Origin of the sequence: Pyrinomonas methylaliphatogenes, assembly GCF_000820845.2 — a bacterium.
Lineage (GTDB): Bacteria > Acidobacteriota > Blastocatellia > Pyrinomonadales > Pyrinomonadaceae > Pyrinomonas > Pyrinomonas methylaliphatogenes.
Genome location: NZ_CBXV010000002.1, coordinates 228,867 through 344,209, shown reverse-complemented (window position 1 = coordinate 344,209; position 115,343 = coordinate 228,867). Strand labels below are relative to the sequence as shown.

Here is a 115,343-nt window from a genome sequence, read left to right as displayed (position 1 = left end):
TCTGGGGACGGAAGGGACTTGGGGCGAGGCATCTTGATGCGGGGACTCCTGTCCGCGGACGTCAGTTGACGTGGCGATCGGCACATAGAGCGAGGTCATGGCGATGACAAGGAGCGTAAAGAGCTTTCTCATGGTTCCTCCAAAGATCGCGTGGATTCGTTATGACTGATGATGACTGAAGAACTCCGATCCCAAAGCCGATCGCACGAACGAGGGATGAGCATCTGCTCAAGGGCTGATTCCCCTTCCGCCGCAACCGCAAATCGTGATCGGCGGAAGGCGATTAAGCCCGCAAATTGAGGTAAAGCATCAATCGCGCCTGTCTTCCACGGTCTTAGGACAGGGGCAACGCGCGCGAAATATACCCCCGTGCCGGGTCAGAAAGCAAGGGAATTGGGGCTTGACGGGGAGCAGCCTCTCTAAGCGGTCGAATCGGGGAAAACGCGCATCTCGCGGGGGCTGATGAAGACCTCGACGTCGCGCGCCAATTGCAGTGCGCGAAAGCGCTCATGCGACATCTCGACATGAACCGCATCGCCCCATTCGGTCGCCAGTTCCAGTTTGACCACTGGGCCAGCAGTGTTGATGTGTTTGACGCGGGCGCGAAAATGGTTGCGGCCCTGCGGACGTTCGTCTATATCGAACTGATGCGGTCGCACGTAAACGACGGCGGGCGCGGCATCGGGCGCGCCATCTTCGGGAAGGTCGAGCGCGACGTTGCCGATGATCGCTTTGCCGCCTTCGACGCGACCGCGAAAGAGGTTCACGTTGCCCAAGAAATCGCAGACGAACGGCGTCGCCGGATGGTTGTAGACCTCTTCGGGGGTTCCCGCTTGCTCGATTCGCCCTCTGTTCATCACGACGACGCGATCGGCCACTTCGAGCGCTTCCTCCTGATCGTGCGTGACGAAGATGCTGGTGATGTGAATCTCGTCATGCAATCGTCGCAGCCAGCGGCGCAGCTCCTGACGGACTTTAGCGTCGAGCGATCCGAACGGTTCGTCCAACAAAAGGACCTGTGGCTCGACCGCGAGCGCGCGCGCCAGCGCGACACGTTGACGTTGGCCGCCGGAGAGTTGAGCTGGAAGTCGGTCGGCGAGCCAATCGAGCTGGACCAATCGCAGGAGTTCGTTCACGCGCCTTCTGATCTCCGCTTCCGAAGGACGCTCGCGGCGCGGGCGGACGCGCAATCCGAAAGCCACATTGTCAAAGACGGTCATGTGGCGAAACAGCGCGTAATGTTGGAAGACGAAGCCGACCCTTCGTTCGCGCGCTTTGCGTTGCGTCGCATCTTCGCCATCAAAAAGGACGGCGCCGCGATCCGGGAATTCTAAGCCGGCGATGATGCGAAGCAGCGTCGTCTTGCCCGATCCGGAGGGGCCGAGCAGGGCGACCAATTCACCCGACTCGACGCTCAGATCTATATCTTTGAGCGCCGTGAACGCGCCGAAGGTTTTGTTGATGCCACGCACCTCGATCTTCATGGGGTTACGGCTGCAAGCTTCATCGCTCGAACGACGCTTTCGCGTTATGCTCTGGCCGCAAATCGCGATCGCTCAAGCGGCGCTTTCTTCCGCCATCAACTTGACGATGGCTAAATATCGCTTCGCCTTCCACTCGATCGCGCTTTTGACGATCAACGTCAGGAGCGCCAAGAGCGTCAACAGCGAAGCGACGGCGAAAGCGGCGACGAATTGGTACTCATTGTAAAGGATCTCGATATGAAGCGTCATCGTGTTGGTGACGCCGCGCACGTGACCGGAGACGACCGAGACGGCCCCGAACTCACCCATCGCGCGCGCATTGCAGAGGATCACCCCGTAGAGCAATCCCCATTTGATGTTCGGCAGCGTGATATGCCGGAAGGTTTGCCAGCCGCTGGCGCCGAGCGTCAGTGCGGCCTCCTCCTCTTCGTTGCCCTGCATCTGCATGAGCGGGATCAGTTCGCGCGCGACGAACGGAAAGGTGACGAAAGCGGTCGCCAAGATGATGCCCGGCACGGCGAATATGATCTTGATGTTGTGTGCCGCAAGCCAGGGGCCGAAGATGCCTCGCGCGCCGAAAAGCAAGGCGTACATCAATCCGGCGACGACCGGGGAGATGGAGAAGGGCAGATCTATCAGCGCCATCAGAACGTTCTTGCCGATGAACTGAAACTTGGCGATCGCCCACGCCGCCGCCAGCCCGAACAGCACGTTGAGCGGGACGGTGATCGCCGCCGTCATGAGCGTCAAAAGGATGGCCGATCTCGCGTCCGGTGTGCGAAACGACTCGAAGTAGACGGCGACGCCTTGGCTGAAAGCTTCGGCGAAGACGGCAACGAGCGGCAGAAGCAGAAATAGACAGAGGAAGATCAGCGCTACGCCCGTCAAAAACCAACGGATCAATTTGGGTTCCATCGTCGCTCCGACCATCTCAAACCTCGCCTCGAATGAACCTTAGCGCATCGCGCGCCAAACCGTTCGGTGACGGTCGCTGAATCGCCACTGTAGCAGATTGATCAAAAGCAGTAGCGCGAAAGAGGCTAAAAGCAGGACGATGGCGATCGCCGTTGCCCCGGCGTAGTCAAACTGCTCTAATTTCGTGACGATGAGAAGCGGCGTGATCTCGGTGCGCATGGGCATGTTGCCCGAGATGAAGATGACCGAACCGTATTCGCCTATGGCGCGCGCGAAGGCGAGCGCGAATCCGGTCAAGATGGCCGGCGCGAGCGTCGGCAGGATCACGCGCGCGAACGTCTGCCAACGACTTGCGCCGAGGCTCGCTGCCGCCTCCTCGACCTCGCGATCGAAATCTTCGAGCACGGGTTGAACCGTGCGCACGACGAACGGAAGTCCGATGAAGGTGAGCGCGACGACGACGCCGAGCGGCGTGTAGGCGATCTTGATCCCGAGCGGCGCGAGATGACGGCCGATCCACCCGTTGCTCGAGTAGATGGCCGTCAAGGCGATGCCCGAAACCGCGGTCGGCAAAGCGAACGGAAGATCGATCATCGCATCGAACAGACGCCGACCCGGAAAGTCGTATCGCACGAGCACCCATGCGACCAACAGTCCGAACGCGGCGTTGATCGTCGCGCCGACGAGCGAGGCGCCGAAACTGAGACGATAAGAGGCGAGCGCGCGCGGCGTCGTCGCGATCGCCCAAAACTCGCTCCACGTGAGCGCCGTCGCTTTGATGACGAGCGCCGAAAGCGGAAGCAGCACGATGAGGCTCAGATAGAAGAGCGTAAAGCCCATCGTCAAACCGAAACCGGGCAGAATGCTGCGCTCCTTCAAAGTCATGCCACACCTCATCTGCTCGGGCTATAGATCTGATCAAAAGTCGCGCCGTCGGCGAAATGCGCGCGGTGCGCGTTCTGCCAGCTTCCGAAGACCTCCTCGATCGTGAACAGCTTCAGTTTGGGAAACTGTGATGCATATTTTGCCATAACCGCTGGCGAGCGCGGTCGGTAAAAATGCTTGGCGGCGATCTCTTGCCCCTCTTCGGAGTACAGGTACTGCAAATAGGCGAGCGCCACATCGCGCGTCCCGTGCTTATCGGCGAACCTGTCAACCACGGCGACGGGCGGCTCGGCCAAGATGCTCGTGGATGGGACGACCATCTCGAACCTGTCTTGGCCGAACTCTTTGAGCGTGAGCAAGACTTCGTTCTCCCAGTTGATGAGGACGTCGCCGATGCCGCGTTCGACGAACGTAGTCGTCGCGCCACGCGCGCCAGAATCGAGAACCGGCACGTTCTTGTAAAGACGCGCGATGAACTCTCTGGCTTTCGCCTCATCGCCGTTGTTCTTCTTCAACGCATAGCCCCACGCCGCTAGGTAGTTCCATCGCGCGGCGCCGGAGGTCTTCGGATTCGGCGTGATCACGGAGACATCAGGTCTGATCAGATCGTCCCAGTCTTTGATCCCCTTCGGGTTGCCTTTGCGCACCAGAAAGACGATCGTTGAAGTGTAAGGCGAGCTGTTGTTGGGCAACCTCTTCTGCCAATCCGCAGAGAGCAGGCCGGCTTGCGCGATCGCGTCTACGTCATAGGCCAGAGCCAGCGTCACGACATCGGCTTCCAGCCCATCTATCACGGCGCGCGCCTGTTTGCCCGATCCGCCGTGGGATTGGTTGATGCGAACGGTCTGCCCCGTCTTCCCCTTCCAATACTTGGCGAAGGCGGCGTTGAATTCTTGATAAAATTCGCGCGTCGGATCGTAGGACACGTTGAGCAACGTGATCTCTTTCGATGAATTTGCCGGTCCAGAAGATTGGCAAGCGATCAACAGAGCGGAAACAAAGATCACGAAAAGCCACTTTCTCATCTTTCCCCCCTCCTTCAATTAAAAAGCGATTTGGAAACGGCTGAGGACGGCCTTCTCAGCCGGTCTGTCGCCGCGCGCGGCGCCGCCGGTGAAATCGGTCCGCTCGTAGTTCAAAGCGAACTTCACGTTTCGATTGAAGTACCAGTTAAGACCCAACGCCCACGCCTCGGCCTTGCGAGATGAATCCTGCGGGTTGGCGAAGATCGGGAAAGCGTCGCCATCGATCTTCAGTTGGTGATAGCGACCGGCGATCTCGAACGCCCCAAACGTCTTGTTCTTCGGGTCGAACTCGCGCCGCGGCGACACCCCGCGATAAGAAGCCCTTTCGCCGGTCAGTACATAAGAGACCGTAACTTGCCAAGCATCGTTCTGTATCTGCCCGACCGCCGCGCCGCGCCGCACGCGCTGCGACGTCCAGACATATTCGGCGAGCACTCCGACTGGTCCAGCGTAATAGTAAGCTTGCGGCGAAAGGCGATAGCGACGTCCGTCGGCGATGGTCGTGCCTTGAGCCGTTCCATCCGAACGATAGCGGAAGAAGAGTTGTTGGCCGGTTGTGCGATAGCTTGGCAGATTAGGCGAAGCCGCATTGCCGCGTTCGTTGCCCGCGCTGCCGGCAAGTCCGAGCCCTAAACCTTGTAACGTGCGCTCTCTGCTTCGCTTGAATGGGTGCGCAAAAAGACGCGCGATTAGATCTTTGCCATCGCCGGTATCAGAATCGTTGCTGCCGCCATCGACCGATCCGTTGAAGATCCCTGCTGCATAGCTGATCGCGCCGTCTCCCACGTCCCCGAAAATCTGCAAGCCGAGATCGCGGTTGGGGACGAGCGCCGTCGGCAACGCGCGCTCGATGAAAGTCGTATCGGTCGCCGATTGCAGGCGTTCCAATCCGAAGGGCGCTTTGGCCTTGCCGAAACGGAAACGCGCTTGCGGCCAGAAACGCGCGTCGAGATGTAGATCTTGAAGCGTCGTTTGGCCGCCGCCGAAATCGGGCATGATGCGAAAATCGAAATACTTGTAAACCGTGCCCTCGATGATCGGGCGCGCGCGACGGATGATGAACGTGTCGGCAAGGGTTTGATTCCTGTCGCCGAAGAACCATCGCGAATCGACTTGGAAATATCCGCGCAGTTTCAGTTGAAAATCGCCGTCAGCCGAGCGTAGAAAGAACCCTTCGCGTCCTGCGCCGACATTTACATCGTCTTTGGCGCGCCGCAACTGAGACGCCACCTCCGCCGGAGGAGATTGTTTAATCGCCCTCTTCTCCTCAGTCTCTCTGCGCGAATTGCTGCTTTCGAGTTCTTGAACTTTTCGGGCTAAAGCTTCGAGGCGCTCTTTAAGCGTGGAATCAGCGGGCGGGAATGATCGAGAGGGTCGTGCCGGATCGGCGATTGAATCCAGCCTCTTTTCCAGTTCGCTTAATCTCTCTTCGAGAGCTTTGATCTGCGCTTCGAGCGTTCTCGGCGCCGCGTTTGCATCTTGGGCTGAAGACTTTTGAGGCGACGCTAGCGCGCTGAAAACGACCGGAAGCAGAAAAAGTAAACGCTTCATCGGCTGTCCTCCTTCGTGAAAGCGTTCGAGTCTCCTCCGGTCGTCCGGTCGGTCTCGGGAAAACTGATGGATCAACGCCTCCAGCTTTCTGGTCGGCAACGATGCGCTTTTGACAATCTCCTTCCGTCAACATGTCGTGTGTGCTGCGCCTCCTTTGCTTGCGCTCGGTTCAAAACGCACCTTCTCTTTGCGCTCTATCTGAACCACGCGCGAATCGTGAATGATAATTTCGACGGAACCGTACCGAATGGTACGAATGGCGGTCAAAATCTCCCGCTCGATCTCTTCGGGCAGCTCCGCCGTTTGATTCAAGCGTTGCGGTGCTCTCTCTCCCATTTCGGTAACAACCTCTCGGCTCAGGCGGTTCGACGCTCGCTTTTAGCTCCACCGGCGCGCGTTTTCGCCCTCGATGAACGCAATGGCGCGCCCTTACGTTTCGGCCTTTGTCGGTCCACACGCTCGATAAGATCGGCCAGGCTCGTTCCATCGAGGATGCGCGCCGTCGCATCGCGCACCTCCTTCATCACCAGCCTGATGCCGCAACCCTTCTCGTCATCGCATTCTTCGCAAGGCGCATAGGCCGTTCGACTAACGCATGGCAGCGGGGCTAAGGGGCCATCGAGCGCGCGGATCACTTGGCCCAAATAGATCGCTTCCGGCTCCTTGCGCAAAAGGTAGCCGCCGCCGCGCCCCTTCTTGCTTTGGAGGATGCCCTGCCTCTTCAAATCGAGCAGAATCAGCTCTAGGAACTTCTGCGGGATGCGTTCCCGTCTGGCTAGATCGGCGATCAACACGGGCCCATCTCCATCGGCGCGCGCCAGCGCGATCAAGGCACGGAGCGCATATTTAGCCTTTTTCGAAAGCATTCTCGACTAACCCTATCGAATGAGTAGAGTAATTTACTCGGAACGGGATGCAACGTCAAGTCTTTTCTTCAGACGGCCGCTCTTCTATTAACCGAAACGGTGGGCGCCTCGGCGGATCGTCTTGATCTCGCCGAGGCGCCCCTTTTTATGGAGAGCCTGCTTTCAGGATCATCCATTCGCCGGTTTTAACTTTTGCGGTAGATCTCGGCGCCCGTCGAGATGAACTCCGCCGCTTTTTCGCGCATTCCGGCTTCGAGCGCCGATTGTTCATCCAACCCTTTTTGCGCCGCGTATTCGCGCACCTCTTGCGTGATCTTCATCGAGCAGAAGTGCGGCCCGCACATCGAGCAGAAATGAGCGAGTTTGGCGCCTTCCTGCGGCAAAGTTTCGTCGTGGAATTCACGGGCCGTTTCCGGATCGAGCGAGAGATTGAACTGATCTTCCCACCGGAACTCGAAGCGCGCCTTCGAGAGCGCGTTGTCCCACGCTTGCGCGCGCGGATGCCCTTTGGCTAGGTCCGCCGCATGCGCGGCGATCTTGTAGGCGATGACGCCATCTTTGACGTCCTTCTTGTTCGGCAATCCCAGATGCTCCTTGGGCGTGACGTAGCAGAGCATGGCCGTGCCATACCAGCCGATCATCGCCGCGCCGATGGCCGAGGTGATGTGATCATATCCGGGCGCGATGTCGGTGGTGAGCGGGCCCAAGGTGTAGAACGGAGCTTCGTGGCAGATCTCAAGCTCCTTGTCCATGTTCTCTTTGATCAGGTGCATCGGGATGTGGCCTGGCCCTTCGATCATCACTTGGCAATCCATCTCCCACGCGATCTTGGTCAGCTCGCCGAGCGTTTCGAGTTCGGCAAACTGCGCTTCGTCGTTGGCATCGGCGATCGAGCCGGGACGAAGCCCGTCGCCCAGGGAGAACGAGACGTCGTAGGCGGCCATGATCTCGCAGATTTCGCGAAAGTGCGTGTAGAGGAAGTTCTCCTTGTGGTGGGCCAGACACCACTTGGCGATGATCGAACCGCCGCGGCTGACTATCCCGGTCATGCGCCGCGCCGTCAGCGGAATGTAAGCTAAGCGCACGCCCGCATGGATCGTGAAGTAATCGACGCCCTGTTCGGCCTGCTCGATCAACGTGTCGCGGAAGACCTCCCACGTCAGGTCTTCGGCTTTGCCGCCCACCTTTTCGAGCGCTTGGTAGATGGGCACGGTGCCGATCGGGACGGGCGAATTCCGTATGATCCACTCGCGCGTCGCGTGAATGTTGCGCCCCGTCGAAAGGTCCATCACCGTATCGGCGCCCCATCGAATGGCCCAGCGCATCTTCTCGACCTCTTCTTCGATGGAAGAGGAGACGGACGAATTGCCGATGTTGGCGTTGATCTTGACGAAGAAGTTGCGCCCGATGATCATCGGCTCAAGTTCTTGATGGTTGATGTTGGCCGGGATGATGGCGCGCCCGCGCGCGACCTCTTGGCGGACGAATTCGGGCGTGATCTCTTCGGGGATCTCTGCGCCGAAGCCCATGCCGCGATGACGATGATGGATCGAATCGCGCGGCGCGTCTTTCATCATCTCGCGCAAACGCGCGCGGCCCAGATTCTCACGAATGGCGACGAACTCCATTTCGGGCGTGATGATCCCGCGCCGCGCGTAGTGCATCTGCGTGACGCGATGGCCCGGTTTAGCGCGCAGCGGCGGGCGGCGCTCGCCCGGAAAGATCTCGAGCCGGCCTTGTTCGCGGGCGCGACGCAGCGCCTCCGTGTCCCTGTAGCCGTCATCTTCGGGGCGGACGGCGCGCCCTTCGTACTCTTCGACATCGCCGCGCGCGAGAATCCACTGGCGCCTGATCGGCGGTAACCCTCGGCGCACATCGCCTTTGAAATCAGGGTCGCCCCACGGACCGCTCGTGTCGTAAAGGCGCAACGGAGGGTTCTCTTCGAGCGTGCCATCCATGCGGCGCGTCGGATGCAGATACACCTCGCGGAACGGAACGCGCACGCCCTCATGTTCGCCTTCGACGTAGATGCGCCGCGAATTGGGGAATTGTGCGGTTCGGCTCAGCTCTTCGGCTTTGTTCTTCATCATGCTCATATTCCCGAATCCTTATCGGCTCAGAGTTCAAATCTGAGATGAAAAAAGCCGCTTCCGTCCGCAAGGGCATGAAGCGGCTTCATCTTGCTCCCTTCGACGGCATTACCCGTATCAGGTTCAAGGGGTCTCGCCTTCGGGCGACTCTCAGCCTGCGCCCTCCGTCCAGACGCAAGCTCCCCCGCTCGGTTCGCTTTGTCAAATCGCCTCGTGAGTTCTCATTATACACCACAAATGAGGAGCGGCGAGAAGCGCTTTTATCGCGGCGTGAGAGCGGGCGTGTCTTTCGCCGCTCGATCATTGCTTTCGACCGCTTCACCCGCCGATGAAGCTCATCGTCCGCGACGGGGGCGTAAAGTCCGGCTCGTTAATGCGGTGGCCGGCCTCTTTCTTCGTGACGACGCGGCAGATGAACTCGATGATCTCATCGCGCGTTGCGCCGCTTCTTATCACATCCCGAAGAGAGTATTCGACCGTCGAAAAGAGACAGGTTCTGATTTGGCCATCGGCCGTCAGCCGTATGCGTGAGCAAGCGCCGCAGAAGGGTTCTGTGACCGGAGCGATGATGCCTATCTCGCCGGGCGCGCCATCGGCGAAGCGATAACGAACCGCCGTGTTTGAGCCGCGTTCCTCTTCGATGGGCACGAGCGGGAAGCGGCCTTCGATCCGTTCGCGTATTTCGCGCCCGGAGACCACCTTGTCGCGCGACCAATGATAAGCGGCGTCGAGCGGCATGAACTCGATGAAGCGCATGATCAGATCGTGCTCGCGCGCGAAGGCGGCCAGATCAGCGACCTCCGTTTCGTTGTAACCGCGCACGATGACGGCGTTGATTTTGATCGGACGAAGTCCGGCGCGTTTCGCTGCGTCGATCCCTTCGAGCACGCGCGCGAGCGCATCCGTGCCGGTGATCCGCTGAAAGTTCTCGCGGCGCAAACTATCGAGGCTGATCGTGATCCGGTCGAGTCCCGCTCGCTTCAAGCTCGCCGCGCGCGCAGGCAGGAAATAGCCATTGGTCGTCATCGCCAGATCGCGCAGCCCGCGCGTCCTCAATCGCGCTAGCTTCTCGACGAGCGTTTCGATATCGCGCCGCATCATCGGTTCGCCACCCGTCAAACGGATCTTCTCGATCCCCAGCGAAACGAATAGCTCGGCTGCCAATTCTATCTCTTCGTAGCTCAGCATCCGGTCTTTCGGCGCGATGGGCGGTTCGCCATGCGGTAGGCAGTAGAAACAGCGAAAATTGCAACGGTCCGTCACCGAGATGCGAAGATCGCGGATCGTCCGACCGAAGGAATCTTTGAGCGTGGCGCGCACGGTTGATTGGCCTCTCCGATTAATCATAAGCCGCTTTGCCGTCGCAACCCAAGCGTCGCGACGAGACGGATCGATGCGGCAGAGGCCTTCATATGCGTCCGCACGACAACTCGCCGCTTTATCGCAGCGCGGCGGCGATGAGCGAGCTCAGCTGTTCCGTTTCGCGCCGCACGCACGCGCGAACATCCTCGCCTGCATGCGGCGCGATCCGATATGGTTCGTGATAGATGATCTCGACCGAAGAGAAACGCGGCAACAGTTGACCTACGGGCCAGACGCGATGACCGCCGCGGATCGTCACGGGCAAGATGGGCACCTCGGCCTCGAGCGCCATGCGCACGGCGCCCGGTTTGAATCTCTTGAGGGAGCCGTCGGGGTAGCCGCGCCCGCCCTCAGGGAAGATGACCACCGCGCCGCCCGCTCTGATCCATTGAAGGGCGCGACGTATTGCCGCCGGATCGCGCCCTTCGATTTGCAGCGGCCAGGCGCCGAAGAGCGTCATCAGCGGGCCAACGATGGGCCAGTCGAAAGCTTCATCCCACGCAAGATAGCGGAGCGGACGTTTGATCGGGATCGAAATCCAAATCGGATCTATGTATGTCTGATGGTTGGCGGCGATGACGAGTCCTCCCGTCAGCGGGATGTGTTCGGTGCCGCGAAAACTCATGCGCCAAAGCAGCTTCGAGAGCAAGCGCGTCGGCGGTCGCAGCGCTTCGAGCACCCACTGCGGTAAGACGAAGGACCTTTGCGCCAGCGCGCGCCGTCTTTCAGGTGCGATCTCCGTCTTCGCCTCGCTCACGGCTAAGAGATCTCGATCATCGAGGTGGAAGGAGGTCTCTCAACTTCCACTATGCCTCATTCGCGTGACCAGCGCAACGCTCCAGACGCAAATCAACAATCCTCGCGCCTCGGTTTCGCTTCTCCGGCGGTGAGCGCTTCGCGCTTTCAAGTTAATCCTTCGATCGGCCATCGTCCATCGATGAACTCGAGATGCAAGCGCGGAAGGCCGTTTGGGCCGACGTGACGTGCGCGCACGGCGGCGACCAGCGCAAAGTCGGGCCGGTGCGCGTCGCGCAATCTGACGAAACGGCCCGGTTCGATCTCAAGGGTGCTGAAGACGGCGGCCCCTTCCGGGCTGATGTTCTCCGTCACCGTCGCCTCGCTCAAGAAAGCGCGCCCGTCATCGTCGAGCAGTTCGAGGATGACTTCGAGTGGAAGGATGAGGCGCGTCCGATCGGAACGAGTATCTTCGCTTTGCGCGCGCACCGCGATCATCCCATCGCCGCGCGATGAATCGATCGGCTCATAACGCTGCGTCGGGTCGCTGAGGAAACTTTCGGGCGGACGTTTGCCGATGAAAGCGACTCCAATTTCGAACCGACTCTGCCCATCCGCATAGTATGCTCGGACGTGCCTGACCAATGCCCAAACGCGATACTGCGGTTCGGCGTGATCGAAGCAGCGTAGCTGTCTTGGCAGCGGTATAGTCAAGTGGAGTAGGCGGCCACGTTCGGTCGGATGGCGCAGGCGTAAACGCGCGCCGAATGGCGTGACGTCTATCAAGCGCGTCGTTTCGGTCCACTCATGCGAGGCGCTTTCACGCGCGTGAACCCGTGCCGGCAGCGAGAAGTTCAATCGCTCGCGCAAGCGGCGCGATCCTCTTTCTGTCCTCATGTTGGGTCCCTCTGGCGAAAGGGGGGGCGTTAGCCGCGGAAGTGCCTGATTCTCAAGAAGTTCTAATCTCATCGGGGGTTGCCAACAGGACCCGCTTCAGCTACAATAAATTGTGCTTTTTCGGGCCCTCATTGCTGGAGACTCACCACCACGGCTCCCGGCGACAACGGATGTTCCGTCGAAGGATCATGATGGCATAGGTGCGTAAGTTTCCGGCGAACAGGCCATGTGACGAGGTGGGCGCGAAGTGCCCAACGCCAATTCTACCTGAAAGGTTGCGAGATGGAAACGGGAATCGTCGAACGTAACTACGTCAACATCGAAGACGAGATGCGGCGCTCGTATCTCGATTACGCGATGTCGGTCATCATCGGGCGAGCGCTGCCCGACGTGCGCGATGGGTTCAAGCCCGTGCATCGGCGCGTGCTCTGGACCATGCACGAACTTGGCAATACCTACAACAAACCTTACAAGAAGAGCGCGCGCGTCGTGGGCGATGCCATCGGCAAATACCATCCGCACGGCGACGCTGCCGTGTACGAGACGATCGTGCGCATGGCCCAAGATTTTTCCATGCGCTATCCGCTCATCGACGGGCAGGGAAATTTCGGCAGCATCGATGGCGATGCCGCGGCGGCGATGCGCTACACGGAGGTGCGTCTGCATCGCTTGGCTGAAGCTGTTCTCGCCGACATCGAGAAGGAGACGGTCGATTTTCATCCGAACTACGACGAATCTCTATCGGAGCCGACCGTTTTGCCGGTGCGTTTCCCGAACCTTTTAGCCAACGGCGCCGAAGGCATCGCCGTCGGCATGGCGACCAAGATCCCGCCGCACAATCTGACCGAACTTGTAGATGCGACGATCGCGCTCATCAAGAAGCCTTCGATCGCCATCGAAGAGTTGATGCAGTACGTCCCAGGGCCGGACTTCCCGACCGGAGGATTCATCTACGGGCGCGAAGGCATCCGTCAGGCTTACGCGACGGGGCGCGGCGTCATCCAGATACGCGCGCGCGCGGCGATCGATCGCGTCGGGCGCGGCTCGCAGGAGCGCGATGCGATCGTGATCACCGAGATCCCTTTTCAAGTGAACAAGGCGCGATTGATCGAGACGATCGCGCAATTGATCAACGAGAAGAAGATCGAAGGGATCGCCGATCTGCGCGATGAATCGAACCGCGAAGGCATGCGCATCGTCATCGAACTCAAACGCGACGCCGTGCCGCAGGTCGTCTTGAACAAGCTCTATAAGCTCACCCCACTTCAGACTTCGTTCGGCATCATCAATCTGGCGATCGTCAACGGGCAGCCGCGCATTCTGAACCTCAAGGAGCTGCTCGAAGCCTTCGTCGATTTCCGGCGCGAGGTGGTCCGCCGACGCACGGAGTATGAGCTCCGGCGCGCGCGCGCCCGCGCGCACATCCTCGAGGGCTTGAACCGGGCGATCGACGCGCTCGACGTGATCATCCCGCTTATCCGCAACGCGCGCAACGTTGATGAAGCGCGACGTTGGTTGATGGGCGATCTGGCGACGATCAAAGAGATCAAGGAGTGGAAGGGCGCGAATCAAACGGCAGCCAATTTCGTCGCGCAGATCGAGAAGGTCATGGCGCGTTTGCGCTTCAGCGAGCAGCAGGCGCAAGCGATCCTCGACTTGCAACTGCGGCGTCTATCGGCGCTCGAGCGACAGAAGCTGCTCGAAGAGTACGAGCAGATCATCCGTCAAATCGCCGAACTCGAAGAGATCTTGGCGAGCGAAGCCGCTCTGCGGCGCGTCATCATCCGCGAACTCGAAGAGGTGAAGAAGAACTTCGGCGACGAGCGGCGCACGCAGATCGTCGATGAGGGCGTCGAGCTGCGCATCGAAGACCTGATCGCCGACGAAGATGTGGTCATCACGGTGACCAACTCCGGTTACATCAAAAGGACGCCGGTCACTACCTATCAGCGGCAGGGGCGCGGCGGCAAAGGGCGTTTCGGCGCGGCGGCCAAGAACGGCGACTTCGTCGAACACTTGTTCGTCGCTTCGACGCATGCCTATCTGCTCATCTTCACCGACGATGGGCAGGTCTACAAGCTCAAAGTGCACGAGATCCCTGATGCCCCGCCAGCGGCCCGCGGCAAAGCGATCGTCAACTTGATAAACATCCCGAGCGACCGGAAGCTTGCCGGCATCGTCGCCGTGCGCGATTTTTCGGACGATCACTACGTCGTGATGGTCACACGCAATGGTGTCATCAAGAAGACGGCGCTAAGCGAGTTTCAGAATATACGCTCGAACGGCATCAATGCCATCAACGTTGATGAAGGCGACGCCTTGCTCGATGTCGTCTTGACCGATGGCAAGAAACGAATCTTCATCGCGACGCACGACGGCATGGCGATCCGCTTCGATGAGGCGGAGGTCCGCCCGATGGGGCGCGCGGCGCGCGGCGTGCGCGGCATCGAACTTCGTTCGGGCGATTACGTCGTCGCGCTGTGCGCCGTTTCTAAGGACGATCACGAACGCATGCTCTCGATCAGCGAGCAAGGTTACGGCAAACAGACGCCCATCAGCGATTATCGCCTGCAGTCGCGCGGCGGGCGCGGCGTCATCAATATGCGGACGACGGAAAAGACGGGCAAGGTCGTCGCCGTCTTTCCGGTCGAAGACGATTCCGAGGTGATGATCATCACGCAGCACGGAAAACTGATCCGCATCGAGGCGAGCGAGATTCGCAAAACGGGCCGCAGCGCTTCGGGCGTGCGTTTGATCAAGACGGAAGAGGGCGACAAAGTGACGAGCGCTTCGCTGCTCGAAGCTTCCGAACCGGACGAAGTCGAGGAGCAAATGGAGTCCGTACACTGATGGCCGCGCCCCTTTTTGAAGGCCAGAGGCTTCGCCAGCGTGGGCGAACCTTCGGACGCGGCGCGAGCCGCTAAAGCCCCGTTCGTTCCGCCTCAAGTCGATGAATGTGAAAGACATCGCACGTGCCGTTCGCCTCTTGCTGCTCGCCGCCTGGGTTGGCGCGGCGATCTTCTTCAGCGCCATCGTCGCCCCGGCGCTCTTTGCCGTGCTTCCGACCAGAGAATTGGCCGGCGCGGTGGTCGGGCGCGTGCTGCCGATGCTCAACTGGGCCGGTCTCATCATCGCGCTCGCGCTTCTGGCGAGCCGCCGACTGGACCAGACGACGACCGCGGCGCGGCGCATCATCGCCGCAGGCGTTAGCGCGCTCGCCGCAGCGACGGCGTGCGGATTGCTCATCAGCGCGCGGATCGAAGCGTTGCGCCGGACGATGCCCGGTCCGATAGATTCGCTCGCGCCGGGCGATCCGCTCCGGCAAGCCTTCGGACAATGGCACGCGCTATCGGTGCTCGCGTTGGCGGTCGGGATTGTGGCGGCAACGCTCGCTTCTCTAGCTATGGCGAAAAGGCGCGCCGATCCGCTTGGTGGAACCGATCGCTAAGATGTGACTTTCGCCGCGTTTCACCGTAAAATCTTCGGCTTTGCGTTCGAGCACAAACTTTAGCGGGAGAAGGCTGTGGAGATCATCGAGAAGGTCAACGATTGGCGTGAGCGTTACAGGGATTGGCAGCAGAGGTCTGATCCGACGAGCGATGATCTGAGCGATTATCCGTTCATCGAGAACCGGCGCGCGCCTTTCATCCCTTTGCGCCGCGCCTTGCCGCTTTTGAATCTAGCGCTCGTCAGTTCGGCGGGCGCTTACGTCGACGGCACCGAACCTTTCGATACAAAGGCTCCGGGCGGCGACATAAGTTTTCGCGAGATCCCGACGCTCGTCGAGCCGGAAGATCTGCGCTTCGTCGCGCGCGGCTACGATCCTGCCGCCGTGCAAGCGGACATCAACGCGCAGATCCCGCTGCAACGTCTCTTCGAATTCGAGGACAACAACATCATCGGTCGGCTGGTGCCCGCTTTCTGGAGCTTCTGCGGCTTCATCACCGACGCCGCGCGCTTCGTCGAGGAGGCGATGCCGCGTCTGATCGAACGCATACGGCGTTATGAGGCGCAAGCTGTATTGCTCATCCCGGCGTCGCGCTTGTGCCACCAGACGATGGGCTTGGCTGCGCGCGCCATCGAAGCGGCTGGTATACCGACGATGATGATCGCCGTCGAGCGCGAAGTGACCGACCTGGTGCGTCCGCCGCGCGCCGGATACTATCCGGGGCAATTCGGCGCGGTCGCCGGCCAACCCAATTGGCCGGAACACCAGAAGCGCGTGTTGGATGAGGCTTTGCGGTTGCTCGAACCGATGAGCGAACCCGACGTGCGACGATTATCGGTCGATATCGAAACGGAAGTCGAGTTGCAGCGGGGCGAAAAATGATCGGGAGTGAGGCTTGCCCTTAAGCAGAGGCGTCTCCGAATCTTAAAAGGTGAGCGGGGCCGATTAGCCTTAGGACCAGATGCCCGGGATCGTTTCGCCGCAATGCGGACAGTGGCCGTCGGACGTCACGCGCATACGGCGCACGATGAATCCGTAGCGTTCGACTAAGAGCGCATCGCACCGCGGACAATAGGTGTTCTCCCATCGCCCGACCTTGCCGGGCAGATTGCCCGCGTATACGTAACGCAGACCTGCTTGGCGCCCGATCTCGCACGCGCGCACGAGTTGCTCGGCGGTCGTGTTCGGCTTATCCATCATCTTGTAGTCTTGATGGAATGCTGTAACGTGCCATGGGATGTCGGGTGAGACTGAAGCGATGAACTCCGCCGCGCGCCGCAGCTCTTCCTCGGAGTCGTTGAAGCCGGGAACGATCAAAGTGACGATCTCTTCCCAAAAACCGCGCTCATAGACCATCTTGACGGTCTCGAGGATGTTCTCGAGCACGCCGCCCAATTGACGATAGTTGCGGTCGTTCATCGTCTTCAGGTCGATCTTGTAGCAATCGGTCCACGGGCGCAGATAATCGAGCACTTGCGGCGTCGCGTTGCCGTTGGAGATGAAGGCCGTCTTCAGTCCGGCCCGTTTGGCGCGCTTGAAGACTTCAACGGCCCATTCGGCTGTGATCAGCGGCTCATTGTAGCTCGAACCGACTATTTGCGCGCCGTAACTCAGCGCCAAATCGATGAGTTGATCTGCCGATACAGCGCGTGGGACCACGCCAGCCGCTTCGTCCCGCAGGGCTTGACTGGTGATGTAGTTCTGGCAGTAGGCGCAGTGAAGATCGCAGCCGAGCATGCCGAAGGTGAGCGTGTCGGAGCCGGGCAGAACGTGGAAGAAAGGCTTCTTCTCGGTCGGGTCGCACGCGAGCGCGGCGACGTAGTTCATCGGAACGCGCAGCTTCCCGCCCTGATTGAAGCGCACTTTGCAGATCCCGCGCCGCCCCTCCTTGATCAGACAGCGATGGCCGCAGGCGTAGCATCGAAGCGATCCGTCCGGGTAGCGCTCGGTCAATTCGGGCGCGCCTTCGGCGGTCATCTCATCCAAAATTTCGGCCAGTGTGGCGGCGCGTTGGCTGATCGGCATGGTGAACCTCTCGACTTAGTGGCGGAATCGCCCAACAGCGATTATACTTTCATTCAGGCTCGTCGAGCACATCAATTTAGATGCGTGGTGGGAGAGGCTCGATGGCTTCTCTTACGCGCCGCAAAAAACGCGGCGGAGAGATTTCGCTATTCGGAAATGATCGTCAAAACTTTCGTCGTCACACCCTTTCAGCAGAACGCGCGGATCGTCGCCTGTGAACGGACGCGCCGCGCCGTCGTGATCGATCCCGGAGATGCGGCTGGTGCGCGGCGGATCGCTTCGACTCTCGATCGCCTCGGTCTCGCTCTGCAAGCGATCGCTTTGACTCATGCGCATGTCGATCACATCGGTGGCGTAAGCGAGCTCAAGCGTTTGAAACCTGATGCGGAGATCATCCTGCATCCTGCGGATGAAGCGCTTTACCGAGCCTTACCCGAGCAGCCGATGTGGCTCGGCATCCCGCGTTCCGAGTGGCCTTCGCTCGGGCTTGTTTACGAAAGCCCGCCGCCGATTGACCGGCATTGGGCGGACGAAGATGAATATGAACTCGGCGACCTGCGCTTCGTGATCTATCACACGCCCGGACACGCGCCCGGACATGTCGTCCTATTCGAGTCGAAGGAGCGCGCCCTCTTCGGCGGCGATTGCCTTTTCGCCGGTTCGATCGGACGGACAGATCTGCCCGGCGGCTCTTTTGAAGAGTTGATCGATTCGATCGAGAACAAAATCTTGCCGCTTGGCGATGACGTGCGCGTTTACACAGGGCACGGCCCCGAAACGACCATTGGACAAGAGCGGCGGACTAACCCTTTCCTGACGGGGGCTTACCTCGTTTATAAACCGAGGTGATGAATCGCGCGCCGAACGCTAGGGCAAGCGATCTCATCTCCGTTTATTGAACGTAAAGAGCAGTTAGACTTCGGTTTCAAGCCGATCCTAAGAGCGAGAGGGGGTGAGATGAGCGGACGATCTCACCCCGCAAGCATTTCGAAAGATTCAGCGGGCGAAAGCCATTGCGGCCTCTTGCTCTTCGATGCCCTTGGCACTCATTTCAGGTGCTCTTCCTTCATCTTCTCCCATCGCCGCCTCTTCTCTTCATCGAGTTCGCTTGGAAGCGTTTCGATGGGCACACCGTATTCGGCGCAGAATTGTCGCCAGAGGACGAAACGGACATCCAATTGTCCCGTATCGTCGGAGATGGCGTTAGATGCTTCTCGCGCAGCCGGCTCGTCGGTCGAAAGGCGCTTCTTCAATTCCTCGTTCACTCTTTCGGTCGAACGCCTCCTCAAACTTTTCGCTCAAGCGACGGTGATCTCTTTAGCGAGATAGACGTCCTGGATTGCATGCAGAAGCTCGACGCCTTCGGCCATCGGTCGTTGGAAGGCCTTACGCCCGGAGATGAGCCCCATGCCGCCCCCGCGCTTGTTGATGACGGCTGTGCGCACCGCCTCTTGAAGATCGCTCTTGCCTTTGGATTCGCCGCCGGAGTTGATCAAACCGCAGCGGCCCATGTAACAGTTGGCGACTTGGTAGCGCACGAGATCGATCGGATGGTCGCTCGTCAACTCCTCGTAGACCTTCTTGTTCGTCTTACCATAGGGCGATTCGTGGCCGAGGACGAGATAGCCGCCGTTCCTCTCCGGAAGCTTCTGCTTGATCAGATCGGCTTGCATGGTGACGCCGAGATGGTTAGCTTGCCCGGTCAAATCTGCCGCCGTGTGCATATCGCCTTCGGGCGTCTTGAACTTCGGGTTGCGCAAATAACACCAAAGAATGGTCGCCATGCCGAGTTCGTGCGCGTAGGCGAAGGCTTCAGCGATCTCCGTGATCTGGCGCGTGGACTCTTCCGATCCGAAGTAAACGGTCGCGCCGACGGCCACCGCCCCCATGTCGCGCGCTTGCTCGACCGTGCCGAAGAGGATTTGATCGTACTTGTTCGGGTAGGTCAGCAGTTCGTTGTGATTGATCTTGACGATGAAGGGGATCTTGTGCGCGTACTTGCGCGCGACCGCGCCGAGTACGCCGAAAGTCGAAGCGACGGCGTTGCAACCCCCTTCGATAGCAAGCCGCACGATGTTCTCGGGATCGAAGTAGTCAGGATTAGGCGCGAACGAAGCCCCCGCCGAATGTTCGACGCCCTGATCGACGGGCAGGATCGAAAGATAACCTGTGCCGGCGAGGCGTCCGTGGTTGAAGAGCGCTTGAAGCGAACGCAATACCGGGGTCGGGCGATCCGAAAGCGCCCACACGCGATCGACGAAATCGGGGCCCGGTAGATGCAGTTTCTCCTTGGGGATGGTGCGCGATTGGTGCTCGAGAAGCGAAGCGGCTTCGTCGCCGAGCAGAGACTCGATCCGCGCTAGGGTTTCACCGTGTTTCAATTGCGTGCTCATCGGGATGTCTCCTCCTCTGTTTGAATAGCCATTTTAGCCAAAAGAACAGCAATTATAGCATGCCTTCTTGCGGGGTTAAATAAATTGATTTAATCGCTGAAGTGTGGTTGAGTTGCCGAACGATGAAGGATCTCGATTTTCGCCTGGGAGGGTGAGATGAGCGCCATCTTTCGCTTGTTGATCTCGATCGCTCTGCTTTCGCCTTTCGGCTATGCGCAAGCCGCGCGATCTGATTCGACCTGGCGCCAGTTGTTCAACGGACGCGATCTCGCCGGTTGGGAGCATGTCGGTTCGGGAAAGTTCGTCGTTGAAGGCGGCCTTTTGCGGACGGAAGGCGGGATGGGGCTTTTGTGGTACACGCGCGAGAAATTCGGCAATTGCGTCATTCGCGTCGTCTATAAGACGAACGATCCGGCGGCAAACTCGGGCGTCTTCGTGCGCATCGCGGATCGTCCGAAAGACGAATGGTTCGCCGTGCACCACGGTTATGAGGTCCAGATCCTCGATCGACAGGATGCTTATCATCGCACCGGCGCGATCTATTCGCTGGCTCCGTCGCGCAGCGTCCCTTCAAAGCCGGTGGGCGAATGGAACACGCTGGAGATCACGCTCGCAGGCGAGCGGATAATCGTTCGCTTGAATGGAGTCGAGGTTACCAGATTCGATCCCAAACAGCCCGTTCCGCCGCGCGCCAGAGAATGGGAGCCGGAACGCGGCAATATCCGTCCGATCGTCGGTTACATCGGTTTGCAAAATCACGACGATTACGCGCGCGGCAAACCGACGCACGTTTACTTCAAAGAGGTAAGCGTGCGCCCGCTTCGCTCGGGAGATTAGGGCGCTTTCGGCATCAGGAGAGCAAGATTCGCTTGCAATATTCGAAGCAGCGCTTCACCTCTAAGCGCGTGTCTGCGCCGGCGTACTCATACTCTATGTTCGCTGGGATTTTGTACCCATTGTCGCGCAGCAGGCGGAGGATCGCGCGAAGCGGCGTGTCGCCCGTTCCGAAGGGGACGGGCGGCCCTTGATCCCGCTTTCGATCCTTAATGTGTAGCGTCACGATGCGCGCATGGTTCCGTCGAATGAAAGCCACAGGATCGAAACCGGCGGCGACGAAATGGCCGACATCTAGATTGATGCGGATGTTGCTCGTCCCACGCATCGCGCGCTGGAAGCTCTCTGGAGTGGCGATCTCATTCGGCGAGATGCGCGAGTGGTTGTGCAGGCCGACATACATGCGATAGCGGCGCGCAACTCGATCTATGCGCTGCGCCGTGCTGACATTGGAAGATGAGGTCAAGATGCGCGTCCCTAAAGCGCGCGCTTGACGAAAGCCGACCTCGATCTCTTCGTCGGTGAAATCATCGCGCATCGTGTAGTTGTATGCGTTGATCGTAATGCCAGCGCGATCGAAGCGCTCGCGCACGCCGTAAAATAGACTCAGCGGGGCGCGCAAACGCCACCGCCTGAGCTCTTCGCGCGCACGCGCATCCGTATCATCGCGCAGTTCGCGAGGTTCGAGATGCCCGGCCCAAAGTTCACAACTCCCGATCCCTATTTCGCGCATCGCTTGTCGCGCGTCATCGAGATTCAAGTCGCGAAAACTGTAACTTTGCACGCCGAGCAGCACGCCGCGGAAACGCGAATCGATCGGGCCGATTTTGACTACGTCGGCTGTGGCGTCGAACGGGATAAGGGCGGAAGCTAAGCTGCCGAGAACGATCTTGCCCCATTCTCGCCGGTTGAGAATGTGACGTGACATGCCGTCTCTCCTGATCCGTTTTCTCTCGAGTGTCGCTGCGCGACTATAGTCTAACGAGAGCATGGCCGCCAAGCTCGTTTCGGAAAAAATCGGACGATAGCCTAGTTCGCGTAAACGAGCGAACATGACCGCCAAGCCCGCTCGAAAGAATCCCGTTGACACTGCGGGAAAGCGGTATTTATAATCCGCCTCGCCACACAGGGATTCGACCGAAGCACAGCATAGTTTTTTGAGTCTGCTCCCGAGGAGTCGGCGTGTTCACCCTTGACGGTCGAGCGGCTTTCGTTAAAGCTAGCGCTCGGGCGGCGATCATCATCTGCTGTGGACTTTTATGCGCGGCTTTAGCTGGTGTCGCGCGAAGCGCTCCCAGAAAAGGCGATAGGCGATTGCTCGTCGTTACCGTCACGAAAGGATATAGGCATCAATCGATCGCCGTTGCCGAGCGCGTGATCGAAGAACTGGGCCAGCGAAATGGCTGGCTCGTCGATTTCGCGCGCACGGATGAAGAGTTGCGCGCCAAGACCACAAAACGGGGATTGGAAAGCTACGATGCCGTCATCTTTGCGAACACTTCGGGAGTGCTGCCTTTAGCCGATCGCGAGGCGTTTTTGCAGTGGATTCGCGCAGGCCACGCCTTCATTGGGATTCACGCGGCGAGCGATACGTTCCGGCAGGGCACCTTCCCAGCTTACATCGAGATGCTCGGCGGCGAGTTCGATGCGCATGATGCGCCGATGAGCGTGACGTTGCGCGTTGAGGACCGGTCGCATCCGGCGACGCGCCATCTGGGCACGCAGCTTACCGTTTTCGATGAGATCTACCGGATCTGCAATTTCGACCGAAGCAAAGTTCACGTCCTGCTTGCGCTCGACATCGATCCCGTATCAAAGGTTCCGGGCTATTTCCCGTTGGCGTGGAATCGCCTGTACGGGAAGGGAAGAGTCTTCTATACAGCGCTCGGCCATCACGCCGAGGTGATCGAAGCGGATTGGTTTCGGCAACATTTGCAAGGCGGGATTCGCTGGGCGCTCGGACAAGAGCGCGGTGCGAGCGCGCCACAGTGGAGAGGGGCGAGCGCATTGATCGAGTGTCGGGGAATGCGCGCGCAGTAAAATTCGTCGAGCGAACGAACAAACCGATCGGCGCTGGCACGGGGCTGTCGAGTCGCTGCGGCAGTTAAAGCGGAGCGCAAGCGGAGTCGGGCAGCGCCGTCTGCGAAAAACGAACCTTCTTGCGGCTCCTAGAATCGCGTTCCGCTTTCGGCGAGTGAGGCGCATTAGCGATGAGCGTTAAAGCTTTCGAACCGAAGTTCATGCCCGTCGGCATATTGACCGCCGCTTTGCAGGAGTTAACTCCGCGCGACGTGCGCGATCGCGATCCCGATCTGGCGATCGAGGAGTGGGCCGCGTTCGCGCGCGAACTCGGCGTGGATCTAATGCAGTTATCGGCGGCGCTTCATCCGTCGGAAGCAGATGTTCCGCCCGAGGCGATGCTCGATCCCGTCGCCAACACGCTCGACCTGCGCGAGCCGTTCAACGCTGAGCGCGCGCGCCGCGTTCGGCGGGCGCTCGAAGCGAACAAGATCGAGTTGAGCGATGTCGCTTACTTCGACAACATGCTTCACCCTGATCCGCAAATACGCGCGCGCAAACACGAATTCATGCGGCGCGTGATGGACGCCGCCGTGATGCTCGGCGCGCCCGCCGTCTGCGGTTTCGTCGGGCGCAACTTCGATCTCAGCTTGGAGCAGAACCTCGACGATTTCCGCGAAAGCTTCATCCCGCTGCTGCGGGCGGCGAAAGAACGCGGCCTCGTCTATCGCGTCGAGCAGTGTCCGATGCCCGGGTGGACCGTGATGGACCACTTTCACAATAACATCGCTTACACGCCGGGCGCGTGGATCATCCTGCATCGGATCTGCGAAGAGGAGGGCGTCGGCGATCAGTTCCGCATTCACTACGATCCGTCGCACGCGATCTTAATGGGGCAGGATACGCGCTCGGTCTTCCAATACCTGAAAGAGGAAGGTTACAACTTCCTCATCGCTGGATTTCATGTGAAAGGACAGATGATCAACGCGCGCGGGTTGGCCGCTTGGGGCTACGGCGGACAGACGATGCGGCGCGGCGATTGGCGCGACGGCAAACCTTCTGCGGACCCGCGCGAACAGGCCAACGCGTGGAAGAAGCAGACCGCCATCGCCGAACATGAACTGCCGGGCACAGCGCGCCACGACCCGCTCGCTTATTTGCAAAATCGCACGGTCGATTGGCTGGACCATCAGCTCGCCGCGCGCGAACTGCTCGAGCTGGACGTGGAGCGGACGCCGCTCATTGTCGAGCATGAATATCCCAAAGCGCGCATTCAAGACAAAGAACGGTTGAGACCGATCCTGCAGGGTTCGATCGCCTTCACGCGCAAAATAGATGAAGCCGCTGCGTGCATGTACGCTTTGCAGCACGAGGTGCTGGCCGCGCAAGGGATCCCCGTTCAAGGCATCGGGCGCGAGCCCTATCGGTCCTGATCCAAAGAGCAGTTCGCTCCGCTGCGCTTCCAGCGCGGAGGATTTTAGGGCGAAAGATCATGTTCTCCGGGCGCGAGGTTGAAGGGCGAAGATGAAGAGGATGAACGTCGCGATGATCGGCTATCGCTTCATGGGCAAAGCGCATAGCAACGCTTGGCGACAGGTGGCGAGATTCTTCGACGTGCCCATCGAACCCGTGATGAAGGTCATCTGCGGGCGCAACGGAACGGAAGTGCGAAAGGCTGCCGAAAAGTACGGCTGGCAGGAGCACGCGACCGACTGGCGCGAAGTGATCGAGCGCAAAGACATAGACATCATCGACATCTGCACGCCCGGGGATTCGCACCACGACATCGCCGTCGCCGCCGCCGAAGCGGGTAAAGCGATCCTATGCGAAAAGCCTTTGGCGAACACGTTGGCAGAAGCCGAACGGATGCTCGCGGCGGTCGAACGCGCCGGCGTCACGCACATGGTCTGCCACAACTACCGGCGCGCGCCCGCCGTCGCGCTTGCCAAAGAGCTGATCGAGCGGGGCGAACTCGGCCAGATCTACCACTACCGCGGGACCTATCTTCAGGATTGGATCGTCGATCCGAACTTTCCGCGCGTGTGGCGGCTCGAACGCGCCAAAGCCGGTTCGGGCGCGCTCGGCGACATTGCCTCGCACTCGATCGATCTGGCGCGCTATCTCGTCGGCGAAATCACCGAGGTAGCCAGCTTGCTCGAAACTTTCATCAAAGAGCGCCCTTCGCCTGACGATCCGACAAAACGCCTCCCGGTCGATGTGGATGATGCCGCGCTCGCGCTCTGCCGATTCGAAAACGGCGCCATCGGCACAATCGAAGCGTCACGCTTTGCGACCGGCAGAAAGAACTACAACCGCTTCGAGATCAACGGCAGCCGCGGCAGCCTCGTCTTCAACCTCGAACGGATGAATGAGCTTGAGCTTTACATCGAGGAAGGATCCAACAGCGGTTTCCGTCAGGTGATCGTCACCGAACCGGACCATCCATACATCGCCGCGTGGTTTCCGCCGGGCCACATCATCGGTTACGAGCACACGTTTACGCACACGGTGCTCGATTTTCTGAAGGCGATCGATGAGGGAAGATTGCCGCAGCCGAATTTCCGTGATGGCCTGCGAAATCAACGGGTGCTCGCGGCCATCGAGCGGGCGCATGCGAGCAGGGTTTGGGAGAGGGTTTAAAGCTAGACGCGGGGAGACGATTGGAGAAATTGTTCTGATGATCGACAAAATCTGCGAAGCGGAGATGAAGATTTCGAGCTAGCGGACGCATCGGTCTTCAATCAAGTGGGCTGAGCGAGCCGCGCTCTTGCGCGAGCTAGTCGAGCTAGCGGACGCATCGGTCTTCAATACGGTGGGGGCATCATATGGGTGTGCGGGTTTATGATGCGATCGTCGTCGGTTCTGGGGCGACGGGCGGTTGGGCCGCTAAACAACTGGCCGAAAAGGGGCTCGATGTTCTAGTGCTCGAAGCCGGGCCACAGATCGATCCGAAGCGCGACTACAAGCAGCACTACTTCCCGTACCATCTCCCTTTTCGCGGTTTCGGCAATCGCGAAGAGCTCGAACGCAAGCAGCCGATCCAATCGCGTTGCTATGCGTGCAACGAGTATGGGAGCCACTTTTTCGTCAACGATCTGGAGCATCCGTACACGACGCCGCCCGATCGTCCGTTCTTGTACATTCGCGGGCGACAGGTCGGCGGGCGCACGCTGATGTGGGGACGGCAGTCTTACCGCATGTCCGATTACGATTTCAAGGCGGCGAGCCGCGACGGGTGGGGCGAGGACTGGCCCATCGAATACAAGGACCTTGCACCCTACTACGATCTCGTCGAACGCTTCATCGGCGTGAGCGGCATGCGCGAGAACTTGCCGCAGTTGCCCGACGGGATATTCTTGCCGCCGATGGCGATGACGTGCGGCGAGCTAAAGTTAAAGCGCGGGGTCGAAGCGTACGCCAGAAGGATCGGCAATCCGTTCTTGCGCGTGACGATCGGGCGGACCGCCGTTCTGACGCGCAAGCCGCTCGATGATGCGCTCGGCACGCGCAAGCCTTGCCATTACTGCGGGCGGTGCGAATCCGGGTGTCACACGGGCTCCTATTTCAGCTCGCTCCATTCGACGCTTCCGGCGGCGCTTCGCACGGGACGCGCGACGCTCGTCACCGATGCCGTGGTCAGCCACATCGTGCTCGATCGCAACACGGGCCGAGCCAAGGGCGTCTATTATGTCGATGCCGTCACGCGCGCGCATCGCGAAGTCTTCGGGCGAATGATCTTCCTTTGCGCGGGCGCGTTGGAATCGACGCGCATCCTTTTAAATTCGCGGTCGCTCGACGGCGCCGAGGGCATTTGCAACTCGTCGGGCGTGCTGGGCCATTATTTGATGGACCACCTGATGGGCGGCGGAGCGCGGGGAATTTTCCCTGATCTGCCTGCCAAACCACTCTTGCAGGATGGGCGGCCCAACGGCATCTACATCCCGCGCTTCGTCAATCTGGAGCGGCGCGATCGTCCCTTCTTGCGCGGGTACGGGTATCAGGGCGGCAGCGGTCAATCCCTCTGGCAACATGCCAAGACGCTTCCCGGTTTCGGCGCCGATTTCAAGCGGCGCGTGCGCGAAGAGCATCCGTGGGGCATCAGCCTCGGCGGATTCGGCGAGGTCTTGCCTTACTACGAGAATCACGTGCGCCTTAACAAGGACGTGGTCGATGCTTTCGGTATCCCAGTCCTGCACATCGACGTCGAATACAAGGACAACGAAAAGAAGATGGTGGTCGATATGGGTGAGACGGCTGCCGAACTGCTAGAGGCTGCCGGAGCTAAAGAGATCACCATCAGTCGCGGACCGATGAGCATCCCGGGGCAAGGCATTCACGAGTGTGGAACGGCCCGGATGGGGAACGATCCACGAAAGAGCGTGCTCAACAAGTTCAATCAAGCTCATGATATCCCGAATATCTTCGTCACCGACGGCGCGTGCTACGTTTCGATCGGAACGCAGAATCCGACGTTGACTTACATGGCGATCACGGCGCGCGCTTGCGATTACGCCGTCGAGGAGTTGCGGGCCGGGCGTCTCTAGACAGAGGAGCGAGATGGCGAGAAAAGGGATGAGAAGGCGTTGGTTGAGGATCTATGTGGCATTGGTCGTCGCCGCGATCAACGTCGCCCCGGCGCAGGCGCAGCGGCGCGGTCGCATGGCGCGCGTCGAAAGAGCGAGCAGCACGAATCTGCGTAGCTCGAACGACTACCCGCCCACCGGACCCTACAGTTCGGTCATCGCCGTCGGCGGTCATCGCGCGCCGGGCGCAGTGCCAGTTCACGATTCGGGCGCGGCGGTGCGCGCCATCACCGGCAGTTTGCGGGGCAACCGCATCGCCGTGCGCGACTCGCAAGATCGTCCGTTCTTCGATCTGCGTTTGACGGGGGCGCGCATCGTTCGGGGGCGGTTGGAATTGGAAGGCGAAGCCGTGCCGGTCGTCGGCCAGCGCACGTTCGTGCGCATGACGGTCGATCTCAGCGGCACGCTCGCCAAGTACAGACCACCCGAAGAGGAACAGGCCGTTGCGCGTGCGCCCGTGACGCCCACCACGCCAGCTGCTGGCCAGAATCCCGCGCAGCCGCCGGGACAAGCGCCAGCCAATCCGGAAAGCGCTTCGGGACTGGGCCAGCTAGCGCAGGCCACGCAATCGACTGCGCGCACGGCGCAGACGCCCACCGCACCGGGCGGGCGCACGACGCTGACCGAAGCGATCACGGCGCCGCCCGTGCAGACGGCTGCCGTCGCCGGCGCGCGGCTCGGCGCGACCACCGGTTGCGAGATCCTCTTCCTTCGCTTTCGCCTGCCGGAAGGCTGGCCAGCCCGCACGGCGCGGGGCGGCGGAAGAAGGCGGGCCGCCGAGCCGACCTATCAGCTCGGCGTGATGGTCCCGTCGCGCGACAACAAGCGCGGCGAGGAGATCAACCAAACGATGTGTCGTGTGATACGCGCGATGCAAGCGGGAGAGGGCGAACGACTTAACGAGGAGCTTGCGCGATTGAACCAACTTCTCGCGCGAGCCTCGTCCGCCGAGCCGCGTTGAAAGAGCCGCACGTCCGACTTCCAGTCAACACGTCTCTTTCAATCGCGGCTCATTCGGCGGCAAAGGTTGAAGAGCGATGGTGCGCGTCGCCGTCATTGGACTCGATGAGGTTTATCGGCAGGGGGTGTTCGTCGAGTGGGAGAGCGCTTATCCAGCGCGAACGCTCCGTCAACTTCCCGACGGAACCTGTTTGATCCCGCCGGAGTGGCTCGATGATTTGCGGCGCATCGCGGCGGAATGTTGCTCCGAGGTGCGCGTGATCAACGAGCCAAAGGCGTCGCGGCGCGACTTTCTCCGTCGCTTCGCCCCTAAACTTTAGGAACGAAGGCCGAGGAACACAAAAGATGACTGAGAAGTTCACCAACGAAGCAGTGGACAAGCGCGACGATGTCGATCTCGAACGGCGGCGCGTGCTGCGCGTGTTGGCGATGAGCGCGGCGGCGGCAACCACCATCTCGATCTACGACAATCCGGCCAACGCGCAAGCGCAGGTCGCCAATCCGTTCAGCTATGCGGCGGGAGTGCCACCCGCGCCGTTGCCATCCAAGCCGCTCTTCTTCAATGCAGAAGAGATGCGCACGATCACGGCCATCTCGGACCTGATCATCCCGACGGACGACCACTCGCCCGGCGCGGTGGAAGCCAAAGTGCCCGCGTTCATCGACTTGATGGTGAGCGTCGCCAACGAAGAGACGAAGCGCCTGTGGCGCGACGGCCTTGTCGCGATCGATCGCTTGGCAACCAAACGTTTCAACGAGCGGTTTGCCGATCTACGATTAGCGCAACAGATCGAACTGCTCAAGGAGTTAGCTAAAAACGAGTTCAAGCCCGCTGCCGAGCAGACTCTGGAAGAGCGCTTCTTCCGCGCCATCAAGACGCTGACGATCGATGGCTACTACACGTCCGAGATCGGCATTCATCAGGATCTGCAGTACCAAGGCAACCGTTACCAGAAGGAATTTCTGGGTTGCGCCGAGGCGAAAGCTTTGGGTCTGAAGATCGAATAAGCGTGCCGGGCGCGTGTCAGTGCGGCGGCGGATAGCCGGCTGAAGACGAGGCTCGCCGGGCGCGGCGAGACGCTGCCACTGACTTTGCGACGAGCGCCGTCGTTGAAGAAACGGCGCGCAGGTTTGCACCGGATCTGCGCGAAGCGAAGAGCTGAAACGGCGGCCTATCCCAGATTAGCTCGAACGACGAAGAGAGGAGACGAGGAAGGTGAGCGAAACTGTCAACAGAATCAGCGCGCGTTTTCTCATGGTCGTCGCTTTTTTCGGCATCTTTCTCTACGGCCTGCTGGCAGCGTTGCCGGGGTCGGTGTTGCCGACGCTGGAGCGCGGACAGTACTTGCCTTCCGATAGTGACGTCGGCACCTTTCTGCTGATCAACGCCATCGGGGCGGTGGTCGCCTACATCGTGAGCGGCCCCGTCATGGACCGGCTCGGGCGCAAGATCGCGCTCGCGCTCGGCTCCGTCTTGGTGTTGCTATCGATGGTTGGGTTCGCGCTCGTCGTCACGCGCGTCGAGCCGGAAGCGGCCTTGTTACCCATCTTCCTCTGCTCGCTCGTGCTCGGCATGGGAGCCAACGCCATCGTCGCCGCGGGCCACGCGCTGGTGGCCGACGTCGCCGAGTCGTGGCGCAATGCTGCGCTCAATCTGCTCGACATCTGTTTCGGGCTGGGATTGGCGGCGCTGCCGCTGGTGGTCCAGCGCATCCAGCAACAGGGCGGCGTGCAGATGGTCTTCTGGACGCTGGCCGGTTTGACCGTGCTGCTGCTCGTTGCGGCTAGCTTCCCGCGCTACCCGACCATCGGGCACGAGAGCGGATCGGCGGCCGGAGACGTACGTTCACTGCTCAGCAACGGAAGCTTCTGGTTGCTAGCCATCGCGCTTTTCATGTACGTCGGCGCCGAAGTGGCGGTCGGCAAGTGGGTCGTCACCTTCATGCAGCGCGATGGTCAGATCCTCGCCAATTCCGGCTTGAACGCGGAGAGCCTGCGAATCATCGCGCAAGGTTCGCCCGAAGAACAGACGCGCTTCTTCGAGCAGAGCCGCGAGGGCGTGGCGGTTGCCACCTATGCGCTGCGAACGCTGTCGTTCTTTGCGTTCGCGCTGCTCTTCGGACGTTTGGTGTCGAGTTTTCTGCTCGGCGTGCTGCGCGTCAATAGCTTCTGGCTGATCGTCGCCGCCAGCATCTTCACTTCGGTCGCGCTGATCATCGCCTTTACGGCGAGCAAACCTGCGATGGTGCGTGCGGGTTTGATCCTCGCCGGTTTCGGCATGGGGCCGATCTTTCCGACGTCGGTCGGATTGGCTTCCATGATCGCGCCGCGCATCGCTGGCACGGCGATGAGTTGGGTCATGGGCGTCGGTTTTGCCGGACTGCTGCTGATCCCGCCCGCCGTCGGTTACGTCTCCGATGCGCTCGGCGAGGGAACGGGCAATCTGCGCGCCGGGTTGTTCGTCGTCGTCGCTGCGGCGATCACCATGGCCGTGCTCCACGTTTTGCTCGCTTTGCGCGAGCGGCGGCGCTTGGCCGCGGGCGAAACGGCGCTGGCGCGAGAAGAAGCGCGCGCCGCCGGCGGCGCATGAGCTTCGTCGCGGTCCATCATCGAATCGATCTTCGAGACAGAGAGGGGAAAATGAGAAGAGGAATTGGATTGCTGTTGACTGCCGTTTTCATCCTTTGCTCGGTCGAAGCGCACGGCTACGCGCAGAAGAAGCGCCGCAGCGAGGGGCGCGGGCGCGGAAGCGGTTGGATCGTCCTGTTCGACGGCAAATCGACCGACGCTTGGCGCGGGTATCGCCGCGACTCTTTCCCCACCGGTGGGTGGACCATCGAGGACGGCGCCTTGAAAACCATCGTCGGCGGGGATCGCGTCGACCTGATCACCAAGGAGAAGTTCAGGAACTTCGAGTTCGAATGCGAATGGCGCGTCTCGCCCGGAGGAAATTCCGGCATCATCTATCTGGTGACGGAGGACGAGCCGGATTCGTGGCGCACCGGTCCAGAGATGCAAATCCTCGATGACGAGAGGCATCCTGATGGGAAGAACCCCAAAACCTCTGCCGGAGCGCTCTACGATTTGATCGCGCCTTCGGCTGACAAGGCCCTAATGCCGGTCGGGCAGTACAACAAGATTCGTCTGATCGTCAAGGATGGGCACGTCGAGCATTGGTTGAACGGTCGGAAGATAGTCGAGTATCGGCTTGGCAGCCCCGAACTGCAGAGGTTGATCGCGCAGAGCAAGTTCAAAGATATGCCCCATTTCGCCAAGGCGAGAGAGGGACACATCGCGCTGCAGCATCATGGCGAGGAGGTCTATTTTCGAAAGATTCGCATCCGACGCTTGTGACCGCCGTCAAGATTTCAGCTTGTCGCGAAACTTCGCGCGCAGCTTCGCGACCTTTGGCGCCACGACCACCTGACAGTAGGGCTGATCCGGATTCTTGCGGAAATATCCTTGATGATAATCCTCGGCTGGATAGAAAGCGGCGGCGGGCGCGATCTCCGTGACGATCGGGCGATCCCACACTTGCGCCCGTTCGAGCGCGGCGATCATCTCTTCGGCTATCTCCCGTTGTTCAGGTGAGTGATAGAAGATGGCCGAACGATACTGAGTGCCGATGTCTGCGCCTTGGCGATTCAATGTGGTCGGATCGTGAATGGCGAAGAAGATCTCCAGAAGCTCTTTGTACGAGATCTGTTGTGGATCGAAGGTGATTTGCACAGCTTCAGCGTGCCCGGTCATGCCCGTGCACACCTGCTGATAAGTCGGGTTGGGAACGTGGCCGCCGGTGTAGCCCGAGATGACGCGCTCGACGCCGCGGACTTCGCTGAAGACGGCCTCTAGGCACCAGAAGCAACCGCCCGCCAATGTCGCCAGTTCTCCGTTTACAGACATGCCCCTCCTTCCAAAGCGCCCTCGATCATCTCAATCCGAGCAACAGCAGCACTGAACGATCGGAGACTTCTCCTCCCTTTTCGCGCCATTCATGGTAAGCCTTCAACTCTCGCTCTTGCACGGGACGATTGCCCAACCGCGCCGCCGGCGTCTTGCTCAGAGCGCGATCGGTCAGCGCCAGATGCGACGCGCGCACGGTCAAACTTTCGGGACGTTGGAGCGCGGCTTCCGCCGATTCGATGTCGGGGAAGAAATCTTCATACGCCATGATGTGCCAGACCGTCCCTTCTTCACGCTCCTCGACGGCGAGCACACGCAGCAACGCGAAAGCGCTCTCCAGTTGGAAAACAAGATCGTCGCCCGGACTGAATGGAAGCGCCATAATTACCCCGAATCAGATGACCGATTAGAACTTTAGCACGACCCGCGACATGTCGAAAGCTGCCGCGCGCCGCAACGCGCGCTACGTTGCTCGACCGTGAGAGACGAGGGGAGCGCCCGCTCATAGCGTGCGCGTCACTTTCGAGAGCGAACGCGGTTTATCCGGATCGAGCCCTTTCGCTTCCGCCAGTAACGCGGCGAAGAGTTGGCCGGGGACGATATATGGGATCGGCGCGAGAAATTCATTCAACTCTTCAGGCATTCTGATGGAGCGCGTGCAAAGCTCCGCCACCGCGCGCTCGCTCGTGATGGCCAGCGTGTCGGCGCGCAGCTCGCGCAGCCGCTCGAGCAGACTCATCACGCCGGGAAGCGTGACCCCGGGAGGCGCAAACAGAATGATCGGAAAATGGCGTTCGACGATCGCAAGAGGTCCGTGGAAGAAGTCAGCCGAGGAGAATCTTTCGGCGACGACGTAGCATGTCTCCATCAGCTTCAAAGCGAGTTCATAAGCGTTCGCATAGCTTAAGCCGCGACCGACGACGACGCAATTCTCCATGAAGACGTAGCGCGCGACGAGTTCTTCGACTATGGGGCGTAACGCGAGAGCGCGGGCGACGTATTCCGGGATCTTCTCGAAATCGAGCTTCGGCGTAGCCCCATCGGTCAACGCTTCGGCCAGCATGTAGAAGAGCATCATCTGGCCCGTGTAGGTCTTGGTCGCCGCCACCGATTGCTCGCGCCCGCCGTGCATGAGGAGCGTTTCATCAACGATGCGCGTCATGGTCGAAGTCGGTTCGTTCGTGATCCCGAGCGTGAACGCCCCGCACTCGCGGGCGCGCGCGAGCACGCGATTGATGTCTTCGCCCTCGCCGGATTGCGAAACGCCGATCACAAGAGCGCGATCGAGCTTCAAGCGCGCGCCGTAGAGCGTGTAGACGGAAGGAGCGGAGAGCGAAACCGGGATCCCCGTCCGAATCTCCATCAAGTAGCGCCCGAACAAAGCGGCGTTGTCGGAGCTGCCGCGCGCGACCATGATGATCAAGTCGATATCGCGCTCGCGCAAGAACTTGCCGAGACGTTCGACCTTGGCGCGCTCTTCGCGGATCGTCTCGGCCAGCGCGCGCGGTTGCTCTTCGATCTCTTGAAGCATCAAAGATGACACCTTATCCTCGACTCTCCTTTCACCGAATAGATATCGCGTCGCAAACGCCGTTGACAGGTCGCTTGCGACATGGTAATGATCAACGGGCGTGGTATAGTCCGCTATTCAGCTTGGAGCAAGGGTAATGGAAAAAGCGCTCGATCGCAACAGCTACATCCCGCTTTACGCGCAGATCCAGCAAAAACTCCGCCAGATGATCGAACGCGGCGAGATCGCGCCCGGCGCGCCCGTCCCCTCGGAACGGGAGCTGGCCGAGCGCTACGGCGTCAGCCGCATGACCGCGCGTCAAGCGCTGCGCGCTTTGCGCCACGATGGGCTCGTCTATCGCGAACGCGGGATCGGGACCTTCGTCGCCCGTCGCAAAGTTGACGTCCATACGCGCAACCTCGTCGGCTTCACCGAGGATATGCGACAGCGCGGTCTGAAACCAAGCTCGAAGCTGATCCTGCTCAAGCGCGAGAAGGCAACGCAACAGATCGCCAATGAACTGGGGATCGAAGTCGGCGAAGGGGTCTTCCATTTGGAGCGACTGCGCTTGGCCAACGGCACGCCAATGGCTTACGAGTCGAACTACATCCCAGCCGATCTATGCCCCGACTTGGATCAGTACGATCTCGAGCGCGATTCGCTCTACCGCATCCTCGAAGAGGAGCACGGCATACGCATGCAGAGCGCTGACGAGGTGTTGGAAGCGGCGCGCGCGCCGCGGCGCGAAGCGCGTTACCTTTCGATCCGCGCCGGTTCGCCCGTGCTCGTCGTTCACCGCGTCGTCTATGGCGACAACGGCCGCGCCATCGAATCCGTGCGCACGATCTACCGCGCCGATCGCTACCGCGCGACGTTTCACTTGACGAAGAACACGCTCTGACGACTAGCCGTTTCGGCAGCGGGCGCGGGTGGAGCTTCACCGGCGAACGGATCTTTCGCAAGCAGCATGCACAGATACTTGGCGAGACGTTGGTTGCTCTTCTTTGCGTCCGTGTGCGCCTTTGCCGGCGCGGGAGCCGCCGCCGCGCAAGAGATCTCGCGCCTGCCCGACGGCGGGTTCTTCACCGATTGGCTCATCTCTTCGCCTTTCCCGACCGAGATAGACGCCGGCACTTTCGAGAATTTCCAACGCTTCAACATCGAGCGCTTGCCCGAACGCGACTGGCTGGCTCCTTTCGGTGGTCCAGTGGCGATCCAGCCGAAAGAGGGTGCGGTGGCTCGGCCCGACAAGCGCCCGCAAAAAAGCGCCGACGCGAACAGAGACGACGTCGCATCCAGTTTGCCGTTACCTGAAGTCGGAGCGCGTTCCGAACGAGTGGAAGAACGTCCGGTCGAGCTGCGCTGGACCACATACCGTGCGACGAGCGAGAGGTTGGAGTTTGCGCGTCTCTTCACCGCAATCGGCACGGCTTATGCCGCGACGCGCTTCGCGTCACCCGACGATCGCCCCTTCTTCATCGAAACGGACGGTTTTTTAGGCGCGATCTGGTTGAACGGCGAGCGCATTTACGACGGGTTCAGCTTGCAAGCGCCGCGCGTTGTGCTGGCGCGCGCGCGAGCGGGCGAAAACCTTCTGCTCGTGCGCGCTACGGGCGTGCGCAACGATCCGTGGCGCACGGACGGCGGTTGGACGGCACATGTCCGCGTATGGCATGCGCGCTTCGCTGAGAACGGACTCGTCGCCGGCGCGCTGCGGACGACCGGCCTCTTTTTCGCCGATGGCGACGGCGCGCGCGAACGTCTGCGGCTGGCGGTGGCGAACTTGACCGGCGGTTCGATCCGCGACATCAACATCGAAGCGCGTGATGGCGAACGCATGGCGCAAGCCTCGCTCGCCGATCTTGCGCCGGGCGAGTTGCGCGAAGTGGAGATCGCCATGCGCGTCGCCGCCAAAGAGTCGGCGAAAAGAAGCGCCGACGTCATCCTTCGAACGGGCCGCGACGAGATCGCGTGGCGAGCCTTCTGGACGCAACCCGCAGTGCCGCCCGATGGACGGATCTTCTACTTGGAAGGCTTTCACGTCGATCCCGTCTATCTTCACGATCAACGCGAGTACGCGCGCATCACGCTCTCGAACATGAATCAGTACCTGAATTCGATGCGCGCCGATAGTCGTTACGGAGTCTTCTTCTCCGAGATCGACTACGTGAAGCCATACGACGACACCCACCCGGAAGATCGCGCGCTGTTGCGCGAAAAGGTGCGGAGCGGACAGGTCGGCACGGGCGGTTCGTACAACCAGTTCAACGAACCGACCATCGGCGGCGAAGCGATCGTGCGCAACATCCTCTACGGACGCCTTTACCACGAGAACGTGTTGGGCGACCGCCCGCGCGCCTTGGCGTTGTGGGACGTCTTCGGACACGTGCCGCAGATCTCGCAGATCGCGCGCAAGAGCGGATTTGACGGCATCGTCTGGTCCAAAAAGATTCAAGGTTTTCCGCCTTTCTTCTTCGACTACGCGCTCGACGGCTCGCGCCTTCTTCATCGCCGTCTCGACTACGCCTATTCGTTCTCCGGATTCGGCAGCGGCAAGAACTACAGCTTGGATGCTTTTCAGCGGATGACGTTGCGGAAGTTCGAAGAGGCGCGTTCTTTCGGCTCTTCGGTTGACTTGCGCATCAACGCGGCCGATTTCACTCCGCCGTGGATCAATCTGGCCGGCAACGTCGAGCGGCTCGAACGTTCGTTGCCGAAAGTGGAAGTCACAGGACAGGCGCAGACGCGCTTCTTCGACGCGCTCCGTGCCGAGATCGCCGCGGGCAAAGTGCGCGCGCCGGTGACTTCGCGCGACAAACTCTTCTTCCACGTCGGCGTCGCCGCCGCGCGCAGCGATCTGAAAGTCGCGCACCGTCATGCTGAGAACATGATACTTGCGGCGGAGCGATTCAGCGCCATCGCCTATGCGCGCGGCGCGAACTATCCCGACCTCGCTTTGGACAAAGCTTGGCGCCAGATCCTCTTCGGCAGCCACCACGATGCGATCACGGGGACGCCGTCGGACAACGCCTTTCTCGATCTGGTCCACGGCTACCGCGAGGCTTACGAACTGGCGCGCGCGGCGCGCGATGACGCCTTGCGTTTCATCGCCGCGCAAATCGACACGCGCGCGCCCAAAAGCTCACGCCGAGGCGCCCTGATGCCGCTCGTCGTCTTCAACCCGCTGGCGTGGGAGCGCACGGATCTGGTGCGCGCGCGCGTCCGGCTTCAAACGCCCGCACGTTCCTTCGTCGTCCGCGATCGCGATGGCGCAATCGTGCCCCATCGCCTCGTGCGCGCCGAGCGCGACGCAGCGGGCCGAACGCTTTCGGTTGAGGTCGCCTTCGTCGCGCGCGCGGTTCCCTCGCTCGGTTACAAGACCTTCTTCGTCGAGGCGAGCGACGACGCCGGAACCGATCTCGCCAGCAAGCGCGAAGAGAACGCCATCGAGAACGAGTTCTATCGTGTCGAAGTCGATCCGGCGCGCGGCGGGGCCGTTCGTCGCATCTACGACAAGCGCGCGCGGCGCGACATCGTGCGCCTTGCGGACGGACATCTGGCGAACGAGATCGCCGTGCTCGAAGAAGATCTCTCGAAGAAGAACGTCATCTATCCGGCGTGGGAGTTCTGGACCACCGGCAAGAGAAGGTTTTCGACCGCACAGCCGGCGCGCGTCGCGGTGAGTCGAGAAGGACCGACGCAGCGCATCGTCGTCGAAGGAACGCTCCCGGCGATGCGCGGTTACCGGCAAGTGATCGAGCTGCACGATGGCGTCGAGCGCATAGACTTTCGCACCGAGCTCATCGAGTACGGCGGCAAGGATGAACTTTTCGTCATCAACTTTCCGCTCGCTTTGTCGGGCGGAGCGCTGATCACCGAAGAGCGTTTCGGCGTGGTCGCGCGCAACGGAAGTCGCGGCTTTCTCGATTTTCGCTCCAACACGGACAAGCTCGTGTCGGGCGCGCCCGTTTACGCGGTCTATAACTGGGCCGAATACGGGCAGACGCTGCGACTCCTGTTCTCCGACCATAACGGCCAAGAGGTCGCCAGCGTCGCGTTGAAACCGACGGCGCTCGTGCGACCATCGGGCGATGTTTACGACCAACTGACCGAACGCATCGTCGCCGCGCTGATTCGCCGCGGCATCAGCGTGACGCCTTTTGCCGACGACGGCGAGAGCGCGCGGCGCGCTCGGTTGACGATCGAAGATTCGACCATGCCGCGCCGCGTCAACGACGATCTCGGTTACCATTCGTTTCGCATCCTGCTCGGTGGACCAGCCGAGAGCGAGCACGTGCGCCAAGCGCTCGCGCGGATCGACGACGCATCGCGCGCGCGCTTCGCGCGAGAGTTGGAGAATGCGGGGCGCGCCTTCCTCTTCTTCTACGACCGAATGCCGAATGGATGGCCGCCGATGCCGACGCTGATCGTCGCCGGGCGCGATGCGGAGAACGTCCGGCGCGCGGTGGAAGAGCTGCTCGCGCCGATCCTACGAGGCGAAGAAGCGCTGCGCCTGCCAGCGGAAGCGCTGGCGGAACGAACGAACGCGCGCGTGCCGGATTACGGCGTCGCCGTCATCAACAACGGGACCATCGCCGCCAGCCTCGAACGCCCCGACACGCTGACGCTCTTTTTGACGCACACTGCGCCGTGGCCCGGCGTGAACCTGCCGTTCGACTTCACGCCGGAGCACAAAACGCACATCTTTTCGTATGCGCTCTACCCGCACGAAGGCGACTGGCGGCGCGCGTTGGTCGTGCGCCGCGGGTACGAGTTCAACAACCCGCTCGTCGCCGTGCAAACTGCTGAGCAGAGCGGACCGCTGCCGCCGGAGCACAGTTTCATGCGCCTTTCGGCGGAGAACGTTGTGCTTTCGGCGCTGAAGTTGGCGGGCAATCCACAGGCGAGCTTTCACGCCGGCGAAGCCGACGGCGAAAGGCCTTTTATCCTTCGGGTCTACGAAACGGAAGGGCGCGCGACCACGGTGGAAGCGACTTTCGATGCGGCAATCGGCAAAGTCGAGCGCGTCGATCTCGTCGAACGAAGAGCGACATCGAACGACGGCGTGCACAGGACTGGCGAACGGGCTTTCGCTTCCGCCATCGACGGTTTCGCCATCGAGACGTTCAAAGTCCCGGTGGCGCGCCGCGCTGCGACCGGAACGACGATCGGCGCAACGCGCGAACCGGTCCAGCCCGTGCCGGCCCGCTACTGGATGCACAACATGGGCGCCGCGCCCATCGGCAACGATCCCGTCAAGATCGCGGTACGCCCCGTCGAGCAGATGGGCCAGTTGACGAGCTTCGCCTACGACGACAAGTACAATCAAGGCGGCACGACCACCGCTGCCGTGCGCGTCTTCGTCGTCAACAACTTGCTCGATCGGCGCGCGCGCGGGCGAGTCGAAATCGAAGTGGCGCCTGATTGGCGCGCCGTGCCGTCTGCGTTCGACTACGACATCGAGCCGGGCGGGTGGATGGCGCGCGATGTGGTCGTCTTGAGTTATCCGGTGAAGAAGGGATTGGAGTGGGCGCGCGCGTCCGGGTTGATCAAGGCGCGCACGGAGTTCGGCGGCCAAACCTACCAAGACACGCTCGAAGTCGGACGGAGCTTTCGCCTCGAATGGCGTATCGAACGAACGGGCGAACGAGTGCGCGCCGTCGTCCGCAATCCGCACCGGCAGCGTCTGGAGGGGAGCATCGCGCTGATCTTGCCGCCGGAAGTCTGGCTCGACGACGATGATCTGACGGCGCGCGAGCAAGGGTTCAGTGTCGGTCCGGGTCAGACGGTGACGCTGGAGTTTCGCGCGCCGCAGCGCGGCGCATGGGCCATCGCGCGCCTCGCTTACAACGGGCACGTCGAATATCGGCGCGCGGACGCAGAGGACGGACGATGACGGCACTTCGGGGCGTGAAGATCGAAGATGAAGTTAGCGGGATTTGCTAAGCGAGTAGTTGTATTGAGATCAACTCTCCCGAGCGAGGTGAAGATCGAGGATAAAGTCGGCGGGATTTGCTAAGAGCGAAGCTCGCTTCGTGGTTGATCTCGTCGGCTGATGGCTTTTCGCGAGCGACGACGGTTGAAGAAGATGATAATGATGAAACGGGTTCGGACGGCGACCACCGCCGTGAAAGATGTGAAACCGAAACTTTTTGTTCGTTTGTGCGCGCTCTTGCTTTCGCTGGCGTTGGTCTCGGCGATGGGAACTGTCAAGGTCAAAGCGCATCGCGAGACGAGGCCGCGCGCGCGTGTGTTGCTGATCCCGCTCGATGATCGCCCGCCATGTTTGCAGTTCGTGGTCATGCAGGGGCGGATCGCCGATGCGGAAGTGGTCGCGCCGCCGCGTGACCTGCTGGGCCGGTTCACCGAGCCGGGCCAACCGGAACGGATCGCAGCGTGGGTGCGCGCGCAAGATCTACGTTCGTTCGATGCGGCGGTGATCTCGGTCGACATGCTCGCTTACGGCGGGCTGGTCGCTTCGCGCGTGCATCGTGTGCCATTGGAGACGGCGCGCCGGCGCTTGGAGTTGGTGCGTGAGATCAAGCTGCGCGCTCCGCAGCTTCCCATTTACGGCTTCAACGTCATCATGCGCCTTGCGCCCACTGCCGATGGCAAGAATGAGGCTTACCGTGAAAAGCTGGCGCGGTGGGCCGAACTGGCTTCGGAAAGCTCGCGCGACGCAAAAGCCGCCGCCGAAGTCGAGCGATTGGAGCGCGAGATTCCCAAAGAGGCGCTGGAAGATTACAAACAGGCCCGGCGACGAAACCTCGAAATCAACCGGGCCAGCATCGCGCTCGTCAAAGACGGCGTCTTCGAGTTCTTGATCTTGTCGCAAGACGATGCCAAGCCGCGCGGCGTGCACGTCGCCGACCGCGAAAGCTTGATCGCCGAAGCGCGTCGCTTGCAGCTCGAGGATCGCGTGCGCGTGCAACCCGGCGCCGACGAAGTGGCGATGCTGCTCTTGTCGCGCGCGCTCGCCCGACGATTCGACTACCACCCGCGCGTTCATGCCATCTACTCTTCGGAGGAGAAGCGACTCCGCGTCGCCCCCTACGAGGATCGCCCGCTTCACGTGACCGTGAGTTTTCAGATCGCCGCCGCTGGCGCGCGCGAAGTGGCGACGGCGCGCGAGGCCGATCTGCTCTTCTACGTCTATGCCTCGCGCGATGAGCCGGGGGCGGCGCGCGCCTTTGCCGAAAGGATCGCGCGCGATGTCGAAAGCGGACGGCGCGTCATCGTCGCCGACATAGATTTCGGCGGAGCGGTGCAGGGCGCGGGCGAGGAGTTCACCGAAGAGTTGCGGCGGCGAGGCGTCTTCCCGCGCTTATTCGGCTACGCTTCGTGGAACACGGCGGGCAACACGATCGGCACGGCGCTGCCGCAAGGCATCCTCTTCGCGCTCGCTGTGGACCGGTTGGCGACCGATTCGGCGGCAGCCGAACGAATCGCGCGCGCGCAGATGAAGTTCCTGCTCCACCGCCTGATAGACGATTATGCATATCACTCGCTCGTGCGCGTAGACGTAAACCGCAACATCGCACCTCGGTTCAAGCTGAACACCATGCGGCTCGACGCGCAAGGGACGCGCATCATCGAAGGGATCGCGCGCGCGAAGATGCGCCCTTACGTTGAAAGTCTGTGGCGCGATTTCGCTAGCAACGCTTTCACCTTGCCTAAAACGGACGGCGTCAGTTTAGCTCTAATTCCGAGATCGATCGGCAACTTCACGTTGACGTTGCCTTGGGGAAGGACGTTCGAGGCTGAGATAGATTTCGATCTTCACGTCGCCGTAGAGTCGAAGGCGAACGAAGATCAGCGCGCTCGATGATTAAAATCGCTCGCGTCAACGCTCGTGAACCGAAGTCAGCGTTTCATGCCATGCGAAAGGCGTTGGGGGAGATCGGGCGTTGATCGCGATCGGTGAACGAAAAACGCGATTCGTTGCAAATCCTGTGCTGCCGGAGGAAAGCGAATGTTAAGAGCGATCGGTTCGGTGATCTGTCGCTTCGCTCTATCGATGCTCGTCTGCTACGAGATCGGTGCCGTCGCGCAACCGGGCGTGCCGCTGCAGGTCATCCCGCGTCCGAAACAGATCGCACCGACGGGCGAGAGTTTCCGCCTCGATCGAAGCGTGCGCCTTGAGTTGGCCGATCCGAAGTCGGAGGATGACCGTTTCGCCGCGCAAGATTTCATCGATGATGTGCGCGATGTGGCCGATGTCGCGTTGAGGATCGGCAGAGGTCGAAGGATGATCCTCATCGGGATGTTGGACGATGAGAGGATACGTCGCGCCCTCGCGCGTAAAGGGGTGAGCGTTCCGGCGGAGTTGAATGAAGAGGGATATGTCTTGAACGTCTCATCAGATGAGGTCATCGTCGCCGGGCGCACGACGGCGGGCACGTTCTACGGTTTGCAAACGCTCAAGCAGCTTGTGCGCGGCGATGGAGCGAACGCTTACATTCAAGGGGCGCGCATCATCGACTGGCCCACCATGCGATGGCGCGCTGTCTCCGATGACATCAGCCGCGGTCCCGTGCCGACCGTCGAGTACATCAAACGGCAGTTGCGCACTTTCGCCTTCTTCAAGCTGAACATGCATTCGTTCTACATGGAGCATGTTTTCGGCAGTCGCGCACATCCTTTGATCGGACCGGAAGGCGGCGCGCTCACGCCCGATGAGATACGCGAGATCATCGCTTACGCGCGCCGTTTGCACATCGAGATCGTCCCCGAACAGCAGACCTTCGGCCATCTGCACAAGGTGCTCAAGACGGAGAAGTACAACGCCTTGGCCGAGACGCCTTATGGCGACGTGCTGACGCCGCAACAGGAGGGCACATACAAGCTGATCGCCGATCTTTACCGCGAAATCAACGAGCTCTTCCCGGGCCGATTCTTTCACATCGGCGCTGACGAGACGTTCGAACTGGGCGAAGGACAGAGCCGCGAAGCGGTGCGTCAGCGCGGCGTCGGCGCGGTCTACTTCGAACACCTACGGCGCGTGCGCGATCTGCTTCAACCGTATGGGCGGAGGCTGATGTTCTGGGGCGACATCGCGCTCAATCATCCCGATCTGATCGGCGAGATACCGCGCGACATGATCGTGATGAACTGGGCCTATGGGCCGCGCGAAAGTTACGAGTCGCGCCTCAAGCCTTTCAAAGATGCCGGGCTGGACCAGTTCGTCTGCCCCGGCGTGCAAAACTGGAATCAGATCTTTCCGAACAACGATGCCGCGGCCATCAACATCGTCAACTTCGTGCGCGATGGGCAACGCGCGGGCGCGCTCGGGATGATGAACACAAGCTGGGATGATGACGGAGAGACGCTTTTCGAGATGACCTGGTATGGCATCGTGCTCGGCGCGGCGGCGGCGTGGCAAGCGGTCCCGTTCGATCTCGAAGCGTTCGAACGCGATTTCGATTGGGCCTTCTTCCGCAGCGAAGGCGATCGTTTCGTGCGCGCCATGCGCACACTGGGGAGCGTCAATACGCTGCTCGGCGTGGGCTCAAGCGATCAACTCTTTTGGCAAGAGCCTTTCACGTCGGCGTTCCAAGAACAGGCGCGCGCCCTGCACGATAAGACGAAACGGATGCGCCTGATGGTCGAAGAGGTCGAAGAGACTATCTTGCGCGAACGCGCGCGCGTGCGCCGGAACCGCTCCACGCTCGATGCGATGCTCTTGGCGGCGCGGCGCTTCGATCATCTGGGGCGCCGAATGCAAGTGATGGAGCAACTGAGCGAGCGCTATTGGGACGCTTATCTAAATCTGAACGACCGACGGCGCGTGCGCCGGCTGACGCGCTACACCGGGGCGATCTACAACGATCTGCGCGAGATGGCCGAAGAGCTTGCGGAGTTGAAGCGCGCTTATCGCGAGCAGTGGTTACGCGAGAATCGCCAATATTGGTTGGATAGCGTGCTGGCCCGATACGATGCGATGATCGCCACGTGGTTGAACAAGAGCCGCGAACTCGATGAGGCGCTGCGGCAGTATGAGCGGAGTTCGATTCTGCCGAGCCCGGAGGAGTTCGGCCTGGGCCCACGCCCCGACCGGGGCGGGCGATGAGGATGGGCGGTCCGGGGCCGCGCGCGGCTCTCGGCGCGCGACGGGCGGAAGGGCTCTGCGCGCGCCGCTTCGGAGGGTATTGACTTCCGGCGGCGGTCTGAGTTAAAAGTTCAAGCGTCTGGTATAGTCCACTACTCCGGTAGTCGTCTCAGCCGGAAACTCGAAGATCTCGTTTCGCGAAGGAGTGAAGCTCATGAAAAGGTTTGGATTCTCGCTGCTGGCCTGCCTCGCCTGTTTTGCCCTCCCGATCAGAGCGCAGACGATCACCGCCACCATCGCGGGCACGATCACCGACTCTGCGGGCGCCGTCGTCCCCGGCGCGACCGTCACGGCCACTTCCAAAGAGACGGGGATCAGCCGAAGCGTCGTGACCGACGGCGAGGGACGCTACACGATCCCGTTCTTGCAGCCTGGCGTTTATGACATCAGCGTCGAGGGGGCGGGCTTTGCGCGCCAGGTTCGCCAGAACGTGCGATTGGAGGTGGCGCAGACGGCGACGCTCGATTTCGCCTTGAGCGCGACCGTGCAGGAGGTGGTGGAGGTTTCGGGCGAGACGACGCCGCTTCTGCAAACCGAAACGTCGCAGCTTGAGACGACGATCGAGACCAAACTGCTCGAGGATCTGCCGACGGCCAATCGCAACATCTTCAACTTTCTCCCTTTCGTTCCTGGCGTGATAGATGTCGGCGCGGCGCTCGGTTCTCCGGATAATCAAGTTGGTTCAGCGGCGAACCGCAACTTCTTCGATTCGAACTTTTCGGTCAACGGCGGGCGCGCTTCATCGAACGATGTGTTGCTTGATGGGGTGACGAACACGGTGGGCGATTTTCAGGGCGTAGCGGTCTCGCCGCCGCAGGATTCGATCCGCGAGTTCAAAATTCAATCGGGCGTTGCGCCGGCCGAGTTCGGGCGCACTGCTGGCGGCATCGTCAACATCGCGACGCGCGCCGGGACCAATCGTTTCCACGGTTCGCTTTACGAATATTTTCAAGACGACAAGCTGAACGCTAACGGTTTCTTCCGCAACAAACAGGGGTTGCCGCGGATCGATGTCAACCGAAATCAGTTCGGCGGGGCCATCGGTGGGCCGGTCTATCTGCCGCGTTTTGGCGAAGGCGGACCGGCTTTGTGGAGCGGCAAGGATCGGACCTTCTTCTTCTTCAATTACGAGGCGAGGCGAGAGGACAATCCTTTCACGCGCGAGTTGCTGACCGTCCCGACGGCGGCGGAGCGGCGCGGCGATCTATCGGATCTTCTGGACCGCGCGCGCGTACTGGGTTTTACGTCGAGCAATGGGACGCGCACGGAGTACTATTTCGCGCCGGGGAATCCGAGTGGGCCAGCCGGAGCGCCCGTCCCCTTCGGCCAGATCTTCAACCCTTATGGGCCGCTCGTCCCCTATTACGTTGATACCATCACGCCGCAGGGCGTGCGGACGCGCACCGTCGTGCAGGGGCGACCGGCCTTCCCGAACAACGACTTGAGCAGTCTGCCGGTTTGCGCTCCGGGGCCGCGCACTTCCGCTTGTCTCGATCCGGTCGCGCTCAATGTCTTATCCTACATCCCGCTGCCAAACTCTTCGGGGACGCGATTCGTCAGTCCGGTTGACGGTCAGCCGATTCCGGGCGTCATCAACAACTTCATCATCAACGATACATCACGCTTTACGCGCGACATCGTCGCGGCGCGAATAGATCAGAAGGTTTCAGACAAGCAGAGCTTCTTCGCGCGTTTTTCGTACGAAAAACGCGTCGATGCTTTCCCGAACTACTTCAAGTCGCCGGCTTCGAACGCGCGCACGATACGCGACCAATTCGGCAATTTCACGTTCAATCACGTCTACGCTTTCAGCGCGAGCGTCATCAACAACGCGCGCTATGGTTACACGCGCGTGCGGGCCAATCAGCGTCCGAACGGGCAAGGTTTCAATCCGACCTTGCTGGGACTTCCGCCATATTTGCTCGTCAACGCGGCGAACCTCCAATTCCCGGATTTTACCATCGGCGGCGGCTCTGATGGTTTGACGCCTCCTGGGCAGATCAACAGCAGCACGATCGGCGGCGCGGGCAACAATCAACCGCGAGATGTGCATACGGTGGCCGATGCGGTGACGATCATCCGCAGCTCGCACACGATCAAAGCGGGCGGCGAGTTCAGGCTATATCGCTTCTATCCGTTCCAGTTCTTCACGCCGGTCGGTTCGTTCAGCTTCGACCGGACGTGGACTCGCGGTCCGGTGGCGACCGTCTCTTTCGCCAACTCTGCAGCTTCCGGTTCGGCTTTGGCTTCATTCCTGCTCGGCCTTCCATCGAGCGGCAATCGCGAGATCGTCACGCCGTTGACGCTCTACAAGCATTACAAAGCGGCTTTCGTTCAAGACGATTGGCGCGTCAAGCGTAATCTTACGCTGAACATTGGCCTGCGTTATGAGCTCGAGCCCGGGACGGCGGAGGTGCGTCAGCTTGTGACGAACTTCGATTTCGATGCGCCGTCGCCGCTCAACGGTCGCGTCCCCGCGCCGACGGATCCGTTCGTGCGACAGCTCAGCCCGAACTTCACCAACTTACGCGGTTTGCTCTCCTTTCCGAAAGGCCCGCAGACGCGCGCGAACCATCTGTTTGCGCCGCGCGTCGGGTTCGCTTATGGGATCAACGAGAGGACGACCGTTCGCGGTGGTTATGGGATCTTCTATTTGCCGCTCGCGCTCGAAAATCCAACTGCGCAAGGGACCAACTTCACCACGAGCTTGATCCAGTCGTCGCAGACGGCGCAAGTCGGCGCGGGGACGGTCTTTCTGACCGATCCGTTCCCGAACGGCTTGCCCGGACCGGTCGGCAATTCGCTCGGCGCGTTGACCCGTTTGGGCGATCAAGTCTACGCCGTCGAGCCGGTGCGGAAGAACTCCTACAATCAGCAGTGGAATTTGGTCGTCTCGCGTCAACTGGCACGGAACCTCGTGCTCGATCTTGCGTATGTTGGCAGCCGCGGCGTGCATCTGCCGGTGCAGCAATTGAATCTCAACCAACTATCGTCCGCGGTTCTCGATTATGCGCTCAACAACTACTCACAACCGAACTCATGTAGCAGTTTGTCGAGCGCGCCGTTCACCTTGAACATCCCATGCGCTTCGCCCGCGGCCTTCCTCAATCAGATGGTCCCCAATCCGTTCCAAGGTTTGATTCCAACTTCGCCATCTTTCAACGGCGCGTTTATCCCGCGCGCGCAACTTCTCCGCCCATATCCGCAGTACACTGCGGTCCTGTGGTTTCGCCCGCTCATCGGCGACAGCAAATACAATGCGTTTCAAGTCAACTTGCAGAAGCGCTTCAGCGATGGGCTATCGGCTGTCGTCAATTACACGTGGTCGAAGCTGATGGATACGAGCGGAGTGGGCAACGGCGCCGCCTTTTTAGATCCGACGCCGGTGCAAGACGTCTATAACTACAAAGGCGGAGAGTATTCGCTTTCAACCCTCGATGTACCGCACCGCTTCACGGCGACGTTCACCTATGAGTTGCCTTTCGGTCGCAAGCGTCGTTTCGGGCGAAATTTGAATCGCTTCGTCGATCTCTTCTTGGGTGGTTACCAAGTGAGCGGGACTGTGATCCTTCAATCGGGTGCGCCGATTCAAATAATCGCAGATTCGTTCACGGGATTGACAACGTTGGCTGGAGTGGGTAACGCCGTGCGTCGCCCCGATCGAGTTGGACAGAACGGTTTCAGCCGCGAAGATCTACGCGACGCGGCGCGTAATGGGCGCGCGGTCTTCAACACGGGGGCGTTCGCTTCGCCGTCAGCGTTCAAGTTCGGCAACGCGGCGCGCACGTATGACGACATTCGGCGCGATCAATATCGCAACGTCGATCTGTCGCTCTTGAAGAACTTCACGTGGAACGAGGGGCGGCAGAAGATTCAACTCCGCGCCGAATTTTTGAACGCTTTCAATTACGTCGTCTTCGGCACTCCCGAAAGGAACGTCAACAGTCCGAACTTCGGCATAGTCACAACACAGGGCAATCGCCCGCGCATCATCCAACTTGTGGCGCGATATACTTTCTGAAAGGCGAATGTTGGAGGGCGGATCTCGCCTCGGAATATTCGATCTTGCCGGTCCAACTCGCCTGAGATCGGACCGGCAAGATCGGCGGTGCCAGATTCGATTTCGTTTTATGCGCCGGCGATGATCGAGCTTTAAACCCATGAGCGGTCCATTGCTTCTTTTAGTCTTCGCTCTCTTTGCCGCGTTGATGTTTGCGCGCGCCGTTCCTGCGATCATCGCCGTGCCAGCGATGGCGGTCGCAGTCGCCGCTTTGGTCGGCGCGCCGCTCCCGGTAATTCTCAATGATGTGGTCGCCGCCGGAGCTGTAAAGCTTGCGCCTGCCTACGTCGCCGTCTTCGCCGGCGCGATGCTCGGGCGCGTGATGATTCAAACGCGCATCGCCGAAGAGATCATCAAGCGCGCGGCGGAGTATGGCGGGGATCGCCCAATGATCGTCGCCGCGGCGTTGATGGCCGTAACGGCGATCCTTTTCACTTCGCTCACCGGACTCGGCGCGATCATCATGGTCGGTTCGCTCGTGCTGCCGATCATGATGAGCCTCGGGATCCCACGGAAGCTCGCCGCCGTCTTCTTCCTGATGGCGTTTGCGACCGGCTTCGTCTTCAACATTGCGCTGTGGCGCTTGTATCGCGAGATTCTTCAAATTGCACCTGATGCTCCGTTGCCGCCGGAAGTGGCGCGGTTCGCCCTGGGCCTTTGCGCGATTACGGCGGCAGCGGTCGCCATCTACGCCTTCATCGCCGCGCGGCGCGCGCCGGAGCTTCGTTTCTGGGCCGTGACGACCAAAGAGGAGATACTCGCGCGCACCGAGGGCAAAAGGCGCGTGCCGCTCGTCGCCTTCCTGACGCCGTTTGTGCCGCTCGTGCTTTACGTCGGATTCGGCTGGCGCGAGCTTCCGGCCTTTTTCGCTGGCGCGCTCTTCGGCGTGTTGTTGACCGAGCCGCGCGCCGCCGTGCGCACGCTCTCGGCTTCCGCCGTGCGCGGCGTCGAAGATGGCGCGCCGGCAGCCATCTTGATGATCGGCATCGGCATGCTTTTGAACGCGCTCACTCTGCCTGCGGTGAAAGAGGCGCTCGCGCCGCTCGTTGCGGCCATTCCCTTACGTTCGCCCGCAGCTTACGTGCTCTTCTTCGGGCTGCTTTCGCCGCTGGCGCTCTATCGTGGGCCATTGAATCCGTTCGGTGTCGGCATCGGCGTCTATTCGATCATGTTTGCGACCGGAGCTTTGCCGCCGCTCGCGCTTCTTGCGGCGATCATGTCGGTCGTGCAGGTGCAGAACGTGTGCGATCCGACCAACACGCAGAACGTGTGGGTCGCCAACTACGTCGGCGTGCGTGTCGAAGAGATCACGCGCGCGACTCTCCCGACGATGATCATCGTCTGCCTAATTGGCCTCGTGCTCGGCGCGGCGATGTTCTTGTAGCGCGGAGAAACGGCCTCTTTCCGAGACAATCGGCTTCGGCCCGATGACGGACGGAATTTCCGTGAAAGGTGATGACAAGATGAGCAGAACGCCTGATCGACTCTCGCCTGCGGTTCGTTTCGCCGCATGCCTTCCCGTAGCTTTCTCCATCATTTTCGGCGTTGCGCTTGGGCAGAAGGCTAAAGAGTTCATCTTCGCGCCGGACGGGGCGAGCTATCCCATCAGCGGCAGGGACATCTTACGGCGCGATGACCAATTGGTCATCTACACTCCCGAAAAATACCGCAAGGATCCGCCTAACGCTTCCGGCGTAGATGTTTACATCGTGGGCGGCAAGGTGGTCGAAGTGCGCGACCGGGCGCGAGCCGTTCATCTCGAGTACAAGGCTGATCCCGGACCGATCAGCGTCGGCAAAGATGGCTTCGTCTTGAGCGCACATGGCGCGGCGCGCCGCTGGGTCATCGCGCACCTGAAAGTCGGCGATGCGGTCAAGTTTTCGAGCGAGGCCGCAGCGTCTGCGGCAAGCGACGCGGAGATATCTCCTGTCCCAGAGCTTCCGTGCTTTCCGGGGGCTTATTACCGCAAAGCGGTTTCGAGTTTCGATCGCTGGACCGGCATCATCGGCATCATCAGACTGGGCCAGCCGCAAACCGATCCTTCGCGTCTCGATCCGAAGGACGGTCAGCCGCTCGACAACTTCTCCGTTTACATGGGCGGGCGCGCCGGCGAGCAGGAGATAGACGCTGGGCTGACGTGGTCCTTTTCGGTCGATGAGAACGGCAAACGGAGCGCCGTGCGCGACGCTTGGCATCCGTTCTGGCGCAACGAGCGTTGGGCAGAAGCGCCAGCACAGCGCGAATTCTACTGGCGGCCCGGCGATGTGGTGGCGATGGCCGTGCTGGTCGCCGGTCCGGGAAAGCTGCGCTTGGTCGTCGCCGATGCCGGTCCGCAACCGAAGCGCGTTTTTCAAACCGAATTCGACGCGCGCGGGTTTCAACCGCGCGTGGCGCGCCAGTTCAAACGGGTCAACGCCATCGATCAAAGGTACAATGAAGGCAAGCCCGCGCAACCGACCGAGGCGCAGGTGGCCGGCGCCGAGTGGTTGGAGGTCTATTTGCTGCGCGGTGAAGGGGCGAACGCCGTGCGTCTGCCGATGACGCGCGCGCGCATGACCGACATGCGCTGCCCGTCGCCGGAACATGTGCGCGTCACGCCGACGGACGAAGCGCGCGGTGGGGAGAAGATAGACATCTGGGGTAAACCGAAGGGGTAATGATGAGAAGAGGAAGGGCGATGATTCGCGCAAGGCGGCGCGAGGCGATGGTCCAAAAGGGTTTCGACAGGGCGATGACGTTCAGAAGGATCTTGGTCGGATTCTTGGTCCTTGTCCTTTTGCTCGATGTCGTGCCGCTGGTGGCACACAGAGAAGCGGATGCGCGCGGCGAGAATGAGTGGGTTGAGACCACATTGCGCAGCCTCTCTTTGCGCGAGAAGATCGGTCAGATGATCGTCGTCGCCGCGTCGAGCGAATTCATGAATTTCGCCAGCGAGCGGTTCGCCGAGGTGCGCAAGCAGATCGAACAGAACCGCGTCGGCGGCTTCATCGTCCGCGGCGGCAGCCCCAACGAAGTCGCCGCATTGACCAACGAGATGCAGCGCCTTTCCAAGCTTCCGCTGCTGATTGCTGCCGATTATGAGCGCGGCTTGCGCATGCAGATGAAGAACGGCACGCCGTTTACGACCAACATGGGCGTGGCGGCGACGGGCGACGTTCAGGCGGCGTATCGCCAAGGGCGCATCATCGCCGAAGAGATGCGCGCCATCGGCGTCAACTGGCTCTACGCGCCGGTCGCCGACATCAACAACAATCCCGACAATCCCGTGATCAACATCCGCAGTTTCGGCGCTGATCCGCAACAGGTCGCGCGCTTCGTCGCCGCTTTCGTCCGCGGCGTGCGCGATGGCGGCGCGCTTGCCACAGCCAAGCACTTCCCCGGTCACGGCGATACGGCGACCGATTCGCACATCGGGTTGGCGACGATCGAGGTTGACCGCGCGCGACTCGATCGCATGGAACTCGTGCCGTTTCGCGCGGCCATCGCCGCAGGCGTCGATGCCGTCATGACAGCGCACGTCGCTTTGCCGAAGATCACGGGCGACCGTCACCCGGCGACGCTCTCGCCGCAGATGACGACCGATCTTCTCCGGCGCGAGCTGAAGTTCGATGGCATCATCGTCACCGATTCGCTCGGCATGGGCGCGATCACGAAGAATTATCCCGGACCGGATGCTGCCGTGCGTGCCATCAAAGCCGGGGCCGACGTAGCGCTCCTTCCGCCCGATCCGACGGCGGCGATCAAGGCGATCGAAGAGGCCGTGCGGCGCGGCGAGATTACAGAAGCGCGGATCGACGATTCGGTTCGCCGTCTGTTGCGCGCCAAATACCGCTTGGGACTGGTCCAGAACAGGATGGTCGATCTGAGCGCCGTCAATCGGCTCGTGGAGAAGCCGGAGAACGTTCAAGAGGCGCGGCGCGTCGCCGAGCGTTCCATGACGCTTCTACGAAACGAAGGCGGATTGCTTCCGCTGGCCCAGTCGCGCGCCGCTAGCGCGCTCTACGTCGTCGTCGCCGCCGACGATGACCCAGAAGAGGGCCGGACGCTGATCCCGCAGATCGAGCGGCGCGTCAAGGGGGCGCGGATCCTCAAGGCCGATCCGCGCACGACCGAGGCTGAATATGCGCAGATGATCGAAGAGGCGAAGCGCGCCGAGAACATCATCATCGCACCGTTCGTCAAACGCGCTGCGCTCAAAGGGACGGTCGCGCTGCCCGACCGGCAGACAGATTTCATCCGACAGCTTCTCGCGCTCGGCAAACGGACGGCGATCGTCGCCTTCGGTAGCCCCTACCTGATCCGCCAGTTCCCGGAAGCGCCCGTGTACATGGCCGCCTACGCCATCGAGGACGTAGCGCAGGAAGCCGCCGCGCGGGCGATCTTCGGCGAAGTCGAGATCGCCGGGCGGCTGCCCGTCGGCATCCCCGGCATGTTCGAGATCGGCGCCGGGCTGCGGGCGCAACCGCTGGATGCGAGAGCCGAAAAAGCTCGGAAGTGAACGAGATGCCGGATGTCGATGGCTCAACGTTGCGGCGGCACGGGTTTGAAAAAGGCTTCGAGTTGACGTTCAATGCGATCGAGACGCTGTTCAATGGAAGCGATGCGCTGCTCAAAGCGTTGTTCGAGCGAGTTGATGCGGTGTTCGAGCGAGTTGATGCGTTGCTCGAGCGAACCTATGCGTTGTTCGAGTGAACCTATGCGTTGTTCGAGCGAATCTATGCGCTGGTCCAGACGTTTGATCTCGGAGCGAATCTCGACCAATAACGTGTCGAAGCGCGCATCGAAGCGCTTCTCCATCTGTTCGAGGAACCGTTCCGTGGCGCGTTGGTTCAGCCATGTCGCCCCGAAGACGGAGAGGATGATGCTGATCACCGATGCGATGACCAGTTCGGGACTCATACGCAGTTTGCATCGTAGCACAACGACGCACGATCGCCAACGGGGACGCTTAACACCCAAGCTTGCATCGTAGCACGGCAGCATACGGTCGCCGACGAAGATGCAAACGCTGCGGGCCGATTCCGTAAGGCTTCCGGTGCTGCGCCATCGGCAGGCGTTGAAAGCGGCGCTGAACGGACGGCGCGTCTCAAAGCGACACGCTAGAGGGCGCGTGGAGAAGAGCAGCCATCGCTCGAGTAGCCGTTCCCGAATAAACGCGCGGGCGCGTGGGGGAGAGAGGAACGGTCATCGCTTCCCAAGTCGAGAGAAGACAAGGGAACCGTGATCACGTCTTGAGTCGAGCGAGCGTCGGATCATGTGTGCGGAGCGCAACGGGAAGATGGCAGACGAAGCGCGAGCGATGCGGCGGCGCGTGCGCGTCGGCATCGATGTCGGCGGCACGTTCACGGATACCGTGGTCATCGATCACGAGACGCGCGAGGTCATCGGGCAGTTAAAGGTTCCGACGACGCATCATGCGCCCGAGGGCGTCGCGCGCGGCATCATCGAAGCGATCGAGCGCGTGCTGGTGGAACTCCGCGTCGCGCCGGAAGAGGTCATCTTCATCGCTCACTCGACGACGCAGGCGACCAACGCGCTTCTGGAAGGCGATGTCGCGCCGGTCGGCATCGTCGGTTTGGGAGGCGGTCTCGAGGCGTGGAAAGCGCGGCGCGACACGCGCGTTCCGCCTATCGAGCTTGCGCCCGGAAAGACGCTGCGGCCCGAACATCGGTTCGTTCGAACCGCCAACGGCATCAGCGCCGCGCAGGCGAGCGCCATCATTGAGAGTTTGCGCCACAGCGGCGCGCGCGTCATCGTCGCGTCGCAAGCTTTCGGCGTTGATCATCCCGAAAACGAAGAGCGCGTAGTCGAGGTGGCGCGCGCACTGGGCTTGTTTGCCACTTCCGGCCACGAAGTCTCCGGACTGTACGGGCTGAGGACGCGCACGCGCACCGCCGTTTTGAACGGCTCCATTCTGCCGAAGATGGTCGAGACGGCGGAGATGACCGCGCGTTGCGTCGAGCGCGCGCGCATCGGCGCGCCGCTCATGATCATGCGTTCGGATGGCGGCGTGATGAGCGTCGAAGAGGTCCACCGTCGCCCGATCCTGACGATGCTTTCCGGTCCGGCTGCCGGAATCGCTGGCGCGTTGATGTACGAGCGCGTGTCCGACGGCATCTTCATCGAAGTCGGCGGAACGAGCGCCGACATCTCCGTGATCCGCGACGGCCAGCCGCAAGTGCGTCCGGCGCGCGTCGGCGGCCATCGGACTTTTCTGAACACGCTCGACGTGCGCACGCTCGGCATTGCCGGCGGCAGTCTGATACGCGAGCGACGCGGCGAGATCGTCGATGTTGGGCCTCGTTCGGCGCACATCGCCGGTCTGCCTTACGCGGCGTTCGCCGATCCGAAAGAGTTGATCGGCGCGAAGCTCGTTCACCTGCGCCCAACGCCCGAAGATGCGGAAGATTACGTCGCCGTGGAAACGCGCGATGGTCGAAGATTGGCGCTGACGCCGACTTGCGCTGCGAACCTCCTCGGGATCATCCCCGAAGGCGCGTTCGCGCGCGGCGATGTGGAGGCGGCACGATTGGCTTTCGGCCCACTCGCGGCGGCCTTGAGCGCGAGCGAGGAAGAGGTCGCGCGGCGCGTGCTCGAACTCTCCTGCCGGAAAGTCGCACGACAGATCGAAGAGTTGATCGCCGAATACAAACTCGAACGCGCGACGGTGGAGCTTGTTGGCGGGGGAGGCGGCGCTGCGGCGCTCGTGCCCTTCACAGCGCGCCTGATGAATCTGCCTTTTCGCCTCGCGCGCAAAGCGGAAGTGATCTCGACCATCGGAGTGGCACTGGCGATGGTGCGCGACACGGTCGAAAGGAACATCGTCGATCCGACGCCCGAGGACATCTTGCAAGTGCGCCGCGAGGCGGCGGAAGCGGCCATCAAGGCGGGTGCGCTCCCCGAAACGGTGGAAGTTCAGGTCGAGGTTGACACCCGAAGGAATCTGGTGCGCGCCATCGCTTTCGGCACGACCGAATTGAAGAAGAATGATCGCGCGGCGGCGGCGCTCGATGTCGAAGCGTGCCGTCTGTCGGCTGCACGTTCGATGCAGATCCAGCCTTCGCTGGTCCAGCTGGCGGCGCAAACAGACTCCTTTCGCGTCTTCGTCGCCGAACGGCGCGAGCCCGCGCTGTTCGGCTTGTGGCGAAAGAGACGCAAGCTGGTGCGCGTGCTGGATCACACGGGCGTGGTCCGGTTGCAAAGGAGCGATGCGGAAATCATCCGTTCGCGCGTCGGCGCGGTGGCGCGCGATCTCGAAGAGGCGATCGCGCGGTTGACCGATTTCGGCGATGCTGGGCGTTCAATCCCCGATACGCACATTCTTGCGCGCGCGCGTATCATCGACCTTTCAGGATTGGCCGATGCCGAACAGGTCATCGCGCTGGCGCGCGCAGAGCTTGAAGGTTTCGCCGAAGGCGAAGAGTTGGTGATCATCGCCGCGCAGCGCGAACGCTGATCCGTCTCGGCCCTTGAAAGTTCGCCGCGCGAAAAAGGCGCGAGATTCGAGCGAACTTGAGTGACGATTGCAGATGAGCTTGGCCGAGAGAGCTATCGAGGAGTTTGGGACGCGCGATGTCCATGAGATGGCGCGGCGCGCGGGCGTGCGCATAGTCTTTGAAAGGTGGCCGCTCGTCAGCGTCGGCGAGTGCGAGACCGGGCTAATTCGCGTAAACCAGACGGCGCTCGAACGCGCGTCGGAAGATGCCGGCTGGTTCTCGCGCGAAGGGCTCGAACGCCTCATCATCGCGCACGAACTCGGTCATCTGCTTGCCGCGAAGTGGGTGGAGGGCGAAGATCATTCGGAAGCTCTGGTCCATGATTTCGTCCGCGAGCTTTTGGATCTGCCGTTCGCTCCGACCGAGTGCGAGCGATTGTGGAAGCGTTGATCCGAAGGTTCAATCGAACGACGATGCGGACGTGAGCGGCGAAGAGTGAGTTCGAATGAAGGGTGACATGGGCGAGCGACTCTTTCTTGGCGTAGATGGTGGACAGAGCCACACCGAAGCGGTCGTCGCCGATGAGCGCGGTCGAATTCGCGGGCGCGGGCGCGGTGGGCCAGCGAATCACGCCGAGCAGCCGGGCGGGCGCGAACGTCTGGCACGGGCCGTCGGCGAAAGCGTCGGCGCGGCGCTTCGAGAGGCAGGGCTTGCCACCGAAGTCTCCGAAGTGGAGTTCGACGCCGCGCATTGCGCCATGACCGGCGGCGCGGATTTCAAAGAAGAAGTGATCCGTTCCATCGTGCGAGCGCGCCGTCTCAGCATCGGGCATGACGCGCCGGCGGCGCTTGCTGGCGCGACCGGTGGCGAACCCGGCATCGTCGTCATCGCGGGCACGGGATCGGTCGCATATGGCGAAAACGGTCTCGACCGGTCAGCGCAAGCGGGCGGTTGGGGCTATCTGCTCGGCGACGAGGGGAGCGGTTATTGGATTGCGATGGAAGGTTTGAGATGCGCGCTTCGCGCGGTGGACGGAGTCGGGGATTCGACCGAGCTTGGCACGCGCGCGCTGCGCCACTTCGACCTAAAAGACTTCCGCGAACTTGCGCGCGCCGTTTATGCTGGCCGGATAGACCGCGATCGTTTGGCGACGTTCGCCATCGAAGTGGAACGAGCGGCCAGAGAGGGCGATGCTTCGGCGCGCCGGATCATCGCGGAGGCGGCGATGTGGTTGTGCCGTTTAGTCATCGCCGTCGCAAAGCGGCTCAGCGTCGAGAGCGTCAAAGTGGCTGCGGTCGGCGGCGCTTTCCGCAGCCTCTCGTTGCGTGAGGAGTTCGCGCAGCGGGTGGCCCAGCATCTTCCCCTGGCGCGCGTCATCGCTCCGCGTTTCGATCCAGCCGTAGGCGCGCTTCTCCTCGCCTATGGCGCGGCGGGCGTCGATTTGACGGAAGAGATCCTCTCTAATTTGGAAAAGGAGTCTGGGCGATGAAAAGCCTTGAAGAGAGACGCGCGAACGTGTTGGCGCGCTGGCGCGGCGGCTTGATCGTTTCTTGCCAAGCTGCCGCCGGTTCGCCGCTTGCGCGTCCGGAGATCATCGCGGCTCTGGCCCTCACTGCCGAGTTGAACGGCGCCGTCGGCGTGCGTATAGATGGTCCAGCGAACGTCGCCGCCGTGCGGCGCGTCATCTCCATTCCGATCCTCGGCATCGAAAAGGTCATTTACGGTGGGTTCGATGTCTACATCACGCCCACGTTCGCGGCGGCGGCGCGCGTCGTCCGAAGCGGCGCTGATTTGGTCGCGCTCGATGGCACGCTTCGCCCTCGCCCGCAGGGGGAGACTTTGCCGAAGATCATCCGGCGCGTGCGCGAAGAGTTGCAGACGCCCGTGGTCGCCGATGTCGCCACCGAAGCTGAAGGTTTGGCGGCGGGCGAAGAGTACGGCGCGGACTTCATCAGCACGACGCTTTCGGGATACACTGCGGAGACGCGCGATAAGAGCGGACCGGACTTCGAGTTGGTCGAACGGTTGAGCAAACGTCTGGCACACGTGCCGATCATTTGCGAAGGGCGCGTGCGCGATCCCGAGGATGTGCGCCGCGCTTTCGATTGCGGCGCGTTCGCCGTCTGCGTCGGTACGGCGATCACCGGCGTAGACTGGTTGGTGCGCCAGTATGTCGCCGCGACGCCGGTCGCGAAAGAGCGCCGCGAAGCGGCGATTGCAGAGCGCGCCGCCGATCCGAACGGCGAATGACAGATCAATCCTTTATTGACAAAGCGGCGGTACCGGCGTAGATCATGGGCGAACGAAGCTCGAAAAGTTCCTCCTCGAAAGGAGGCGTGCATGAGTCAGAAGAACAAAACTGGACCAGTGGCCGGACACTTGGGCGGGCGCATGCTCTCGCTCGATGTCTTTCGCGGCATCACCATCGCCGGCATGATCTTGGTTAACAATCCGGGCACGTGGAGCGCCGTCTATCCGCCGCTCAAACACGCCGAGTGGCACGGTTGGACGCCGACCGATCTGATCTTCCCGTTCTTCCTGTTCATCGTCGGCGTGGCGATCACGCTCGCTTTCGCGCGGCGCATGGAAGCGGGCGGAAGCAAACGTGACCTTTACTGGAAGATCTTCCGCCGCACGGCGATCATCTTCGCGTTGGGGCTGTTCATCAACGGCTTCCCGTATTTCGATCTGGCGAAGATACGCATTCCGGGCGTATTGCAACGCATCGCCGTCTGCTACTTCTTCGCCTCGCTCGTCTTTTTGTGGACCGGCTGGCGCGGGCAAGCGATCGCCGCTGCCGCGCTCCTTGTCGCTTACTGGGCGCTGATGATGCTCGTGCCCGTCCCCGGATACGGCGCGGGCGATCTCAGCCAGCAAGGCAATCTGGCGGCATACATCGACCGCGCGCTTCTCGCCGGTCACACCTACACGCCCGTTTACGATCCAGAAGGCATCCTAAGCACGCTTCCGGCGATCGCGACGACGCTCTTCGGCGTGCTTGCGGGCCACTGGTTGCGCGCCGATCGCTCGCCGTTTGAAAAAGCGGTTGGGCTGTTCGCGTTTGGCATGATCGGCGTCGTTTTGGGCTGGGTCTGGAACTGGTGGTTTCCGATCAACAAACCGCTCTGGACCAGTTCGTACGTGCTCTTTACGGGCGGGTTGGCGCTACAGTTCCTCGCTTTCTGCTACTGGTTGATCGACATCAAAGGTTATCGTAAGTGGAGCAAACCGTTCGTCATCTTCGGCGTCAACGCGCTCGCCGTCTTCGTACTATCGGCCATATTGGGCAGGCTCATGACGCTGTGGAGGATCCCGCGCGCCGATGGTTCGATGGGAAATTTGAAGACTTTCATCTATGATCATCTCTTCGCTTCATGGGCGCAGCCCGTCAACGCTTCGCTCATGTTCGCGATCTTTTACGTGCTCTTCTGGCTCGGCGTGATGGCGATTCTTTATCGCAAGCGTATCATCATCAAAGTTTGAAGCAAGGGAGAGAACGGAGCAAAGGTTCAGGATTCAGAAGTCAGCTAGCCCGAGGGAAATTCTCTTCGGGCGACCCTTGAGGCTCTTTCGACCGAGTGAACGGGGCGCTTCTCGATTCGCATTTTCGCACCGTCTGAGAGACGATGCGGCGGAAGTTCTTGATCCTGAATTTGGGGGATGTGTTCCGCATCGTCTTCTGGCGCGCTGTGGGCGCTCTTAAAACTTTTCTGATTCTGTGTTCCCGCACGGAGAGATCGCATGAGACTCGTTACAGTTGATTGGTTGATCATCGCCGCTTATTTCGCGCTTTCGCTCGTCATCGGGCTCTACTACGCGCGGCGCGCAGGGCGTTCGACCGAAGAGTATTTCCTCTCGGATCGTTCGATGCCGTGGTGGTTAGCCGGAACTTCAATGGTTGCGACGACGTTTGCTGCCGATACGCCGCTTGCTGTGACCGAGATGGTCGCGCGCAACGGCGTGGCGGGCAACTGGCTCTGGTGGTCCATGTTGGCGAGCGGCATGTTGACGGTCTTCTTCTTCGCGCGACTGTGGCGGCGCGCCGAAGTGATGACCGATGTCGAATTCGTCGAGCTTCGCTATTCGGGCCGGCCTGCCGCGTTCTTGCGCGGCTTTCGCGCGCTTTACCTAGGGCTTCCGATCAACTTGATCATCATGGGCTGGGTCAATCTCGGCATGGCCAAGGTCTTGAGCGGCACGCTCGGGCTGGCCAAATGGCAAGCGCTCGGATTGTGCCTCGGCGTCACGTTCCTCTACTCGATCCTTTCGGGTTTCTGGGGCGTCGTCATCACCGATGCCGTGCAGTTCGTCATCGCGATGGTCGGTTCGATCGCGCTCGCCGTCTTCGCCGTCGAAGCGGTCGGCGGCATCGAAGGGTTGAAGGCGAAGATCGCGACGGTTACGCCGGTCGGGAGCGCGGAGCCTTTCGGGCCGAAAGCGATCAGCCTCTGGAGCGATGGTTCCATGGCGTGGATGTTGCCGCCGTTGACGCTCGCGGTCTATCTGGCGGTCAACTGGTGGGCCTCTTGGTATCCTGGGGCGGAGCCGGGCGGCGGCGGTTACATCGCGCAGCGGATCTTTTCGGCGAAGAACGAAAAGCATGGCCTGCTCGCGACGCTCTGGTTCAACATCGCGCACTACGCCTTGCGTCCGTGGCCGTGGATTCTGGTCGCGCTCTCGTCGCTCGTGCTCTATCGCGGCGCGACCCTGAATCCTGAAACGGGCCAACCCGACGCGGCTTTCGGTTACGTACAGGCGATGAACGACTTGCTGCCTGTAGGCTTTCGCGGATTGTTGCTCGCTTCGTTCGCTGCCGCCTACATGAGCACGATCTCGACGCAGATGAACTGGGGGGCGAGCTACATCATCAACGATTTCTACCGTCGCTTCGTGAAGAAGGATGGAACCGAGCGCCATTACGTCTTCGCCTCGCGCGTGGCGACGTTCATCACCGTCATCCTTTCGATCATCGTCACGTACTACATGAATCGTATTACAGGCGGTTGGGAGTTGGTGCTCTCGCTCGGCGCAGGTACAGGGCTGGTCTACATCTTGCGCTGGTACTGGTGGCGGATCAACGCTTGGTCGGAAGTGGCGGCGATGGCTGCGGCGCTCGTCGTCTCGCTCGCGCTCCGTTATTTCGTGATTTTCGACAGCTCGACGCCGCTCGGCTTTGCGCAGTCGATTCTGACTACGGTTGGAGTTACGACCTTGGTTTGGCTGGCGGCGACGCTGTTGACCGCGCCGGAGCCGGAAGAGAAGCTGCGGGAGTTCTACCGGCGCGTGCGTCCGGCTGGTCCGGGCTGGAGGCGGATCGCGCGGCTCGAAGGCATGCCGGAGCGCAATGATGAGATCATCGCCAATCTCGCGAATTGGGCGCTCGGGATCGCGCTCGTCTATGCGACTCTCTTCGGCATCGGCGAACTAGTCTTCGGCGCGCTCGGCACAGCGACGTTGCTCTTCCTGTTGGCCGCCGCGTGCGGCGCGATGATGTTCTGGAACTTGAATCGCACTGGGTGGGCCGGTTTGGCTGAAACCGAACGGGCGCGCGCCGAATACGCGGCGCATGATTGAGAGGGCGTCCATGAGATTTCGGGAAGCGGTTATCTCCCGCGCGTCGAATTTCGGTCCTTGGCCCATCCGTTGCGCGTCGGGCGCGCTCTTTGAAAGCGCAAAACGCTGCGCGCTTGTTCTCATCCTCGCGCTTGCGGGTATCTCTTGCGCCGAAGCGCGCACCATTCGCGTCATGAGCTACAACATCCACGTCGGCATCGGGATGGACAAGAAGCTCGATCTTGCACGCATCGCCGCTGTGATCAAACGCGAACGAGCCGACATCGTCGGGTTGCAGGAGGTCGATCGCGGCGTCGAACGGACCGGGCGTGTGGACCAGATCGCGGAGCTAGCGCGCTTGACCGGAATGGATTACGCTTTCGCGCCGAACTTGCGTTATCAAGGCGGCTGGTACGGCGTCGCGATCCTTTCGCGCTTTCCAATCACGAGTTTCGAGCACCGGCGCTATCGCAACCTGCGCGAAGCCGAACGCCGAGGCTTTATTTGCGCCGAGATCTCCATCGGCAACGATCGCCTTCGTTTCATCACGACGCATCTCGATTATCAGTTCGCCGATGGTCGCCTCTTCGAAGCCGGACAACTGCTCGATGCGCTCGCGCATGTGACCGGTCCGCTGATCTTGACGGGAGATTTCAACGAAGGGCCAGATGGCGAGACCTACCGTTTGGTGACAAGCCGATTGACGGATGCTTGGATGTCAAGCGGGGCGAGTTCCGCCGGATCGACTTTCCCCGCTGACCGACCGGCGAAGCGTATCGATTACATCTTCTATTCTGGATTGGTAGGGCGACCTTTGCGAGCAAGGCGAGCGTGGGTCAGCGAAACGCTCGCTTCCGACCATCGTCCGCTTGTCGTCGAGTTCGAATTGGGCAGTTAAAGTCGTCAAGCGAGGCTCGCCCGTCGAGAGCGGACATCGCTCGCCTCGAAAGCGAGCGCCGAGCGCTTTCGCGCGCAGTTTGCCCGTCACGTGGGGCGTGGCGAAGTTGTCGCTCGGAACAAAAGCGCCACACCGCGCGATTGGGATCATCTGACTGAGCGCATCGGCAATCGGGCAAATCTCGCATCGAGCGCGCGCGGGCTTTTTGGTGCGCTTTTTGCTTGAGATGAGCGGTGAAGGGACTTCAAATTCATCCCTGATCTAGGGACAGAATCTTTTCGAGGAGAGGTTAAAAGCTATGAAACGCGCAATCTTGCACGGTGCCTTGTCGGTCATCGCGGCGCTCGGTCTGGTCGTCTCCGCCGCTCAGGCCCAGACTGCGGCGAAGAAAGCCAAGCCCTCGGCAGAGCATAAAGCTGCCGTGAAGAAGTGCAATGATGATTACAAGGCCGCTTTAAAGGAAGCGAAGACCAAGAAGGGCAAAGAGCGTAAAGACGCCATTCAGGCTGCCAAACAGGCGCGCAAGCAGTGCATTGCCAACGCTCCGGCTTAACCTGGCAGAGAGAGGGCAAATCTTGAAGGGCCGATGGCATTTCGGCCCTATTTTTATTTGCGGCACCGAGCCGAACGCGGTGCCGCTCGTCGCGAAGAATTGGACTTTCGCACGGACCGGGCGCGATTGACTCGCTCGCTGATGCGGAAGAGGTGACGAGTCGGAATCTGCCCGCCCTCATCCACTATGAGGAACGTGAGCGATCTCGACGTGGAATACGAAGAGGTGATGAGTCGGAATCTGCCCGCCCTCATCGCCCGTTTGCCGGATGGTGCCCTGGGCCGCGTAAGACCCGCCCCGCCAATACGCCGGTATGTTTACCTCCATCGACAACTATGCGCCCGTTGATGATGACGAAATCGATCCCTTCCGGATACTGGTTCGGATCCTCGAAAGTCGCGCGGTCGCGAACCCTCTCGGGATCAAAGATGACGACGTCAGCGAAGTAGCCTTCGCGCAGCAGCCCGCGATCGCGCAACCCTACGCGCGCCGCCGGAAGCCCTGTCATCTTATGGATCGCCTCTTCGAGCGAAAGAAGCTTCTCTTCGCGCACGTAGCGGGCGAGAACGCGCGGGTAGCTGCCCCAGCCGCGCGGGTGTGATTTCGAGCCGGAAAGAGGCCCGTCGATGGCGCGCGCGCCGCTATCGGTGCAGATCGAGACGAACGGCGCGCGCAAAGCGGCGCGCAGATCCTCTTCGCTCATCATGAAGTAGATCGCGCCCGTCTGCCCGCGGTCGGCGATGATGAAGTCAAAGAGGGCGTCGAGCGGATCCTTCCCTTGCTCGGCGGCGATCTCCGCGAGGCGTTTGCCTTGATACTTCTCGAGCGCCGGATTGACCACCGACCCGATGAGCACGCCGCTGGCGCCGCCGCTCCCCAAGTAGATGTTCTCCCAGTCGTTGGAGTCGGTCATGATCTCGCGCTTCAAACGTTCACGGGTCGGCGCGTCAGCGAGCCGCGCGAGCGTCTTTTCGATGCCACCTTCGAGCGCCCACGGCGGCAGACACGCTGTCAGAGAAGTGCTCGCCGCCGTGTACGGATAGACATCCGCCGTGATGTCCAGCCCGTTTCTTCTCGCTTGCTCGATGCGCCGCAAAATCTCCGGCATCCGACCCCAATTCTTCTTGTAGGCCGTTTTGAGGTGCCAGATTTCGACTGGGATCTGGGCGCGGCGCGCGATCTCGAAGACCTCTTCGAGCGAAGAATCTATCGCGTTGGCTTCGCTCCGCTGGTGCGTCGCGTAGATGCCGCCGTAAGAGCGCGCGACCTTCGCCAGTTCGACGATCTCGTCCGTCTTGGCGAAGCGGGCTGGAACGTACTGCAACGAAGTCGAAAGCCCGAGCGCGCCGTCGCGCATCGCTTCGGCGACGAGCTGTTTCATCCGTTCAAGCTCTGCCGGAGTCGGCGCGCGATTCTCGTAGCCGATGACGTACTCGCGCACTTGTGTGGCGCCGACGAACGTGCCGATGTTCAATCCGATCCTCTGCCGTTCGAGACGGCGGAAATATTCATCGAGCGTGCGCCAATCGACCTTGAGGTTGTAGCGCCGGTAGAAATCTTCGTTCTCGCGGATGATCCGCTCGTTCATCGGCGCGACCGATTCGCCTTCGCCGGTGATTTCGGTCGTCACGCCTTGCATCACCTTGCTCATCGCGCGCGGATCGATCAGCAGAAAGATCTCCGACTGGCCCAGCATGTCGATGAACCCAGGCGCCACGACCAGCCCGCGCGCCTCGATCACGCGACGCGCCCTCGCTTTATCGAGACGCCCGATGCGCGCGATGCGGTCGCCCTTGATGGCGACATCGGCGATGAATGAAGAGCGTCCCGTGCCATCGACGATGCGCCCATTGCGGATGATGATGTCATAATCGTTCTGGGCCAAAAGGACGTTCGGGTGCCCAAGCGAAGCGATCAGCATGAAGAAGAAGGCGAGCCGTTTCATTTTCCCCTGCCCACTGAGGCGATGAAGATACCAGCTCCAAGATTCTAAGCATAGCGGGCGAGCTGGTCGAGCGAATCGAAGCCCCGTAAAGCTCCGGCAGGCAAACGATATTTTGCCTGCCGGAACCTGGTTGATATACTCTTTCGAGCGCTCTGGACTCGAGCGATTTTCAGATGGAGAGGATGTGATGACGCAAACTCCGCCGCCCTATTTCCCGCAAAACCCATTATCGCCGCCGGATCCGAACTACTACCGCAAGGTCAAAATAGCCTTCTTCAGTTGCTTGGCGCTGGTCGTGCTGCTTGCCATCGGGGGGATCATCGGAGCCATCTATCTCATCGCGCGTTGGCTTTAAGTGGGCTTCGAATGCGCTAGCGGTCGCCCCTCTTCCGCGCCGCCCGAAAAGAGCGCGATGATTCTTCAGAGGAGACGTCTTCAAAGATGAACGCTTCGCTCTCTGGTGCGATGATTACGCTCGGCGAAGTGGCGCGCGCCGTCGAAGGAGAGTTGTGGGGGGATGCCGGTCTCGTCGTCGAAGACATAACGCATGATTCGCGCAGCGCCGGGCAGCGCAGCCTTTTCGTCGCCATTCAAGGGGAGAAGACCGATGGGCATCTTTTCATTCAACAGGCGCTCGAGCGCGGAGCGATTGGCGTTATTTCAGAACGAGGGCGGCCCGAAGGTTTTCGTGCGGCTTGGATACGTGTGAAGGATGCGCGCGTCGCGCTCGCAAAGGCCGCAGCGACCGTGCATCGCCACCCGTCGCGCGAATTGCGGCTGGTCGGAGTCACCGGAACGAACGGCAAGACGACGACCACCTATCTGGTTGCCAGCATCGCCGAAGCGGCGGGCGACCCGTGCGCCATGCTGAGCACGGTCGAATATCGCATCGGCGCGGAGCGCATCGCGGCAGAGCGCACGACGCTTGAAGCGAGCGATACGCAACGTTATTTGCGGCGCGCCGTGGAACGCGGCTGTCGAGCCGCCGTGATGGAGTGCTCCTCGATCGCCATCGAGCTCCACCGTTGCGATGAACTCAGATTCGAAGTCGCCGTCTTCACGAATCTCTCGCGCGATCATCTGGATTTTCACGGCACGATGGAGAACTATTGGGCCGCCAAACGGAAGTTGTTCACGGGACTTTCGGGCGGTCCACCGAAGAACTCGGTCGTCAACTTGGACGATGAACGCGGCGTGGAGCTGAAGCAAGAGTTGAGCAGGATGGGAAGGCGCGTCCTTGCCTATGCGATCGATCGTGAGGCGGATGTGGCAGCGCGCGATGTGAAATTGTCGCTCGAAGGCGTGCGCTTTACGCTTCACACGCCCGTCGGTGCGATCGAGGTCAAATCCCCGCTCGTCGGCGAACCACACGTTTACAACATCCTCGCTGCTGCCACGGTCGGACTGGCCCTCGGTTACACGTTGGAGCAGATCGCGCGCGGGATAGAGCTTTGCACAGGCGTGCCGGGAAGATTCGAGCGCGTCGAGGGCGGCAGAGGGTTCGCTGTAATCGTTGACTATGCGCACACAGACGATGCGTTGGCGCGCGTCCTCCGCACGGCGCGCGCGCTCGCTTCCGGGCGCATCATCCTCGTCTTCGGTTGCGGCGGTGATCGCGATCGCACGAAGCGCGCTCCGATGGGCCGGATCGCAGCGGAGCTCGCCGATGTGGTGATCGTCACTTCGGACAATCCGCGCAGTGAGGATCCTGAAAGGATCTTCGCCGATATAGAGGTGGGATTGCGCCAGATCGGTAGACCGTATGCCAAGATCGTCGATCGGCGCGAAGCGATCTTCCATGCCATCTCTCTTGCGCAAAGTGGTGATATTGTGCTAATTGCAGGGAAGGGACACGAGAATTATCAGATCGTCGGTTCGCAAAGGATCCATTTCGATGATCGTGAAGTAGCGCGCGAAGCCCTGGAGCAGCGTTACGGCAGTTGAATGATGCCGCTTCGAGTAATTCGAATTAGTTGTCGTCCTGTAGAAAAGTTCTAGATCGGCATCGCTCTTGGTAGCCGAATAGGTCTCGGCCCAGAGCGACGACGCTGCGCTGTCGGTCCACGTTACTAAAGGGCATTTCAAGGCGCTGATGTTTTCGAGCAAGCATGGTCCTGCATAGATCCCCGCATAGCGGGGGTTGGCAGGGCGTGCGGGAGAAGCCGGAGGGAAGTGTTTTCGATTTTGATGGATCGCTTTTTTGCGCTCTTCGAGCTTTTTGGCGAACGCGCGTCCCGTAGATTCCGGCTTTAGGTGTGCGGGGCGCTCTTACGTTCGCGCTTGATGAACGATGCGTGTAGAGATCGCTTTTAGAAGGGGGGAGAGGATGGAGATAGTCGTCACAGGTTCCAGCGGTTTGATCGGTTCTGCGCTCATTCCCGCTCTGCTGGCCAAGGGATATCGGGTTATCCGCCTCGTTCGGCGGAAAGCGACGGTTGTCCGGCCTGATGGATCAACGGAGGCTTTTTGGAATCCGATGATGAAGCAGATAGACGATAAAGCTCTGGATAACTGTGAGGCGGTGATTCATCTTGCCGGAGAGAACATCGCGGATGGGCGTTGGGATGAGGAGAAGAAACGGCGCGTGCGCGATAGTCGCGTCAAGGGGACGCGATTTTTAGCGGAGACGCTGGCCCGCCTCGAACGCCCGCCTGAGGTCTTTATTTGCGCTTCAGCCATCGGCTATTACGGCGACCGCGGCGATGAGGTTCTGACCGAAGAGAGTCCACCGGGATCTGGGTTCCTTCCTGAAGTTTGTTGCCAATGGGAAGCCGCAGCAGAAGAGGCGAGACGAGCTGGGATCCGCACTCTGCATATGCGCACCGGGCTCGTCTTGAGTCGGCAAGGCCAGCTATTGAAGAGGATGTTGATCCCCTTCAAGATCGGGTTGGGCGGCAAAATAGGCGATGGGCGACAGTGGATGAGTTGGATCGTCATCGATGATGTAGTCGGGGCTTTCCTCCACGTGCTCGAAGATGACACGATAAGCGGCCCGGTCAATGTCGTAGCTCCGCAGCCGGTGACGAACCACGAATTCACGCGCACCTTGGGGCGCGTCTTGAATCGACCGGCCTTCCTCACCGTGCCCGCGTTCGCGTTGCGCTGGGCGTTCGGGGAGATGGCCGATGAGTTGGTTCTAGCGAGCGCGCGCGTCGAACCGCGGAAGTTGCTCGATAGCGGGTACAAATTTTTGTATCCGACGCTTGAAGCCGCTTTGCGCCATTTGCTCGATTGAATCTTTCGAAGGACGATTGCAACTCCAAAGCTCCCTTGCGCGCGTGCGCGCAAGGGAGCTTCAAAGCGAAACGAGCGCGTTTCGTTAAGCGGAATTCAATCGCTCGGCAAGTCGAGGCGATCATTCGTCGTCTCATCTTCCGCGCGGATTTCAAAGGCGATGCTTGACACTCACTTCGGTGGCTCGCTACCATCGACTTCGAGTTACGGCCTTTGCGTCGTAACCGTTAACCTCTTAGCCGGCCCCAGCATCACGCCCAAATAAGTTGCCTGCGGAACCGCTCGAACATGTCCGATATTTTGCTTGTTGAAGATAAAGACAGCTTGCGTCGCGCGCTCCGTTTGACGCTCGAAGCGGCTGGTTACGCCGTCACCGAAGCGCGCGACGCGCGCGAAGCTGGCGACAGGATCGCCACTGCGCGCTATCGTTTGGTCCTGACCGATCTGCGTCTGCCCTGCGGGTCGGGCTTCGATGTGCTGCGCGCCGCGCAGCGCGCAAGCGCTGAAACCCCGGTCATCGTCATGACCGCTTACGGTTCCATCGATGAAGCCGTGCAGGCGATGAAAGAGGGCGCTTACGATTTCCTGCAAAAGCCGGTCGATTCGAACCATCTTTTGCTCTTGGTCGAACGCGCGCTCGAACAGGCCCGCTTGCGCACGGAGAACATCCTGCTGCGCGAGGAATGGGCGCGCCGCTACGGTTTCCCACGCATCATCGGCGAGTCCGAGGCGATCAAGCGCGCCGTGGCCGAAACGCAAAAGGTCGCGCGCACCGCAGCGACCGTGCTCTTGTTGGGCGAATCGGGCACAGGCAAAGAGCTTTTCGCGCGCGCCGTGCACCATCTGAGCGAGCGGCGCGATGGTCCATTCGTCGCCGTCAATTGCGCCGCCATTCCCGAAACGCTCATCGAATCGGAACTCTTCGGCCACGAGAAAGGGGCGTTCACGGGCGCACACGAACGGCGTCCCGGAAAGTTCGAACTCGCTTCCGGCGGCACGGTCTTTCTCGACGAGGTGGGCGAGCTTCCGCTCGGAGCGCAGGCCAAATTGCTGCGCGTCATCGAAGAGCGCGTGGTGGACCGCGTCGGCGGGCGCGCACCCGTTCCGGTCGATGTACGCATCGTCGCGGCGACCAATCGCGATCTGGAAGAGGCGGTGGCGCACGGCGAGTTTCGCGGCGATCTCTTCTTCCGCCTCGCCGTCTTCCCCGTGCGGATCCCGCCGCTACGCGAACGCGGCGGCGACATCGCGCTTCTTGCGCGCCACTTCGCGGCGAAGTTCGGGCGCGAGTTACGCGGGCGCGAGATGAGCGTGAGCGACGATGCGCTGCGTCTTTTGTGCGCGCATCGTTGGCCCGGCAACGTGCGCGAACTGGTCAACGCCATCGAACGCGCCTGCATCTTGGCCGACCGCATGGTCCTGCGAGCGGATGACTTCGCCTTCCTGCAACGGCGCGAGGAGCAGATCGAAGATTGGCGCGAGATGGATCTTTCGGGGTCGCTGGCGGAAGCGGTCGAGCGCGCCGCGCGTTGGGTCGAACGCCGCAAGATCGGCGAGGCGCTGCGCGCGCACGAAGGCAACAAAGCGCGCGCCGCAGAGAGCCTCGGCATAAGCTACAAAACGCTGCTCACCAAGATCAAAGAACATGGCCTGTAGTTATTTTCGATATCACTGAATCAACTCATGAATCGAGCGGCTGAGGACAATCAGTTTGATTTTCGTCATCCTGCTTCAAGTCGGGAGACAGGATAAAGTTCGCTCGAATGGGCTTATCGATCGCGCTTTAGAGTTGTTTTCGAAATCGCCATACGCTGAAACTAATGAGGACAAGGGTAATCCCGAGTAGCGCGAAAATGTGTGGATAAAGCGTTTCGAAGCCGACTCCCTTGAACATGATGCTGCGCGCGATGATGGCGAAGTGCCGCACGGGATTTAGGTTCGTAAGCGGCCGTAACCATTGCGGCATCGCCTCGACAGGTGTCATCGCGCCCGATAGAAGCGAGAGCGGTGGATTAACGAAGAAGCCCATCAACTGTGCTTGTTGTTGAGTTTTGGTGAAAGTCGCGATGAGTGTGCCGATGCCGATGCCGGCCAAGGTGCAAAGAAGTCCGGTGGCGAAGAGCAAAAGTAAACTGCCGCGCACGGGAATGCCAAAGACAAAATAACCGATGCTGAGCACCAACCAAATATCTAACGACAGGAGGAGAAAGAGCGGCGCGATCTTCGCTGTGATGATCTCCAAACTTTCGGCTGGAGTCATCAGTAGTTGTTCGACGGTGCCGGCTTCCTTCTCTCTGACCATCGTCGCTGCGGCGACGAGCGATCCGTTTAGGATGAGCAGTACTCCGAGCATGCCGGGAATGATAAACCAATCGCTGCGCAAGCCTGGGTTGTAGAAAAGAGCCACGCGCGGCACAGCGCTGCGCGCTCGCGGAGGCTGAGCGCGTTTGATACTTACCGTTAAGGGCGAAGCTTGTGTGAGACGGTCGCTCAACGCAGCGATGATGCGTGATGCATAGCCTCCAGCGATGGTGGCTTTGTTCGAATCGACGGCATCGACGAACAACTGGACATCAACGGCTTCACCACGCGCCAACCTTTTGGCGAAATTGCTCGGCACAATAAGTCCGGCGTCTAAATCCCCTGCATCGAGCGCGCGGCTTAACGCATCAGATGATGTGTAGTAACTTTCGACTTGAAACACACCACTTTCGAAAAAAGCTGAAACGAGTTCACGGCTCTCCGGGGTATGACTATCATCAACAACGCCTAATCGGAGATTCCGCACTTGTGGGTTGAGCGCGAAACCGAAGAGAAAAACGAGTAGCGTCGGTGGAACAATGAGCGAGATGACGAGACGGCGATTACGCCTGATCTGCTGCAACTCTTTCATGAAGAGCGCCCAGAGGCGTTGGTTTGTGAAATCTTGAAGAGTTTTCCTCATACATCCATCTGCATGCGACGCATACGTAGCCACGCGATGAGAAAGAAGAGGCTGCCGAGAAGGGCGAGCATCACAGGCACGTGCCATACGGCCGCCCATCCGCCGCCGCGCAAGAAAGCATCGCGCGTGACCTCTATGTAATAGCGTGCTGGCACCAGATGGGAGATCCAGCGCACGCTGGTTGGGATGTTGGCGATCGGGAAAATGAAGCCAGAGAGGAGAAATGAAAGCAAAAAAGCTACGGTTTGCGTTGCTTGAATCGCCGCTGCTTGGTTCCGGATCAGTGTGCCGACGAGCAGGCCGAAACTCACGCTGCAAAAAAGGTAGGCCATCGTGCTTAGGAATAAGGGCGCAGGGGTGCCAGCAAAACGTAACCCGAACAGGGGAATAGCGGACGCAAGTAAAAGCACCCATTCAGCTATTGCCACGCACATGAAGGCGAGCGCTTTCCCCAGAAGATACTCCTGCGCTGAGATGCTTGAGACGTAAACCTGTAGGATCGTCTTTTGCTCGTCTTCGCGCGATGTAGCAAGCGCCGCGAGCAGCGGTGGGAAAAGCGCGAGCATGACGGCGAATGCGCCCGTGCCGATGTGCTTCTCTGACTCGCGACCGGGATTGTACCAGAAGCGAATCTCGGCGCGAATCGCAGGTTGAACTCCAGCCATAAGGTTCATGCGCGTGAGAAAATCCTGTGTTAGGGCAACAGATGTCGCGCGCATGATGTTCGCGGTGTTGGCATCGGTCGCGTCCACGAGCCACTGCACTTCCGTTTCCCGATCACGTTGAAGGCTGCGCTCAAACTGCGGCGGAATGACGATGGCGACGTAAGCCTCATTTCTTTCGAGCGCCTCCGGCGGTTGTGTTGAAAGAGGCAGCGGCGCGACACGAAAGGTAAGCGAGGCCTGCAAGGTTTCGATGTAGCGGCGTGAGGAAGGTGTCCGATCCAGGTCTTGCACCACGACCGGGATATTCGTGACAGAAAGCGAAATCGCCTTCCCAAGTAACGCTAGCAGAACTAGCGGCAATAAGAGCGCAAGCGCGAGCGTCAACCGGTCGCGAAATACCTGCGTCAACTCTTTACGAGCCTGTGCGATGATTCGTCTCATGATACGTTTTCAATCTTCTGGAGCCACTTTCCCCTCACGGCGCGCTCGCTCTACAGTTTGGATAAAAACATCTTCGAGCGAAAAAGGTTCACGATAGGCTCTGACAACATCAATCCCGTTACGCTTCAATCGGTCGGCCAGCTTCTTGATTGCTGTGTCTTCATCCTCATCAACGACTACGTGTAAGCGATCGCCAAAGAGAGAAACGCGCCACCGCTCCATTTCATCCCTCAGGATCTTCATGGCAAGTTGCGGTTCGTCCGTAATGAGTTCGATCAATGTGCCGCGCTGTGCGGTTTTGAGATCAGATGGTGACCCTTGCGCGACCATGTAGCCCGCGACCATCAGGCCGAGGCGGTTACACTGCTCGGCCTCTTCGAGGTAATGCGTCGTGACGAGGATGGCGACGCCGTAATCGGCGAGATCGTTGATCATCCGCCAGAGAGCGCGGCGGGCAAGCGGATCAACGCCCGACGTCGGCTCATCTAAGAAGAGCACTTCAGGTTCGTGCATGATGGAGGCGCCGAAGGCAACGCGCTGCTTCCAGCCGCCGGGCAAAGAGCCTGTCAGTTGTCTCTCGCGACCTTCAAGACCGGAGAAGGAGAGCACCCAACGCTTCTTCTCCTCGCGCTCGCGGCGCGGTACGCCGTACACGCCGGCGAAAAAATCTAAATTCTCTTCAATCGTTAGGTCATCGTAGAGCGAGAACTTCTGCGACATGTAACCGATGCGCTGGCGAACGGAACTTGAACGAAGGTCGCGTTCACCGGCGAGCGTAACTGTGCCGCCAGATGGTTCAAGTAGGCCGCAAAGCATCTTGATCGTCGTCGTTTTGCCGGCGCCGTTGGCCCCTAAAAGCCCGTAAATCTCGCCGTATCTGACTTCGAGATCGACGCCTTTGACCGCTTGGAAATCGCCAAACCGCTTGCTTAAGCTGCGCGCGCTGATGGCGGTGGTGTTCCTTTTCGGCATGCCTGTTTGCCGCGCACGGGGGAATGGCGACAGGCTAACGTCTCCTTCGAGTTCGCGCAAGGTGGCGACAAAAGCGTTTTCGAGCGTCGGTTCTCTGAGATGAAGCTCTGTTACGTTTAAGTCCTTGAGAGTTTCGCGCACACTCCTTTCGCCCTGAGCTACGTCACGCACCAGGACATCGAGGCGGTCGCCAAAGCGCTGCACATCTTCAATCCCACGCGCCTTGCGCAAAAGTTCTTCGGCGCGAGCTAAATCATTGGCGCGCACTTCCAGCCGTTCGAGCCCCAGACTGTGACGAAGTTCAGCGGGAGTCCCCGTCGCATGAATGCGCCCTTCATGGATCAGCGCGATGCGGTGACAGCGTTCAGCTTCATCCAGATAGGGCGTGGCAACGAGGATCGTCATGCCTCTAGCTGCTAAGGGGATCAGCGCGTCCCAGAACTCACGCCGCGACACTGGATCAACGCCGGTCGTCGGTTCGTCCAAAAGCAACACTTTGGGTTCGGCGATGAGTGCGCAAGCCAGCGCGAGCTTCTGTTTCATGCCGCCGCTTAAGCGGCCAGCGAGACGATCCGCAAAACGGTCCATGTCGAACATGCGCAAGTAATGTGCGCTGCGTTCTCTAATTTCCTCCTTCGATAGAAGACGCAATTCGCCGACGTAACGCAGGTTTTCCGCGACGCTTAGATCTTGGTAGAGACTGAAGGTTTGCGTGAGGTAGCCGATCATTGAACGCGCATCGCGCGGTGTGCGCCCGAGGATGGAAGCCTCCCCATCGCTTGGTTGCATCACGCCACCGAGGATTTGAAAGATCGAAGATTTACCCGCGCCATCTGGTCCGATCAATCCGAAGATTTCACCCTTTCGCACCGCGAAGCTGACGCCTTTCACCGCTTCGAGCGCGCCGTAGCTTTTACGCAGGTCGCGGACGCGGATAGGAACCGCATCTTCCAGCGGCTTTTGCAGGAACACATCGGTTGAAGCGGCTGTCCCTTCTGTGACTGCATCGGCGCTCATCTCGCACCTCCGTCGGACGGTCAGCTTACCTAGAAACGAGAATTTCTCCCTCGGCGGTCATCCCTGGCTTTGCGAACCCAAATGCGCCTTTGAGTTGCAGCCGCACGCCGAAGACCTGTCGGACGCGCTCGTTGCGGAAGTAAACGTTCTCGGGAGTGAAGCTCGCCTCTGGATCGACGCGCGCGACGTAGGCTTCAATCGGCTGATTAGGAGTTGAGTCAAGATAAACGCGCGCCGGTTGACCGACGCGAACACGCCCGATTTCAGACTGAGGAACGAAACCCCGCAAGTAGACCTCGCTTAAGTTGACGAGCGTGATGATGGTCGTGCCTGCAACGACGACTTCGCCCGGTTCCGCCACGCGCGCGACGACGGTGCCATCGAAAGGAGCAACGATCTGCAGATCTCTACGATTGGCCCGCGCTTCTTCCAGTTGAGCGCGCGCTCTCTTCGCTTCGGCTTCCGCTGCGGCGATCTCCTCTCGCGCTTGCGCGATCTGTTGTTCAAGGGCATCCACTTGCGCGGACCGAATCGGGGGATTGAATAGATTGGCGCGTGCCGCTTCAAGTGCGCCGCGCGCCGCTTCGACTTGTTTGCGCGCCGCGAGCACCGCGGCAGCTTGCAGTTCAGCATTAGATCGCGCTTGTTGCGCTGTGCGCTCAGATACATCGCCGGAATGAGCAAGCTTTATAAGGCGTTCCGCATCATAACGAGCAAGTTCATATGCGGCTTCGGCTTGCGCGAGCTGGGACTGGGCCGCGGCGACTTGCGCCTCGGCTTGGCGCACGCGCCCCTGAGCGTCTGCGCGAGCTTGAGAAACGCTGATCTCGCTTTGTCGAAGCTGGTCTTGAAGTACTGCGATCTGTCGCTCAGCGGAGCGCCGACGCGCTTCAGCTTGCTCCACGGCTGCTTCTGCCTGATGCTCACGCGCACTCAGTTGATCGTCATCGAGGATCGCTATGACCTGTCCAGCTTTGACCTGATCGCCTTCGCGTACGGTGATTTCACGCACGCGCCCGGGAGTCTTCGCTGCTACCGCCGCTTCGTCGGCTTCGATCCGTCCGCTCAAGGCGATGACCTCTTCGGTCGCTCTGGGCGAGCGTAAGAGGGGAAGCCAGACGAAAAATCCAGCGACAAGCAGCAGCGCAAGCGAGATGAGGAGAATAACTGTTCGTCGAGAAAGATTGCGCATGAAGCGATCTTTGATGACCATGAAACTTCAAGCCCCCGACTTCTACTTGCTGGTTGGGCGCTGATTCTAGTTTCGATCGGTCGGTTGATGATGGTTGATGATGTAAACTAAACCGTTCAGTTCAGTGACATGCTAGCGCATTGGTATAATCCTGTCAAGTTCGATTACACTACTCGCGAAGGGTGAAGGGCATGAGACGCAAACAGACGAACGACCTCGATCTTGAGGGGTTGCCGGAAAAGGCCGCAGTGATTTTGGAAAGTGCGATGCACGAATTTCTTGCGCACGGTTATGCCGCCACCAGTATGGACCGAGTGGCCGCGGCTGCGGGTGTTTCGAAAGCGACCGTGTATAGTTACTTCGAGGATAAAGAGGAGTTGTTCAATGCGTTGATCGAACACCTCGTTCAGAGAAGATTTCGCACGATATTCGGCATGTTGTCAACGCTTCAATCTGCACAAACAGACCCGCATATCGCCTTGAAGCGTTTGGCAATAAGCATCCTCGACGATGTTGCAACCGACAAACAATTTCAAGCCTTCATTCGGCTCATCATTGGCGAATCGGAACGCTTTCCCGAATTAGCCAATGCGTACATTCGCAGCGTAGTCAAGCCGGTTATCAAATCTCTTGCGCAGTATTTAGCTTCTCAAACGCAGCTCAGACTCGCCGACCCCGAAGCAGCGGCGAGGGTTTTCATCGGATCTTTGGTCTATCACTTTCTCATCCAAGAGGTGTTACATGGCAAAGACAGCTTGCCGATGAGGCGTGATCGCCTTGTGGATACCCTGATCACGTTCATCACTTGCAAGGGATCACGGCCATACGAACAGATGTGCGAATAGGTGAGCAGACTCCTCTTGAGCTTAAGATGAGTCTCGGTGCCGAACTCTCTTGCTTCCGTCCCACATGCCGGGGCGCGGATCCATCTCTTGAGGCTATGGCGTGAGATTACGTAAACGATTAGGCTGCCGCCGCTCTTCCAAACCTGCCTATATCCTTATAATGTGGCCTTTGAATCGATCGTCAACTTTATCTTCTCCGACTGTGTGCACTCGTTTTCAGCATCGGTTGCGGTTGGAAGGTAGCTTTGTTTATGCTCGCTCGTCTGAGCGAATTGGCGCGAATGCGAAGAGATGGCTGAAGTGACGAAGCGAATGGACAGCGAATCGGAAGCTTCCACTGGACCGCTCTCTTTGGAAGAGGCCGAGACGGTGCGCGAAGCGGGCGTGGCGGAAGCGCGCGTGGCGGAAGCGCGCACAGCAGCATCGGCGCGCCCGTCGGTGGCGCGTTCAGCCGGAGTCGTCTCGCTGGCCGTGATGGGGTCGCGCATTCTGGGGTTGGTGCGCGAGCAGGTCTTTGCCGCCTATTTCGGCGCGGGGTTCTTGAACGACGCTTTTCAGGTCGGCTTCCGCATCCCGAACACGCTGCGCGATCTGTTTGCCGAAGGAGCGCTCTCGGCAGCGTTCGTCAAGACCTTCACCGACTACATCGAAAAGCGGAGCGAGCGCGAAGCGTGGCGGCTGGCGAACATGGTGATGAACGCGCTCGCCATCGTCTTGAGCGTGATCGTCATCGTCGGGATCATCTTCTCGCCGGAGATCGTCGCCGTGATCGCGCGCGATTTTTCGCCGGAGAAGGCCGCGCTCGCGACGACGCTGACGCGCATCATGTTCCCGTTCATCCTCATGGTCGCGCTCGCGGCGGTGGCGATGGGCGTGTTGAACGCAAAGCACCATTTCGGCATCCCTGCGTCGGCTTCGACCATGTTCAACATCGGTTCGATCGTCGGCGGGCTGGCGCTCGCCTACTGGCTGAGCGGCGGTGGCTGGACCAGCCCGCGTGATCCGAACGCCATCCCGAGCGACGCTGCGCAGTGGGCCATCATCGGCATGGCGTGGGGCACGCTCATCGGCGGCGCGTTGCAGTTCCTGATTCAAGTACCCTCGCTCTTCAAGGTCGGTTTCCGCTTCAAACCGATCGTCAGCTTCACCGATCCGGGCGTGCGGCAGGTGATGCGCTTGATGGCTCCGGCGATCATCGGCACAGCAGCCGTGCAGATCAACGTTCTGGTCAACACCTTCTTCGCTTCGAGCATCAACGGCGGACCATCATGGCTTGCTTATGCTTTTCGCTTGATGCAGTTCCCCATCGGAGTGTTCGGCGTCGCCATCGGGACGGCGACGCTGCCGGCCATTTCGCGTTTCGCCGTGCGCGGGGAGATGGATGATTTCCGCTCGACGCTGGCCTCTTCCATCAATCTCGTCTTCCTGTTTACGATCCCATCGGCTTGCGGTTTGGTCGCGTTGGGCCACCCGATCATCGCGCTGATCTACGAGCGCAAAGCGTTTACCGCTACCGACACGCACATGGTCGCGCTGGCGCTCGCCGCTTACGCGGTCGGCCTTGCCGGTTACGCGGCGATCAAAGTGCTGTCGCCAGCCTTTTACGCGCTCGACGATGCGCGCACGCCGATGATGGTGAGCCTCTTTTCGATCTTGGTGAACGCGGTGGCGAATTACTACTTCCGCGATCTGTTCGGACGCTTCGGCGTAACGCCTTTGACGCCGAACGGTTATGCGCACGTTGGACTGGCGCTTTCGACTTCGTGCGTCGCGCTCGTCAACTTCTTCGCCCTCGCTTTTCTGATGCGCCGGCGCATCGGCAGGCTCGAAGGGCGCCGCATCATGGCTTCGTTCGTGCGGATCGCGCTCGCTTCGATCGCGCTTTCGGTCGCAAGCTACGGCGCGTATCGTTTGCTCGATCCGCTCCTTCCCGGCAAAACTCTGCTGGTGAGACTCGCGGAAGCGCTGATCCCGATCGCCATCGGCTGCGTGGTCTTTTTCTTCACAGCTAAAGCGCTCAGAGTGCGCGAACTCGACCAAGCTTTGAACGAACTGAGGAGACGTTTCCGCCGCCGTTGATCTTGGAAGATGCCTCGCAGCGCATGAGGCAGCCTGAACGATGAAGCGTTATGGTCCAGATGCGAGATAGAACAGCTCACGAACGCGCTCGCCAATCTTTCCAGAGTGGATGCTGCCGCGGTGGCGTCCCGACGCCGCTCAAAAAGGGCCAGCGCGCTCGCCGGGCTTTTTCGAGATAGCGGGATGCCGAGTCCTAAATTCTAGGTTCTCATCAAGCCGGTCAATCACAGCGATCAATTCTCAGCGATCAACCGGAGTCCTGAGTTCCAGGCTCTCATCAAACCGCTTCGCACAGACTAGATGAATCGCCAAGACGGGGCGCGGCGGCTTGAATTCTAGGTTCTCATCAAACCGCTTCGCACAGCGCGTCGCAAGACGTGAGCGCGGGGACGTCGCTTGTGTCGGTCGTCTCTTCGCCCATGTACGGGCGGCCCTGCGCGATGGCGGTGAAGTACTCTTCGATGCGGTCCAGAATCTCTTGGACGGAGTGGGAATGGTAGATCGCCGTGCGGAAGCGAGCGCCGCCCGGCAACCCCTTGGTGAAGTGTCCGGCCAGTTGCTTCATCCGGTTGATGGCGGCGATCTCCGGCATGTCATCGCGCAGCAACTCGAAGTATTCGAGCAGCACAGCGCGCTTGTCTTCGAGCGTCGGTTGAAACGGCTCGCGCCCATGAAGCGCATCTTCGATTTGACGGAAGATCCACGGGTTCATCATCGCACCGCGCCCGATCAGGATGCCGTCACAACCGGTTTCGCGCCAGCGCTGAAACGCGCCTTCGATGGTCGTCACGTCGCCGCTGCCGGAGACGGGGATCTTGACCGCTTCTTTGACTTGGCGGACCAGATCCCAATTGGCGAATCCGCGATAGCCTTGTTCGCGCGTGCGCCCGTGAAGCGCGACGTGCTCGACGCCGCAATCTTCAGCTAGCCGCGCCACCTCGACGCAGTTGATTTCGCGGTCCGAATATCCAGCGCGGATCTTGATCGTCAGCGGGATGGTGATGCCTTTGCGCACTTCGCGCAAGATGGCTTCGAGGCGCGGCAGATCGCGCAGCAAGCCCGATCCGCCGCCATGCTTGACGACCTTCGGAGCGGGGCAGCCGCAGTTGATATCCACGATGTCTGCGCCAGCCTCTTGGGCCATCTCCGCCGCCATGCGCATCCGTTCGGGCTGCGCGCCGAAGATCTGCACGGCGAACGGGCGCTCGTATTCGTGAAAGCGCATCTGCCGCCAAGATTTCGGGTTGTTGCGCGTCAACCCTTCGACCGAGATGAACTCGGAGACGGTCAACCCGATGCCGCCGCGCCGCTTGAGCAAGCAGCGAAAGGCGACGTCGGTGACGCCCGCCATCGGCGAAAGGATCAAGGGCGGGTTGATCTCGATGTCGCGAATCTTGAACGGCTTGGTCATGGCTTTTTACCCGAACAAGGCTCGTCACTATTTTGACGAGCTTGATGGATGTCGCCGACGAAATGGCGGAGCTCGATCGCCCGCTACCCCAGCTCGAGCTTATTCTAAGCGCCGCAGTTCGACGCCCGTTGCGATGAAGCCGATTTCGCTTGCCGTCCCATCCGCGTTGCGGATAAGACGCGCCCCCTCTTCGGTGTAATGGTCGGCTTGTTCTTTGCTCAGTTTCTTGACGACGAACTCGCCTTCGGCGCGCACTCTCATGCCTTGCGAGTTGAGTGGGACGGAAAAGCCGTGATCTTTGAACGTCACGCGCACGCTCTCAGTGGCGCCGAGTCGTGGCGCGACTTCCATCCAGCACCCTTCGCGCGAGCAGACGCGCGCCGCCACGCCTTCGATCACCACGCGCTTGCCCGCGAACTTTTCCGGCTCGCGTAGCGCCGCTGCCAGCGAGACGAGCGGCGAGTCGCCTAGCGGCGCGCCGCGTTTGACCACTTCCGCATCGAGCGGCAACGGGCAACTCGCTTCATCCTGTTTGGGCATAGCGCTCTGCTTCGGCGCCTCTTGCGCGAAAACGCATCCGCTGACAAGCAGGGCGGCTAGAACTATCTTCGGTAACATGATTCCGATATTCTTCCGGCCTCGCTCTCGTTTCAAGCGCCGGGCTAGAACTATCTTCGGTAACATGATCTCCCATCCTTTGGCGTTCGGGCTGCTTTGCAGGCAAAATGTCCGTTAGCGATTGGTCCGAAAGCGACAGAAAGATTATATCAATGCGCCGAGAGTGGGTTCAAATCATCGGTATCGTTTGGACGTTGCTCTACGCTGCGATCATCATCTGGCTTTATGCGGCGCGCCCGCAGAACTTGGGCGAGGTCGCGACGAGCGCCAGCGTCGCCGTCGGAACTTACAAGGTGGACGAAGGGCACTTTCGGTCCGGACTGGAGCTTTTTCGGCGCGAGCAGTATCGCGCGGCGCGCGAAGAATGGCGATTAGCAGATCCGGCAGAGCGCGATGCGCGCACGCAGTTCTACATCGCTTACGCTTTCTACCGCGAAGGTTGGGGACGGCTCTACAGCGATGATGAACTCTTTCGTCGCGGCCTCGAAGCGGTGAATCGCGCCATCGAATTAAGTGGCGGCGCGCTTCGCATCGAAGACCCGGACTTGAAGATTCATACGCCGGTCGAATTGAAAGTTGAGCTTGAAGAAGGCTTGCGTCGGGATTGGAGCGACCTCAACCCGTTGAAGGTCTTACGTGAGCGTAAATGAAAAGAGTCCGAAGAGATTGAGCAAAAATCTTTTCTCCCGAATTGAAAGTCTTACGTGAGCGTAAATGGTCGGAAAGGGTCGCGGGGCAACGATACCCCGCGCGAGTCTCAGGCTCGGCGAGCTTTTCGCGCGTAAAGCTCCAGTGATCGCCATCGGGCGACATCGGGCGAGAGGACCTTGTGCGAGCGCGAACGAAAGAGGAACGGATCATCGTGATTGCGGGCGTTTGGATTCGAGATGAACCTGCCTATTAGAAGGAAGATCCCGGAAAAGATCATCCGTCTCGCTGAGCGCGTGCGCTCAGAGCGTGGACGCGCGCTGCTCGTCGGCGGCTGCGTGCGCGACCTCTTGATCGGTTTGGAACCGAAAGATTGGGATGTCGAAGTCTATGGCGTGGAGCCGGAAAGACTGCGCGCGATCCTGGATGAGATGTTCCAGACGGTCGATTCGGTAGGCGCTTCGTTCGCCGTGTACAAGGTGGATCAGGATCTCGAAGTCTCTTTGCCGCGGCGCGAAAGCAAAAAGGGGCGCGGCCATCGCGCTTTCGTCATCGAGGGCGATCCCAGCATGTCGGTCGAAGAGGCGACTCGCCGGCGCGATTTCACGATCAACGCCATTTTGATGGACCCGCTCTCCGGCGAGATCATCGATCCTTTCGGCGGTCGGGCCGATCTGGAAGCGCGCATCTTGCGCGTCGTCTCGCCGAAGACTTTCCCCGAAGACTCCCTTCGCGTCTTGCGCGCCGCGCAGTTGGCCGCTCGCTATCAGCTACGCATCGAACCGGAGACCATCCGCCTTTGCCAGGCGATGGATCTTTCGGATCTGCCGGCGGAGCGCATCTGGGGCGAGATGGAGAAACTTTTACTCCGGGCGGAGCAACCCTCAATCGGATTGCAATATCTGGTCGAATTAGGCGCGGCGCATCAACTCTTTCCCGAGATCGAAGCGCTCATCGGTTGTCCGCAAGACCCGGAGTGGCATCCCGAGGGCGATGTCTTCACGCACACGTTGCTCGTCGTCGATCGCGCGCGCGAGATGATCGCCGACCTCGATCGTCCGCGGCAAGTGACGTTGATGCTCGCGGCGCTCTGTCACGATTTCGGCAAACCCTCAACGACCGTGTTCAGCGAAGGGCGCTGGCGTTCGCCCGGACATGACGCAGCCGGAGTCGAGACGACCGAAAGGTTCCTCGACCGGTTGAAGATCTTCACGCTCGACGGTTACAACGTGCGCGCGCAAACGCTCGCCCTCGTGCGTGAACACTTGAGACCGGGCGAGTTCTACAAAGCGCGCGCTTCGATCAGCGACGGCGCTTTTCGCCGTCTCGCTCGGCGATGTGAGCTCGAGCTTCTCTACAGACTCTCGAAAGCCGATACTTTAGGCCGTAACGCACCGTGGGTGCCACGCGAGCGGTGGTTTACGACCGAAGCGCAGGATTGGTTTATCCAACGTGCGAGAGAATTGGATGTCGCGCAAAAAGCGCCGCCGCCGCTTCTGCTGGGACGCCATCTCATCGAGATGGGGTTTCAGCCGTCTCCTCTCTTCGGCCAAGTCTTGCGTGAAGTCTATGAGATGCAGCTCGATGGGCGCATCCAAAATCTCGATGAGGCGAAAGAGGCAGGGCGCGCGTTGCTGATCCGTTTGCAAGAAGAGGCGCGAAGATGAGCAGATCTTCGGGCGCTTTCTGAAGTCATGTGATTTGAGATAAGATCGCTTTTGCTTACTGCTCCGGCACGTTGATGAAAGGGGAGCTGAAGGGATGATAGATTTCGAATTGACCGAAGATCACAAAGCGATTCAGCGGATGGTGCGCGAATTCGCGCAGCGCGAGGTCGCGCCTTACATCAAAGAGTGGGACGAAAAACAGCATTTCGAACGCTCCGTGCTCGACAAGATGGCCGAACTGGGCCTTTTGGGCATCTGCATCCCGGAAGAGTACGGCGGCGCCGGTTTCGATTACATCTCGCTCGGGTTGGCGTGCGAAGAGCTCGAAGCCGTAGACACTTTCTTGCGCGTCATCATGAGCGTGCATGTCGGATTGAATTCGCTGACGCTGCTCGCGTGGGGCACAGAAGAGCAGAAGCAAAAATACCTTGTGCCGCAAGCGCGAGGCGAGAAGATCGCCACTTACGGTTTGACCGAGCCGGGCGCGGGCTCGGATGTTGTCGGCATTCGCTCGACGGCGCGACGCGAAGGCGACGAGTACGTTTTAAACGGCGAGAAGATGTGGATCAGTCTCGCCGATGTCGCCGATCACTTCCTCTTCTTCTGTTGGACCGATGAAGAGAAGCGTCGAAAGCGCGATCACTCTGGAATTTCGTGCTTCATCGTCGAGCGCGGGATGAAAGGTTTTTCGTCGGGCACGATTCACGGCAAGATGGGCATACGGGCCGGGAACACGGGCTACTTCTCGCTGCAAGACGTGCGCGTGCCGAAAGAGAACTTGGTCGGCGAAGAGGGCGAGGGCTTCAAGATCGCCATGTTCGCGCTCGAACAGGGGCGTTACACGGTCGCCGCGGGAGCGACCGGGGTAATCCGCGCCTGCCGCGACGCTTCGATCGCTTACGCTCTCGCGCGCGAAACCTTCGGCACCAAGATCGCCAATCATCAGTTGGTCAAGCAGAAGATCGCTGAAATGGAAGCCGACTATCAAATGTGTCGATTGCTCTATCTGCGCGCCGGATGGATGAAGAACGTCGGTTTGCCGAACGCGCGCGCGACTAGTTTGGCCAAATGGCAGGCGACCGTGCGCAGCGAGAAGGCGGCTTCGATGGCGATCGAAGTGCACGGAGCGAACGGTTACTCGAACGACTATCCAGTCGAGCGGTACTTCCGCAATTGCAAAGCGGCGGTGATCTATGAGGGCACGCGCGACATCCACACGCTGATGCAGGCCGATTGGGTGCTCGGCCTCAAGCAGGAGAAACCGGCGCGCAAGACTCTGCCACCTTATCGCTCCGCACATGCCTCTCGCACCGCGGCGGTCGAGTGAAGATCGCAAAAGGCTGGACAGAGCTGGTTGGGGAAGCCGCACACATCTCTCACAACTGGGACGGTCGAGTGAAGGGTTCACGAAGTTGGCCCGTCGGGCCGGTCTTGCAGTCAGGTCTTGCGCTGCGGCGGTCGAGCCTGACGAGAGCAAACGGAGCCGGTTCGTCTTCGTTCGTCTTCTGATCGATCGAACGCTCGCCGCGAATTCAAGGCTGTTCATCCAAGCTCGCGCTCTGCTAGTATGGCAGCGGTTTTGTTGATCGGATGAACGATTTCGAAAAGGGGGCGAAACGATGGAAGCGGAAATCCACTCCGAGCAACTCTCGCTCGATTTTCTGCGCGTATGCGAAGCTGCCGCAATTGCCGCCGCGCGCACGATGGGAAAGGGCGATCGCCGTTATTCCGATCAAGTAGCGGTCGAGGCGATGCGCAAGGTCCTCGACACGGTGCCGATGCGCGGGCGCATCGTGATCGGCGAAGGCGAACGCGATGAGGCGCCGATGCTTTACATCGGTGAAGAGGTCGGCATGGGAGCGCGGGCGCATCGTGAGAACGATTATCCGGAAGTCGATATCGCCGTCGATCCGCTGGAAGGGACGAACCTTTGCGCGCTCGGCGCAAATAACGCGATCTCGGTGATCGCCGCGGCGGAGCGCGGCGGATTGTTGAACGCGCCGGATATCTACATGGATAAGATCGTCGTCGGTCCAAGTTCGCGCGGCGCAGTCGATATCGACGCGCCGGTCAAGGATAATCTGCGCAACATCGCTCGCCGTCTGGGGCGCGACGTCGAAGATTTGACGGTCATCGTTCTTGATCGTCCGCGCCACAAGAAATTGATCGAGGACATTCGCGCGGCGGGCGCGCGGATTCGCCTGATCTCTGATGGCGATCTATCTGCGGGGATTTCGGCTGCCGTCGCTGGGACCAATATCCATGCTTTGATGGGGATAGGTGGTGCGCCCGAAGGCGTTTTGACCGCAGCGGCGATGAAGTGTTTGAACGGTGAGATCCAAGCGCGGCTGGTCTTCGACCCGGAACGCTTGGGCGTTGACCGGAACAAAGTCCCGCCAGCCGATAAAGTGATCGCGCGGCTGCGCGAGATGGGGATCAACGATCCGAATAGGGTCTATGATACGAACGATCTTGCGCCCGGTAAGAAGATCATCTTCGCTGCGACGGGAGTCACCGATGGCGCATTGCTTCGCGGCGTCCGTTTCTTCGGCGCCGGAAAGCGGACCCATTCGCTCGTGATGACGACTGAGACCCACCGCATACGTTTCATCGATACGGTGCATGTCGAAGGTGGTCCAGATGCGGTGATCAGATTCTAGAAGATCAGCGGGCGATTCTGCATCTCTGCTAAGCGCCTCCTTGCGCCAGAGGATTGGCTGGGCCGAGCGTGGCATGTAAAATCGGGGGCTCGAGGGCCGAGCGATGCTCAGCGAGAGGAGGCAAATCGTTTCGGAAGCGGAGCGTTGGGCCATCTGGACTTTCGTCGCGCTCAGTGCGCTTGTCGTCGCCGCGTCGATTTTCGCGGCGCCGTTTCTCGCCTCGCGCCGAGCAGGGTTCGCCGCGTACCTCATTTACGGCGCGTTCGCGCGTGTTTGCCATCAGCTCCCCGAGCGCTCATTCCATCTGTGGCAACATCAACTGGCGGTCTGCGCGCGCTGCACGGGCATATATATTGGGTTCGCGTGCGGTGCCGCGATCTATCCTTTAGGACGCGCGGGATGGCGCATGCCGCACCGACGTTGGCTCATCCTCGCGGCGGGGCCGATGGTCATCGATTGGGCTTTGGGCTTTACGGGGTTATGGGAGAACACTCATCTTTCGCGGGCTATAACCGGCGCCCTCTTCGGCGTCGTTGCTGCTTTTTATCTTACTCCCGGGCTACAAGATTTCTGGGCGACGCTCAAACTCTTGCGGCGCGAGAGGGCTTCAACCTATCATCAGCCATCTTGATAGGACCACGGGCGCTTTAGAGATCTTTTGAGGAGATGATGAGCGATGAGCGAGAAGATGAGGCCCGCTCTGATCGGCGGCGTTTTATTGGGCGTATTGTCGGCGATACCTATCATCAACCTCGCTAACATCTGTTGCTGCTTGTGGGCGGTGATAGGCGGATTGATCGCCTCGTATCTTTACATCAAACGTTCAGCCGGGCCGGTTAGCCCCGGCGATGGGGCGCTCGTCGGTCTTTGGGCGGGCGCGATCGGGGCGGTGATCTACCTCGTGCTCGGCATACCGCTTTCTCTGCTCTTCCGTGAGACTTTCAACCTCTTCTTCGTCAGGTTGATGAGCAACGTGGATCCGATGCAGGCCGAGCTGCTCAGGCAACAGATCGAAGCGCAGAGCCGCTCTTTCGGGGAGACTTTGCTCCTGAGCACGCTCTTTGCCTTGATCGGCGCGATCATTCTCGCCATCTTCTCCGTTCTCGGCGGCCTGATCGCCGTCCCGTTGTTCGAGAAGCGTCGAGCGCCGGCGGGGCCACCATCTTCGCCACAGTGACGTTCGCCGCTCGGTTCTAGGTCGAAGCTGGACCGCCTTTGACAGGTGGCGGGATGTGGATCGAAAATTCATCATCCGAAACGATCAGGCCTGAGTCTTCGAGATGATCATCGGAACGACGCTAGCCTTCGAGTTCGAAACGCCGGAAGAGTTGCTGCAAAGGCTCTTTGCCGAGATCACCGTCAAAACGGCGGACAACATAAGTCCGCTTTATCGGCTTGACGCTTTCGATTGGACGGTGCTCGCGCTCTATTTCGGACTGCTCGGCTTCCTCTCCATCTACGGCGCGTATCGCATCAAACAGGTTGTAGATTTCTGGCGTTATCGGCATGTGGCGCCGCAGCCGAAAAGGATTTTCGGCGAGGATGAGCTTCCGCCGATCACCGTGCAACTGCCGCTCTTCAACGAAGTATACGTCGTCGAGCGATTGTTGAAGGCGGTCACCTCGCTCGATTATCCGCGCCATCTTCTCGAGATACAGATCCTCGACGATTCGACGGACGAGACGCAGCAGCTAGCGCGCGCGCTGGCGGAGCGATATGCGCGCGCAGGTTTTGACATTCACTACATCCATCGCGCGGACCGGAGCGGATTCAAGGCGGGGGCGTTGGCCAATGGGTTACGCACGGGGCGTGGTCAGTTGATCGCCATCTTCGATGCCGATTTCGTCCCCAAACCGGATTGCTTGCGCAAGATGGTCCACTTCTTCAGCGATCCGCTCGTCGCCTGCGTGCAGATGCGCTGGTCGCATATCAACGGGGCATACAACCTTCTCGCGCGCTTGCAGACGATCATGCTCGACGGTCATTTCGTCATCGAGCAGACGGTGCGCAATCGGGCGGGCGGATTCTTCAATTTCAATGGGACGGCGGGAGTTTGGCGGCGATGCGCCATCGAGATGAGCGGCGGGTGGCAGCACGATACGCTCACCGAGGATACGGACCTTTCGTTCCGCGCGCAGTTGATGGGATGGCGTTTCGTCTATCTGCTCGATGAAGATGTGCCATCGGAAGTGCCGGTCGAGATCAACGCCTTCAAAGCGCAACAGAGGCGTTGGGCCAAAGGCGTGACCGAAGTGGCGCTCAAGCTCTATCCGCGCATCTGGCGCGCTTCGCTCCCGCTGCGCGTCAAACTGGAGATGTTCTTCCGCCTCACGGGGAACATCAGCTATCCGTTGATGATCGTGGCGAGCCTGCTTCAATTCCCGCTGCTCCTCGTGCGCTACAATCAAGGTTTCTATCATCTAATGCTCTTCGATCTTCCGCTCCTTTTCTTCTCCACGGTCTCGGTGGTCCTCTTCTACGGCTCGGCCATCTGGTACCTTGATGGCGGGCGGTCGCGGCGATTGCTTCATCTGCCGCTGGTGATGGCGCTTGGCATCGGGCTCGCTTTCTCGAACGCGCGTGCCGTGCTGGAAGCGTTGTTGGGCATACGCACGGAGTTCGTGCGCACGCCGAAATACCGCATCGAGCGGGCCGATGATGCGACTTGGAAACGGAAGAAGTATCATCGGCGGCGCGGTTGGTTGCCGCTGCTCGAATTGTCGTTCGCCTGTTACTTCCTGCTGGCGTTGGCATATGCCGTACACATGGAGCTGTGGGGGACGCTCCCTTTCCTCATGCTCTTCTTCTTCGGCTATGCCTATATGGGCGTGATGAGCCTGCTTCAGACGCTCAACGGGAGCGTTCTTCGTCAGCCACGCAGCTTGCGGCTCTCATGAGGGCGGGGCGAGAGCGCGAGCTGGCCAAGGGGCGAGCAGTGGGATCATGGCGATCGCCGCTCGTTTTGATCGCCATCGCGGCCATGCTCTTCAGTACGGGCGGACTCTTCATCAAATTGAGCTCGCTCTCCGCCTTCGCGCTATCGTGCGGACGATGTTCGCTCGCCGCCGTGACCGTCGCGTTTTTGACGCGCCGTGAAGGTCTTAGTTTGAATCGGATCGTGGCGCTCGCGGCGCTTCTCTACGCGGCGCTGTTATTGCTCTTCGTCTTGGCGACCAAACTGACGACGGCGGCCAACGCGATCTTCCTTCAGTACACAGCGCCGGTCTATATCCTCGCGCTCGAGCCGATCCTTTACGGCGAAAGATTCCATTTGAGCGATCTCGCTGTCGTCGGCGGTTGTCTTGTCGGCATGGCGCTTTTCTTCGTCGGGAAGCTCGCGCCGTCGGACTGGAACGGGAATCTCGCCGCGCTGGCTTCGGGCTTCTGTTACGCGCTCTTCATGCTTCTGCTTCGCCATCCGCGCGCGCGGCTTATCAACAGCGCAGCGCCGGTCTTCTACGGCAATCTCCTACTTGCAGCGGTGACCGCGCCCGCTTTGCTCGATGAGGCGTCGGCGCTCTCTGGGCGCGAAATCCTGATCATCTGTTACTTGGGGGTGGTCCAGTTGGGTGTGGCCTATATCCTCTTCACGCGCGGGATCGCGCGCGGCGCTCGTTCGCTCGATGCCGGCATCATCGGTTATATCGAACCGGTCCTGAATCCGCTATGGGTCTTCATCTTCCTCGGCGAGCGGCCTTCGCCTTGGGCGCTTCTCGGCGGCGCGATCATCATCGCAGCGGTCGGCTGGCACACGCTCAGGCGCGCGAAAAGGATGGCGGCTTGAGACCAGAATGGCGCGAGGATCGGTCTATAGAGCTGATTCGAGACCGCGCTTCGGCCATGGATGCGGGAATGCGATTTCGCCGCGATCGATCTCTGAACGTGCGGCTCAACTTCAAGGGCTTCGTCGAGCTTAGCTGAAGATGCTTCTCGCGGGCCGTCGATCGCGTCTGCCAGCGCGTACTAGCTTTCGTCGAGCTTAGCTGAAGATGCTTCTCACCTTGTCCATCAAGCTTTCGTTCTCGAAGTCGCGATCTTCGATTTCGGCCAGTTGTTCGAGCAGGCGGCGTTGTTCGCGCGTCAGCGAAGTTGGCGTGACGACCGTGACGGAGACGAAGAGATCTCCGCGCCCGTGCCCGCCGAGGATGGGCATCCCGTGACCTTTGAGGCGGAAGACGGTGCCCGTTTGCGTGCCCGGCGGTATGCGCAAGGTCTCCTGTTTGCCGTCGAGCGTCGGGATGCTGAGTTCTGCGCCAAGCGCGGCTTGGGCGAAGGAGATCGGAACGTTGATGTAGAGGTTGTGACCTTGGCGTTCGAACCTTTCGTGTTCGCGAACGTTGATGACGACGTAGAGATCTCCCGGCGGCCCGCCGCGTTCGCCAGCTTCGCCTTCGCCAGCGATGCGCAATCGTGAGCCGGTTTCAACTCCCGCTGGGATTTTGACCTCGAGCGTCTTTTCGCGCTCGATGCGCCCTTTGCCGTGACATTCGCGGCATGGCGTGCGGATGATGCGCCCCGTTCCGCGGCATGCGCTGCAAGTGCGAGCGACCGAGAAGAAGCCTTGCTGATAACGAACTTGACCCATGCCGCCGCAGGTCGGACAGGTCTCCGGTTGCGTGCCGGGTCGCGCTCCGGTACCGTGACAGACGTGACAGGTCTCAAGGCGCGGGATGCGAATCTGCGCCGTCATCCCGCGTGCCGCTTCTTCGAGCGAGATCTCCAAGTCGTAGCGCAGATCGGCGCCGCGCTGCGGCGCTTGGCGGCGCGCGCCGCGACCGAAGATGTCGCCGAAGCCGAAGAAATCGTTCAAAATATCTTCGATCCCGCCGAAACCGGCTGGCCCCCAGCCGGCGCTGGCCGCGGCGCTGCTCGAAACGCCAGCGTGTCCGTAACGATCATAAAGCGCGCGTTTCTCCGGATCCGAGAGGACCGAATAGGCCTCTGCCGCCTCTTTGAACTTCTCTTCCGCTTCTGGATCGCCGGGATTTTTGTCCGGATGGTAGCGGACCGCGAGTCGCCGGTAGGCGCTCTTGATCTCCTGCTCGGTGGCGTTACGGCTGACGCCTAGGACTTCATAGTAATCCCTTTTGGCCATATCCCCTTAGGCTCTGGAGTCGATCTTCGATCTCGTGGAATCGGCACCCGATTGCGTTTAAGATAATACATCGAAAGCCTATTCAGGCCGAAACTCCTCTATCGTTCTTCCGTTAGGCTTGTCGGGTTGAGCATCGCCGCCGTGAGCTGATCTGCCAGCCGCTCGACGGCTTCGAGCGCTTGGCGGATCTCTGCCGGATCTTCGGATTGTACTGCCGCTTGTGCGCTGTTCAAAACCTCGTGCGCTTCGCGGCGCGCTTCCATCGACAGCATCGCGCCGAATTCTTGGAAGGTCCGTTCCGTATTGCGCATCAAGCTGTCGAGTCGGTTGCGCATCGCGATCGTCTCTTTGATCCGGCGATCGGCTTCGCGAGCCGCGCTCGCTTCAGCGATGAGGCGTTCGATCTCTTCGGCGGAAAGTCCGGAGGTCGGTGTGACGCGCATCTGCTGCTGTTTGCCGGTCGCTTTGTCGAGCGCCGAGACCGAGAGCATGCCGTTGGCATCGACCTCGAAAGTCACTTCGATCTGCGGCACGCCGCGCGGCGCGGGCGGCAGGCCGACGAGTTCGAATCTGCCAAGCGAACGATTGCCGCTGGCGATCTCACGCTCGCCTTGAAGGACGTGGATCTCGACCGACGACTGATTATCGACGACGGTGGTGAAGATGAGGCTTTTGCGTAGCGGAACGGTCGAGTTGCGTTCGATCACTTTGGTGAACAGACCGCCGCGCGTCTCCACCCCGAGGCTGAGCGGCAACACATCGAGCAGCACGATATCCTTCACATCGCCCATCATCACGCCAGCTTGAATCGCGGCGCCCATGGCGACGACCTCGTCTGGATTGATCTCCGCCGATGGTTCGCGCCCGAAGATCTCGCGGACCGTGCGCATGACGATGGGCGAGCGCGTTTGCCCGCCGACGAGCAGCACCTTGTCGATCTCGCCCGGTTGGAGCTTCGCGTCCCAGAGGGCTTTTTGACAGGGTTCGATCGTCTGCTCGACCAGATCGGCGACGAGTTCTTCGAACTTCTCGCGCGTCAACGTCTTGTTGAAATGCTTCGGCCCTGTGGCGTCCGCGGCGATGAACGGCAAGCTGATCGTCGTCTCGGTGAGCGAAGAGAGTTCACACTTGGCCCGCTCGGCGACCTCTTTCATGCGCTGCAACGCGAGCCGATCGTGGCGGAGATCGATCCCAGTGTCCTTCTGGAACTCTTCGATCATCCAGTTGACGATCCGTTCGTCGAAATCTTCGCCGCCGAGGAAGGTGTTGCCTGCGGTCGAAAGGACTTCGAAGACTCCATTGTTGATCTCGAGGATGGAGATGTCGAACGTCCCGCCGCCGAGGTCGTAGACGGCGACGCGCTCGTTGTCGGCGCGGCCCAGCCCGTAAGCGAGCGCGGCAGCGGTCGGCTCATTGATGATCCGTTCGACTTTGAGCCCGGCGATGCGTCCCGCATCTTTGGTCGCTTGGCGTTGCGCATCGTCGAAGTATGCGGGCACGGTGATGATGGCTTCGGTCACAGGTTCGCCGAGGAAGTCTTCAGCGGCAGCCTTCAACCGCTGCAGAACGATGCTCGAGATCTCTTGCGGACTGTAGACGCGCCCGCCGACGCGCACGCGCGCATCCCCGTTCTCCGCTTCGACGATCTCATACGGACAGGTCTCGCGCGCTCGCTGGACCTCTGGCGAATCGAATCGTCGCCCGATCAGGCGCTTGACGGCGTAGACCGTATTGGCCGGATTGGTGACGGCCTGGCGCTTGGCGATCTGACCGACGAGCCGTTCGCCTTTCTCCGTGAACCCGACGACAGAGGGCGTGGTCCGCCCGCCCTCTTTGTTGGGGATGATCTGCACGGTGCCGCCTTCGAGCACCGCCACACAACTGTTCGTCGTTCCCAGGTCAATACCGATGACTTTGCCCATAGCGCTTACGGTGGATGGTGGTCAATGGAAGTACGGTCGAGCGGATGGCTGCGCGATGGACCATCCGCGGAGCATCATTGTTTGATCGCGACTTTGACCATCGCGGGGCGCAGGAGTTTATCGCCGAGGGTGTAACCGCGCACGATCTCTTCGATGATCGTGTTTGGTTCGACCTCATCGGTCGGTTCAGTTGCGATGGCTTCGTGAAAGTGTGGATCGAATTGTCGCCCGATGGTGGCGACGGGTTTGATCCCGAAATTCTCAAGGATGCCATCCAACTGTTTGCTGATCAGTTCGACTCCTGCGAGAAAGTGGCGAAATTCCGCCGATTCTTCGGCTGCTGCGGAGCGCTCGGCCTCCAGCGCGCGCCGCAGATTGTCGAGCACGGGGAAGAGTTGGCTGACGACTTCTCCGACGACGCGCTGATAGGTTTCGGCGCGCTCGCGTTCGAGTCGCTTGCGGAAGTTTTCGAACTCAGCTTGACGGCGCGCCAGCAGATCGCGCAATTCTTCACGCTCGCGCTTGAATTTGGCTAGCTCGCCTTCGACGCGACGCAATTCGGCGCGCGCAGCGATCAGCTCGGCCATGACTGGACCGGCAGCTTCGACCGCGGATGGCGTCTCTTCGCTCGCTTGGGGCGCGCTCTCTTCGACCGCATCTTGATCGCAAGGCGCCTCATCTGAGCAGACGACCTGAGCTTCATCCGTAGACCGGGCGGAATCGAGCTGCGATTCGATCCCATCTGCGATTTCAGGCGCCGCTTCGATGCTCTCCGACTCTTGCTGAGACGCGGGTTGATCAGCGAACTTGATCGGGATGGATTTTCGATGCCCTTTCTTCTCCGTCATGATGAACCATGAATCTGAACGGGGATTTCAAACTGCCACGCTCGCCGCGCTGAACTTCTGTTCGAGAATGCGCGCGACATGATTGACGAGCGCGATGACGCGCTCATATTCGATGCGCATAGGGCCGACGACGCCGAGAGCGCCGAAAGAGCCATCGGCGATACGGTAAGGGGCGGTGATCATAGAGCAGTTGCGGAGCGCCGGAGCTAGATTCTCCCTGCCGATCATGATCTGAACGGCGTTCGCACATGGATCGCGCGCGAGGCATTCGTTAATGATCCGAACCAGTCTCGATCTCTCTTCGAGCGTGCGCAGCAACTCGCGCAGAGTCTCCAGATCGGAGAAGTCGGGTTTCGTTAAGATGTTCGAGGCCCCATCGACATAGACTTCGCCGCGCTCTTTTTCCGCTTCGGCGAAGCTCCGTTCGCAAAGCAGAGCGGCCTGTCTCAACAGCTTGTTGTAGAGCGCCTCTTCCTCGCGCAATCGCCGCATGAGTTCGGCGCGGATCGCGACGAGACTCCGCCCCTTGAATTCGGCGTTCAGATAGCGCGCGGCGCGATCGAGCTCCTCTTGCGCCATCGGTTCATCGAGCCGGATGAGGCGATGCTGGATGATGTTAGGCGCAAAAACGAGCACGACGAGCGCCCGTTCATCGGCGAGCTTGACGAATTCGACGTGTTGCAGGCGATTGTCGGCCATCGGAGGGGAGAAGGCGATGCCGACGTTGTTCGTCAGCTCGGATAACAGATGAGATACGCGCTCCATCAAACGTTCCGGATCCTCTTCGTCTTGAAGCCTGGTGATCGCGCGCCGAATGGCGAGGCGATCGCCCTTAGGCAGCCGCGCCTCGCTGATCATATGGTCAACGTAGAAACGATACCCCTTATCGGTGGGGATGCGCCCGGCGGAGGTGTGCGGCTGTTCGACGAACCCGGCTTCCTCAAGTTCAGCCATCACGTTGCGAATCGTAGCCGGACTCCATCGCGCCTCGCCAGCGCAACGCTCGGACACGGTGCGCGATCCGACAGGCTCGCCCGTGGCGATGTGCTCGCGCACGATCGCCGCAAGGATCGCTTGCGCGCGCGCGTCGGGAAGCCAACGGCTGGGTTGTCTGTGGCCCATCGAAACCATCCGAGGTGCGCTCCTGCCAAGGAACGCGCCATGGAAGTATACCGGATGGGTGAACGGCTGTGCAAACATCTTTTTCTCCGCCGAGGCGACTTCGGGGCTGCCGATAAACTTTTCCGTTCCAATTAGTTGGCGGCGAAACCGCGGGCGCGAGATCCGGCCTTGCGGGTTAAACTTCTCATCTCACAAGGTTTATGGAAGGCGGGTGAAGGCCCCCGTGTTCGGGCGACGTGCCCCGTCTCGCCCAGATGCTTAGACCGCCCATAGGGTTAGCCGAAGTCGTCCGAAAGGGCGTTTGACGCCGCTCCGCCTCTCTCCTTAAGATGGGGCTGAATTCTTTCCTTATCAGCAATACAGCCGAAGTGGTCCGAAAAGAGAAACGGCAGCCAGGCATACCGCCCATGTTTCGCCAACCAGCGGCTCGAAGCTGATAGTTCTAGCGACAAGGGGATGAGAAGAGAGATGTCGGATGCAGCATCGCACTTAAGTTACCTGTATACGGAAGCTTTTCGTCAAATTGAACCGAAGAGGATGCCGCCTGAGGTGGACGTGCGGTTTTATCCTTACGCTGGCCTTCATCATACGATCCGATTGCGTTCCGGGCGCGTTTACGTTCGCATCTCGGATATATTTCGCCACGCGCCGCTCAAAGTGCATCGTGCGCTCGCCTTTATCCTCGTCTCCAGACTGCTGCGGCGGCGCACGCCCGAAGTGCATGATCGCGTCTATCGGGATTACGCTTGCACTCCTGAGATCATGCGCGCTGCGGATCTCGCCAGGCAAAAGCGCGGGCGAAAAGTCATCTCCTCAGCGCGCGGTCAGGTATATGATCTCGATCGCATGTTCGATCGGTTGAATAGGCGCTATTTCGGCGGCAAGCTGCCGAAACCGACGCTGACCTGGTCGCAGCGTCGGACGCGGCGCATTCTGGGGCATCACGACGGAGTGCATGATACGATCGTGATCAGCAAGACGCTCGATTCGCGCGATGTTCCCGAGTGGTTCGTCGAATATATCCTCTATCACGAGATGTTACACATCAAACATCCAGCGCGCTTCATCAACGGGCGACGCTACTACCACACGAAAGCTTTTCGCGCCGAAGAGCAAAGATTCCCTTACTATGAGCAGGCGCAGGAGTGGCTCGAACGGATCGCCCGACGTTATTATGCGCCGCGCGCCCGCGCCGCCTGAGATTTTTCGTCCGCAGGCGAAGCTCGCGCGTCTAAAGGTACGGAGCCAACAACAGGCGCGTTCACAAAAGAGGGTCGCTCGAACTTTTTGAAACTCAAAAGCAGCGAGCGGCGTTTAATGAAGCAGGAAGGTGGGCTCCTCCGAATGAGACGGGCCAGCTTTGAGACGCTTCTCCCTCCGGCGTTTCACGCTGGCCCGCTCTCCTTTCAATCGACCGCGCGGCGAAGAGTCCGAGCGCGATCCATTAAAAGATCCTCACGAGGTAAGCTGCGCGCCATCGAGGCTAATGATGACGCCGAGCGCGATCCATTAAAAGATCCTCACCTCAGGAATTTGGACCGCGGTTTGGTGATGAAGCGAGATCGCGTTTCGCTGCGGCCAGCGATCCGCCGCCTCGCCCGAGATCCCAGCATTGGTTAATCAGGGGCGGGAAGAGAGCGCGGAATCTCCTCGTCGAAGCGACTTGCGCAAAGTGTGAGAAGAAGAGAGGCGAATTAAGTCCGATTCTTGACGAGTCGTGGATGCGAGTGTGGCTCGCGAAAAGGAGCGAGAGGAGATCGACTCGGATCGCCCGCGGCTCTCCCCTGCGGCACGTAAAGTGCCGTCCTGCAACCCTTTCTTGACACACGCGGGTTGCGCAACTATCATTCTCGTTTTCGGCTCCGGTCACCAGCACCCCGTGTTTTCGGTGAGGTCATGTTCGAATCTTTATCTGACAAGCTCAAGCGGACGCTGAAGAACTTGCGCGGCGAAGGCGTGCTTCGTCCAGAGCACGTCGATGCGGCGTTGCGCGAGATCCGTCTGGCGTTGCTCGAGGCCGACGTCAACTACAAAGTGGCCAAAGACTTCATCGCACGGGTGCGCGAGAAAGCGCTCGGGCAGGAGGTTTGGCAAGAGCTCAAACCCGCCGAGCAGGTCGTCAAGATCGTCTACGATGAGTTGGTGGAACTTCTTGGCGGCACTTCATCGCGTCTTGTCTTCACGCGGCAAGCGCCGAACGTCGTGATGGTCGTTGGTCTTCAAGGTTCAGGCAAGACGACCTCGACGGGGAAGATCGCGCTGTGGCTGGCGAAGAACGAGGAGCGTAAACCGCTGCTCGTCTCGACGGACGTTTACCGCCCGGCGGCGCGCGAGCAGTTGAAGGTGATCGCCAAAGCGACGGGGCAGGCGATCTTCGACCTTCCAGAGTCGAACGATCCCGTGCTGCTGGCGCGCGAAGCCGTGCGCCATGCGCGGGATTACGGTTACGACACGCTCCTGATCGACACCGCCGGACGACTGCACATCGACGATCAGTTGATGGAGGAGTTGGTCCAGATCAAGACGGAGACGCGGCCCGTCGAGATCCTCTTCGTCGCCGACGCGATGACCGGACAGGACGCCGTCCGCTCCGCCGAGGAGTTCCATCGTCGCGTCGGGATCACGGGCGTCATCCTGACGAAGATGGACGGCGATGCGCGCGGCGGAGCGGCCCTTTCGATCAAGCAGGTCACGGGGCAGCCCGTCAAATTCGTCGGCGTCGGCGAAAAATATGACGCGCTCGAGCCCTTCTATCCGGACCGCATCGCGCAGCGCATCCTCGGCATGGGCGATGTGCTTTCGCTCATCGAGGAGGTGCAGGCGAAGGTCGATCGCGCCGAGGCCGAGGCGCAACTGAAGAAGATCCAGCAGAACGAGTTCACGCTCGACGATTTCCGCCAACAACTGCGTCAAGTCAAACGGCTCGGTTCGATCTCGAAGATCATGAAACTGTTGCCCGACCAGCTCCTCGGCAGCATCGGGCTTCCCAATTTGACCGAAGAGCAGTCCGCCGCCATCGAGCGCGAACTGAAACGCACCGAAGCGATCATCGATTCGATGACGCCCGAAGAACGCGCCGATCATCGCATCTTGAACGCCAGCCGACGCCGCCGCATCGCGCGCGGGTCGGGCACGACGGTCGCCGAGGTCAATCAGCTCATCAAACAGTATGTCGAGATGCGACAGATGATGCGCGAACTGTCGCGCGCCGGATTCTTCGGCGGCGGGCTGCGAGGGCGTCTGATGCGCCGGATGATGGGCGTGACGGGAGCATCTGTTTCGGACGATGGCGCAGACGGTTCGCCCGAAGTGGCGCCGCCAGCCGCCGGCGGTTCGCGTCGCAAGAAGAAGCGGCGGAAGAAGAGGAGATGAGCCGCTCCCTCGATGCGTGAAAGGGGGGCGGTCGTAAGGTTAAATCTTTCAGGCTCTTGGGAGGTGTAGCGTTGTTAGCGATCAGGTTGATGCGCATGGGTTCGAAGAAGAACCCGTCATACCGAATCGTCGTCAAGGAGAAGCTGTCGAAACGCGACGGAGCGTATCTGGAGAACGTCGGCTTCTACAATCCGACGCGCAATCCGGCGGAAGTGCGATTGCGTATGGATCGGATCCAATACTGGATGGAGAAGGGGGCGCAGCCGACTGAGATCGTGCGGCGGCTCATCAATCGGTATGGGAAGCAGGCGCAGGAGACCGCTTCGGGCGTCAGCGGTTCATGAACGGGAGCTGAGGGTGAACGTCAAGGACGCCGTCGAGATGGTGGTCAAGGCTTTGGCGAGCGATCCTGAGGCCGTCAAAGTGCAGGCGAGCGAACGCGATCGCGCGGTGACGATCGAAGTCCAGGTCGCCGCGCAAGATCTAGGACGGATCATCGGTCGCCAGGGGCGCACGGCCCAAGCGCTTCGCACCGTCTTACAAGCGGCGGGCGAAAAACACAAACGGCGTTACGTCTTGCAGATCGCCGGATGACTTTTCGTGACGAAACGACGCGCCGAGACGATTTGGTCGCCGTCGCGCGGATCGTCCGAACGCGCGGCAGACGCGGCGAAGTTGTCGCCGAGATGCTCACAGATTTTCCGGATCGTTTCGCCGAGCTCGAGCGCCTGATCGCCATCATGCCCGGAGGCGAAGCGCGACGGCTGGAGCTTGAAGAGAGCTGGTTTCATCAGGGGCGATTGATCCTAAAGTTCGCAGGCTACGATTCCATCGAGCGAGCTGAAGAGCTCGTCGGTTGCGAACTTGCCGTGACGGAAGCGGAATGCGTCCCTTTAGGTGAGGGTGAGTTCTACGAATGGCAGCTCGAAGGCTGTCGCGTTGAAACCGTCGCGGGCGATCAGCTAGGGCGGGTACGAGCCGTCTGGCAGACAGGGGGGACGCCCAACTTGATCGTGGATGACGAGCGCAGACCTGGGCGCGATTATTTGATCCCGCTGGCGGAGGAGATCTGCGTTGAGATAGACACGCGGCGTAAGTTGATCCGCGTCGATGCGCCCGAAGGGTTGCTCGATCTATGAACGGCGGGGGATGAAGAGGGCCTCCTTCGCCGACTTAGGGAAAAGTGCTTCGCTTCGATATCATCACGATCTTCCCGGATTTCTTCGGTTCGGTCTTTGACTACGGGATCGTGAAACGCGCGCGCGCCGCCGGTTTGATCGAGATCGGCGTCCATGATCTGCGTCGCTGGACCAGCGATCGTCACCGCACGGTCGATGATCGGCCTTTCGGCGGAGGCGATGGCATGGTGATGAAGCCTGAACCGATCTTCGCGGCGGTTGAGGAGTTGACCGGAGCGCGGTCGTCGCGCGAGCTGCCGGAGGGCACGCGCGTCATCCTCCTTTCGCCGCAAGGCAGACAGTTGACGCAACGGATCGCGGCGGAACTGGCGGCGAACGCGCAACGCCTCATCGTGATCTGCGGGCGCTATGAGGGGGTGGATGAGCGTGTCGCGCAGGCTTTGGCGACGGATGAGCTTTCAATCGGCGATTATGTCCTCTCCGGCGGAGAGCCTGCGGCGGTCATCCTGGTGGATGCGGTGACGCGGCTTTTGCCGGGGGCTTTGGGAAGCGAGACTTCGGCGACGCACGAATCGTTCAGCGCGGGCGTTTTAGATCATCCGCATTACACGCGCCCAGCAGATTTTCGCGGGATGCGCGTCCCCGAGGTCCTGCTGAGCGGCCATCACGCGCGCATCGCTTCTTGGCGGCGGAAGGAGGCTTTGCGTAAGACGCTGCGCAACCGTCCGGATCTGCTGGCGCGCGCGCCGCTCAGCGAGGAGGACCGTCGATTGCTCGAAGAGATCAAGCGCGAGGAAGGGCTTTGAAAGATCGTAGAGTAAGGAGATTGGGCATCATGCATCAATTGGATGGGATCGACAAGGAACAGCTTCGTAACGATTTGCCTGACATCAGGCCGGGCGATACGGTGCGCGTTCACGTGCGCATCAAGGAGTCGGAGAATAAGGAGCGCTTACAGGCTTTCGAGGGGATCGTGATCGCGCGGCGCGGGCGGGGCGCGAGCGAGACGATCACGGTCCGCAAGACGAGCTTCGGCGTAGGCGTTGAACGTATCTTCCCGTTGCATGGGACGATCATCGATCACATCGATGTCGTCAAACGGGGGCGCGTGCGGCGCGCCAAGCTCTACTACCTGCGCAAACTGCGCGGCAAAGCGTCGCGCGTGCGCGAGCGCGATATGCGCGGGGCGCAGAACGGCGAACAGAATGCCAAAGCTTCGAGCTAGTTCAGCGCTGGGAGAATCGCCTGAGCGTCGATGCCGTCGTCGAAGAAGCGAATCTCGCTCGTCGGAACCTCTTTCGAGGAGGAAGCGCGCGCTGCGGGCTTTCGCCTCATCGCCGGGCTCGATGAAGTGGGGCGCGGGGCATTGGCTGGACCGGTCGTCGCCGCGGCGGTGATCTTGGACCCTTGCGCTCCGCTTCCCGATGGCTTGGATGATTCGAAACGCCTTTCGCCCGCCGAAAGGGAGCGGATCGCCGAAGAGTTGAAGCGTACGGCCATCGCCATTGGGATCGGTGAAGTTTCCGCCGAAGAGATCGACCGCATCAATATCCTGCAAGCGACGCGCCGCGCGATGATGATCGCGCTCCACAGGCTCGACCCGCGCCCAGATTACCTTCTGATCGATGGGATGCGATTGCCCGGGAGCGGATTGGCGCAGCGCGCGATCGTCGGCGGCGATGCCATCTCCGCTTCGATCGCCGCCGCTTCGGTCATCGCTAAAACATGGCGCGATCGATTGATGCGCGAGTGCGATGCGCTCTATCCGGCCTACGGTTTCGCCAGTCACGTCGGCTATGGCACGCGCGCACATCTTGAGGCTTTGCGGATTCACGGCCCATGCCCTTTGCACCGGCGCAGTTTCCGCGGCGTGCTTCAGGAAGATTCGCTCGGAAAGGGCTCATGCTTTGCATCGCGCTGAAGCCGCCAGAGTCGCTCCTCCAGCGAGAATTGAGGCTGGTGATGAGGCTTTTAAAGCCAAGAGCCAGCTTCTACAAGTCGCTCCTCTAGCGAGAATCGAAGCTGGTCCTGCTTCCTTATGCGCATCGCCATTGACGCTCACGCCGTTGGCACGAAACTAGCGGGCAACGAGACCTACATCGCCAATCTCATCGAAGCTTTAGCGGAAGTCGATCGGGAGAACCGCTACACGCTCTACGTCACAAAGCGGCAGGCGATCGAACGCTTCGAGGGGCGCTGGCCCAATTTCAGCTTGCGACGAACGCTCCCGCACACGCCGATCATCCGCATCCCGCTGAGCTTCGTCCTCGAGCTCAAACGCCGCCCGGTCGATCTGCTTCACGTTCAGTTCACCGCGCCGCCGTTCGCGCCATGCCCGATCGTCGTGACCGTTCACGATCTGGCTTTCGAACATCTGCCGGAAACTTTCCACCGCCGGAGTTGGATGCAGTTGCGTTTGACCGTGCGCTGGACCGTGCGCAGGGCGGCTCGGATCATCGTCCCATCCGAGTATACGCGGCGCGATCTAATTGAAACCTACGGGATCGAATCGGAACGGATCGCCGTCACGCCGCTCGCCGCCGCGCCGCATTTCGCTCCGATCGAGGACGAACGAAGGTTGTGGCGCGTGCGCAAGCGGTATGGCATCGCGGGCGATTACGTTCTGGCTGTCGGCTCGATCCAACCGCGAAAGAATCTGCGACGTCTGTTCGACGCCTACCTTCGCTTGCAACGGAAGGGAAGGCAAGCTATGCTCCCACAACTGGTCATCGTCGGAAAGCGCGCGTGGCTTTACGAAGAGACGATGCGCGCGGCGGAGCGGCTCGGCGAAGCGGTCATTTTTACTGGATATGTGCCGGAGGAAGATCTGCCGGCATTGTATGCGGGCGCGCGATGTTTCGTGTACCCTTCTTACTTCGAAGGTTTCGGTCTGCCCCCGCTCGAAGCGATGCAGTGCGGCACCCCAGTCATCGTCGGCAATCGCACGAGTTTGCCGGAAGTCGTAGGGGATGCCGCTTTGACGGTGGACCCGTTCGATGAGACGGAGCTGGCGGAAGCGTTGCAGCGGTTGATCGAGGATGAGCGCTTGCGGGCCGAGTTGAGTCGACGCGGGATTGAGCGCGCGCGCCGGTTCAGCTGGCAAAAGACCGCGCGCTTGACTTTGGACGCGTATAAACGAGCCCTTGAGGGAAGGTAGGAGGCGGAGGCCCGAGTCGATTTCGCCGCCTTACGACGTTGACCGACCTTCGGCCTCTGGACCTCTGTGAATCAAACGATGCGGATTGCGATTCTCGGAACGCGGGGCGTGCCCGCCAGTTATGGCGGTTTCGAAACTTTCGCTGAGCAACTCTCCACCAGGCTCGTCGCGCGCGGACATGATGTGACCGTCTATTGTCGCTCGCACTATGTCAGCCCGCGTCAACTCGAATATCGCGGCGTGCGTTTGAAGGTCCTGCCGACGATCCGCCACAAGTATTTCGACACGATCGTGCACACATTCTTATCGACGCTTCACGCGATGGCGAAGCGGTACGATGTCGCGCTCTTTTGCAATGCGGCGAACGTCGTCTTCGTCCCTCTGCTGCGCGCGTGCGGGACGCCCGTTGCCATCAACGTCGATGGGCTCGAACACAAACGCAAAAAGTGGAACTGGTTGGGACGCAGTTATTATCGGTTGGCCGAGAGGTTGGCGACGTGGTTGCCGAATGAGCTGGTGACGGACGCGCGCGTCATTCAGGACTACTATCTCGCCAAATATCGCTGCCCATCGGTGATGATCGCCTACGGGGCCGAGGTGGAACGACGCGCCGATCCGCTCACGGTGCGGCGTTGGGGCGTGGAACCCAATCGGTATGTGCTCTACGTTTCGCGCTTGGAGCCGGAGAATAACGCTCATTTGGTCATTGAGGCTTTCAAGCGCGTGCGCACGTCGCGCAAACTTCTGATCGTCGGCGATGCCCCTTACGCGCACGATTACATCAGCGATCTGCGCGCGCGCGCGCGCCGCGATCGCCGGATAATCTTCACCGGCTTCGTCTTCGGCGAAGCCTATCGCGCGCTGCAGCAGAACGCCTATTGTTACGTTCACGCGACGGAGGTCGGCGGCACGCACCCAGCTCTGGTCGAAGCGATGGGATATGGCAACTGCGTGCTTACGCTCGCTACGCCAGAGAATCTTGAGGTCGTCGGCGAAGCCGGCATCGTCTACTTCGATGAGGATGATCTGGTCGTAAAGCTGCAGCGCGTCTTGCAGGACGGCGCGCTCGTTAACGCTTATAGGCAGCGCGCGCAAGCGCGCGTGCGCGAGCGATATTCTTGGGAGCGCGTGGTGGACCAGTACGAGGAGCTCTTCGCGCGACTGACCGCGCGCATGAGCGGAGAGCGAAGGCGGAACGCGGTCGAGAGCGAAGAGAGCGATTCGGTCGAAGTGGGCGAGCGAGGAACGCTTTAACCGTCGCCCGAACTCATTTGACGGCGCGCGCATCCGCCGGGCGCGCAAATAGCGCGTCAGGGATCGGGCGATTGAACTGGACTTCGTCGTAATTGACGCGGCTCGTTTGAACGCCGTTGCGGTAGTGGTCGATGACGAACGGGAACATCACGCCTTCGATCTCGAGGAATCGCAGGAAGCGGTCCTCTTCGGTCGTCTCCTCGCCCTTCTCGTCTTTCCGCCTGTAGACGGCTTTGGCTGGCAAACCGCTTTTCGCGTCGAATTCGAACTCGACGTTGAACCCGTCGGGATAGGTCAGGCGCACGACTTCGTTGCGTTGCGCCAGTCCCGCTTCGCGCCGCCCGACGTAACTTAAGCTGGCGCCTTCGCGTCGCCACCATCCGTGCAGCAGATTATCGTAGCTGGTGCGCATGGCGCGCTTGAAGTCCTCGATCTGATCCGGTTTCATATCGCGGAGCGTGCGCGCTGCGCCATCATAGATCCATCCGCTCGCCCCCACGTTCGTTTGGATGATGCGCCCTTCGCTCGCGCGGAACTCCGTGCGTTCGCGGTCCGGATAGACGAGATAATCGACAAACGCGACGGGGAGCGTCGGCTTGCCATCCTGATACGGCGTGTAGCGCCCGCGGCTCGTGATCGAACGGACGTTCAGATAGGCGTTGCCGCCGAGCGCTTTCGTGGCGCGTTCGATGATCTGTTCGGCGCGCCCGCTCGCGGGGCGATCTGACGTTTGCGCCGGAACACTTCCCGAGAGTTCGTTCGCCGGTCGGGCGAGCGAGGGCAATAGAAGAAGGGCGATAAAGAGGATCGCATCGCATCTCTTCGCGCGCATGGGTCGTTATCTGAAAAGAGGCGGAGAGGGAGAAGCTCTCCCTCCCGCCTCAGCTTCATCTCGTCAAAATCGGCGCTCAATGGGCCGCGCGAACGATGACCTCGTTCTCCTCGACGTCTACGATGAAGCGGTCAGCCGTCTTCCACAGCGCCGTGATCGGCAGCTTGACCTTCTCGTCGATATGCCGCTTCAGGAAGCGCGCGCCGTAGGTCGGGCTGAAGCCGCGTTCGGTCAAGAGGTTGACCGCCGGTTCGCTCACCTCGAGCGATTTGCCTTGCCGTTCCATCTGACCGCGGAGTTTGTTCAGGTAGAGCTCCGCGATCTGCTTCACCTCATCCATCGTGAGCGGAGAGAAGACGATGATCTCATCGATACGATTGCGGAACTCGGGCGAGAAGCGTTGCTCGGCGGCCTTCAGGACTTCATTCTTGATGGCGCGCATGTCGCCGACCGTCTTGGTGCCGAAGCCGAGAGGCTTCTCATACTTGCGGAAATTCTCCGACCCGAGGTTCGAAGTCATGATGATGATGGCGTCGGAAAGATAGACTTTCTTGCCGCGCCCATCCGTGATCCAGCCCTCATCGAAGGCTTGCAAGAAGATGTTCATCAGATACGGCGAGGCCTTTTCGACTTCGTCGAGCAGAAGCACGGTGTACGGATTTTCGCGCAACTGCTCGGTCAAGATGCCGCCACGTTCGGAGCCGACGATGCCGCGCGGCATGCCGATCAGCTTCTCGATGCCGACCGTGCCGTCCGCATACTCGCTCATGTCGATGCGGATCATCTTCTCCTCATCGCCGAACATGAACTCGGCGACCGCTTTGGCCAGCTCGGTCTTGCCGACGCCGGTCGGACCGAGGAAGAGGAGCACGCCGTCAGGCTTGTAGTAGTTCTCCTTGAGCGGCCCCTTGTTCAAACGAAGCCGCTGGGCCACGGCGCGGATCGCTTCTTTCTGCCCGATGACCCGCTTGGCGAGCTCCGCCTCCATGTTGGCGAAGCGGTCCGTGGTGTCGCGGAAGATCATGTCGCGCGGGATGCGCGATTCTTGCGAGATCACCTCGATGATGTGCTCAGGGCGCACGACGAGGCTGTGCGGTTCGTTGATCTCGACTTTGACCGCCGCCGTGTCCAACCAGCCGATGGCTTTGTCAGGCAGATGGAGATTGCGTATGTAGCGGGGCGCCATCTCGAGCGCCGTGTTGATCGCTTCGTCCGAGATGGTCACCGAGTAGTTGCGCTCCAAGCGCGGGCGAAGCCCGTAGAGGATCTCGCGCGTTTCGGCCAAAGAGGGCTCCTCGACCTTGACCAGCCGGAACCGGCGCGCCAACGCCTCGTCTTCGGCGATGTACTCCTTGTACTCGGTCAGCGTGGTCGCGCCGATGATGCGCATCTCGCCGCGCGCGAGCGCCGTCTTGAACATATTGGCCGCATCGCTCGAGGTGCCGAGCGCCGCGCCAGCGCCGATGATCGTGTGGGCCTCATCGATGAAGAGGATGATGTTCTCGCGCTCTTTGACCTCATCGATGATGCCCTTGATGCGCTCTTCGAACATGCCGCGCAACATCGTGCCGGCGACGATGCCGCCCATTTGAAGCTGAACGATGTGCGCGTTGCGCAACCGCGCCGGGACCTTTTCGGGTTCGAGCTCGATCAAACGCGCCAACCCTTCGACCACCGCCGTCTTGCCGACGCCGGGTTCGCCGACGAGCATGGGTGAATTGGCCCGTTCGCGGTGGCAGAGGATCTCGATGATCTGGCGGATCTCACGCTCGCGCCCGATGGTCGGCGGCAACTTGTCCATGCGCGCCAGCTTGTTCAAGCTGACGCCGAAATGTTTCAGATACGGAGGAAGCTCGAACTTCTTGCGATATTGCTCCTCCTCCAACTCGCGCGCCCGTACACGTGAACGTACATTTTCCACAAAAGCCTCCGGGCTGACGCCGAAGTTGCGCAGAACTTCGACGAACGGTCCATCCTGCGCAAGCGCCATGAAGAGATCGGTCGCTTCGATGACCTTGCGCCCTTGCGCGCGCGCGCGCTCCATCGCGCGCTTGAAAAGATCTATGGTCTCGGGGGCGATGCGCAACCCCTTGCCGACATGTTGGAAGCGCGCGTTGTCGAGGCGTTTTTCGATCTGTATCTTGACGACGCGCGGATCGAGCGAAAGATCGCGCATCGTCGCGTTGAATAGTTCGGCCTCCTCGGTCGCCAGCGCTTGGATGATATGTTCGACGGCCAGATAGTTCTGGTCGCGCCGACGCGATTCGCGCATCGCGTGTTCGAAAATACGCTTGCCGGTTTCACCGAATCGGTCCTTGTACGTTCCGATGTCTACCATCTTCGTCCCTTCGGATCTCGCTCAACCGCGTCGCACGTTCTTAGATGTCCTAGACAAAGACGACCGTTGCGCTCTTTGTCTAGCTCTAATGATACCATAATCGACCGCTGTCGATATCAACGGAGCTGACGTCTCGCTCAAAGTCGAAGATCTCTGTCGTGCGCAAAGCGTGACGCAGTCTCCCGCGCGCCGTCGCTTTGACCTTCGCCCCTAATCGAATAAAAGCATTAAAAAGCTCCCCCTTCCGCCTCTGCGTGCCCAAACTCATTCGGTCGCACGCTGCGCCCCGGCATGCGCCCGACCGACTCGCACGCGCGCCGGACGCAGCAGTTGATCGCCCATGCGATAGCCGCGCGTATATTCGTCGAGGATGATGCCATCTTGCTCAGGCGCCACTTCGACCGTATCGACGGCCTCGTGCACTTGCGGATCGAAGTGGAGACCAACTGAAGGGATGGGCTCGACGCCCTCGGAAGCGAGCGTCGCTTCGAAGCCGCTGATCGTGCCGCGGATCCCGTCGAGCAGGGCCTCCGGCGCACCTTGCTTTTCCGCCGCTTCGAGCGCGCGCCGCAGATTGTCCAAAACGGGCAGGAGCTTGGCGATGAAGGCGGCCTTCTCGCGCCCGATGCGCTCATCGGCAGCGCGCGCCAGTCGTTGGCGCGTGGCGTCGGTCTCGCGTTGAAGCTCATCGCGGAGTTGTTCGAAACGCGCCTGCACCTCCGTCAATTTCTGCTCCGCGGCGAGCGTGCGCGCTTCCAACTGCTCGACGTAACTCGGTTTGGCGCTAATCTCGCCCGATCCTTCGGGCACAAGCTTCGCTTCACCGTCGGGGGAAACTCGCCGCTTGTCGGTCACTCTGATCTTCGGTTCCTCCTCGGCCTCGCCGTTCGGTCTCTCCTTCTCGTTCTCTTCGCGCATAATCCCTCCCTTGAGATTCCGAAGATCATTTGATTTCGATGCGCATGCGCTGCGATTCGGGCTTCTTCTGTTTGGGAAGTCGCAGCGTCAACACACCATCGCGATACTCTGCGACGATCCCAGCGCGATCGACCGTCGGCGGGAGCGCGAAGCTGCGCACGAAGCGCCCGATCGGACGCTCAGCTCGCCGCGCGTTCGTGCGATCCGCCGTGCGTTCGCCGCGCACCGTCAGACGGTCTTCGTTCAAATCGACCTCGAGCGCCTCGCGGCGCACGCCCGGGATGTCAAGCAGCACGAGGAAAGCGTCATCCTGCTCGTAAACATCGGCGGCGGGCGTCCACTCTCCCCGCTCGAGGTCAGCCCCGGCGCCGCGCCCTTGATGGGCGAAGCCTTCGAACAGGCGGTTAACGCGCTCCTGCAAAGCGATCAGATCGCGCATCGGATCCAAAACGTCTCGCGCCATTGCGGTCTCTCCTTGAGAAAAGGTTTGTGCGCCGCACGTTAACCGGCGACGCTCACGTCCCGCGCATTGGCCGCGGTCGGCTCTCTCTGCGGTTCGCCTTCGCCCAAGATTTCGATGCGACGGGCTTTCACCTCCTCGCGCTTGGGCAGCGCGATGCGCAGTACGCCGTCTCTGTACTCAGCTGTCACCCCTTCGGTGGCGATCGTCTGCGGCAGGTTGAAAGAGCGCGAGAAGACGCCATAGGGGCGTTCGATGCGGTGATAGTTGTCAGTTCGATTCTCGAGCCGACGCTCGCCGCGCAGCGTCAGGACGTTATTTTCGAGCGTCAACTCGACGTCCTCCCGTTTCATGCCCGGCAGATCTGCCTCGATGACGATCTGATCGCGGTCCTCGTAGATGTCAACTTTCGGCGTCCAATCCCCTCGTTCGATGCCTTCGTCGCTGAAGGCGCGCGAGAGATTGGCCGTCAGGCGATTGACCTCATCTTGGAGAGCGCGAAGATCGCGGAAAGGATCGTAGCGAGTCGCGTTCATGACAGCCACACCTCCTCGGGGAGCGGTATTTGACCATGAGCAAGTTATTATAATAAAGCTTGAGTCTTCTCTTGTCAAGCTGATGGGGCCGAGGGGTGCCTCTAACTCGCGACCGAGCGAAGGATGAAGATGAGCGAAAGGGCCGAAACGACCGCCGCCGTCAGCCAGGCGATCAGGTTGTGGACGGGGCCGTTTGCGTACTGGCCCATCAGTTCCCGATCGCTCGCCAAGCGCAGGATGGCGACGAGCAGGACGGGCAGGAGCAGCCCATTGATGACTTGTGTGACGAGGAGGACGCGGATCAGCGGCAACCCGGGCAAAATGGCGACCAATCCGCCGACGGCGACGAGGAAGGTGAAGATGCCGAGGAAGATCGGCGCTTCGCGGAAGCTGTGGGAGACGCCCTTTTCGAAACCGAAGGCCTCGCTGAGCGAGTAGGCTGTGGCGAGCGGAAGGACGCCTGCGGCCAGCATCGAGGCGCCGAAAAGCCCGATGGCGAAGAGCGTTTCAGCGTATTTGCCGACCAGCGGCGCAAGTGCGCGCGCTGCGTCGGCGGCCGTATCGACTTTTATCCCGTAAGGGTAAAGGGCTGCGGCGGTCGAGACGATGATGAAGAAGGCGATCAGGTTGGAGAAGATCGTCCCGGACCAGACGTCAATGCGGATCTGCGGATAGTCTTTGGCCGTCATCCCTCGTTCGACGACCGATGATTGAACGAAGACCTGCATGTAGGGCGAGATGGTCGTGCCGATGAGCGCAATCAAAGTGAAGAGGTATTCGCTATCGTTTTGGAGCGAGGGGCGGATCGTTTCGCTGAGGACCGAACTCCAATCGGGTTTAGCGAAGAAGGCGGCGGCGATGTAGCTGAGGAAGACGAGCGACATCGTAAGAAAGACGCGCTCGACGCGCTGGTACGAGCCGTGGATGACGAGCCACCAGACGGCGAGGGCGGCGATGGGGACGGAGATGTAGCGCGGGATGCCGAAGAGCTCCGTCGCGGCGGCGATGCCGACGAACTCCGAGACGGTGACGCCCGCATTGGCGATCAGCAGCGCGAGCATGACGAGCGCCGTCCATCGCACGCCGAAACGTTCGCGGATCAGATCGGCTAAGCCCTTGCCTGTGACGGCGCCCATGCGCGCGCACATCTCCTGCACGATAGCCAAACTGATCGTTACCGGGATGAGGGCCCAGAGCAGCCGGTAGCCGTAGCTCGCTCCGGTCGAAGCGTAAGTCGCGATTCCGCCCGCGTCGTTGCCGGCGTTTGCGGCGACCATGCCTGGGCCAAGGATCGCGAGGAAGGTCAATAAACGTGAGCGCCGCGTGACGGCGCGTCGCATGCGGCGCACGCTGCGTCGCCAGTAGCGCGTTGCGTTCTCGATGCTCACCCTGCGTTCTATCACCGATCGAATCCTCGTCTTATCGCAGCTTTGAAGGCGGCTAAACTCGCTTGCCCGGGCTTTCGTCCGTGTCGGTAACACAGGCGACTGGACGAGCACAGCAAACTCTAATCTTTTGTCCGAGTCGGTCTGTGGCGCGCAAAGGCGGCGAGAAGGATCAACCGAACAACCTCGGCAGACGCTGTCGCCAGCCTTTTGGAAGAAGGATCTCCATCGCGTCATCGACGGTGACGATCCCCAGGATGTCGCCATCGTCATCGACGACCGGAAGCGCGAGCAGATTGTATTCGGCGATGCGCTGGGCCACTTCGCGCGCCGGTTGATCCGGATGAGCTGTCTGGAAATCCTTGCGCATCACATCCTCGAGCCGCGCGCGCGGATCGGCGAGAATCAGGTTGCGGAGCGTGATGATGCCGGCCAATTTCCAAGAGTCCTCGCTTTCGACGACATAGAGGTAATAGATCATGTTGGGCGTTTGGGCCATCTCGCGCAAGCGCGCGACCGCTTCGCCGACGGTAATATCTTTGGGCAGGGCGACGAACTCGGTCGTCATCAGCCCGCCAGCGGTATCGTCCGCATAGGGCAGCAGTTCGGCGACCGTCTGCTGTTCTTCTATTTCCATGCGATTGAAGAGATCTTCGGCCTTCTCTTCGGGCAGATCGCCGAGGACGTCCGCCGCTTCGTCGGGTGACATCCATTCGAGGATGTCGGCGGCCCGTTCTTCGTCCATCTCGCCGAGGATGCGCGCCTGACGCTCTTCGGGCATCTCTTCGAGCGTCTCGGCAGCGGTCTCATCATCGAGCGATTCGACGACTTCGGCGCCTTGATGGTAGGAGAGCGTTTGGGCCAGACGTGCGATCTCTACGGGGTGGAGGCGCGCCAGCTTATCGCGCGAAGATTTCAACTGGACGGTCGCTGCATCCGTCGCCAGATAACCCACGTTGGCCCAGTCGATGACTTCGACCGGGCGTTTTGTGGCGAACAATCCCGCCGGGGCGAGCCGCCGGAGCAGCCCTTGCAGGCTTATATCGACGCCGGTGACGCGCCATTCGCCTCCCACTTCGAGAAGGAGCACGTCATTGACGCGCACCACTCTCTTGCCATTGACGTCGATCAACTGCTTATCGAGGACATCGCGCGCAAGCAGCACTTCGCCCTCGCGACGGGCGAAGGGGCGCAGGTCGAGCACGTCGCGCGCCAGCCGCGCCCCTTGCTCATTCAATTCGACGAGCTGGGCGCGCGGCAGGAAGAAGTTGCGCCGGCGATAGCGCGCCACCAATCCCGTCACGGGCGGATGGTCTTCGCCGAGGCGCGCGATCACGTCTTTGATCGTCGCCACTCTTTCGCCCTCGCGATCGCGTATCGGGCGACCCAAGATCTGCGACAGATAGAGCATTACGGAGACTCCTGGAATCGGGCATCGTAAAATTTAGATGATATCACAGACCGCTGTGGATCGCGGATTGAACGCGCCCAGTTCCCTTGAGCGTTTCGGGGAAGATTTTCGCGGGCTTTGGCTGCATGCGGAAATGGCCTATTATGGGCTTCGCAAAAGAAGCGAGACCGAGGAGGCAGCATGCCAAAGCTCAGATCTGAGCTGGATTCAGACTGGCAGTCGGGGCCGAGGCCGACCAGACACCGGACGGACGAGAATCGTTACGAACTGCTCTGCGCGCTCTGCGGCCAGAGGTTCTTCGTCGATGGGCGGACTTTCGAGCGCGCCAGCGAGGTCATCAAGATGGGGCTCGATAATCCGATACGCTGCCCCGATTGTGAAGAGGAGGGAGGCGAAAGGTGAGCCTGCGGAGCGCACCGCTTGGCTTTGATGTGGGCCGGATCGAAGAGTGAAGCGCGATGATCGGTCCAGCCTTTCGCTCTCCGCGCAGCGCGTCGCGATCGAGCGCTTCCAGAGGGTTGAAGGCGAAAAGCTGAGCTAGCGGTAACGAAATGGCGCCCATGAGATTTCGCGACAGAAGGGAGGCCGGGCGACTCTTGGCCGATGCGCTTGCGCCCTATGCGCAGCGCCCGGACCTTCTGATCCTAGCCCTTCCGCGCGGCGGCGTGCCGGTCGGGTATGAGATCGCGCGCAGGTTCGGCGCTCCGCTCGATGTCTTCATCGTTCGCAAATTGGGCGTCCCCGGGCAAGAGGAGCTGGCGATGGGAGCCATCGCGACCGGCGGCGTGCGCGTGCTCAACGAAGATGTGATCGCCTATCTGGGCATCCCGCGCGAGGTGGTCGAAGCGGTGACTCTGCGCGAGATGCGCGAACTCGAAAGGCGCGAGCGGATCTATCGGGGCGAGCAGCCGCCGCCGCTCATCCAAGGGCGCACGATCATCATCGTCGATGATGGGTTAGCGACCGGAGCGAGCATGCGCGCAGCGGTCGCCGCGCTCAAAAAGCAGCGTCCGATGGAGATCATCGTCGCCGTTCCGGTCGCAGCGCCCGCGACGTGCGAGAGCTTGCGGCGTGAGGAAGGGGTCGATTGCGTCGCCGTGATGACGCCCGAACCGTTCGACGGAGTGGGCCGGTGGTACGAAGACTTTTCGCAGATGAGCGACCAAGAGGTGCGCGATCTTCTCGAAGCGGCGCGGGCGGAGAGAGCTTCTGAGGGGGAGGCCGAAGGCGGATTGAGGGATTGAGGCGGATGAGATGCGCTTTGAAACGCTAGCCGAGTATTTCGAGAAGTTGGAGGGGACGACCGAGCGGTTGCGGATGTACGAGTTGCTGGGCCAGCTCTTTGCGCGCGCCGATCCGGAGGAGACCGCCGAACTCGCTTATCTTTGCGAAGGGCGCCTGCTCCCGGCCTTCGCCGGGGTCGAGATCGGCATGGGCGAACGTTTGGTCGCGCGCGCGATTGCCATCGCTGCTGGGGTTGAAGAAAGGGAAGTCATCGCGCGTTACAAACGGTTAGGCGACTTGGGTTCGGTTGCGGAAGAGCTCCTCAAGTCACGGCGGCAAAGGGGGCTGACCGTCACGCAAGCTTACGCGGCGATGCTCGAGATCGCGCGCACGAGCGGGCCGGGGAGCGTCGAAGGGAAGGCGCAAAAGCTCGCCGCGCTTCTCGGGCGAACGTCACCGCGCGCGGCGCGTTATATCGTTCGCTTCGCGCTCGGGCGGATGCGTTTGGGGATCGGCGCGCCGACCATCATCGAAGCGATCGCCCGCACTTCGGACGATAGCAAAAGAGCGCGCGCTTTGATCGAGCGCGCTTATAACCTCTGTTCAGATCTCGGCCTCGTCCTGCGGACGATGCGCGAGCAGGGGATCGAGGCGTTGAGTCGTTTCCATGTGCGCGTCGGAAATCCCGTGCGCATGATGTTGGCCGAGCGTTTGCCGAGCGCCGAAGAGATCATCGCGCGACTGGGCCGGTGCGCGGTCGAAGCGAAATTGGATGGGCTCCGTTGCCAGGTCCATCTAAACGACGAGAGGGTCGAGATCTTCTCGCGCAATCTCGAACGGATGACGGGAATGTTCCCCGATATCGCCGAGGCCATCAAGGCGCAAGTCGCGGCGCGCCAAGCGATCATCGAAGGCGAGGCGGTCGCCATCAACGAAGCGACGGGCGAGTTCTATCCTTTCCAAGTGACGGTCAAGCGCAAGCGCAAACACGGCATCGAAGAGATGGCACGCGAATTCCCGTTGGCGCTCGTCGTCTTCGATCTTCTTTATGTCGATGGCCGGGATTATACCGAACTAGCGTATCAAGCGCGGCGCGAAGCGCTGGAAGGGATCATCAAAAAGGCTGGGCGCATCAGGCCAGTTGAACGCATCATCACTGCGAGCGCGGATGAGTTGCAGCGCTTTTTCGATGCGCAGGTCGAGCGCGGCATGGAGGGGATCATCGCTAAGCGGCTCGACTCGCCCTATCTGGCTGGCGCGCGTAATTTCAATTGGATCAAGCTCAAGCGCGCATACCGCGGACAGCTCGAAGACACGGTCGATGTGGTAATCGTCGGTTATTTGCGAGGCCGTGGCGCGCGCGCGCGTTTCGGGATCGGCGCCCTGTTGACCGCCGTCTATGATCGAGAGCGGGATTCGTTCTGCACGATCGCGAAGGTCGGCAGCGGGCTTTCGGACGAAGGCTGGACCAGACTACGCGAGATGCTGGATCGCTATGCGGTCGAAGAGAAACCGGCGCGCGTCGAATCGCGCCTCGTGCCGGATGTGTGGGTCGAACCGCGCTATGTGATCACGGTCTTGGCCGACGAGATCACGCGCTCGCCGGTCCACACTTGCGCTCAAGATGAGTCGGGGACGGGTTTGGCTTTGCGTTTCCCGCGCGTCGTCGGCTTCATCCGTGAGGATAAAGCGCCCGAAGATGCGACGACCGTCGAGGAGATCCGCGAGATGTACGCGACGCAGAAGCGCCAGAAACTCTCCTCTTAAGCTGCCGCGTGTGTAATCTGGACCGGCGCCGAGATGGCCCAAAACTCGAATCTGCGGAGATGAGCGAGAAGATGAAGATCCTGATCGGTTACGATGGATCGAAGTGTTCCGAAGCGGCTTTGGAAGATCTGCGGCGCGCTGGCTTGCCGGCGAGCGCGGAGGCTTTGGTGATGACGGTGGCCGATGTTTGGCTTTGGCCTGAAGAGGGGACGACCGTGACGGAGCCTGATCCGTTGGGCTTAGAACGCGCGCGCGCGCATGCGCGCCAGGCGCTCGAAGAAGCGCGGCGATTGGCCGAGGTGGCTTGTCAGCGCGTGCGCGCCCATTTCCCGGGCTGGGAGGTCAGAGCCGAAGCCATTGGCGATTCGCCCGCTTGGGGGTTGATCAAACGAGCCGATGAGTGGTCTCCAGATCTGATCGTCGTCGGTTCCCATGGGCGTTCGGCGTTGGGGCGTTTCGTTTTAGGTAGCGTCTCGCAGAAGGTCTTGTACGAAGCGCGGTGTTCGGTGCGCATCGCGCGCGCGCCTTTGCGTCCGGCTGAAGATGCGCTTCGTCTTATTGTCGGCGTGGATGGCTCATCGCATTCGCATGCCGCTTTAGAGACCGTGGCAGCGCGCGTTTGGCCCGAAGGGACGGCGGTGCGTGTGCTCAGTGCGCTCGATGGCGTTCTCTCTCCGAGCGACATGGGGCCGCTTCGTTGGATCGCGCGCGATGATGAAAGTAGCGTCGCAAGGTGGCGCGAAGATCTCGAGAGGATGGTCAGTCCGCTTCGCGCGCGCGGACTTCTGACGACCGTCGTCGTTCAACGTGGCAGCGCCAAGCGCGCGCTCATCGAAGAGGCGGAGAAGTGGCAAGCCGATGCTGTGTTCATCGGCGCGCGCGGTCTTCGTTCCAGCGGGCGGCTGTCGTTGGGGAGCGTCGCTGCGGCGGTCGCCTCGCGCGCGCCCTGCTCGGTCGAGGTCATCCGCCCTCGAGAGGATGATCTGAACCGAAAGGACGAAACGACGTCGAAATGAGCGCGGAGCGAGGTTGCGTCTTCTGTCAGATAGTTAGAGGGGAGAGGGAAGCGAGCATCGTCTTCGAGGATCAGGCGACGCTCGCCTTTCTGGACCATAGACCCCTTTTCCCGGGCCATTGCCTTTTGATCCCAAAGGAGCATCATCAGACTTTGCCCGATCTGCCTTCGGCGCTCGTCGGCGCGTTCTTCAGCAACGCGCAGCTTTTAGCGCGCGCCGTCGAGGCGGCGGTCGAAGCTGAAGGCACCTTCTTGGCCATCAACAATCGCGTCAGTCAGAGCGTCCCGCATCTTCATCTTCACATCGTGCCGCGACGGCGCGGCGATGGGCTCAAAGGTTTCTTCTGGCCGCGTCGCAAATATAAGGATCAGGAAGAGGAACGAGAGGTGGGCCAAAGGATCAGCGCTCATGTCGCCGCGCTCCTGCGCGAGCGCGCGGCGCGCTGATCTCATAGCGGCGGCCCATCTGTGCGCCGTTTCTGCAAGACCACAAGCCGCAGGACCATCAGGCGAAAAGTTCAATCACCGCGCGACATGAGCTATCATGACATCCAGGCCGCGCCGGCCCGAAACCTCATCATGCGGAGCGTGTGGACTCATGCGAGTCTGGCATTTCACTTCCGAATCGGTTTCCGAAGGGCATCCCGACAAGGTCTGCGATTACATCTCGGATTCGATTCTCGATGCCTATCTCGAGCGTGATCCGCTGAGTCGCGTCGCATGTGAAGCTTTGTGTAAAGGGGATACGGTCGTCCTCGCTGGCGAAATCACCTCCGAAGCCGAAGTCGATCATGAAGCGGTCGTGCGTCGCGCCGTGGCGGACATCGGTTACACGGACGCGAGCGAGCCGTTCAATGCCGAGGGGTTACGTCTTCTTCAATTCATCAGCAAACAGGCGGCGGAAATAGCGCAAGGCGTCGATCCGCGAAAGAACGTCAGCGGAGAACAGGGAGCGGGCGATCAAGGCATCATGTTCGGTTATGCGACGGACGAAACTCCAGAGCTGATGCCGTTGCCGATCATGCTTGCGCATCGGTTGGCGCGAACGCTCGCGCAGGACCGACATGAAGGGCGATGCGCTTGGTTGCGTCCTGACGCGAAGACACAGGTCACCGTG

General features: G+C 60.6%; 98 protein-coding genes and 1 riboswitch (2 of these 99 cut by a window edge). Of the genes, 60 read left to right on the top strand and 38 right to left on the bottom strand.

Annotated elements, in window-relative coordinates:
- From PYK22_RS03150 to PYK22_RS03095, 12 genes are all read right to left on the bottom strand, one after another.
- Positions 1-132 carry the 5' end (the start) of a S8 family peptidase gene (locus PYK22_RS03150; RefSeq protein ID WP_041974188.1) on the bottom strand. It extends 1,281 nt beyond the left edge of the window, so the window shows 132 of its 1,413 coding nt (coding positions 1-132); its start codon is at positions 130-132; its stop codon lies off the left edge, out of view.
- 287 nt (positions 133-419) lie between these two features.
- Positions 420-1,484, bottom strand: coding sequence for a sulfate/molybdate ABC transporter ATP-binding protein (locus PYK22_RS03145; RefSeq protein WP_041974186.1), 1,065 nt, complete (start codon positions 1,482-1,484; stop codon positions 420-422).
- A 72-nt stretch (positions 1,485-1,556) separates the two neighbouring features.
- Positions 1,557-2,414, bottom strand: coding sequence for a sulfate ABC transporter permease subunit CysW (cysW, locus tag PYK22_RS03140; protein ID WP_041974184.1), 858 nt, complete (start codon positions 2,412-2,414; stop codon positions 1,557-1,559).
- 24 nt (positions 2,415-2,438) lie between these two features.
- Positions 2,439-3,284, bottom strand: a complete 846-nt coding sequence (gene cysT / locus PYK22_RS03135; RefSeq protein ID WP_083437560.1) for a sulfate ABC transporter permease subunit CysT — start codon at positions 3,282-3,284, stop codon at positions 2,439-2,441.
- Between the two features lie 8 nt (positions 3,285-3,292).
- Positions 3,293-4,309 (bottom strand): sulfate ABC transporter substrate-binding protein, encoded by a 1,017-nt coding sequence (locus tag PYK22_RS03130; RefSeq protein WP_099606154.1) that lies wholly within the window; start codon positions 4,307-4,309, stop codon positions 3,293-3,295.
- An 18-nt stretch (positions 4,310-4,327) separates the two neighbouring features.
- The gene (locus PYK22_RS03125) at positions 4,328-5,860 is read right to left on the bottom strand and encodes a porin (RefSeq protein ID WP_060635280.1); all 1,533 of its coding nucleotides are present in this window, start codon (positions 5,858-5,860) and stop codon (positions 4,328-4,330) included.
- Positions 5,861-5,986: 126 nt separating this feature from the next.
- Complete coding sequence (locus PYK22_RS03120) at positions 5,987-6,196, bottom strand: YezD family protein (protein WP_041974178.1); 210 nt, start codon at positions 6,194-6,196, stop codon at positions 5,987-5,989.
- Positions 6,197-6,216: 20 nt separating this feature from the next.
- Positions 6,217-6,726: an RrF2 family transcriptional regulator gene (locus tag PYK22_RS03115; protein WP_083437559.1), complete on the bottom strand. Its 510-nt coding sequence runs from the start codon at positions 6,724-6,726 to the stop codon at positions 6,217-6,219.
- Positions 6,727-6,911: 185 nt separating this feature from the next.
- Positions 6,912-8,816 carry a phosphomethylpyrimidine synthase ThiC gene (thiC, locus tag PYK22_RS03110; protein WP_328286914.1) on the bottom strand — a complete coding sequence of 635 codons (1,905 nt, stop codon included), beginning with the start codon at positions 8,814-8,816 and terminating at the stop codon, positions 6,912-6,914.
- 77 nt (positions 8,817-8,893) lie between these two features.
- Positions 8,894-9,012, bottom strand: a riboswitch (TPP riboswitch).
- A 122-nt stretch (positions 9,013-9,134) separates the two neighbouring features.
- Positions 9,135-10,163 (bottom strand): GTP 3',8-cyclase MoaA, encoded by a 1,029-nt coding sequence (gene moaA, locus PYK22_RS03105; protein WP_041974174.1) that lies wholly within the window; start codon positions 10,161-10,163, stop codon positions 9,135-9,137.
- 91 nt (positions 10,164-10,254) lie between these two features.
- The gene (locus PYK22_RS03100; protein ID WP_041974172.1) at positions 10,255-10,935 is read right to left on the bottom strand and encodes a lysophospholipid acyltransferase family protein; all 681 of its coding nucleotides are present in this window, start codon (positions 10,933-10,935) and stop codon (positions 10,255-10,257) included.
- Positions 10,936-11,081: 146 nt separating this feature from the next.
- Positions 11,082-11,810 carry a hypothetical protein gene (locus PYK22_RS03095; RefSeq protein ID WP_041974170.1) on the bottom strand — a complete coding sequence of 243 codons (729 nt, stop codon included), beginning with the start codon at positions 11,808-11,810 and terminating at the stop codon, positions 11,082-11,084.
- Between the two features lie 282 nt (positions 11,811-12,092).
- Here PYK22_RS03095 and gyrA point away from each other — a divergent pair, with 282 nt between their 5' ends.
- The 3 genes from gyrA to PYK22_RS03080 all read left to right on the top strand — a co-directional run bounded on the left by gyrA (position 12,093) and on the right by PYK22_RS03080 (position 16,140).
- Positions 12,093-14,660 carry a DNA gyrase subunit A gene (gene gyrA / locus PYK22_RS03090; RefSeq protein ID WP_041974168.1) on the top strand — a complete coding sequence of 856 codons (2,568 nt, stop codon included), beginning with the start codon at positions 12,093-12,095 and terminating at the stop codon, positions 14,658-14,660.
- A gap of 100 nt (positions 14,661-14,760) precedes the next feature.
- Positions 14,761-15,258: a DUF4149 domain-containing protein gene (locus tag PYK22_RS16290; protein WP_060635279.1), complete on the top strand. Its 498-nt coding sequence runs from the start codon at positions 14,761-14,763 to the stop codon at positions 15,256-15,258.
- Positions 15,259-15,333: 75 nt separating this feature from the next.
- Positions 15,334-16,140 carry a glycine/sarcosine/betaine reductase selenoprotein B family protein gene (locus PYK22_RS03080; RefSeq protein WP_041974165.1) on the top strand — a complete coding sequence of 269 codons (807 nt, stop codon included), beginning with the start codon at positions 15,334-15,336 and terminating at the stop codon, positions 16,138-16,140.
- A gap of 69 nt (positions 16,141-16,209) precedes the next feature.
- Here the strand turns inward: PYK22_RS03080 and amrS are convergent, their stop codons facing one another.
- Positions 16,210-17,283 (bottom strand): AmmeMemoRadiSam system radical SAM enzyme, encoded by a 1,074-nt coding sequence (amrS, locus tag PYK22_RS03075; protein WP_060635278.1) that lies wholly within the window; start codon positions 17,281-17,283, stop codon positions 16,210-16,212.
- Between the two features lie 156 nt (positions 17,284-17,439).
- Here amrS and PYK22_RS03070 point away from each other — a divergent pair, with 156 nt between their 5' ends.
- On the top strand, positions 17,440-18,132 hold the full coding sequence (locus tag PYK22_RS03070) for an MBL fold metallo-hydrolase (protein WP_041974527.1): 693 nt from the start codon (positions 17,440-17,442) through the stop codon (positions 18,130-18,132).
- 197 nt (positions 18,133-18,329) lie between these two features.
- Here the strand turns inward: PYK22_RS03070 and PYK22_RS03065 are convergent, their stop codons facing one another.
- The gene (locus tag PYK22_RS03065; RefSeq protein ID WP_041974163.1) at positions 18,330-18,548 is read right to left on the bottom strand and encodes a hypothetical protein; all 219 of its coding nucleotides are present in this window, start codon (positions 18,546-18,548) and stop codon (positions 18,330-18,332) included.
- 33 nt (positions 18,549-18,581) lie between these two features.
- Positions 18,582-19,676, bottom strand: a complete 1,095-nt coding sequence (locus tag PYK22_RS03060) for a class I fructose-bisphosphate aldolase (RefSeq protein WP_041974161.1) — start codon at positions 19,674-19,676, stop codon at positions 18,582-18,584.
- Between the two features lie 156 nt (positions 19,677-19,832).
- On the opposite strand from PYK22_RS03060, the gene PYK22_RS03055 reads away from it, so the two are divergent.
- Positions 19,833-20,513, top strand: a complete 681-nt coding sequence (locus tag PYK22_RS03055; RefSeq protein WP_041974159.1) for a 3-keto-disaccharide hydrolase — start codon at positions 19,833-19,835, stop codon at positions 20,511-20,513.
- 13 nt (positions 20,514-20,526) lie between these two features.
- Here the strand turns inward: PYK22_RS03055 and PYK22_RS03050 are convergent, their stop codons facing one another.
- Complete coding sequence (locus tag PYK22_RS03050; protein ID WP_157770633.1) at positions 20,527-21,438, bottom strand: sugar phosphate isomerase/epimerase family protein; 912 nt, start codon at positions 21,436-21,438, stop codon at positions 20,527-20,529.
- Positions 21,439-21,824: 386 nt separating this feature from the next.
- Between PYK22_RS03050 and PYK22_RS03045 the strand changes: the two genes are divergently transcribed.
- The 9 genes from PYK22_RS03045 (at position 21,825) to PYK22_RS03000 (ending at position 31,426) form a co-directional block, all read left to right on the top strand.
- Positions 21,825-22,550, top strand: coding sequence for a ThuA domain-containing protein (locus PYK22_RS03045; protein WP_157770632.1), 726 nt, complete (start codon positions 21,825-21,827; stop codon positions 22,548-22,550).
- Between the two features lie 170 nt (positions 22,551-22,720).
- Positions 22,721-23,962, top strand: a complete 1,242-nt coding sequence (locus tag PYK22_RS16285) for a sugar phosphate isomerase/epimerase family protein (protein WP_060635274.1) — start codon at positions 22,721-22,723, stop codon at positions 23,960-23,962.
- Between the two features lie 91 nt (positions 23,963-24,053).
- The gene (locus tag PYK22_RS03035; RefSeq protein WP_041974157.1) at positions 24,054-25,169 is read left to right on the top strand and encodes a Gfo/Idh/MocA family protein; all 1,116 of its coding nucleotides are present in this window, start codon (positions 24,054-24,056) and stop codon (positions 25,167-25,169) included.
- A 185-nt stretch (positions 25,170-25,354) separates the two neighbouring features.
- Positions 25,355-27,073, top strand: a complete 1,719-nt coding sequence (locus PYK22_RS03030; protein WP_041974154.1) for a GMC oxidoreductase — start codon at positions 25,355-25,357, stop codon at positions 27,071-27,073.
- 13 nt (positions 27,074-27,086) lie between these two features.
- On the top strand, positions 27,087-28,073 hold the full coding sequence (locus PYK22_RS03025; RefSeq protein ID WP_041974151.1) for a hypothetical protein: 987 nt from the start codon (positions 27,087-27,089) through the stop codon (positions 28,071-28,073).
- Between the two features lie 76 nt (positions 28,074-28,149).
- Positions 28,150-28,392, top strand: a complete 243-nt coding sequence (locus tag PYK22_RS03020; RefSeq protein WP_041974148.1) for a hypothetical protein — start codon at positions 28,150-28,152, stop codon at positions 28,390-28,392.
- A gap of 25 nt (positions 28,393-28,417) precedes the next feature.
- On the top strand, positions 28,418-29,080 hold the full coding sequence (locus tag PYK22_RS03015; protein WP_060635273.1) for a gluconate 2-dehydrogenase subunit 3 family protein: 663 nt from the start codon (positions 28,418-28,420) through the stop codon (positions 29,078-29,080).
- Between the two features lie 208 nt (positions 29,081-29,288).
- Positions 29,289-30,662: an MFS transporter gene (locus tag PYK22_RS03005; protein ID WP_060635272.1), complete on the top strand. Its 1,374-nt coding sequence runs from the start codon at positions 29,289-29,291 to the stop codon at positions 30,660-30,662.
- A 50-nt stretch (positions 30,663-30,712) separates the two neighbouring features.
- Positions 30,713-31,426 (top strand): 3-keto-disaccharide hydrolase, encoded by a 714-nt coding sequence (locus tag PYK22_RS03000; protein WP_041974142.1) that lies wholly within the window; start codon positions 30,713-30,715, stop codon positions 31,424-31,426.
- 6 nt (positions 31,427-31,432) lie between these two features.
- On the opposite strand, the gene msrA is transcribed toward PYK22_RS03000, so the two are convergent.
- From msrA to PYK22_RS02985, 3 genes are all read right to left on the bottom strand, one after another.
- Positions 31,433-31,975: a peptide-methionine (S)-S-oxide reductase MsrA gene (gene msrA, locus PYK22_RS02995; protein WP_041974140.1), complete on the bottom strand. Its 543-nt coding sequence runs from the start codon at positions 31,973-31,975 to the stop codon at positions 31,433-31,435.
- Positions 31,976-32,000: 25 nt separating this feature from the next.
- The gene (locus PYK22_RS02990) at positions 32,001-32,357 is read right to left on the bottom strand and encodes a hypothetical protein (protein WP_041974137.1); all 357 of its coding nucleotides are present in this window, start codon (positions 32,355-32,357) and stop codon (positions 32,001-32,003) included.
- 120 nt (positions 32,358-32,477) lie between these two features.
- Complete coding sequence (locus PYK22_RS02985; RefSeq protein WP_211197599.1) at positions 32,478-33,518, bottom strand: SIS domain-containing protein; 1,041 nt, start codon at positions 33,516-33,518, stop codon at positions 32,478-32,480.
- Positions 33,519-33,642: 124 nt separating this feature from the next.
- Here PYK22_RS02985 and PYK22_RS02980 point away from each other — a divergent pair, with 124 nt between their 5' ends.
- The 8 genes from PYK22_RS02980 to PYK22_RS02945 all read left to right on the top strand — a co-directional run bounded on the left by PYK22_RS02980 (position 33,643) and on the right by PYK22_RS02945 (position 52,151).
- Positions 33,643-34,386 carry a GntR family transcriptional regulator gene (locus tag PYK22_RS02980; protein ID WP_041974132.1) on the top strand — a complete coding sequence of 248 codons (744 nt, stop codon included), beginning with the start codon at positions 33,643-33,645 and terminating at the stop codon, positions 34,384-34,386.
- Positions 34,387-34,452: 66 nt separating this feature from the next.
- The gene (locus PYK22_RS02975) at positions 34,453-39,381 is read left to right on the top strand and encodes a glycoside hydrolase family 38 N-terminal domain-containing protein (protein WP_041974130.1); all 4,929 of its coding nucleotides are present in this window, start codon (positions 34,453-34,455) and stop codon (positions 39,379-39,381) included.
- 201 nt (positions 39,382-39,582) lie between these two features.
- Positions 39,583-41,313, top strand: coding sequence for a DUF4127 family protein (locus tag PYK22_RS02970; RefSeq protein WP_060635298.1), 1,731 nt, complete (start codon positions 39,583-39,585; stop codon positions 41,311-41,313).
- 144 nt (positions 41,314-41,457) lie between these two features.
- The gene (locus tag PYK22_RS02965; RefSeq protein ID WP_041974128.1) at positions 41,458-43,554 is read left to right on the top strand and encodes a family 20 glycosylhydrolase; all 2,097 of its coding nucleotides are present in this window, start codon (positions 41,458-41,460) and stop codon (positions 43,552-43,554) included.
- Between the two features lie 193 nt (positions 43,555-43,747).
- Positions 43,748-47,614 carry an outer membrane beta-barrel protein gene (locus PYK22_RS02960; RefSeq protein WP_041974126.1) on the top strand — a complete coding sequence of 1,289 codons (3,867 nt, stop codon included), beginning with the start codon at positions 43,748-43,750 and terminating at the stop codon, positions 47,612-47,614.
- A gap of 139 nt (positions 47,615-47,753) precedes the next feature.
- The gene (locus PYK22_RS02955) at positions 47,754-49,037 is read left to right on the top strand and encodes a citrate transporter (protein ID WP_041974124.1); all 1,284 of its coding nucleotides are present in this window, start codon (positions 47,754-47,756) and stop codon (positions 49,035-49,037) included.
- Positions 49,038-49,116: 79 nt separating this feature from the next.
- Complete coding sequence (locus PYK22_RS16280) at positions 49,117-50,310, top strand: hypothetical protein (protein WP_157770630.1); 1,194 nt, start codon at positions 49,117-49,119, stop codon at positions 50,308-50,310.
- Between the two features lie 20 nt (positions 50,311-50,330).
- A complete protein-coding gene (locus PYK22_RS02945) occupies positions 50,331-52,151 on the top strand; it encodes a glycoside hydrolase family 3 protein (RefSeq protein ID WP_162199779.1) in 1,821 nt (606 codons plus the stop codon).
- Between the two features lie 23 nt (positions 52,152-52,174).
- On the opposite strand, the gene PYK22_RS02940 is transcribed toward PYK22_RS02945, so the two are convergent.
- Positions 52,175-52,552: a hypothetical protein gene (locus tag PYK22_RS02940; protein ID WP_041974122.1), complete on the bottom strand. Its 378-nt coding sequence runs from the start codon at positions 52,550-52,552 to the stop codon at positions 52,175-52,177.
- Positions 52,553-52,931: 379 nt separating this feature from the next.
- Between PYK22_RS02940 and PYK22_RS02935 the strand changes: the two genes are divergently transcribed.
- From PYK22_RS02935 to PYK22_RS02900, 8 genes are all read left to right on the top strand, one after another.
- Complete coding sequence (locus tag PYK22_RS02935) at positions 52,932-55,109, top strand: hydantoinase/oxoprolinase family protein (RefSeq protein WP_211197598.1); 2,178 nt, start codon at positions 52,932-52,934, stop codon at positions 55,107-55,109.
- Positions 55,110-55,182: 73 nt separating this feature from the next.
- Positions 55,183-55,539 carry a hypothetical protein gene (locus tag PYK22_RS02930; protein ID WP_041974120.1) on the top strand — a complete coding sequence of 119 codons (357 nt, stop codon included), beginning with the start codon at positions 55,183-55,185 and terminating at the stop codon, positions 55,537-55,539.
- 67 nt (positions 55,540-55,606) lie between these two features.
- Positions 55,607-56,578 (top strand): N-acetylglucosamine kinase, encoded by a 972-nt coding sequence (locus PYK22_RS02925; protein WP_041974117.1) that lies wholly within the window; start codon positions 55,607-55,609, stop codon positions 56,576-56,578.
- Positions 56,575-57,339, top strand: a complete 765-nt coding sequence (locus tag PYK22_RS02920) for an N-acetylmannosamine-6-phosphate 2-epimerase (protein ID WP_041974115.1) — start codon at positions 56,575-56,577, stop codon at positions 57,337-57,339. Before PYK22_RS02925 ends, PYK22_RS02920 begins: the two co-directional genes overlap by 4 nt.
- Before the next feature lie 90 nt (positions 57,340-57,429).
- Positions 57,430-58,572, top strand: a complete 1,143-nt coding sequence (locus PYK22_RS02915; RefSeq protein WP_041974113.1) for an acyltransferase family protein — start codon at positions 57,430-57,432, stop codon at positions 58,570-58,572.
- A 258-nt stretch (positions 58,573-58,830) separates the two neighbouring features.
- Positions 58,831-60,663, top strand: coding sequence for a sodium:solute symporter family protein (locus tag PYK22_RS02910; RefSeq protein WP_041974111.1), 1,833 nt, complete (start codon positions 58,831-58,833; stop codon positions 60,661-60,663).
- A 10-nt stretch (positions 60,664-60,673) separates the two neighbouring features.
- Entirely contained in the window at positions 60,674-61,540 is an 867-nt protein-coding gene (locus PYK22_RS02905; protein ID WP_060635268.1) for an endonuclease/exonuclease/phosphatase family protein, read from the top strand.
- Positions 61,541-61,838: 298 nt separating this feature from the next.
- A complete protein-coding gene (locus PYK22_RS02900; protein ID WP_041974109.1) occupies positions 61,839-62,093 on the top strand; it encodes a hypothetical protein in 255 nt (84 codons plus the stop codon).
- 250 nt (positions 62,094-62,343) lie between these two features.
- Here PYK22_RS02900 and PYK22_RS02895 read toward each other — a convergent pair whose 3' ends face one another.
- The gene (locus PYK22_RS02895; protein WP_211197597.1) at positions 62,344-64,038 is read right to left on the bottom strand and encodes an N-acyl-D-amino-acid deacylase family protein; all 1,695 of its coding nucleotides are present in this window, start codon (positions 64,036-64,038) and stop codon (positions 62,344-62,346) included.
- 187 nt (positions 64,039-64,225) lie between these two features.
- Here PYK22_RS02895 and PYK22_RS02890 point away from each other — a divergent pair, with 187 nt between their 5' ends.
- The 4 genes from PYK22_RS02890 (at position 64,226) to PYK22_RS02875 (ending at position 68,928) form a co-directional block, all read left to right on the top strand.
- Positions 64,226-64,393 carry a hypothetical protein gene (locus PYK22_RS02890; RefSeq protein ID WP_157770629.1) on the top strand — a complete coding sequence of 56 codons (168 nt, stop codon included), beginning with the start codon at positions 64,226-64,228 and terminating at the stop codon, positions 64,391-64,393.
- An 86-nt stretch (positions 64,394-64,479) separates the two neighbouring features.
- Complete coding sequence (locus tag PYK22_RS02885) at positions 64,480-65,982, top strand: UDP-N-acetylmuramoyl-L-alanyl-D-glutamate--2,6-diaminopimelate ligase (RefSeq protein ID WP_041974105.1); 1,503 nt, start codon at positions 64,480-64,482, stop codon at positions 65,980-65,982.
- 382 nt (positions 65,983-66,364) lie between these two features.
- Positions 66,365-67,273 carry a TIGR01777 family oxidoreductase gene (locus PYK22_RS02880; RefSeq protein ID WP_041974103.1) on the top strand — a complete coding sequence of 303 codons (909 nt, stop codon included), beginning with the start codon at positions 66,365-66,367 and terminating at the stop codon, positions 67,271-67,273.
- A gap of 287 nt (positions 67,274-67,560) precedes the next feature.
- Positions 67,561-68,928 (top strand): sigma-54-dependent transcriptional regulator, encoded by a 1,368-nt coding sequence (locus tag PYK22_RS02875; RefSeq protein WP_041974101.1) that lies wholly within the window; start codon positions 67,561-67,563, stop codon positions 68,926-68,928.
- Positions 68,929-69,055: 127 nt separating this feature from the next.
- Here the strand turns inward: PYK22_RS02875 and PYK22_RS02870 are convergent, their stop codons facing one another.
- From PYK22_RS02870 to PYK22_RS02855, 4 genes are read right to left on the bottom strand one after another with little or no spacing between them, the layout of a single operon-like run.
- Positions 69,056-70,315: an ABC transporter permease gene (locus tag PYK22_RS02870; RefSeq protein ID WP_083437556.1), complete on the bottom strand. Its 1,260-nt coding sequence runs from the start codon at positions 70,313-70,315 to the stop codon at positions 69,056-69,058.
- Positions 70,213-71,322 (bottom strand): ABC transporter permease, encoded by a 1,110-nt coding sequence (locus tag PYK22_RS02865; protein WP_041974097.1) that lies wholly within the window; start codon positions 71,320-71,322, stop codon positions 70,213-70,215. Before PYK22_RS02865 ends, PYK22_RS02870 begins: the two co-directional genes overlap by 103 nt.
- A 9-nt stretch (positions 71,323-71,331) precedes the next feature.
- Positions 71,332-73,311 carry an ATP-binding cassette domain-containing protein gene (locus PYK22_RS02860; RefSeq protein ID WP_083437555.1) on the bottom strand — a complete coding sequence of 660 codons (1,980 nt, stop codon included), beginning with the start codon at positions 73,309-73,311 and terminating at the stop codon, positions 71,332-71,334.
- A gap of 25 nt (positions 73,312-73,336) precedes the next feature.
- The gene (locus PYK22_RS02855; protein WP_162199778.1) at positions 73,337-74,503 is read right to left on the bottom strand and encodes an HlyD family secretion protein; all 1,167 of its coding nucleotides are present in this window, start codon (positions 74,501-74,503) and stop codon (positions 73,337-73,339) included.
- A gap of 191 nt (positions 74,504-74,694) precedes the next feature.
- Here PYK22_RS02855 and PYK22_RS02850 point away from each other — a divergent pair, with 191 nt between their 5' ends.
- Together PYK22_RS02850 and murJ are read left to right on the top strand one after the other, a co-directional pair.
- The gene (locus PYK22_RS02850; RefSeq protein ID WP_041974093.1) at positions 74,695-75,348 is read left to right on the top strand and encodes a TetR/AcrR family transcriptional regulator; all 654 of its coding nucleotides are present in this window, start codon (positions 74,695-74,697) and stop codon (positions 75,346-75,348) included.
- Positions 75,349-75,639: 291 nt separating this feature from the next.
- Positions 75,640-77,427 carry a murein biosynthesis integral membrane protein MurJ gene (gene murJ, locus PYK22_RS02840; protein ID WP_083437554.1) on the top strand — a complete coding sequence of 596 codons (1,788 nt, stop codon included), beginning with the start codon at positions 75,640-75,642 and terminating at the stop codon, positions 77,425-77,427.
- Positions 77,428-77,773: 346 nt separating this feature from the next.
- On the opposite strand, the gene dusB is transcribed toward murJ, so the two are convergent.
- Both dusB and PYK22_RS02830 read right to left on the bottom strand, forming a co-directional pair.
- Positions 77,774-78,838 (bottom strand): tRNA dihydrouridine synthase DusB, encoded by a 1,065-nt coding sequence (gene dusB / locus PYK22_RS02835; RefSeq protein ID WP_060635266.1) that lies wholly within the window; start codon positions 78,836-78,838, stop codon positions 77,774-77,776.
- Between the two features lie 99 nt (positions 78,839-78,937).
- On the bottom strand, positions 78,938-79,456 hold the full coding sequence (locus PYK22_RS02830) for a DUF4920 domain-containing protein (RefSeq protein ID WP_060635265.1): 519 nt from the start codon (positions 79,454-79,456) through the stop codon (positions 78,938-78,940).
- 152 nt (positions 79,457-79,608) lie between these two features.
- On the opposite strand from PYK22_RS02830, the gene PYK22_RS02825 reads away from it, so the two are divergent.
- The 8 genes from PYK22_RS02825 (at position 79,609) to PYK22_RS02790 (ending at position 88,215) form a co-directional block, all read left to right on the top strand.
- Positions 79,609-80,106 (top strand): hypothetical protein, encoded by a 498-nt coding sequence (locus tag PYK22_RS02825; RefSeq protein WP_041974089.1) that lies wholly within the window; start codon positions 79,609-79,611, stop codon positions 80,104-80,106.
- Positions 80,107-80,343: 237 nt separating this feature from the next.
- Positions 80,344-81,771: a CCA tRNA nucleotidyltransferase gene (locus PYK22_RS02820; RefSeq protein WP_041974087.1), complete on the top strand. Its 1,428-nt coding sequence runs from the start codon at positions 80,344-80,346 to the stop codon at positions 81,769-81,771.
- Positions 81,772-81,865: 94 nt separating this feature from the next.
- Positions 81,866-83,098, top strand: coding sequence for an acyl-CoA dehydrogenase family protein (locus tag PYK22_RS02815; protein WP_173568266.1), 1,233 nt, complete (start codon positions 81,866-81,868; stop codon positions 83,096-83,098).
- Between the two features lie 292 nt (positions 83,099-83,390).
- Positions 83,391-84,431, top strand: a complete 1,041-nt coding sequence (glpX, locus tag PYK22_RS02810) for a class II fructose-bisphosphatase (RefSeq protein WP_041974085.1) — start codon at positions 83,391-83,393, stop codon at positions 84,429-84,431.
- A gap of 103 nt (positions 84,432-84,534) precedes the next feature.
- Positions 84,535-85,062 carry a DUF2085 domain-containing protein gene (locus tag PYK22_RS16275; protein ID WP_060635264.1) on the top strand — a complete coding sequence of 176 codons (528 nt, stop codon included), beginning with the start codon at positions 84,535-84,537 and terminating at the stop codon, positions 85,060-85,062.
- 45 nt (positions 85,063-85,107) lie between these two features.
- On the top strand, positions 85,108-85,608 hold the full coding sequence (locus PYK22_RS16270) for a DUF5518 domain-containing protein (RefSeq protein ID WP_060635263.1): 501 nt from the start codon (positions 85,108-85,110) through the stop codon (positions 85,606-85,608).
- Positions 85,609-85,711: 103 nt separating this feature from the next.
- The gene (locus tag PYK22_RS02795) at positions 85,712-87,328 is read left to right on the top strand and encodes a glycosyltransferase (protein WP_083437552.1); all 1,617 of its coding nucleotides are present in this window, start codon (positions 85,712-85,714) and stop codon (positions 87,326-87,328) included.
- A 38-nt stretch (positions 87,329-87,366) separates the two neighbouring features.
- Positions 87,367-88,215, top strand: a complete 849-nt coding sequence (locus PYK22_RS02790; RefSeq protein WP_162199777.1) for a DMT family transporter — start codon at positions 87,367-87,369, stop codon at positions 88,213-88,215.
- Between the two features lie 195 nt (positions 88,216-88,410).
- Here PYK22_RS02790 and dnaJ read toward each other — a convergent pair whose 3' ends face one another.
- The 4 genes from dnaJ to hrcA form a co-directional block, all read right to left on the bottom strand.
- Positions 88,411-89,526, bottom strand: a complete 1,116-nt coding sequence (dnaJ, locus tag PYK22_RS02785; protein ID WP_041974080.1) for a molecular chaperone DnaJ — start codon at positions 89,524-89,526, stop codon at positions 88,411-88,413.
- Between the two features lie 98 nt (positions 89,527-89,624).
- Positions 89,625-91,448, bottom strand: coding sequence for a molecular chaperone DnaK (dnaK, locus tag PYK22_RS02780; protein WP_041974078.1), 1,824 nt, complete (start codon positions 91,446-91,448; stop codon positions 89,625-89,627).
- A gap of 74 nt (positions 91,449-91,522) precedes the next feature.
- Positions 91,523-92,296: a nucleotide exchange factor GrpE gene (gene grpE, locus PYK22_RS16265; RefSeq protein ID WP_060635262.1), complete on the bottom strand. Its 774-nt coding sequence runs from the start codon at positions 92,294-92,296 to the stop codon at positions 91,523-91,525.
- 27 nt (positions 92,297-92,323) lie between these two features.
- Entirely contained in the window at positions 92,324-93,427 is a 1,104-nt protein-coding gene (hrcA, locus tag PYK22_RS02770) for a heat-inducible transcriptional repressor HrcA (protein WP_060635261.1), read from the bottom strand.
- A gap of 459 nt (positions 93,428-93,886) precedes the next feature.
- Here hrcA and PYK22_RS02765 point away from each other — a divergent pair, with 459 nt between their 5' ends.
- The 10 genes from PYK22_RS02765 (at position 93,887) to PYK22_RS02720 (ending at position 102,340) form a co-directional block, all read left to right on the top strand.
- Positions 93,887-94,618 (top strand): SprT-like domain-containing protein, encoded by a 732-nt coding sequence (locus tag PYK22_RS02765; protein WP_041974077.1) that lies wholly within the window; start codon positions 93,887-93,889, stop codon positions 94,616-94,618.
- Between the two features lie 696 nt (positions 94,619-95,314).
- Entirely contained in the window at positions 95,315-96,790 is a 1,476-nt protein-coding gene (ffh, locus tag PYK22_RS02760; RefSeq protein ID WP_083437549.1) for a signal recognition particle protein, read from the top strand.
- An 89-nt stretch (positions 96,791-96,879) separates the two neighbouring features.
- Entirely contained in the window at positions 96,880-97,134 is a 255-nt protein-coding gene (gene rpsP / locus PYK22_RS02755; RefSeq protein WP_041974485.1) for a 30S ribosomal protein S16, read from the top strand.
- A 13-nt stretch (positions 97,135-97,147) separates the two neighbouring features.
- Positions 97,148-97,384, top strand: a complete 237-nt coding sequence (locus tag PYK22_RS02750; RefSeq protein ID WP_211197595.1) for a KH domain-containing protein — start codon at positions 97,148-97,150, stop codon at positions 97,382-97,384.
- Positions 97,381-97,929, top strand: a complete 549-nt coding sequence (gene rimM, locus PYK22_RS02745) for a ribosome maturation factor RimM (RefSeq protein ID WP_041974076.1) — start codon at positions 97,381-97,383, stop codon at positions 97,927-97,929. Before PYK22_RS02750 ends, rimM begins: the two co-directional genes overlap by 4 nt.
- A gap of 44 nt (positions 97,930-97,973) precedes the next feature.
- Positions 97,974-98,735 carry a tRNA (guanosine(37)-N1)-methyltransferase TrmD gene (gene trmD, locus PYK22_RS02740; protein WP_041974074.1) on the top strand — a complete coding sequence of 254 codons (762 nt, stop codon included), beginning with the start codon at positions 97,974-97,976 and terminating at the stop codon, positions 98,733-98,735.
- Positions 98,736-98,761: 26 nt separating this feature from the next.
- Complete coding sequence (gene rplS / locus PYK22_RS02735) at positions 98,762-99,154, top strand: 50S ribosomal protein L19 (RefSeq protein ID WP_041974481.1); 393 nt, start codon at positions 98,762-98,764, stop codon at positions 99,152-99,154.
- Between the two features lie 30 nt (positions 99,155-99,184).
- On the top strand, positions 99,185-99,850 hold the full coding sequence (locus PYK22_RS02730; protein ID WP_041974073.1) for a ribonuclease HII: 666 nt from the start codon (positions 99,185-99,187) through the stop codon (positions 99,848-99,850).
- A gap of 117 nt (positions 99,851-99,967) precedes the next feature.
- Positions 99,968-101,086, top strand: coding sequence for a glycosyltransferase family 4 protein (locus tag PYK22_RS02725; protein ID WP_041974071.1), 1,119 nt, complete (start codon positions 99,968-99,970; stop codon positions 101,084-101,086).
- 78 nt (positions 101,087-101,164) lie between these two features.
- Positions 101,165-102,340 (top strand): glycosyltransferase, encoded by a 1,176-nt coding sequence (locus tag PYK22_RS02720; RefSeq protein ID WP_041974070.1) that lies wholly within the window; start codon positions 101,165-101,167, stop codon positions 102,338-102,340.
- Between the two features lie 13 nt (positions 102,341-102,353).
- Here the strand turns inward: PYK22_RS02720 and PYK22_RS02715 are convergent, their stop codons facing one another.
- The 7 genes from PYK22_RS02715 to PYK22_RS02685 all read right to left on the bottom strand — a co-directional run bounded on the left by PYK22_RS02715 (position 102,354) and on the right by PYK22_RS02685 (position 110,220).
- Positions 102,354-103,172 (bottom strand): hypothetical protein, encoded by an 819-nt coding sequence (locus PYK22_RS02715; protein WP_041974069.1) that lies wholly within the window; start codon positions 103,170-103,172, stop codon positions 102,354-102,356.
- Between the two features lie 76 nt (positions 103,173-103,248).
- Positions 103,249-105,510, bottom strand: a complete 2,262-nt coding sequence (locus PYK22_RS02710; RefSeq protein ID WP_083437547.1) for an AAA family ATPase — start codon at positions 105,508-105,510, stop codon at positions 103,249-103,251.
- A gap of 264 nt (positions 105,511-105,774) precedes the next feature.
- Positions 105,775-106,428, bottom strand: coding sequence for a nucleotide exchange factor GrpE (locus PYK22_RS02705; protein ID WP_041974067.1), 654 nt, complete (start codon positions 106,426-106,428; stop codon positions 105,775-105,777).
- A 25-nt stretch (positions 106,429-106,453) separates the two neighbouring features.
- Complete coding sequence (locus tag PYK22_RS02700; RefSeq protein WP_041974066.1) at positions 106,454-106,891, bottom strand: Hsp20/alpha crystallin family protein; 438 nt, start codon at positions 106,889-106,891, stop codon at positions 106,454-106,456.
- A 38-nt stretch (positions 106,892-106,929) separates the two neighbouring features.
- On the bottom strand, positions 106,930-107,424 hold the full coding sequence (locus tag PYK22_RS02695; RefSeq protein ID WP_041974064.1) for an Hsp20/alpha crystallin family protein: 495 nt from the start codon (positions 107,422-107,424) through the stop codon (positions 106,930-106,932).
- A 101-nt stretch (positions 107,425-107,525) separates the two neighbouring features.
- On the bottom strand, positions 107,526-108,764 hold the full coding sequence (locus tag PYK22_RS02690) for an Nramp family divalent metal transporter (RefSeq protein ID WP_041974477.1): 1,239 nt from the start codon (positions 108,762-108,764) through the stop codon (positions 107,526-107,528).
- A gap of 217 nt (positions 108,765-108,981) precedes the next feature.
- Positions 108,982-110,220: a CBS domain-containing protein gene (locus tag PYK22_RS02685; RefSeq protein WP_041974063.1), complete on the bottom strand. Its 1,239-nt coding sequence runs from the start codon at positions 110,218-110,220 to the stop codon at positions 108,982-108,984.
- Between the two features lie 180 nt (positions 110,221-110,400).
- Here PYK22_RS02685 and PYK22_RS02680 point away from each other — a divergent pair, with 180 nt between their 5' ends.
- The 6 genes from PYK22_RS02680 to metK all read left to right on the top strand — a co-directional run.
- Entirely contained in the window at positions 110,401-110,622 is a 222-nt protein-coding gene (locus PYK22_RS02680) for a hypothetical protein (protein WP_041974062.1), read from the top strand.
- Between the two features lie 158 nt (positions 110,623-110,780).
- Positions 110,781-111,464 carry a phosphoribosyltransferase gene (locus PYK22_RS02675; protein ID WP_041974475.1) on the top strand — a complete coding sequence of 228 codons (684 nt, stop codon included), beginning with the start codon at positions 110,781-110,783 and terminating at the stop codon, positions 111,462-111,464.
- 10 nt (positions 111,465-111,474) lie between these two features.
- Positions 111,475-113,211, top strand: a complete 1,737-nt coding sequence (locus tag PYK22_RS02670) for an ATP-dependent DNA ligase (protein WP_041974061.1) — start codon at positions 111,475-111,477, stop codon at positions 113,209-113,211.
- Positions 113,212-113,270: 59 nt separating this feature from the next.
- Positions 113,271-114,227 carry a universal stress protein gene (locus tag PYK22_RS02665; protein ID WP_041974060.1) on the top strand — a complete coding sequence of 319 codons (957 nt, stop codon included), beginning with the start codon at positions 113,271-113,273 and terminating at the stop codon, positions 114,225-114,227.
- The gene (locus tag PYK22_RS02660; protein ID WP_041974057.1) at positions 114,224-114,673 is read left to right on the top strand and encodes an HIT family protein; all 450 of its coding nucleotides are present in this window, start codon (positions 114,224-114,226) and stop codon (positions 114,671-114,673) included. The genes PYK22_RS02665 and PYK22_RS02660 overlap by 4 nt, the downstream gene beginning before the upstream one ends.
- A gap of 151 nt (positions 114,674-114,824) precedes the next feature.
- Positions 114,825-115,343, top strand: the 5' portion of a protein-coding gene (metK, locus tag PYK22_RS02655; RefSeq protein WP_041974055.1) for a methionine adenosyltransferase. Its footprint extends 588 nt past the window's final position; the window shows 519 of its 1,107 coding nt (coding positions 1-519); it begins with the start codon at positions 114,825-114,827; the stop codon falls past the right edge of the window.

Coding starts and splice junctions, on each gene's coding strand:
- PYK22_RS03145 (WP_041974186.1), bottom strand. CDS start 1,484: ATGAAGATCGAGGTGCGTGGCATCAACAAAACCTTCGGCGCGTTCACG.
- cysW (WP_041974184.1), bottom strand. CDS start 2,414: ATGGTCGGAGCGACGATGGAACCCAAATTGATCCGTTGGTTTTTGACG.
- cysT (WP_083437560.1), bottom strand. CDS start 3,284: ATGACTTTGAAGGAGCGCAGCATTCTGCCCGGTTTCGGTTTGACGATG.
- PYK22_RS03130 (WP_099606154.1), bottom strand. CDS start 4,309: ATGAGAAAGTGGCTTTTCGTGATCTTTGTTTCCGCTCTGTTGATCGCT.
- PYK22_RS03125 (WP_060635280.1), bottom strand. CDS start 5,860: ATGAAGCGTTTACTTTTTCTGCTTCCGGTCGTTTTCAGCGCGCTAGCG.
- PYK22_RS03120 (WP_041974178.1), bottom strand. CDS start 6,196: ATGGGAGAGAGAGCACCGCAACGCTTGAATCAAACGGCGGAGCTGCCC.
- PYK22_RS03115 (WP_083437559.1), bottom strand. CDS start 6,726: ATGCTTTCGAAAAAGGCTAAATATGCGCTCCGTGCCTTGATCGCGCTG.
- thiC (WP_328286914.1), bottom strand. CDS start 8,816: ATGATGAAGAACAAAGCCGAAGAGCTGAGCCGAACCGCACAATTCCCC.
- moaA (WP_041974174.1), bottom strand. CDS start 10,163: ATGATTAATCGGAGAGGCCAATCAACCGTGCGCGCCACGCTCAAAGAT.
- PYK22_RS03095 (WP_041974170.1), bottom strand. CDS start 11,810: ATGAGGACAGAAAGAGGATCGCGCCGCTTGCGCGAGCGATTGAACTTC.
- gyrA (WP_041974168.1), top strand. CDS start 12,093: ATGGAAACGGGAATCGTCGAACGTAACTACGTCAACATCGAAGACGAG.
- PYK22_RS16290 (WP_060635279.1), top strand. CDS start 14,761: ATGAATGTGAAAGACATCGCACGTGCCGTTCGCCTCTTGCTGCTCGCC.
- amrS (WP_060635278.1), bottom strand. CDS start 17,283: ATGCCGATCAGCCAACGCGCCGCCACACTGGCCGAAATTTTGGATGAG.
- PYK22_RS03070 (WP_041974527.1), top strand. CDS start 17,440: ATGATCGTCAAAACTTTCGTCGTCACACCCTTTCAGCAGAACGCGCGG.
- PYK22_RS03060 (WP_041974161.1), bottom strand. CDS start 19,676: ATGAGCACGCAATTGAAACACGGTGAAACCCTAGCGCGGATCGAGTCT.
- PYK22_RS03055 (WP_041974159.1), top strand. CDS start 19,833: ATGAGCGCCATCTTTCGCTTGTTGATCTCGATCGCTCTGCTTTCGCCT.
- PYK22_RS03050 (WP_157770633.1), bottom strand. CDS start 21,438: ATGTCACGTCACATTCTCAACCGGCGAGAATGGGGCAAGATCGTTCTC.
- PYK22_RS16285 (WP_060635274.1), top strand. CDS start 22,721: ATGAGCGTTAAAGCTTTCGAACCGAAGTTCATGCCCGTCGGCATATTG.
- PYK22_RS03035 (WP_041974157.1), top strand. CDS start 24,054: ATGAAGAGGATGAACGTCGCGATGATCGGCTATCGCTTCATGGGCAAA.
- PYK22_RS03030 (WP_041974154.1), top strand. CDS start 25,355: ATGGGTGTGCGGGTTTATGATGCGATCGTCGTCGGTTCTGGGGCGACG.
- PYK22_RS03025 (WP_041974151.1), top strand. CDS start 27,087: ATGGCGAGAAAAGGGATGAGAAGGCGTTGGTTGAGGATCTATGTGGCA.
- PYK22_RS03020 (WP_041974148.1), top strand. CDS start 28,150: ATGGTGCGCGTCGCCGTCATTGGACTCGATGAGGTTTATCGGCAGGGG.
- PYK22_RS03015 (WP_060635273.1), top strand. CDS start 28,418: ATGACTGAGAAGTTCACCAACGAAGCAGTGGACAAGCGCGACGATGTC.
- PYK22_RS03000 (WP_041974142.1), top strand. CDS start 30,713: ATGAGAAGAGGAATTGGATTGCTGTTGACTGCCGTTTTCATCCTTTGC.
- msrA (WP_041974140.1), bottom strand. CDS start 31,975: ATGTCTGTAAACGGAGAACTGGCGACATTGGCGGGCGGTTGCTTCTGG.
- PYK22_RS02990 (WP_041974137.1), bottom strand. CDS start 32,357: ATGGCGCTTCCATTCAGTCCGGGCGACGATCTTGTTTTCCAACTGGAG.
- PYK22_RS02980 (WP_041974132.1), top strand. CDS start 33,643: ATGGAAAAAGCGCTCGATCGCAACAGCTACATCCCGCTTTACGCGCAG.
- PYK22_RS02975 (WP_041974130.1), top strand. CDS start 34,453: ATGCACAGATACTTGGCGAGACGTTGGTTGCTCTTCTTTGCGTCCGTG.
- PYK22_RS02970 (WP_060635298.1), top strand. CDS start 39,583: ATGAAACGGGTTCGGACGGCGACCACCGCCGTGAAAGATGTGAAACCG.
- PYK22_RS02965 (WP_041974128.1), top strand. CDS start 41,458: ATGTTAAGAGCGATCGGTTCGGTGATCTGTCGCTTCGCTCTATCGATG.
- PYK22_RS02960 (WP_041974126.1), top strand. CDS start 43,748: ATGAAAAGGTTTGGATTCTCGCTGCTGGCCTGCCTCGCCTGTTTTGCC.
- PYK22_RS02955 (WP_041974124.1), top strand. CDS start 47,754: ATGAGCGGTCCATTGCTTCTTTTAGTCTTCGCTCTCTTTGCCGCGTTG.
- PYK22_RS16280 (WP_157770630.1), top strand. CDS start 49,117: ATGAGCAGAACGCCTGATCGACTCTCGCCTGCGGTTCGTTTCGCCGCA.
- PYK22_RS02945 (WP_162199779.1), top strand. CDS start 50,331: ATGATTCGCGCAAGGCGGCGCGAGGCGATGGTCCAAAAGGGTTTCGAC.
- PYK22_RS02940 (WP_041974122.1), bottom strand. CDS start 52,552: ATGAGTCCCGAACTGGTCATCGCATCGGTGATCAGCATCATCCTCTCC.
- PYK22_RS02935 (WP_211197598.1), top strand. CDS start 52,932: ATGGCAGACGAAGCGCGAGCGATGCGGCGGCGCGTGCGCGTCGGCATC.
- PYK22_RS02930 (WP_041974120.1), top strand. CDS start 55,183: ATGAGCTTGGCCGAGAGAGCTATCGAGGAGTTTGGGACGCGCGATGTC.
- PYK22_RS02925 (WP_041974117.1), top strand. CDS start 55,607: ATGGGCGAGCGACTCTTTCTTGGCGTAGATGGTGGACAGAGCCACACC.
- PYK22_RS02920 (WP_041974115.1), top strand. CDS start 56,575: ATGAAAAGCCTTGAAGAGAGACGCGCGAACGTGTTGGCGCGCTGGCGC.
- PYK22_RS02915 (WP_041974113.1), top strand. CDS start 57,430: ATGAGTCAGAAGAACAAAACTGGACCAGTGGCCGGACACTTGGGCGGG.
- PYK22_RS02910 (WP_041974111.1), top strand. CDS start 58,831: ATGAGACTCGTTACAGTTGATTGGTTGATCATCGCCGCTTATTTCGCG.
- PYK22_RS02905 (WP_060635268.1), top strand. CDS start 60,674: ATGAGATTTCGGGAAGCGGTTATCTCCCGCGCGTCGAATTTCGGTCCT.
- PYK22_RS02900 (WP_041974109.1), top strand. CDS start 61,839: ATGAAACGCGCAATCTTGCACGGTGCCTTGTCGGTCATCGCGGCGCTC.
- PYK22_RS02895 (WP_211197597.1), bottom strand. CDS start 64,038: ATGAAACGGCTCGCCTTCTTCTTCATGCTGATCGCTTCGCTTGGGCAC.
- PYK22_RS02890 (WP_157770629.1), top strand. CDS start 64,226: ATGACGCAAACTCCGCCGCCCTATTTCCCGCAAAACCCATTATCGCCG.
- PYK22_RS02885 (WP_041974105.1), top strand. CDS start 64,480: ATGAACGCTTCGCTCTCTGGTGCGATGATTACGCTCGGCGAAGTGGCG.
- PYK22_RS02880 (WP_041974103.1), top strand. CDS start 66,365: ATGGAGATAGTCGTCACAGGTTCCAGCGGTTTGATCGGTTCTGCGCTC.
- PYK22_RS02875 (WP_041974101.1), top strand. CDS start 67,561: ATGTCCGATATTTTGCTTGTTGAAGATAAAGACAGCTTGCGTCGCGCG.
- PYK22_RS02870 (WP_083437556.1), bottom strand. CDS start 70,315: ATGGGCGGCCGTATGGCACGTGCCTGTGATGCTCGCCCTTCTCGGCAG.
- PYK22_RS02865 (WP_041974097.1), bottom strand. CDS start 71,322: ATGAGACGAATCATCGCACAGGCTCGTAAAGAGTTGACGCAGGTATTT.
- PYK22_RS02860 (WP_083437555.1), bottom strand. CDS start 73,311: ATGAGCGCCGATGCAGTCACAGAAGGGACAGCCGCTTCAACCGATGTG.
- PYK22_RS02855 (WP_162199778.1), bottom strand. CDS start 74,503: ATGCGCAATCTTTCTCGACGAACAGTTATTCTCCTCATCTCGCTTGCG.
- PYK22_RS02850 (WP_041974093.1), top strand. CDS start 74,695: ATGAGACGCAAACAGACGAACGACCTCGATCTTGAGGGGTTGCCGGAA.
- murJ (WP_083437554.1), top strand. CDS start 75,640: ATGGCTGAAGTGACGAAGCGAATGGACAGCGAATCGGAAGCTTCCACT.
- dusB (WP_060635266.1), bottom strand. CDS start 78,838: ATGACCAAGCCGTTCAAGATTCGCGACATCGAGATCAACCCGCCCTTG.
- PYK22_RS02830 (WP_060635265.1), bottom strand. CDS start 79,456: ATGTTACCGAAGATAGTTCTAGCCGCCCTGCTTGTCAGCGGATGCGTT.
- PYK22_RS02825 (WP_041974089.1), top strand. CDS start 79,609: ATGCGCCGAGAGTGGGTTCAAATCATCGGTATCGTTTGGACGTTGCTC.
- PYK22_RS02820 (WP_041974087.1), top strand. CDS start 80,344: ATGAACCTGCCTATTAGAAGGAAGATCCCGGAAAAGATCATCCGTCTC.
- PYK22_RS02815 (WP_173568266.1), top strand. CDS start 81,866: ATGATAGATTTCGAATTGACCGAAGATCACAAAGCGATTCAGCGGATG.
- glpX (WP_041974085.1), top strand. CDS start 83,391: ATGGAAGCGGAAATCCACTCCGAGCAACTCTCGCTCGATTTTCTGCGC.
- PYK22_RS16275 (WP_060635264.1), top strand. CDS start 84,535: ATGCTCAGCGAGAGGAGGCAAATCGTTTCGGAAGCGGAGCGTTGGGCC.
- PYK22_RS16270 (WP_060635263.1), top strand. CDS start 85,108: ATGAGCGAGAAGATGAGGCCCGCTCTGATCGGCGGCGTTTTATTGGGC.
- PYK22_RS02795 (WP_083437552.1), top strand. CDS start 85,712: ATGATCATCGGAACGACGCTAGCCTTCGAGTTCGAAACGCCGGAAGAG.
- dnaJ (WP_041974080.1), bottom strand. CDS start 89,526: ATGGCCAAAAGGGATTACTATGAAGTCCTAGGCGTCAGCCGTAACGCC.
- dnaK (WP_041974078.1), bottom strand. CDS start 91,448: ATGGGCAAAGTCATCGGTATTGACCTGGGAACGACGAACAGTTGTGTG.
- grpE (WP_060635262.1), bottom strand. CDS start 92,296: ATGACGGAGAAGAAAGGGCATCGAAAATCCATCCCGATCAAGTTCGCT.
- hrcA (WP_060635261.1), bottom strand. CDS start 93,427: ATGGTTTCGATGGGCCACAGACAACCCAGCCGTTGGCTTCCCGACGCG.
- PYK22_RS02765 (WP_041974077.1), top strand. CDS start 93,887: ATGTCGGATGCAGCATCGCACTTAAGTTACCTGTATACGGAAGCTTTT.
- ffh (WP_083437549.1), top strand. CDS start 95,315: ATGTTCGAATCTTTATCTGACAAGCTCAAGCGGACGCTGAAGAACTTG.
- rpsP (WP_041974485.1), top strand. CDS start 96,880: ATGCGCATGGGTTCGAAGAAGAACCCGTCATACCGAATCGTCGTCAAG.
- rimM (WP_041974076.1), top strand. CDS start 97,381: ATGACTTTTCGTGACGAAACGACGCGCCGAGACGATTTGGTCGCCGTC.
- PYK22_RS02730 (WP_041974073.1), top strand. CDS start 99,185: ATGCCGTCGTCGAAGAAGCGAATCTCGCTCGTCGGAACCTCTTTCGAG.
- PYK22_RS02725 (WP_041974071.1), top strand. CDS start 99,968: ATGCGCATCGCCATTGACGCTCACGCCGTTGGCACGAAACTAGCGGGC.
- PYK22_RS02720 (WP_041974070.1), top strand. CDS start 101,165: ATGCGGATTGCGATTCTCGGAACGCGGGGCGTGCCCGCCAGTTATGGC.
- PYK22_RS02715 (WP_041974069.1), bottom strand. CDS start 103,172: ATGCGCGCGAAGAGATGCGATGCGATCCTCTTTATCGCCCTTCTTCTA.
- PYK22_RS02710 (WP_083437547.1), bottom strand. CDS start 105,510: ATGGTAGACATCGGAACGTACAAGGACCGATTCGGTGAAACCGGCAAG.
- PYK22_RS02705 (WP_041974067.1), bottom strand. CDS start 106,428: ATGCGCGAAGAGAACGAGAAGGAGAGACCGAACGGCGAGGCCGAGGAG.
- PYK22_RS02700 (WP_041974066.1), bottom strand. CDS start 106,891: ATGGCGCGAGACGTTTTGGATCCGATGCGCGATCTGATCGCTTTGCAG.
- PYK22_RS02695 (WP_041974064.1), bottom strand. CDS start 107,424: ATGAACGCGACTCGCTACGATCCTTTCCGCGATCTTCGCGCTCTCCAA.
- PYK22_RS02690 (WP_041974477.1), bottom strand. CDS start 108,764: ATGCGACGCGCCGTCACGCGGCGCTCACGTTTATTGACCTTCCTCGCG.
- PYK22_RS02685 (WP_041974063.1), bottom strand. CDS start 110,220: ATGCTCTATCTGTCGCAGATCTTGGGTCGCCCGATACGCGATCGCGAG.
- PYK22_RS02680 (WP_041974062.1), top strand. CDS start 110,401: ATGCCAAAGCTCAGATCTGAGCTGGATTCAGACTGGCAGTCGGGGCCG.
- PYK22_RS02675 (WP_041974475.1), top strand. CDS start 110,781: ATGAGATTTCGCGACAGAAGGGAGGCCGGGCGACTCTTGGCCGATGCG.
- PYK22_RS02670 (WP_041974061.1), top strand. CDS start 111,475: ATGCGCTTTGAAACGCTAGCCGAGTATTTCGAGAAGTTGGAGGGGACG.
- PYK22_RS02665 (WP_041974060.1), top strand. CDS start 113,271: ATGAGCGAGAAGATGAAGATCCTGATCGGTTACGATGGATCGAAGTGT.
- PYK22_RS02660 (WP_041974057.1), top strand. CDS start 114,224: ATGAGCGCGGAGCGAGGTTGCGTCTTCTGTCAGATAGTTAGAGGGGAG.